This is a genomic window from Planctomycetota bacterium (assembly GCA_016125255.1).
Lineage (GTDB): Bacteria > Planctomycetota > Phycisphaerae > Phycisphaerales > Zrk34 > RI-421.
The window spans coordinates 56,881-172,223 of the sequence record WGMD01000003.1; the positions used below are offsets into that span (position 1 = coordinate 56,881).

Annotated in this window: 104 protein-coding genes, 1 tRNA gene and 1 pseudogene (2 of these 106 only partly in view); 59 read left to right on the forward strand and 47 right to left on the reverse strand. The window is 63.8% G+C overall.

All coding sequences use genetic code 11. The features are described 5' to 3' along the window. Together GC162_05580 and GC162_05585 are read left to right on the forward strand one after the other, a co-directional pair. Window positions 1-620, forward strand: the 3' portion of a protein-coding gene (locus GC162_05580) for a hypothetical protein (protein ID MBI1368108.1). 82 nt of this gene lie to the left of the window's left edge; the window shows 620 of its 702 coding nt (coding positions 83-702); its start codon lies off the left edge, out of view; the stop codon is at window positions 618-620. A 35-nt stretch (window positions 621-655) separates the two neighbouring features. Next, window positions 656-1,438 carry a prepilin-type N-terminal cleavage/methylation domain-containing protein gene (locus GC162_05585; GenBank protein ID MBI1368109.1) on the forward strand — a complete coding sequence of 261 codons (783 nt, stop codon included), beginning with the start codon at window positions 656-658 and terminating at the stop codon, window positions 1,436-1,438. A gap of 69 nt (window positions 1,439-1,507) precedes the next feature. Here GC162_05585 and GC162_05590 read toward each other — a convergent pair whose 3' ends face one another. Both GC162_05590 and GC162_05595 read right to left on the reverse strand, forming a co-directional pair. Then, window positions 1,508-2,761, reverse strand: coding sequence for a hypothetical protein (locus GC162_05590; protein ID MBI1368110.1), 1,254 nt, complete (start codon window positions 2,759-2,761; stop codon window positions 1,508-1,510). 73 nt (window positions 2,762-2,834) lie between these two features. Continuing rightward, window positions 2,835-4,490: a hypothetical protein gene (locus GC162_05595; protein MBI1368111.1), complete on the reverse strand. Its 1,656-nt coding sequence runs from the start codon at window positions 4,488-4,490 to the stop codon at window positions 2,835-2,837. 95 nt (window positions 4,491-4,585) lie between these two features. Between GC162_05595 and GC162_05600 the strand changes: the two genes are divergently transcribed. Beyond that, window positions 4,586-5,548, forward strand: a complete 963-nt coding sequence (locus GC162_05600) for a hypothetical protein (protein MBI1368112.1) — start codon at window positions 4,586-4,588, stop codon at window positions 5,546-5,548. Between the two features lie 37 nt (window positions 5,549-5,585). Here the strand turns inward: GC162_05600 and GC162_05605 are convergent, their stop codons facing one another. Next, a complete protein-coding gene (locus GC162_05605; protein MBI1368113.1) occupies window positions 5,586-7,223 on the reverse strand; it encodes an MATE family efflux transporter in 1,638 nt (545 codons plus the stop codon). Between GC162_05605 and GC162_05610 the strand changes: the two genes are divergently transcribed. After that, the gene (locus GC162_05610; GenBank protein MBI1368114.1) at window positions 7,107-8,603 is read left to right on the forward strand and encodes a rhamnulokinase; all 1,497 of its coding nucleotides are present in this window, start codon (window positions 7,107-7,109) and stop codon (window positions 8,601-8,603) included. The two genes, GC162_05605 and GC162_05610, sit on opposite strands and share 117 nt — an antisense overlap. Window positions 8,604-9,744: 1,141 nt before the next feature. Here the strand turns inward: GC162_05610 and GC162_05615 are convergent. The 5 genes and pseudogenes from GC162_05615 to GC162_05635 form a co-directional block, all read right to left on the reverse strand. Beyond that, window positions 9,745-10,182: pseudogene (locus tag GC162_05615) on the reverse strand (hypothetical protein). A 1,496-nt stretch (window positions 10,183-11,678) separates the two neighbouring features. Next, complete coding sequence (locus GC162_05620; protein ID MBI1368115.1) at window positions 11,679-12,539, reverse strand: hypothetical protein; 861 nt, start codon at window positions 12,537-12,539, stop codon at window positions 11,679-11,681. Then, entirely contained in the window at window positions 12,521-14,236 is a 1,716-nt protein-coding gene (locus GC162_05625; GenBank protein ID MBI1368116.1) for a cyclic nucleotide-binding domain-containing protein, read from the reverse strand. The genes GC162_05620 and GC162_05625 overlap by 19 nt, the downstream gene beginning before the upstream one ends. Before the next feature lie 39 nt (window positions 14,237-14,275). Further along, window positions 14,276-15,316 (reverse strand): cytochrome C554, encoded by a 1,041-nt coding sequence (locus GC162_05630; protein MBI1368117.1) that lies wholly within the window; start codon window positions 15,314-15,316, stop codon window positions 14,276-14,278. A gap of 44 nt (window positions 15,317-15,360) precedes the next feature. Beyond that, window positions 15,361-16,635 carry a 2Fe-2S iron-sulfur cluster binding domain-containing protein gene (locus GC162_05635; GenBank protein ID MBI1368118.1) on the reverse strand — a complete coding sequence of 425 codons (1,275 nt, stop codon included), beginning with the start codon at window positions 16,633-16,635 and terminating at the stop codon, window positions 15,361-15,363. 148 nt (window positions 16,636-16,783) lie between these two features. Here GC162_05635 and GC162_05640 point away from each other — a divergent pair, with 148 nt between their 5' ends. After that, complete coding sequence (locus tag GC162_05640) at window positions 16,784-18,763, forward strand: prolyl oligopeptidase family serine peptidase (protein ID MBI1368119.1); 1,980 nt, start codon at window positions 16,784-16,786, stop codon at window positions 18,761-18,763. 175 nt (window positions 18,764-18,938) lie between these two features. On the opposite strand, the gene GC162_05645 is transcribed toward GC162_05640, so the two are convergent. Further along, window positions 18,939-19,283, reverse strand: a complete 345-nt coding sequence (locus GC162_05645) for a DUF559 domain-containing protein (GenBank protein ID MBI1368120.1) — start codon at window positions 19,281-19,283, stop codon at window positions 18,939-18,941. Between the two features lie 373 nt (window positions 19,284-19,656). Between GC162_05645 and GC162_05650 the strand changes: the two genes are divergently transcribed. Together GC162_05650 and GC162_05655 are read left to right on the forward strand one after the other, a co-directional pair. Next, window positions 19,657-20,937, forward strand: coding sequence for an SGNH/GDSL hydrolase family protein (locus GC162_05650; protein MBI1368121.1), 1,281 nt, complete (start codon window positions 19,657-19,659; stop codon window positions 20,935-20,937). A gap of 29 nt (window positions 20,938-20,966) precedes the next feature. Beyond that, window positions 20,967-21,995 carry an enterobactin esterase gene (locus GC162_05655; protein ID MBI1368122.1) on the forward strand — a complete coding sequence of 343 codons (1,029 nt, stop codon included), beginning with the start codon at window positions 20,967-20,969 and terminating at the stop codon, window positions 21,993-21,995. Window positions 21,996-22,142: 147 nt separating this feature from the next. Here GC162_05655 and GC162_05660 read toward each other — a convergent pair whose 3' ends face one another. Continuing rightward, window positions 22,143-22,436, reverse strand: a complete 294-nt coding sequence (locus GC162_05660; protein ID MBI1368123.1) for a hypothetical protein — start codon at window positions 22,434-22,436, stop codon at window positions 22,143-22,145. Between the two features lie 78 nt (window positions 22,437-22,514). Here GC162_05660 and trpB point away from each other — a divergent pair, with 78 nt between their 5' ends. Further along, a complete protein-coding gene (gene trpB, locus GC162_05665) occupies window positions 22,515-23,699 on the forward strand; it encodes a tryptophan synthase subunit beta (protein ID MBI1368124.1) in 1,185 nt (394 codons plus the stop codon). Between the two features lie 42 nt (window positions 23,700-23,741). Here the strand turns inward: trpB and larE are convergent, their stop codons facing one another. After that, the gene (gene larE, locus GC162_05670; GenBank protein ID MBI1368125.1) at window positions 23,742-24,584 is read right to left on the reverse strand and encodes an ATP-dependent sacrificial sulfur transferase LarE; all 843 of its coding nucleotides are present in this window, start codon (window positions 24,582-24,584) and stop codon (window positions 23,742-23,744) included. Window positions 24,585-24,751: 167 nt separating this feature from the next. On the opposite strand from larE, the gene larB reads away from it, so the two are divergent. Genes larB through GC162_05695 form a run of 5 tightly spaced genes read left to right on the forward strand, consistent with a single transcriptional unit; the run spans window position 24,752 to window position 28,854 of the window. Beyond that, window positions 24,752-25,519, forward strand: a complete 768-nt coding sequence (larB, locus tag GC162_05675; protein MBI1368126.1) for a nickel pincer cofactor biosynthesis protein LarB — start codon at window positions 24,752-24,754, stop codon at window positions 25,517-25,519. Continuing rightward, window positions 25,516-26,385 (forward strand): NAD(P)H-hydrate dehydratase, encoded by an 870-nt coding sequence (locus GC162_05680; protein ID MBI1368127.1) that lies wholly within the window; start codon window positions 25,516-25,518, stop codon window positions 26,383-26,385. Before larB ends, GC162_05680 begins: the two co-directional genes overlap by 4 nt. Window positions 26,386-26,439: 54 nt before the next feature. Continuing rightward, window positions 26,440-27,195, forward strand: a complete 756-nt coding sequence (gene bioD / locus GC162_05685; GenBank protein MBI1368128.1) for a dethiobiotin synthase — start codon at window positions 26,440-26,442, stop codon at window positions 27,193-27,195. A gap of 28 nt (window positions 27,196-27,223) precedes the next feature. Next, on the forward strand, window positions 27,224-28,306 hold the full coding sequence (locus tag GC162_05690) for an HD domain-containing protein (protein MBI1368129.1): 1,083 nt from the start codon (window positions 27,224-27,226) through the stop codon (window positions 28,304-28,306). Beyond that, a complete protein-coding gene (locus tag GC162_05695) occupies window positions 28,303-28,854 on the forward strand; it encodes a cob(I)yrinic acid a,c-diamide adenosyltransferase (GenBank protein MBI1368130.1) in 552 nt (183 codons plus the stop codon). Before GC162_05690 ends, GC162_05695 begins: the two co-directional genes overlap by 4 nt. A gap of 3 nt (window positions 28,855-28,857) precedes the next feature. Here GC162_05695 and GC162_05700 read toward each other — a convergent pair whose 3' ends face one another. Further along, window positions 28,858-29,448: a hypothetical protein gene (locus GC162_05700; GenBank protein MBI1368131.1), complete on the reverse strand. Its 591-nt coding sequence runs from the start codon at window positions 29,446-29,448 to the stop codon at window positions 28,858-28,860. Between the two features lie 14 nt (window positions 29,449-29,462). Between GC162_05700 and GC162_05705 the strand changes: the two genes are divergently transcribed. After that, the gene (locus GC162_05705; GenBank protein MBI1368132.1) at window positions 29,463-30,752 is read left to right on the forward strand and encodes a phosphopyruvate hydratase; all 1,290 of its coding nucleotides are present in this window, start codon (window positions 29,463-29,465) and stop codon (window positions 30,750-30,752) included. Between the two features lie 54 nt (window positions 30,753-30,806). On the opposite strand, the gene GC162_05710 is transcribed toward GC162_05705, so the two are convergent. Together GC162_05710 and GC162_05715 are read right to left on the reverse strand one after the other, a co-directional pair. Further along, window positions 30,807-31,628 (reverse strand): TIM barrel protein, encoded by an 822-nt coding sequence (locus GC162_05710; GenBank protein MBI1368133.1) that lies wholly within the window; start codon window positions 31,626-31,628, stop codon window positions 30,807-30,809. 35 nt (window positions 31,629-31,663) lie between these two features. Then, complete coding sequence (locus tag GC162_05715; protein ID MBI1368134.1) at window positions 31,664-32,968, reverse strand: PQQ-binding-like beta-propeller repeat protein; 1,305 nt, start codon at window positions 32,966-32,968, stop codon at window positions 31,664-31,666. Window positions 32,969-33,218: 250 nt separating this feature from the next. On the opposite strand from GC162_05715, the gene GC162_05720 reads away from it, so the two are divergent. Next, a complete protein-coding gene (locus GC162_05720; protein MBI1368135.1) occupies window positions 33,219-34,109 on the forward strand; it encodes a diguanylate cyclase in 891 nt (296 codons plus the stop codon). Between the two features lie 47 nt (window positions 34,110-34,156). On the opposite strand, the gene GC162_05725 is transcribed toward GC162_05720, so the two are convergent. After that, window positions 34,157-34,807 (reverse strand): DUF1080 domain-containing protein, encoded by a 651-nt coding sequence (locus GC162_05725; protein ID MBI1368136.1) that lies wholly within the window; start codon window positions 34,805-34,807, stop codon window positions 34,157-34,159. Window positions 34,808-34,983: 176 nt separating this feature from the next. On the opposite strand from GC162_05725, the gene atpG reads away from it, so the two are divergent. Genes atpG through GC162_05765 form a run of 8 tightly spaced genes read left to right on the forward strand, consistent with a single transcriptional unit; the run spans window position 34,984 to window position 41,366 of the window. Continuing rightward, complete coding sequence (atpG, locus tag GC162_05730; GenBank protein MBI1368137.1) at window positions 34,984-35,862, forward strand: ATP synthase F1 subunit gamma; 879 nt, start codon at window positions 34,984-34,986, stop codon at window positions 35,860-35,862. A gap of 43 nt (window positions 35,863-35,905) precedes the next feature. Beyond that, on the forward strand, window positions 35,906-36,529 hold the full coding sequence (locus GC162_05735; protein MBI1368138.1) for a hypothetical protein: 624 nt from the start codon (window positions 35,906-35,908) through the stop codon (window positions 36,527-36,529). 2 nt (window positions 36,530-36,531) lie between these two features. Continuing rightward, on the forward strand, window positions 36,532-37,113 hold the full coding sequence (locus tag GC162_05740; protein ID MBI1368139.1) for a hypothetical protein: 582 nt from the start codon (window positions 36,532-36,534) through the stop codon (window positions 37,111-37,113). Window positions 37,114-37,123: 10 nt separating this feature from the next. After that, the gene (gene lptB / locus GC162_05745; protein ID MBI1368140.1) at window positions 37,124-37,861 is read left to right on the forward strand and encodes an LPS export ABC transporter ATP-binding protein; all 738 of its coding nucleotides are present in this window, start codon (window positions 37,124-37,126) and stop codon (window positions 37,859-37,861) included. Further along, window positions 37,858-39,180, forward strand: a complete 1,323-nt coding sequence (locus GC162_05750; GenBank protein ID MBI1368141.1) for a hypothetical protein — start codon at window positions 37,858-37,860, stop codon at window positions 39,178-39,180. The genes lptB and GC162_05750 overlap by 4 nt, the downstream gene beginning before the upstream one ends. Then, window positions 39,177-39,851, forward strand: a complete 675-nt coding sequence (locus tag GC162_05755; GenBank protein ID MBI1368142.1) for a hypothetical protein — start codon at window positions 39,177-39,179, stop codon at window positions 39,849-39,851. The genes GC162_05750 and GC162_05755 overlap by 4 nt, the downstream gene beginning before the upstream one ends. 22 nt (window positions 39,852-39,873) lie before the next feature. Beyond that, window positions 39,874-40,314, forward strand: coding sequence for a PEGA domain-containing protein (locus GC162_05760; protein MBI1368143.1), 441 nt, complete (start codon window positions 39,874-39,876; stop codon window positions 40,312-40,314). Next, the gene (locus tag GC162_05765; GenBank protein MBI1368144.1) at window positions 40,311-41,366 is read left to right on the forward strand and encodes a serine hydrolase; all 1,056 of its coding nucleotides are present in this window, start codon (window positions 40,311-40,313) and stop codon (window positions 41,364-41,366) included. Before GC162_05760 ends, GC162_05765 begins: the two co-directional genes overlap by 4 nt. 17 nt (window positions 41,367-41,383) lie before the next feature. Here GC162_05765 and GC162_05770 read toward each other — a convergent pair whose 3' ends face one another. Then, complete coding sequence (locus tag GC162_05770; protein MBI1368145.1) at window positions 41,384-42,001, reverse strand: acetyltransferase; 618 nt, start codon at window positions 41,999-42,001, stop codon at window positions 41,384-41,386. Then, a complete protein-coding gene (locus tag GC162_05775; GenBank protein ID MBI1368146.1) occupies window positions 41,998-42,483 on the reverse strand; it encodes a hypothetical protein in 486 nt (161 codons plus the stop codon). Before GC162_05775 ends, GC162_05770 begins: the two co-directional genes overlap by 4 nt. Window positions 42,484-42,512: 29 nt before the next feature. On the opposite strand from GC162_05775, the gene GC162_05780 reads away from it, so the two are divergent. From GC162_05780 to hemC, 5 genes are all read left to right on the forward strand, one after another. Next, window positions 42,513-43,412: a hypothetical protein gene (locus GC162_05780; GenBank protein ID MBI1368147.1), complete on the forward strand. Its 900-nt coding sequence runs from the start codon at window positions 42,513-42,515 to the stop codon at window positions 43,410-43,412. Further along, a complete protein-coding gene (locus GC162_05785; GenBank protein MBI1368148.1) occupies window positions 43,376-45,130 on the forward strand; it encodes a sigma-70 family RNA polymerase sigma factor in 1,755 nt (584 codons plus the stop codon). The genes GC162_05780 and GC162_05785 overlap by 37 nt, the downstream gene beginning before the upstream one ends. 72 nt (window positions 45,131-45,202) lie before the next feature. Further along, on the forward strand, window positions 45,203-45,475 hold the full coding sequence (locus GC162_05790; protein ID MBI1368149.1) for a hypothetical protein: 273 nt from the start codon (window positions 45,203-45,205) through the stop codon (window positions 45,473-45,475). 233 nt (window positions 45,476-45,708) lie between these two features. After that, window positions 45,709-46,185 (forward strand): hypothetical protein, encoded by a 477-nt coding sequence (locus tag GC162_05795; protein ID MBI1368150.1) that lies wholly within the window; start codon window positions 45,709-45,711, stop codon window positions 46,183-46,185. Window positions 46,186-46,438: 253 nt separating this feature from the next. Further along, window positions 46,439-47,407 (forward strand): hydroxymethylbilane synthase, encoded by a 969-nt coding sequence (hemC, locus tag GC162_05800; protein ID MBI1368151.1) that lies wholly within the window; start codon window positions 46,439-46,441, stop codon window positions 47,405-47,407. Between the two features lie 6 nt (window positions 47,408-47,413). Here the strand turns inward: hemC and GC162_05805 are convergent, their stop codons facing one another. The 4 genes from GC162_05805 to GC162_05820 all read right to left on the reverse strand — a co-directional run bounded on the left by GC162_05805 (window position 47,414) and on the right by GC162_05820 (window position 52,991). Next, window positions 47,414-48,592: a rod shape-determining protein RodA gene (locus GC162_05805; GenBank protein MBI1368152.1), complete on the reverse strand. Its 1,179-nt coding sequence runs from the start codon at window positions 48,590-48,592 to the stop codon at window positions 47,414-47,416. Further along, window positions 48,589-50,793, reverse strand: coding sequence for a hypothetical protein (locus GC162_05810; protein ID MBI1368153.1), 2,205 nt, complete (start codon window positions 50,791-50,793; stop codon window positions 48,589-48,591). Before GC162_05810 ends, GC162_05805 begins: the two co-directional genes overlap by 4 nt. A gap of 235 nt (window positions 50,794-51,028) precedes the next feature. Continuing rightward, window positions 51,029-51,850 carry a GTP cyclohydrolase I FolE2 gene (locus tag GC162_05815; protein MBI1368154.1) on the reverse strand — a complete coding sequence of 274 codons (822 nt, stop codon included), beginning with the start codon at window positions 51,848-51,850 and terminating at the stop codon, window positions 51,029-51,031. Window positions 51,851-51,995: 145 nt separating this feature from the next. Next, entirely contained in the window at window positions 51,996-52,991 is a 996-nt protein-coding gene (locus GC162_05820; protein MBI1368155.1) for a hypothetical protein, read from the reverse strand. 84 nt (window positions 52,992-53,075) lie between these two features. Here GC162_05820 and GC162_05825 point away from each other — a divergent pair. Further along, a tRNA-Leu gene (locus GC162_05825) sits at window positions 53,076-53,161 on the forward strand. 93 nt (window positions 53,162-53,254) lie between these two features. Here GC162_05825 and GC162_05830 read toward each other — a convergent pair. Beyond that, a complete protein-coding gene (locus tag GC162_05830; GenBank protein ID MBI1368156.1) occupies window positions 53,255-54,037 on the reverse strand; it encodes a 3-ketoacyl-ACP reductase in 783 nt (260 codons plus the stop codon). A 144-nt stretch (window positions 54,038-54,181) separates the two neighbouring features. Between GC162_05830 and GC162_05835 the strand changes: the two genes are divergently transcribed. Beyond that, window positions 54,182-55,582, forward strand: coding sequence for a sulfatase-like hydrolase/transferase (locus tag GC162_05835; GenBank protein ID MBI1368157.1), 1,401 nt, complete (start codon window positions 54,182-54,184; stop codon window positions 55,580-55,582). A gap of 145 nt (window positions 55,583-55,727) precedes the next feature. On the opposite strand, the gene hisI is transcribed toward GC162_05835, so the two are convergent. Beyond that, window positions 55,728-56,138: a phosphoribosyl-AMP cyclohydrolase gene (gene hisI, locus GC162_05840; protein ID MBI1368158.1), complete on the reverse strand. Its 411-nt coding sequence runs from the start codon at window positions 56,136-56,138 to the stop codon at window positions 55,728-55,730. A gap of 144 nt (window positions 56,139-56,282) precedes the next feature. After that, window positions 56,283-57,284 (reverse strand): zinc-binding alcohol dehydrogenase family protein, encoded by a 1,002-nt coding sequence (locus GC162_05845; protein MBI1368159.1) that lies wholly within the window; start codon window positions 57,282-57,284, stop codon window positions 56,283-56,285. A gap of 65 nt (window positions 57,285-57,349) precedes the next feature. On the opposite strand from GC162_05845, the gene GC162_05850 reads away from it, so the two are divergent. Then, window positions 57,350-58,060, forward strand: a complete 711-nt coding sequence (locus GC162_05850; protein ID MBI1368160.1) for a prepilin-type N-terminal cleavage/methylation domain-containing protein — start codon at window positions 57,350-57,352, stop codon at window positions 58,058-58,060. Between the two features lie 141 nt (window positions 58,061-58,201). On the opposite strand, the gene GC162_05855 is transcribed toward GC162_05850, so the two are convergent. Then, window positions 58,202-59,032 (reverse strand): TIGR00282 family metallophosphoesterase, encoded by an 831-nt coding sequence (locus GC162_05855; protein MBI1368161.1) that lies wholly within the window; start codon window positions 59,030-59,032, stop codon window positions 58,202-58,204. 60 nt (window positions 59,033-59,092) lie between these two features. Here GC162_05855 and GC162_05860 point away from each other — a divergent pair, with 60 nt between their 5' ends. From GC162_05860 to GC162_05875, 4 genes are all read left to right on the forward strand, one after another. Beyond that, on the forward strand, window positions 59,093-60,211 hold the full coding sequence (locus GC162_05860; protein ID MBI1368162.1) for an AAA family ATPase: 1,119 nt from the start codon (window positions 59,093-59,095) through the stop codon (window positions 60,209-60,211). 38 nt (window positions 60,212-60,249) lie between these two features. Then, window positions 60,250-61,287: a redoxin family protein gene (locus GC162_05865; GenBank protein MBI1368163.1), complete on the forward strand. Its 1,038-nt coding sequence runs from the start codon at window positions 60,250-60,252 to the stop codon at window positions 61,285-61,287. 197 nt (window positions 61,288-61,484) lie between these two features. Further along, window positions 61,485-62,846: a cation:dicarboxylase symporter family transporter gene (locus tag GC162_05870; GenBank protein ID MBI1368164.1), complete on the forward strand. Its 1,362-nt coding sequence runs from the start codon at window positions 61,485-61,487 to the stop codon at window positions 62,844-62,846. A 3-nt stretch (window positions 62,847-62,849) separates the two neighbouring features. Next, window positions 62,850-63,443 (forward strand): DUF4202 family protein, encoded by a 594-nt coding sequence (locus GC162_05875; GenBank protein MBI1368165.1) that lies wholly within the window; start codon window positions 62,850-62,852, stop codon window positions 63,441-63,443. A 16-nt stretch (window positions 63,444-63,459) separates the two neighbouring features. On the opposite strand, the gene GC162_05880 is transcribed toward GC162_05875, so the two are convergent. The 11 genes from GC162_05880 to GC162_05930 are packed head-to-tail and all read right to left on the reverse strand — an operon-like array spanning window position 63,460 to window position 72,352. Continuing rightward, complete coding sequence (locus GC162_05880) at window positions 63,460-64,197, reverse strand: PEP-CTERM sorting domain-containing protein (GenBank protein MBI1368166.1); 738 nt, start codon at window positions 64,195-64,197, stop codon at window positions 63,460-63,462. Then, on the reverse strand, window positions 64,062-64,409 hold the full coding sequence (locus GC162_05885; protein ID MBI1368167.1) for a DUF1255 family protein: 348 nt from the start codon (window positions 64,407-64,409) through the stop codon (window positions 64,062-64,064). The genes GC162_05880 and GC162_05885 overlap by 136 nt, the downstream gene beginning before the upstream one ends. Next, window positions 64,409-65,239, reverse strand: a complete 831-nt coding sequence (locus GC162_05890) for a hypothetical protein (GenBank protein ID MBI1368168.1) — start codon at window positions 65,237-65,239, stop codon at window positions 64,409-64,411. Before GC162_05890 ends, GC162_05885 begins: the two co-directional genes overlap by 1 nt. After that, complete coding sequence (locus tag GC162_05895; GenBank protein MBI1368169.1) at window positions 65,229-66,467, reverse strand: nitrate reductase; 1,239 nt, start codon at window positions 66,465-66,467, stop codon at window positions 65,229-65,231. The genes GC162_05890 and GC162_05895 overlap by 11 nt, the downstream gene beginning before the upstream one ends. Before the next feature lie 42 nt (window positions 66,468-66,509). After that, on the reverse strand, window positions 66,510-67,640 hold the full coding sequence (locus GC162_05900; GenBank protein MBI1368170.1) for an Lrp/AsnC family transcriptional regulator: 1,131 nt from the start codon (window positions 67,638-67,640) through the stop codon (window positions 66,510-66,512). A gap of 59 nt (window positions 67,641-67,699) precedes the next feature. Next, window positions 67,700-68,398 carry a prepilin-type N-terminal cleavage/methylation domain-containing protein gene (locus tag GC162_05905; protein MBI1368171.1) on the reverse strand — a complete coding sequence of 233 codons (699 nt, stop codon included), beginning with the start codon at window positions 68,396-68,398 and terminating at the stop codon, window positions 67,700-67,702. A 54-nt stretch (window positions 68,399-68,452) separates the two neighbouring features. Then, window positions 68,453-69,187 carry a hypothetical protein gene (locus tag GC162_05910; GenBank protein ID MBI1368172.1) on the reverse strand — a complete coding sequence of 245 codons (735 nt, stop codon included), beginning with the start codon at window positions 69,185-69,187 and terminating at the stop codon, window positions 68,453-68,455. Next, window positions 69,187-69,516, reverse strand: coding sequence for a prepilin-type N-terminal cleavage/methylation domain-containing protein (locus GC162_05915; GenBank protein ID MBI1368173.1), 330 nt, complete (start codon window positions 69,514-69,516; stop codon window positions 69,187-69,189). Before GC162_05915 ends, GC162_05910 begins: the two co-directional genes overlap by 1 nt. 48 nt (window positions 69,517-69,564) lie before the next feature. Continuing rightward, window positions 69,565-70,290: a hypothetical protein gene (locus GC162_05920; protein MBI1368174.1), complete on the reverse strand. Its 726-nt coding sequence runs from the start codon at window positions 70,288-70,290 to the stop codon at window positions 69,565-69,567. Then, entirely contained in the window at window positions 70,287-71,834 is a 1,548-nt protein-coding gene (locus GC162_05925; GenBank protein MBI1368175.1) for a DUF642 domain-containing protein, read from the reverse strand. Before GC162_05925 ends, GC162_05920 begins: the two co-directional genes overlap by 4 nt. Then, window positions 71,831-72,352: a sigma-70 family RNA polymerase sigma factor gene (locus GC162_05930; GenBank protein ID MBI1368176.1), complete on the reverse strand. Its 522-nt coding sequence runs from the start codon at window positions 72,350-72,352 to the stop codon at window positions 71,831-71,833. Before GC162_05930 ends, GC162_05925 begins: the two co-directional genes overlap by 4 nt. 153 nt (window positions 72,353-72,505) lie before the next feature. Here GC162_05930 and GC162_05935 point away from each other — a divergent pair, with 153 nt between their 5' ends. The 6 genes from GC162_05935 (at window position 72,506) to GC162_05960 (ending at window position 80,467) form a co-directional block, all read left to right on the forward strand. Continuing rightward, entirely contained in the window at window positions 72,506-73,054 is a 549-nt protein-coding gene (locus tag GC162_05935; protein ID MBI1368177.1) for a sigma-70 family RNA polymerase sigma factor, read from the forward strand. Beyond that, window positions 73,051-74,607 (forward strand): hypothetical protein, encoded by a 1,557-nt coding sequence (locus tag GC162_05940; protein ID MBI1368178.1) that lies wholly within the window; start codon window positions 73,051-73,053, stop codon window positions 74,605-74,607. Before GC162_05935 ends, GC162_05940 begins: the two co-directional genes overlap by 4 nt. Then, window positions 74,604-76,067, forward strand: a complete 1,464-nt coding sequence (locus GC162_05945) for a hypothetical protein (protein MBI1368179.1) — start codon at window positions 74,604-74,606, stop codon at window positions 76,065-76,067. Before GC162_05940 ends, GC162_05945 begins: the two co-directional genes overlap by 4 nt. Before the next feature lie 13 nt (window positions 76,068-76,080). Then, a complete protein-coding gene (locus tag GC162_05950) occupies window positions 76,081-77,496 on the forward strand; it encodes a hypothetical protein (protein ID MBI1368180.1) in 1,416 nt (471 codons plus the stop codon). 3 nt (window positions 77,497-77,499) lie between these two features. Further along, entirely contained in the window at window positions 77,500-78,354 is an 855-nt protein-coding gene (locus tag GC162_05955; protein MBI1368181.1) for a prepilin-type N-terminal cleavage/methylation domain-containing protein, read from the forward strand. Window positions 78,355-78,490: 136 nt separating this feature from the next. Continuing rightward, a complete protein-coding gene (locus GC162_05960; protein MBI1368182.1) occupies window positions 78,491-80,467 on the forward strand; it encodes a prolyl oligopeptidase family serine peptidase in 1,977 nt (658 codons plus the stop codon). A gap of 37 nt (window positions 80,468-80,504) precedes the next feature. On the opposite strand, the gene GC162_05965 is transcribed toward GC162_05960, so the two are convergent. Further along, window positions 80,505-81,461 carry an AAA domain-containing protein gene (locus GC162_05965; protein MBI1368183.1) on the reverse strand — a complete coding sequence of 319 codons (957 nt, stop codon included), beginning with the start codon at window positions 81,459-81,461 and terminating at the stop codon, window positions 80,505-80,507. A 95-nt stretch (window positions 81,462-81,556) separates the two neighbouring features. Between GC162_05965 and GC162_05970 the strand changes: the two genes are divergently transcribed. The 5 genes from GC162_05970 (at window position 81,557) to GC162_05990 (ending at window position 86,039) form a co-directional block, all read left to right on the forward strand. Then, entirely contained in the window at window positions 81,557-82,579 is a 1,023-nt protein-coding gene (locus tag GC162_05970) for an NAD(P)H-dependent glycerol-3-phosphate dehydrogenase (GenBank protein MBI1368184.1), read from the forward strand. Between the two features lie 25 nt (window positions 82,580-82,604). Then, window positions 82,605-83,150 (forward strand): GNAT family N-acetyltransferase, encoded by a 546-nt coding sequence (locus GC162_05975; protein MBI1368185.1) that lies wholly within the window; start codon window positions 82,605-82,607, stop codon window positions 83,148-83,150. 94 nt (window positions 83,151-83,244) lie between these two features. Further along, the gene (locus GC162_05980; protein ID MBI1368186.1) at window positions 83,245-84,102 is read left to right on the forward strand and encodes a phytanoyl-CoA dioxygenase family protein; all 858 of its coding nucleotides are present in this window, start codon (window positions 83,245-83,247) and stop codon (window positions 84,100-84,102) included. Then, window positions 84,099-85,205: a gfo/Idh/MocA family oxidoreductase gene (locus tag GC162_05985; GenBank protein MBI1368187.1), complete on the forward strand. Its 1,107-nt coding sequence runs from the start codon at window positions 84,099-84,101 to the stop codon at window positions 85,203-85,205. Before GC162_05980 ends, GC162_05985 begins: the two co-directional genes overlap by 4 nt. Window positions 85,206-85,214: 9 nt before the next feature. After that, window positions 85,215-86,039 carry a TIM barrel protein gene (locus GC162_05990; GenBank protein MBI1368188.1) on the forward strand — a complete coding sequence of 275 codons (825 nt, stop codon included), beginning with the start codon at window positions 85,215-85,217 and terminating at the stop codon, window positions 86,037-86,039. Window positions 86,040-86,115: 76 nt separating this feature from the next. Here the strand turns inward: GC162_05990 and rpoC are convergent, their stop codons facing one another. From rpoC to rplK, 6 genes are all read right to left on the reverse strand, one after another. Further along, the gene (gene rpoC, locus GC162_05995; GenBank protein ID MBI1368189.1) at window positions 86,116-90,516 is read right to left on the reverse strand and encodes a DNA-directed RNA polymerase subunit beta'; all 4,401 of its coding nucleotides are present in this window, start codon (window positions 90,514-90,516) and stop codon (window positions 86,116-86,118) included. Window positions 90,517-90,588: 72 nt separating this feature from the next. Further along, window positions 90,589-94,374: a DNA-directed RNA polymerase subunit beta gene (gene rpoB, locus GC162_06000; GenBank protein ID MBI1368190.1), complete on the reverse strand. Its 3,786-nt coding sequence runs from the start codon at window positions 94,372-94,374 to the stop codon at window positions 90,589-90,591. Window positions 94,375-94,641: 267 nt separating this feature from the next. Further along, window positions 94,642-95,043, reverse strand: coding sequence for a 50S ribosomal protein L7/L12 (locus GC162_06005; protein ID MBI1368191.1), 402 nt, complete (start codon window positions 95,041-95,043; stop codon window positions 94,642-94,644). 110 nt (window positions 95,044-95,153) lie between these two features. Then, window positions 95,154-95,696: a 50S ribosomal protein L10 gene (gene rplJ, locus GC162_06010; protein ID MBI1368192.1), complete on the reverse strand. Its 543-nt coding sequence runs from the start codon at window positions 95,694-95,696 to the stop codon at window positions 95,154-95,156. 43 nt (window positions 95,697-95,739) lie between these two features. Next, window positions 95,740-96,429: a 50S ribosomal protein L1 gene (locus GC162_06015; GenBank protein ID MBI1368193.1), complete on the reverse strand. Its 690-nt coding sequence runs from the start codon at window positions 96,427-96,429 to the stop codon at window positions 95,740-95,742. 97 nt (window positions 96,430-96,526) lie between these two features. Further along, window positions 96,527-96,952, reverse strand: coding sequence for a 50S ribosomal protein L11 (rplK, locus tag GC162_06020; GenBank protein MBI1368194.1), 426 nt, complete (start codon window positions 96,950-96,952; stop codon window positions 96,527-96,529). A 361-nt stretch (window positions 96,953-97,313) separates the two neighbouring features. Here rplK and GC162_06025 point away from each other — a divergent pair, with 361 nt between their 5' ends. The 7 genes from GC162_06025 to GC162_06055 all read left to right on the forward strand — a co-directional run bounded on the left by GC162_06025 (window position 97,314) and on the right by GC162_06055 (window position 103,614). Next, entirely contained in the window at window positions 97,314-97,943 is a 630-nt protein-coding gene (locus GC162_06025; GenBank protein ID MBI1368195.1) for a uracil-DNA glycosylase, read from the forward strand. A gap of 437 nt (window positions 97,944-98,380) precedes the next feature. Beyond that, window positions 98,381-98,860: a VOC family protein gene (locus tag GC162_06030; GenBank protein MBI1368196.1), complete on the forward strand. Its 480-nt coding sequence runs from the start codon at window positions 98,381-98,383 to the stop codon at window positions 98,858-98,860. 177 nt (window positions 98,861-99,037) lie between these two features. Next, complete coding sequence (locus tag GC162_06035) at window positions 99,038-99,985, forward strand: hypothetical protein (GenBank protein MBI1368197.1); 948 nt, start codon at window positions 99,038-99,040, stop codon at window positions 99,983-99,985. A 36-nt stretch (window positions 99,986-100,021) separates the two neighbouring features. After that, window positions 100,022-100,402 carry a hypothetical protein gene (locus GC162_06040; protein ID MBI1368198.1) on the forward strand — a complete coding sequence of 127 codons (381 nt, stop codon included), beginning with the start codon at window positions 100,022-100,024 and terminating at the stop codon, window positions 100,400-100,402. A gap of 111 nt (window positions 100,403-100,513) precedes the next feature. Continuing rightward, entirely contained in the window at window positions 100,514-101,170 is a 657-nt protein-coding gene (locus GC162_06045) for an alpha/beta fold hydrolase (GenBank protein MBI1368199.1), read from the forward strand. Window positions 101,171-101,930: 760 nt separating this feature from the next. Next, window positions 101,931-102,248 (forward strand): 50S ribosomal protein L21, encoded by a 318-nt coding sequence (gene rplU / locus GC162_06050; protein MBI1368200.1) that lies wholly within the window; start codon window positions 101,931-101,933, stop codon window positions 102,246-102,248. A 208-nt stretch (window positions 102,249-102,456) separates the two neighbouring features. Continuing rightward, window positions 102,457-103,614: an MFS transporter gene (locus GC162_06055; protein MBI1368201.1), complete on the forward strand. Its 1,158-nt coding sequence runs from the start codon at window positions 102,457-102,459 to the stop codon at window positions 103,612-103,614. A gap of 75 nt (window positions 103,615-103,689) precedes the next feature. Here GC162_06055 and GC162_06060 read toward each other — a convergent pair whose 3' ends face one another. Further along, entirely contained in the window at window positions 103,690-104,745 is a 1,056-nt protein-coding gene (locus tag GC162_06060) for a transaldolase (GenBank protein ID MBI1368202.1), read from the reverse strand. 78 nt (window positions 104,746-104,823) lie between these two features. Further along, window positions 104,824-106,083: a protein kinase gene (locus tag GC162_06065; GenBank protein ID MBI1368203.1), complete on the reverse strand. Its 1,260-nt coding sequence runs from the start codon at window positions 106,081-106,083 to the stop codon at window positions 104,824-104,826. A gap of 95 nt (window positions 106,084-106,178) precedes the next feature. Between GC162_06065 and GC162_06070 the strand changes: the two genes are divergently transcribed. The 6 genes from GC162_06070 (at window position 106,179) to GC162_06095 (ending at window position 112,991) form a co-directional block, all read left to right on the forward strand. Then, complete coding sequence (locus GC162_06070; protein ID MBI1368204.1) at window positions 106,179-107,204, forward strand: ATP-binding cassette domain-containing protein; 1,026 nt, start codon at window positions 106,179-106,181, stop codon at window positions 107,202-107,204. Window positions 107,205-107,237: 33 nt separating this feature from the next. Then, window positions 107,238-107,963: an ABC transporter permease subunit gene (locus GC162_06075; GenBank protein ID MBI1368205.1), complete on the forward strand. Its 726-nt coding sequence runs from the start codon at window positions 107,238-107,240 to the stop codon at window positions 107,961-107,963. A gap of 69 nt (window positions 107,964-108,032) precedes the next feature. Beyond that, window positions 108,033-110,153 carry a hypothetical protein gene (locus GC162_06080; protein ID MBI1368206.1) on the forward strand — a complete coding sequence of 707 codons (2,121 nt, stop codon included), beginning with the start codon at window positions 108,033-108,035 and terminating at the stop codon, window positions 110,151-110,153. 36 nt (window positions 110,154-110,189) lie between these two features. Further along, the gene (locus GC162_06085) at window positions 110,190-112,442 is read left to right on the forward strand and encodes a DUF4340 domain-containing protein (GenBank protein MBI1368207.1); all 2,253 of its coding nucleotides are present in this window, start codon (window positions 110,190-110,192) and stop codon (window positions 112,440-112,442) included. Between the two features lie 25 nt (window positions 112,443-112,467). Further along, window positions 112,468-112,704, forward strand: a complete 237-nt coding sequence (locus GC162_06090; protein ID MBI1368208.1) for a DUF433 domain-containing protein — start codon at window positions 112,468-112,470, stop codon at window positions 112,702-112,704. Beyond that, window positions 112,701-112,991 carry a hypothetical protein gene (locus GC162_06095; protein ID MBI1368209.1) on the forward strand — a complete coding sequence of 97 codons (291 nt, stop codon included), beginning with the start codon at window positions 112,701-112,703 and terminating at the stop codon, window positions 112,989-112,991. Before GC162_06090 ends, GC162_06095 begins: the two co-directional genes overlap by 4 nt. Before the next feature lie 91 nt (window positions 112,992-113,082). On the opposite strand, the gene GC162_06100 is transcribed toward GC162_06095, so the two are convergent. Then, window positions 113,083-114,090: a family 20 glycosylhydrolase gene (locus GC162_06100; protein ID MBI1368210.1), complete on the reverse strand. Its 1,008-nt coding sequence runs from the start codon at window positions 114,088-114,090 to the stop codon at window positions 113,083-113,085. A gap of 182 nt (window positions 114,091-114,272) precedes the next feature. Next, window positions 114,273-115,343, reverse strand: the end of a protein-coding gene (locus GC162_06105; protein ID MBI1368211.1) for a hypothetical protein. The gene runs 1,194 nt beyond the window's last position; only the last 1,071 of its 2,265 coding nucleotides appear in the window; its start codon lies beyond the right edge, outside the window; it ends in the stop codon at window positions 114,273-114,275.

Below are 115,343 nucleotides of genomic sequence, written 5' to 3' on the forward strand. Positions count from 1 at the left end.
CGATCGCCAATCCGTCCTTCGAAAGCCCGCTGGCCTTCGACATCGGCGGGTTCTTCGTCAATCCCGACATCGATGACTGGACCGTGGTCGAGGACCCCGATGGTTTCGCCACCGGCGTCTTCGCCAATGTGCCTTCCGATCAGCCCGGATTCCTGTCCAATATGGACGGCGATCAGGCGGCGTTCATGGGCCTCGTCTCCGCGTTCTCGATCTCGCAGACGCTCGCCGACACGTATCAGGTCGGCTCGCAGTACAAATTGACGGCTGCGGTGGCGGTGAGTCTCTTTCAGCCCCCCGCCGCGGGCGCGAAGCTGAACATGACGCTCTTTTATCTGGACGGGATGGGCGCCGCGCAGGACATCGACACGCTGGCGATTGATCTGGATCAGCTTTCCAGCGCGATGTTCACGGATGAGATGCTCACGATCGACGTGCTGGCCGGCGATCCCTGGGCCGGTCGCGCCATCGGCATCCGCTTTCAGCCGGGCACGGACTCGGGGGGCAACCTCGATCTGGACAACGTGCGTCTGGACGTGACGAGCGTCCCCGAGCCGATCGGCGCGCTATCATTGGGCATCGGCGCCCTGGCGCTCCTCCGCCGTCGTTCGCATCGCGCCTGAGAGCGCGACGCCCCGGCGGCCCAACGGAACTTCTCATGCGTTTGACGAAGCTTCGCCATCCCGCCGCGTTCACCCTCGTCGAACTGCTCGTCGTGATGCTCATCATCGTCGTGCTGGTGGCGCTGAGCGTCCCCGCGCTCAGCGCCGCCCGTGCGACGTCCAAACAGACGATCTGCGCTTCGCAATTGCGGCAGGTCGGCATCGCCATCTATTCCTACGCCAACGACTACAAGGGCTCGATCCCCTTCGGCCCCAAAGCCCCCCCCGCCATCGCCTCCAACTTCTACCCCGCCACCGGCAACGTCACCAGTCTCGTCTCGCTGGGATACCCGGCCCTGGGGCAGCCGGTCGGGCTCGGCCTGCTCATCGAGTCGTATCTGGCGAATCAGCCCAAGGTCCTCTTCTGTCCCGACCCCGATTCGTATCTGGACACCGACAAGGAACTGCTCAAGGTCGGCGTGAGTCAGGCCCAGTGCAGCTACTACTATCGCCACGCCTCCGTGACCGCGCTGAGCGAGCCCAATCCCCCGCCCGTCTACCGCACGCGCCTTGGTTCACTGGGCGTTAATTCCAACGGGCTGCCGATTCGGGCGCTGGTGATGGATACGCAGTTCCTGTGCCACCCCGGCCTCGCCGCGTTCGGCATCACGCCGCGCACGCATCACAAGCAGGCCGCGGTGAGCATCCTGTTCGCCGATGCCCATGCGCAGGTCGTCTCCAATCTCGACAACGCCTTTACCGTCGATATCACCAATCAGCTTTACGCATCGTTCCAACTGATGCTCGACGCTTTCGAGCGCGCTGATGCGGTGCAGTAGAGGGGGTTGGGGGTTGGGGGTCGGGGGTTGGGGGTCGGGGGTCGGGGGTTGGGGGAAGCCGCTTGCGGCTTAGCACGCTTGGCATAATTTCATCGCCAGTTCCGCCACCGTCAGCGCTCCGTCGCCTCCGCCGTGTTGGATCAGCGCTTCGCGCATCCGCCGCCGTTTCGCCGCGTCGTGCATGAGCTGCGTCAACGGCTCGTAAAGCAGCTTCGCATTGGCCGCGGGGTCTTTCGTGTCGTCGAGCATGATCGCCCCGCCGGCTTCGACGAGCGGGCGGGCGTTGAGTTTCTGGTGCTGGTCCTTGTGATAGGGATACGGCAGGAAAATCGTCGGCGTCCCGTTGGCGGCGGCCTCGGCGACGCTGCCGGCGCCCGAGCGGCTGATGGCGATGCTCGCCCCGCCCCATGCCGCGCCCATCTGATGACAGAACGCCACGACCTTCGCATCGACGCCGTGCTCGCGGTACGCCCGCTCCACCGATTCCGTCCGCCCCTCGCCCGCCAGATGCAGCATCTGCCAGCCGTCCAGCGCGGCGCGGAAGTCGGCGCGCCCGACCAGTTCCGCCAGCGCGCCGTTGATCGACTCGGCCCCCTGGCTGGCGCCGGTGATGAGCAGCATGTCCTTCGCCGGGTTCATGCCCAGTTGCCGCCGCGCTTCGCCCGCGTCGCCGGGGCTCAGACTGCTTTTGCGCAGGGGCAGCCCGATGACGCGCTCGACCTTGATCGCATCGGTGGCGTACACGCTTAAGACATGATCACACTTGGGCGCGAGCCAGCGGTTGGCCTTACCCGGCACGGCGTCGAGATTCACCATCACGACCGGGATCCTCATCGCCCGCGCCGCCGCCACGACCGGCCCGCACACGAACCCGCCCATCGCCACCACCGCCCCCACGCCGCGCTCCGCGATCAGCCGTTTGGCCATCCGTTTCGACGCCATGTAACACCGCAGAAACGGCAGCACCTGCCCCGGGCGCGACGGCAGCGGTTTGCCCGGCAGCGGCGTGAATGCCACCGCCGCTTTCGTGAGAATCTGCGCATCGAGCGGGCGGTCGGAACAGGCGAAGTGCGCGGCCGCCGGCGCGGTCAGCCGCTCGGCCACGGCGATGCCCGGAAACAGATGCCCGCCCGTGCCGCCGCCGGCGAAGAGAATCGTCGTTCGTCCCTGAGTCATGATCGCCCGCCGTCCGTGTGATTCGTCCGCACATCCTATGTCGGTCGGATGCGGTGTTGTCATGCAGTCAGCCCTCCGGTCACCTCTCCCTCTGGGAGAGGTCGGCCCGAAGGGCCGGGTGAGGGTGCGCCCAATCACTGACTGCATCCGCAACGAAGCGCGCCCGACTTCGGGGCCACCCTCACCCCAGCCCTCTTCCGGCGGGAGAGGGAGTGTGGGATCAGCCCTCGGGCGTCATGGGCGCGTCGGTTTCCTTCCACAAGCCGTCGCGCAGGATGGCGAAGCCGACATGGGAGACGCAGCTATTGATGCGCTTCAGGTGCGTGAGCAGGTCGAGGTGGATGGCGCTGGTTTCGTGCGACTCCTTAAGCCCGGCGTTGAGGCGGGCGAAATGCCGGTCGCGGAGTTCCTGCGCGTAAACGTGGAGCCGCTGCTTGTGGCGGACGAGCTGCTCGGCGAGCTGGCGGTCGCGCGTGGTGAAGGCGGTCTCGGCGATCTGGATGTTCTCCATGACCTTGTTGAAAAAATCGTCGAGGTCCGCCATGCCCTCGCGGGAGAACTGCACGTTGAGCTGGATCTTCTTCTCGACCAGTTCGCAGAGGTTTTTGTCGGTGATGTCGCCGATCGTTTCCAGCTCCGCGACGTAGCGAAGCTGTCGCATCTGCTCGGCGGCCTCCTCGGGGTCGTTCTCCAGGCCGACGACGCGCGTCAGGTAGGTCTTGATGACTTCGTCGAGCATGTCCACGTTGTCATCGCGCCGCGAGACTGCCTTGACCAGCGCCGCGTCGTTGGCCTTCATCGCCGCCCACAGATCGCGCAGCATCCCGCGGACGATCTCGGACATGTGCATGATTTCCTGCCGGCTCTGGCCCAGCGCCAGCGCGACCGAGTCGACCGGGCCGACCGTGCTGATGTAGCGCGGCCCGAAGCGCGGGCGCTCCTCCTTGGGCGGGGCGGGCACCAGCTTCTCGACGAGCCGGCTGACCTGCTCCACCAGCGGCAGCCCGATCAGCGCGAGCACGAGGTTGAAAGCCGTGTGCGCATTGGCGACCTGCCGGACCATCGACCCGCCGATCGCCGCGATCGCCTGCGAAGCGGGATGCAATAGCGCCAGGACCACCACCGCCATCGCCACCTTGAGCCCGAGATTGCCCAGCCCCAGTCGGCGCGATTCGACCTGCGGCCAGCCGAGCATCAGCGTGGTCATGACGATGCCGACGTTCGCGCCGACGACCCACGCCACCGACACGTCCAGCGGGAGATTCAGCCCGTCGCCCGCCGCCAGGCCGATCATCAGGGCGATCGTCGCCGTGCTCGACTGAAGCAGCATGGCCGCGACGGCGCCGATGAAGGCGAGCAGGAACGGATAGTGGGCGGCGATGTCGAGGATCGTGCCCACGTCGCCGTGCGGATCGATCGTGCGCGTCGCGCCCTTGATGGTCAGGACGCCCATGAAGACGAAGCCCAGCGCGAGAATGACCTGCCCGATGCCGCGCGAGCGCGACTTGTGCGTGTACTGAAAGAGCACGACGCCGATGAGGATCAGGATCGGCGCCGCCTCGATGATGTTCAGCGCCATGAGCTGCACGGTCACGGTCAGTCCGATGTCGGCGCCGAGCAGGATGGCGAGCGTCTGCCGGGCGGACAGATGACCCGCCTGCACCGTCTGCACGGCCAGGACGCTCATCGTCGTCGACGACGGCGCGAGCACGGAGACGCCCAGCCCCGTGAAAAACGCACGGAGCCGGCTGTGCGCCAGGCGCTGCATGCCCGCGGCCAGACGATGACCGAAAAGCCGATCCAGCCCCTTGCGCAGATAGCGCACGCCGAAAAGAATCAGCGCCACCCCGCCCGCAATGGTCAGCAGGATCATCATGCCGCACGCCGTCGTCGTCTATTCGGGGATAAGATCATGTGGTAAAATCGGTACGTGTTAGCAAATCTCATGATAACACGAATGGAGGTCCCGCTGTGAAAAAGGTCGTCAAGATACTGCTCGGTCTGATCGTCGTCGTCATCGTGCTGGTCATCGCGGCGGTGGGGATCGCGGCGTGGAAGATGGACGCCATCGCCAAGCGCGGGCTCGAAGCCGGCGGAACCTACGCGCTGGGCGTCAACACCACCGTCGACTCCGTCTCGATCAGTCTGCTGAGCGGCACAGTCGGCGTGAAGGACATGGTCGTCGCCAATCCGACCGGGTTCAACAGCAAAGAGCTGATGGACTTCAAGGACTTCAGCATCGCGGTCGAGACCGGCTCGCTCTTCAAGGATGTCATCGTCGTGCCGTCGATCGAGTTGGACGATCTGACGATGAACATCGAGCAGGCCGGCGGGAAGACGAACGTGTCCGTCATCGCCGACAACCTCAAGAAGCTCGGGTCCGGTACGGCCGACGCCCCTCCGGCCGAAGGCGGATCGAGCAAGAAGGTCAAGGTCGGCTCGTTCATCCTCAAGAACATCACCGCCAACGTGCAGGTGCTGCCCATCGGCGGGCAGGCCTCGACGGTCAAGGTCGTCGTGCCCGAGCTGAAGCTCGACAACGTGTCGAGCGACGAGGGCGTGCCGATGGCGGAGGTGATCAAGCGTGTCTGGCCGGCGATTTTAGCGGCGATCGTGTCCAAGGCCGGCGGCCTGATTCCCGATGACCTGCTCAAGGATTTGCAGGGCGACGTGATGGGTCTGGCGCAGAACCTCGGCGGCGAAGCGGGCAAGCTCATGGGTCAGGTCGGCGGGCCGCTCGGCGATCAGCTCAAGGACCTGTCCGGCAAACTCGGCGGCGACGTCGGCAAGACCGTCAACGACACGCTCGGCAAAGTCCTCGGCGGCGACAAGAAGGAAGGCGACACCGGCGGCGCCACCAAGGCCGTCGACGACGCCACCAAGAAACTCGGCGAAGGCCTCGGCGGCCTGCTCGGCGGGGACAAGAAGAAGTGACCGCACCTCACCCCTGATTCGAGGAACAGGTCAAGCGTCACACTTCGATCTTCGTCCATGCGCCGTGAAGGAACCGCCCCGTGAAGATCAGGCCGCGGAAGATCAGTTCGGTGCTGAGCACGGCCCAGACGGCGGCGAGGCCCATGTTCAACTCAATCGCCACGAGCCACACCAGCGGCAGCCGCACCATGTACGTCGAGATGAAATTGAGCACCATCGTCGCCCGCGTGTCGCCCGCCCCGCGCAGAGCGCCCGAGAGAATCATCGACGTCGAGAAGCCGATCTGTCCCCAACCGGCCATGACCAACAGCGGCGGCACCGATGCGAGAAACGTCGGCTGATTCGTCACGATGCGGACGAACAGGGACGGGACGAGCATGAAGGCGATGCCGAAGACGACCATGATCGACGAGCCGTAGAGCCAGCAGGTCCACGCGGCGCGCTTCGCCATCGCCGGATCGCGCGCCCCCAGGTATTGCCCGACCATCGTCGCCGCCGCCATCGAGAATGCGAAGCCGGGCAGGAAGCTGAAGGCCTCGATGCGGATGGCGATATGGTGCGCGCCGATGAAGGCGTCGGAGCCCATGCGTCCGACCATGACCAGCACGAGCGCGTGCCCGAACCAGACGGCGCCGTTCTCGACGAGACTCGGCCCGCCGATGCGGATCAGGCGCCACATCATCTTCGGGTGCCATCCGAGTCGATGGCGATGGAGCCGCACGCCGCCGCGGCCTAGGATGAGCAGCGCGATCATGAGCATCGCGCCGACGACCCATGCGATGACGGTGCCGAGGGCGATGCCGGTCAGGGCGTGTCCGCCGATCGGCGCGGGGGCGACGACGAGCAGGACGCTCATGCCGGTGTTGACGATGTTGACGATGACCATGACCCAGAACGGCGAGCGGAAGTCGCCCGCTCCGCGCAGGCACGAACTGCCGATGAAGAGCGTGGACATGCACGGCGCGGCCAGGGCGAGCAGACGCAGGTACTGCGCGGCGAAGTCGGCGCTCTCGCCTTCGAGCCCGAACGCCGGACCGACCCACGGCGCGGCGAAGTAAAAGAACACGCCGATCATCCCACCCCAGATCACGGCGAGAATGATCGACTGGCCGACGGCCGAGTTGGCGTCGCGGCGATGTCGCGCGCCGATGGCGCGGGCGATGACGGCGGTGGACCCGACGCCGACCGCGCCTTGAAGGAGGCCCATGAGCCAGGTCGCGAAGCTGGCGACGCCGATGCCGTTGGTGGACTCGACGGCATGCACCGGCAGATGACCGGCCAGGGCCGTATCGACGAAACCGACGAGCGAGCCCATCATCTGCTCGAGCATCGGCCACAGCGCCAGCACCCAGACCTGCCTGGGCAATGACAGATGCGTCGGCAACCCGGCGGGCGACCGCCGCGGCGGGCGAGGGAGGGAGATCGCGGGCGCGGTGATCATCTCCGGCGCGTCCGGGGCGGTGTTTTGCGAAGGTGGGCGGTTCATCCAGTACGGCGATTGTAGAACGCCCGATGATGCGGTACAAAGTGACCGCCGTTTCCCGCGAGGCCTTTTATCATGACCCAACGCACCGCGTATCTTGCCATCGACCTCGGCGCCGAATCCGGGCGCGCCATGCTCGGCATTCTCGAAGCCGGCAAACTCACGCTGCACGAGATGCACCGTTTCCTCCATCTGCCGCGCCGGCTGCCCAGCGGATTGCACTGGGATCTTCTGGGCCTGTGGGGCAATATCCTCGACGGCGTGCGGAAGTCGGTCGAGTACGCGCGCGACAATGACCTGAAGATCACGAGTCTGGGCGTCGATACGTGGGGCGTGGACTGCGCGTATGTGGCCAGGTCGGGGCAACTCCTGGGTCTGCCCTATTGCTATCGCGATCCGCGCAATGCGGCGGCGTTCGACAAGACGGTCAAACAATTCGGGCGCGAATACCTGTACGATCAGACGGGTATTCAGCTCATGTCGATCAACACGCTCTTTCAGGTGATCGCCCAGCACGATGCGGAGCCGGCCGTGCTCGATCACGCGGCGCACTTTCTGTTCATGCCCGATCTGCTGCACTACTTTTTCACCGGGCAGGCGGTCGTCGAATCGTCCGATGCGTCGACGAGCCAGATGCTCGATCCGCGCACGGGCGACTGGAACAAGGCGATGCTCGCGAAGCTGGGCTTGCCCACGCACATGCTGGGGCGGATCGTTCCGCCGGGGACGAAGATCGGCCCGATTCTGCCGCATATCGCCGAGGAAACGGGGGCGGACGCGGACATGGTCGTGATCACGCCGGGCACGCACGACACGGCCGCCGCCGTCGCCGCCGTGCCGGCGGACGCGGCGACGAACTGGGCGTATCTTTCGAGCGGGACGTGGTCATTGATGGGCGCGGAGCTGGACGAGCCGTGCCTGACCGATGCGGCGCGCGAGGCGCCGTTCACGCATGAAACCGGCGTCGACGGGAAGATCCGCTTCCTCAAGAACATCGCCGGCCTGTGGCTCGTGCAGGAGACGCGGCGGCACTACGAGAAGCAGGGCATCACGTACGACTACACGAAGCTGACGCAGCTCGCCGCCGAGGCCCCGCCGCTGCGCACGTTCATCGACACGGACAACCCGACGTTCGCCGCGCCGGGGCGCATGCCCGAGAAGATCGTCGAGTTCGCCAGGCGCACCGGGCAGCCGGCGCCGACGGACGTCGGGCAGATCGTGCGCTGTGCGCTGGAGTCATTGGCGCTGACGTACCGGCTCACGATGGACAAGCTCGAGGCGGTGCTCGGGCGGAAGTTCGACGTGATGCACATCGTCGGCGGCGGCGGGAAGAACGTATTGCTCAATCAGATGACCGCGGACGCGATGGGCAAAACCATCGTCGTCGGCCCCTACGAAGCGACGGCGGCGGGCAACCTGCTCATTCAGGCGATGGGCGCGGGGCACGTCAAGAACCTCGACCACATCCGCTCGATCATCCGCGAGAGTTTCAGCCCGCTGACTTTCGAGCCGCGTCAGACGGAGGCGTGGAACGAGGCGTATGCGCGGTTCAAGGGGATAGTGGGCAAATGAAATGCGTGAATCGTTGAAGGCGTCCCACGCCTCAAAGGCGCGGGCTTCTTTGCGCGCGATGCGGGTGCGATGCGGGGCAGCGTCAGTGGACGACGAAGCCGACGTGGTAGTTGTGGCACTTGAGGCAACTGTCGCCGGCGGCCTGGGGGGTGTGGCAGGTGACGCAGGTGGATTTCTCGACGGGCGTGAAGTTGGACTCGAAGGTCAGGGGGTCATGCTCGGCGAAGCTCGCCATGACGTTGGCGGAGGGGTTGATGGTATGGCACTTGACGCAGCTCTTGAGGTCCGGCTGAATGAGGTGCGGGCGGTGCGAGAAGCGCGTGAAGGTGCGGTCGGCCAGATCGCGCTTGAGCGGGAGCCAATGCACGGCGTAGGTGCCCGGGCCGGTGGCGTCGATGCTGTGACACTTGGCGCAGAGGCCGTCGGCCTTGGGGTCGGAGAGCTGATTGAACAGCGGCGCGACGGAGGCGAGGTCGGCGTTGGAGCCGGGGTCGGACACGACTTCGAGCCACCGCTTGAGGAACTCGTCGGCGTGTCCGGTCGGCTTGTAGCGGAGCGTGAAGGCGAAGTCGTCGCGATACCATCCGCCCGCCGCCACGCGCTCGACCGACGGGAGCGGCTCGGCCTTCTCGATCTTCGGCTCGGGCTTGGCGGACTTGGACGGCGACTTGCCGTCATCCCCGCCGAGCAGTCCCGCGTCATCGCCGCCGAGCAGACCGGCGTCGTCCTTCTTGGGCGCGGCTTTGGGTTTGGCGGCGGGCTTGGCGGGTTCGTCGCCGAAGAGCGAGGCGTCATCGGCGCACTGCGCTTCGATCCACTGCCGCATGCTCACGCCGGGCAGACCGCGCACGCCGGAGTTACCCGGCGAGCCGGGGGCGCCTTCGTAGGTGACGTAGCCGTACTTGGCGGGCTTGCGGGCGACGAGGTCGGCGATGCTGATGGTGGCGAGCTTTTCGAGGGTCGCCTTGGCGTCGGGGAGGATGAGCAGATGCGCGGCGGATCGGATGCCGGTGCGGATTTCCGCATTGGCGCCGAGTTCCATGCCGACGCGCGCGATGATCCACTGCTCCTCGGGCCCCTGTCGAATCTGCACGGTGCCTTCGATCGCCACAACGCGGACGAGCCCCGCCGGGGCGGCGGGCGGCTGCGGAGCCGGGGGCGGCTCGACGGGCTTGGGCTCCGGCGCCGGTTCGGGCTTGGGTTCGGGCTTGGGTTCGGGCGGCGGCTCGGGCTTGGGCATCGGCTTGGGCTCGGGCGCGGGCTCGGGTTTGGGCTGCGGCGGAACGGGTTTTGGTTCCGGCTTGGGCTCGGGCTTCGGTTCGGGCGTGGGCACGATGACCGGCTTGGGCATCGGCTTCTTGGGCTCGTCACCGCCGAGCAGACTCGCATCATCGCCGGGCTGCGTGGGCGGCTTGACCATGGGCTTCGTCGGCCCGGGCTTCTTGGGCTCGTCGCCGCCGAGCAGACTCGCGTCATCGCCCGGCTGCGTGGGCGGCTTGACCATGGGTTTGGTCGGCTCGGGCTTGGGCGTCGGCTTGGGTTCGGGTTTGGGCTCGGGCTTGGGCTGCGGCGGCGCGGGCTTGACCGGCTCGGGCTTGAGGGGGCCCGGCGGCATGAACTTGCCCGCCCGGTAGATCGGCACTTCCGTCAATAGATCGGGGAACCACTTGGACTGCGCCGCGGCGATCGCATCCACCGGCATCTGCGAGGTGAGCATCGCCACATCGGCCGGCTCGACCTTGCGATCCAGCGAAGCCGCGAGCCGCTCCTGCATCGCCTGCTGCCCGCGCGTCGTCAGATCAAAGAGCAGTCCCTTGACGGCCCACGCGATCCGCCCCACCGCTGCGAGCTGGTCGGGCGTGGCGCGGTCCAGTTCGTTGAGCATGAAATCATCGGGCAGCGAATGAATCGCCGCCGCGGTGTTTTCGTCCGTGCTCAGCAGGAGCCGCATGTACGGATTGAGCTTGCCCTTGATGTCGAGCGTCGCTTCGACGGGCCAGTGTCCGACATGCACGCCCTTCTTCTCGAGTACTTCGGTGTCGATGCCCGGAAGCTGAATCAGCGCGACGCCCTTGTCGAACGATGCCTTGATCTTGTCGCCGTGACAGGACGCACAGGCCGACTCGAAGTTCACGATGCGCATCGACTCGCTGCGGTTGTCGGGCTGATGGCAGACGGCGCAGGCGAAGTCGCGCTTTTCCTGCGGGAAGTATTTGGCCTGATGAGCGGTATGGTCGAATGCGATGTGCGTCCGCTGCTCGTAGGGCCAGTTGGAGAATTCAGGGTGATCGGTTCCGAAGGCGTGGAACGTCTTGGCGTGACAGGTCTGGCACTGCTGATTGGTCAGGGCCTTGAGGTCGAAGTTCTTGCCGTGGTGCTCGCGGTGACAGGTCGCGCAGGCGACGGCGTGCGGGTCCTTGTCGCCGAGCTGCTCGAGTTTTTCGGGGGCAAGACTGTGCGGGAACGTCGCGTAGGGTCCGAGGCCGGGGCTTGTCGAGTGGCAGACGAGGCAGAGGTTGGACTGCTTGGGCGCGGCGGGGTCGGGCAGGACGGCGTCCTTGAGGACGGCGAGCGGCCCGCTGACGCCTGCGGCGTGACAGGCGGCGCAGGAAGTGGCGCTGGCGACATGCGTCGCCTTCGCGTCCTGCACATTGCGGGCGCCTTCGAGAATCTGAGCGTGGTGAATCGTCAGTTCGCCGGGGGTCATCACGCGCGTGCGCCACGGACCGGCGCCGAGCAGAATCAGAAGACCCAACACCAGCGCGGTCGTGCAGAACGTGAACAACGCCCGCTTGGACCGCAGCGATCGCACCGGGCGGCAAGGCGGCACGGGGTTGCAACACGTGCCGTCGGGATTAGGCCCCTTCTCGCAGGCCCCCCCCTGCTGGCGCGAACGGGCGCAGAGCCACCGGTCGCCCTTGCGCAGCGGCTTGCACTCGAACGTCGCCTGACAGCGGCCGTGACAATCGGGGCCGACCGCGCAGGGATTGCCTTCCTCGGCGTGCCCGCAGATCCACGCCTGATTCGGCCGCTCGTAGGAGCTGCGATCGTGCTCGAATTGCTGAAGTCGATGGTTCACAGCGCCGCCCCCGAAAATGCGTACGTCAACACCGCATGCGCCACCGCCAGCAGCACCAGCGCGTAGGTGAACCCGATATGCGCGAACAGCCAGCACTTGAGCGTGAGCTGAAGAGCGTAGTGGTAATCCAGGTCGTCCTTCGTCGCCACGAGCGTCGCCAGGTCGCCGGCGATCGGCCGCTCCGTGTCGGACAGGTAGCGGTCAAGGTCCGTCAGCTCCGTCAGCAGCTTGTGCCGCGGACCGCTGGACTGGAACAGGTGATGCCAGTAATTGCGCGGCTTCTCGAAAAACAGCGAAAGGCGCTGCGAGTAATAGTCCGCGAGCGTCGTGGTGTCCGACGACGCGACGGCCTGAAGCACAAGCTGCCGCGCCTCGTCACCGAGGCGCTTTCGGAATCCGGGGATGCGCTCGAAGATGAACTCCTCATTGCGGACGGTCAGCCGGGCGGGAATCGTGCGCGTCAGGAACAGGCCGAACACGCCGCTGGCGGCGACGAAGATGAAAATGACCGCCAGCACGCCTTCGAGGTATCCATTGGGCGTCTGGATCGAGCCGTCGAGTTTGACGAAGGCGTGCAGCGCGAAGACGACGATGGCGGTCAGGCCGACGTAGATATGCCACTGAAGCCATTTCGCGGAGGCGCCCAGCGGGATGAACGGCAGTTTTTTGCGGAGGTTGTAGCCGGCCAGGAACAGGACCATGAGGATCAGCACCCATCCGGTGACGTACGCCGAGTGCATCAGCCGTGCATTCAGCGCCCAGACGCCGACCACAACGGCTGCCGCGATGACGGCCGTGATGATCAGGTTGCGAGTTCGCCGGGTGCGGAAGTAGGCCATTACCGATTCAACCACCATGCCAGGGATTCAACGTCGTTCATGTCCACGCGTTTCAGCGCATCGTGCGGGCAGGCGCGCTGGCACGCCGGTCCGCCGAGCTGGTCGACGCACAGGTCGCACTTGGTGGCTTTATTGATGGGCGTATTGGTCGCTTCGTCAAGAATGAAGCGGCCGCGCGTATCGCGCACTTCGACCATGCGGATATTGCTGTACGGACAACTGTTGGCGCAGGTCGCGCAGCCGATGCAGGTCTGATCGTTGATGACGACGTCGCCGGTCGTCGGCTCGCGGTGAATCGCGCCGGTCGGGCAGCCGATCATGCACACCGGGTCGGCGCAGTGCATGCACGCGTTGGCGACCATGTGGTGGCCGTAGATCGTGCCGTGCCGGGTGAAGCGCGGGTTGTTGTCGTGCGCCGCGGCGCACGCCCGGACGCAGTCGTCGCAGCGCGTGCATCGGTTGACGTCGATCATCATCGTCGCCGTGCCGTTGATGATGCGGTTTTCGACGAGGAATTCGATCATGCCCGTGTCGATGCGGTCGGGCGTCGTCGCCACGGGTTTCTCGGCTTCGAGCTCGGGCTTGATGAGCGGCGGCATGTACTTGTCCGGCAGCGACGGGAGAATGTATTTCTCCACGACCGGCGCGGGAATGCGGAGGATATCGACGTAGCCGATCGCGCGGAGCGTGTTGCGAAGCGGCATGGTGGCGTCTTCGCTGGAGCGCCAGTTGTGCGCGATGGCGTCAAGCCCGTAGACCTGCCCCTTGCCCAGGTAACTGATCGTGCGATGCCCGTTGCCGTAGCGCCGGCTCAGGCGGGCGAAGCCCGAGCGGATGAGGATCAGGCCGTTAGGGTAATGCCCTTCCTCCGCGATGATCGGTTCGACGGCGAGGCGCTGCTGGGCCGACTGGCCGCGCGCGGTCTTGAAGGCCGTCTGCCAGTCGAAGTTGCCGTAGGTCTCGAACTCCGTCGCGTCGGCGATGACGTCGATGTCCGCTTCGCTCAGATGCGCCAGGAGCGGCGTCTCGCGCAGATGCACGACGAGGCCGCGCTCGCGGTAGCGCTGATCGATGAACGCCCGCAGGGCGTCGGCCCGGCGGTGCAGGTCGCGCAGGCCCTGCCAGCGGATTTCAAGAAGCTCCGTCTTGCCCTGCGAGAACACGGTGGCGCTGCGCGGCGTGCGCGCCAGCGCCGCCAGCTCGCCGAACATCTCCCCCGCTTCGATGCGCAGCGTATTGAACTTGCCCAGCACGCCGGGCACGTCCTGAAGGAAGATGCGCGTCGCGCCCTTCTCGTCGCGCCGGGCGACATCGTCATCGCCTCCCCGCTTGTAGTTGCGCACCTCGGGTTTGTTGGGATTGGTCCAGAGCTGGGCGATCGCGCCCAAGAGCCCCGTCCGTTCGCGCTCGCGCCGGCCGAGCATCTTGTTGGGCAGATTCTCGAGCGTCACGCGCACCGCGCCGCTGAGAATCAAAAACGCGCTGGACCCGTAATCGCCTTCACGCACGATCAGGTCGCCGTCGTTGAACTTCACGAGGCGGGCGTCGTTCTTGAGGATGCCGTGCAGCGGGGTGGACGGGGGGAACTTCTCGGGATCGATGCTGGCGAACGGCTCGATCGACAGCAATCGATCCACATCCGCATCGGTCATGTCCGGATCGAACGGGACATCCCACCGCTGAGGGCGCTGTATGGCAATTGTCGCGTCAGGCATGCGCGTTCCGCTCCATCGTCCAACTCATGCGCAGCCGCGTCAGGGCGCCGGCGTGCCCTTGTAAGCATCGGGTTTGGGCAACCATTCGTCGATCGCCGCCAGCTTCGACCCGTCCGCATCGGCCGCGAACGCCTGGGCCGCCTCGCCGACCTTGTCCGCCGCGGCGGTCAGCTCCGCTTCGTTATTGAGCTTGAGCGAAGCGCCGAAGGCAGCGTCAATGGCGGCCTGGAAGTGCGCGTTGGGAACCTTCTCGTTGATTTCCTTGAGCAGATTGCGCATCGAGTTGGCGCGACGGGCCATCGTCTTGGCGTAGGTCCCGGCTTCGGTCGCCTTGGCGATGCCGCGCAGCGAGTATTCGACGTCGGTCATCACGCCGACGGCGTACATGACGCGCTTGTGCTCCTGCGATTCCTCGGCGTTGGTCGTTCCGCCGGTGCGGAGGTAGTTGTGCCTCACCATGCCCTGCGACCAGGACACCAGCTCGAACTCCGCCGAACCGGCCGTGTGACCGCCGGTGTCGACGAGCTTCTCATTGGGGACGGTGTGGCAGTTGTAGCAGTTCTGCGCGACGAGGTAGATGTTGTCGGGGCGGAGCATGCCGGCGGCGAGACTGTCCTTGATGCGCTGGGCCTTGTGCTCGGCTGTTTCGTCTTCCTTCTTGACGTTGGCGCCGCCGTAGTTGTTGTGAATCTTGATCCAATCCTTGGCCGGGCCGTGGCACGACTCGCAGGAGATGCCGGAGATGGGCGTGCCGCCGTCTTCGCCTTGGCGGGTGTAGTGGCACTGAATGCACACATCGCCGCGCTTGATGGAGCGGACGTCCATGGCCTCGGCGATCGTCTTGGCTTCGGGGCGGCGATGGAGCGTTTCCCAGGTCGCATAGTGCGGCGTGTGCTTCCACGCCTCCGCTTCCTTGGCGTGGCACTCGGTGCAGGCGTCGGACCCGACGACCTTCGAGGCGTCGAAGGTGATGCCCCCGCCCGCCGCCGGACCGCCGGCCTGCGCGATCGAAGCGCCGGCGAACAGGAGTGCGACGATGAAGGTGGCCTTGCCGAGTTTCCGCACGCAGTGATTGACCATGAGAGACTCCTTAACGATGATCCGATTCACGATTCGATTCTTCCTCAGGCGTCCAGCGACACCGGCCCGTCGGGCATGCCGATGCACGCCAGACACGAGCCGGCCTCGACCTCGACGCCGGTGTCCTTGGGGTATTTGACCTTGCCGCTCTTGATCGCCGTGATGCACGTGCCGCAGTTGCCGGCCCGGCAGCCCGAGTCGATCATGATCCCGTTCGCCTCCGCCAGCTCCAGCAGGTTGCCGACCTTCCCGTCCCACTTGAGCTTCTTGTCCGACTTGGCGAACGTGACTTCGATCACTTCGCCCGTCGGCGCCGCCGTCGTTTCCGCCGGAGCCGCCGCCTTGACTTTCTTCACGCTCGCCGGACCGAACGCCTCAAAGTGAATGTCCGCCTCGGGCACGCCCCAGTCTTCCAGACCCTTGACGATCGACTCCATGAACGGCCCCGGACCGCACAGGTAGTAGTGGTAATTGTTCGACGGCAGCACCTTCTTGAACAGGTCCGCGCTGACGCGGCAGCCGTGGTGATAATCCTTGCCTTCGACATCCTTCTTGCCCGGATCGGAGTAACAGATGTGCAGTCGCAGGTTGTCATGCTCGGCCGCGATGGCTTCGAGGTGCTCCTTGAACGGATGATCCTCCCGGCCGCGCACACCCAGGAAGAACCACACTTCGCGCTGCGACTTGCAGGCGACGATGCCGTTGAGCATGCTCAAGACGGGCGTGATGCCGATGCCGCCGCCGATGAGCACGACGGGGTGATCGGTCGCCATATCCAGATAGAACGCCCCGTGCGGCGCTTTGACGTCGAGAATGTCGCCTTCCTTGACGACCTCGTTGAAAAACGTGCTGGAGCGCCCCGAGGGCAGGTCCGGCTTGTCGCGCGGCGGGGGAACCTTCTTGACCGTCACCCGGTAGTAATCCTCGCGCGGGCCGTCCGAAAGCGAATAGCACCGCGTCACCGCCTTGGGCTGCCCCGGAATCGCAAGCTGAAACGTCAGGTACTGCCCCGGGTGAAACGAAGGAAGGTTGCGATTGTCATGCGGCTTGAGGTAGATCGAAGCCGTGTCGCGGGCTTCGATGACTTTCTTCATCACCTCGAACTTTCGCCAGCCCTCCCATGCCTTCTCCGCCTCGCTGCTCTGAACGCGCTTGCGGCGGGCCGCGTCGATCTGACGACGCATCAACTCAAGCTGAAGCTGCCGCGATTTGGCTTCGTAGACGATCCGACGCAGCGACGTCCATGTCAGAAGGACAAGCTGGAGCAGCACGCCTGCGCAAATGAGTCCGCCAATGATCAGTCCGGTGCGTTCGAACAACGAGTCACTCCCTGACCTGGGCTGCTTCACGACGCCACATCACGCTGAACAAATCCATGGTCCAGCACACTACGGTCGGTATTGTCTCAATTTCGTTACGCAATGTCCAGTCGTATCGGTCAAATTGTCGGGGCGGTTTGATTCATAGATGCTTAACTGCTCCAATGATGCGATGAAGATTCAATACGCACTGCCGCTCGTGCTGGTTCTCGCCGCCGCCGCCTGCGCGCTGGAGCCGATCCCGCCCATCACGCGTATCCTGCCCCCGCCGGGCATCCAGCTTCCCGCCCCCGAGCGCGACGCCCTCGCCGCCGACCTCGCCAAGACGGAGGCCCGGCTCAAGGGCATGGACGAGCCCGACGTCGAAATCTTCACCAAGGCCGTCCGCCTCGCCCTGATTTGCGATGAGTTCTACAGCCCCAAGGACATCGCCAAGGCACAGCAATGCCTGACGATGGCCAACGAACGCCTCGACGCCCTCGCCAAGGGCCAGCGCCCATGGGAAACCCAGCGCGGGTTCGTCGTCCGGGGCTACCGCAGCAACATCGACGGCTCCGCCCAACCCTATGGCCTGGAAATCCCCGAAACCCTCGACCTCGCCAAGCCCGTCCCGCTCTACGTCTGGCTCCACGGCCGGGGCGACAAGAACACCGACATCTACTTCATCAATGACCGCCTCCACAGCCACGCCCCCATCAGCCCCTACACCCAGCAGGGCATCATCGTCCATCCCTTCGGCCGCCAGTGCGTCGGCTACAAGTCCGCCGGCGAAATCGATGTCCTCGACGCCATCAAGTCAGTCGAGTCCCGCTACAAGATCGACGAGAACCGCGTCGCCCTGACCGGCTTCTCCATGGGCGGCGCCGGCGCCTGGCATCTCGGCGCTCACTACGCCGACCACTTCTGCGTCGTCCATGCCGGGGCGGGATTCGTCGATGTGCAGCGCTATCAGAACGTCGACCCCGCCACCGTCCCGCCCTACGAAGTCAAACTCTGGGGCATGTACGACGTGCCCGACTACGTCCGCAATCTCTTCAACGTCCCCACCATCGCCTACTCCGGCGAGATCGACAAGCAGAAGGCGTCGGCCGACATCATGGAGGAGGCGTTCAAAGCTGAAGGCCACACGCTACCGCGCGTCATCGGTCCGAAGATGGGGCATAAGTACGCCCCGGAGTCGCTCAAGGAAGTGATGGCGTTTGTGAATGAAGCGGTGAAGAAAGGCCGCGATTTGCATCCAGGCGAGGTGCATTTGCAGACGCGCACGCTGCGGTATGACTCGATGCGTCCGTTCAGTCTGTATCTGCTTCAATCCCATTGGGACGATGCGCGGCTCGACGCCATACGCGATGCGTCTGGCGTTTGGAAGGTGACCACGAAGAATATTCGATCGTTCTATGTGCCTGTTGAGAAGCCCGGCCCCTTACACGTCGTCATAGATGGTCAAACCCTGCAAGGCCAGGAATTCAATACTGACCCGAATGATCTTCAGATTTCCGGCATTCGCGCGGCGAAGATCAACGGCAGTTGGACCTTCGACGACGTATTCGTTCCCACCAAAGAACAATTGGTCCTCGGTAGCTCCCGACTGAAGTTCCCGCTTCAAAAAGCACCCGGCCTCCAAGGCCCCATTGACGACGCCTTCATGGCCCCCTTCCTCGTCGTCGCGCCTTCGGGTTCCTCCGGCGATGCGCGTTTCGATCAGTGGGCGAGCTTCGAGCTTGACCATCTCAAAACGCGCTGGCAGGCCCTGTTCCGTGGTGACCTGCGCATCAAGATGGACACCGACGTCACCGATGACGACATTCAGAAGTATCACCTCGTCGCGTTCGGCGATGAAAAGTCCAACAAGCTCATCGCCCGCCTCGCGGACAAACTGCCGATGAAGCCGCGCGACGGCGAGCATGTGAACCTGCTCATCTATCCCAACCCGCTGAATGCTGAAAAATACATCGTCCTCAACTCCGGTCCGACGTTCCGCGAGGCCCACGACCGCACCAACTCCCTTCAAAACCCCAAGCTCGGCGACTGGGCGGTGATCGATATCACGACACCCCCCAACGCCGAAACGCCTGGCAAAGTCCTCGAAGCCGGTTTCTTCGACGAGCAGTGGCAGCCCACAAAATGAAGCGGCTCGATCCCCTCTCCCTCCGGGAGAGGGTTAGGGTGAGGGTGCGCTCAGCCACCGACAGCGCCCGCTCATGATTTTTTATCCGTCAACGATTCTTGGGGAATCGGATCGCGCACGACTGATGCGCCCCCTCACCCCGGCCCTCTCCCGGAGGGAGAGGGGGTGCGATCATCTACATTTGAATACCCGCGGCGCGAGCGATCGTTTCGGCGACTGCGTCAGGAGATTGAAGCAACTCGTCGACCGTGAAGCGAATCACTCGATAACTTTCTCGCTCGATGAAGGCGGTGCGTTGATCGTCTTGCTCGCCGCAGCCCGTGTGGCTCTCGCCATCAAGTTCAACGACCAACCGGGCGCTCTCGCAGAAGAAGTCGGCTACGTACGGCCCGATCGGGTGCTGACGCCTGAATTTCAATCCCGCGACTCGGCGATCGCGCAACATGCCCCACAGAACGCGCTCCGGTATGGATGATCGGTCTCGCAAGGTCCGCGCCCGATCAAGCCGCATCGGATGCATCTTTGATTTACGCGGCGGCGTTTCATCCGGCGTCATGTCACAAAGTGTATCGCATCCCCTCTCCCTCCGGGAGAGGGTTAGGGTGAGGGTGCGCCCAGCTACCGACAGCGCCCGCTCCTGATTTTTATCCGTCAACGATTCTTGAGGAATCGGAACGCGCACGACTGATGCGCACCCTCACCCCGGCCCTCTCCCGGAGGGAGAGGGGGTGCGGGCAACGAAGGCGCGAATCGTGCTGCCAGTTGATCTAACCACGACAATCCACGAAGATCACTTCGTTAAGAGGCACGCGCCGACTGATGCGCCCCCTCACCCCAGCCCTCTCCCGGAGGGAGAGGGAGTCAGAAAAAATTCCTTAGAGGAGTACCCGCCAATGCAACGTCTGTTCACACTTATTCTGCTGCTTACCGTTTCGCTGTCCGCTCGCGCGGCTGATCCGACTTATGCGCCGGTCAAGGCGGAGTTGTTCCACGCGCGCGACGGGCTGGCGCATGTCAAGGCCAAGCTCGAAGCGGGGCGGACGGTGCGCATCGCCTACCTCGGCGGGTCGATCACGGCGATGAACGGATGGCGCAACAAGACGACCGACTGGTTCGCCAAGCAGTATCCGAAGGCGAAGATCGAGGAGATTCACGCGGCGATCGGCGGCACGGGGTCGGACCTGGGCGTGTTCCGGCTTGAGCATGATGTGCTCGATCACAAGCCCGACCTGCTTTTCGTCGAGTTCGCGGTCAACGACGGCGGCGCGGCCCCGGAACAGATATGGAAGGCGATGGAGGGCATTGTCCGCCAGACGTGGCGTGCCAATCCCGACATCGACATCTGCTACACCTACACGATTCACGAGGGCATGCTCGGCGATCTGAAACAGGGCCTGTGCCCCCGGTCGACGTCGGCAATGGAGATGCTCGCGGATCACTACGGGATTCCCTCGATCAACTTCGAGGTGCGCGTCGCGCAGCTCTTTGAAGCGGGCAAGCTCATCATGAAACCCCCGGCTCAAGGCGATGCGCCGGCGGGCGTCATCGTCTTTTCCAAGGAAGGCGTGCATCCTTTTGATGCGGGTCATGAGGTGTATCTACAGGTGATCGACGAGACGATGCCGCAGGTGCTCGCGGCTTCGAAGAGCGTCGATCACGCCGCCCAGCTCGCCGGCGTTCCTTTCATCGAAGGCAACTACGAGAACGCCAAGATCGAACCCGTGACCGAGTCGATGCTCAGCGGGCACTGGACGAAGCTGCCGACGGACAAGGGGCTCGGCAAGATATTCAGCGGACGCATGGGCGATATCTGGGAAGCGGACACGCCCGGCGACAAGATCAGCTTCGACTTCAAGGGTTCGTACGCCGCCCTGTACGACCTGCTCGGCCCCGATGGCGGTCAGGTCACCATCACCGTCGACGGCCAGTCGCGCGGCCCCGTCGCCCGCTTCGATCACTACTGCACCTATCACCGCATCGCCACACTCCGACTCGCCGATGGGCTCGACCCCAATCAGGTGCATCACGTCACCGTCGAAATCGCCCCCGGTCAGCCCGACCGCTCCTCCGTCACCGACAAGGAAAAAGACAAGCCCGGCTTCGACCCCAAGCGTTATGACGGCACGCGCATCCGCATCGGCGGCGTCATGCTCATCGGCGATCTGGCCCACTGACCGACCCACCCGCAACTAGGACACACATCATGTTGCATCAACGCATATGCCTCGCGATCGTGATCGTCATCGGCCTCGTTCACGCCTCGCCCGACGCCCGCGCGGCCGAGGACGGCAACGGCAGTTTCGTCATCGGCCCCGAGTATCACGTCGATCCCGATTTGACGGACCGCGGCAACCCCAAGGGCAAATCGTTCGAGTTCGCCATGAAACTTGCGGACAGCAAGATTTTTCCCGGCACGGATACGACGCTTGATCCGAAGAAGCCGGTGCGCACGGAGCGGAAGATTTTCGTGTACGTTCCCGCGGCGTACAAGGATGGCGAGAAGGCGCCGATTCTGGTGACGCTCGACGGGCCGAGCCATCTGGACCTGGTGCGCAACGCGCTGGACAATCTGACGATCTCCAAGGACCCCGATCGCCGACTGCCCGCCTTCATCGCCATCGCCGTCGAAAACGGCGGTAACGACTCCAAGGGCAGCGAGCGCGGCCTGGAATATGACACGATGTCCGACCGCTTCGCGCGCTTCATCAATGACGAAGTGCTGCCGGCCGTCGTGAACAATGCGGACATCAAGGCGGCGTATCCGCACATCGCGCTGACGGACGACCCGTGGGGCAAGGCGGTGATGGGATGCAGTTCCGGCGGCGCGGCGGCGCTGACGATGGGCTGGTTCCGCCCCGATCTGTTCCGCCGCCTGATCTGCTACTCGGGCACGTTCGTCGATCAGCAGGATGACGATGCGCCGGAGGAGGCGAAGTATCCGCTGGGGGCGTGGGAATATCACTCGGGCATGAAGCTGATCGAGACCAGCGAGAAAAAGCCGCTGCGGATTTTCACGCATGTGTCGGAGAACGATCTGCGCAACAAGGACCCGGAGGAGACGAATCACAATTGGGTCATGGCCGGCCAGCGCACGGCCGCGGCGCTGGAAGCAAAGGGGTACGACCACCGCTTCGTGTTCAGCAAGGCGACGGGGCACTGCGACGGCAAGGTGTTCAAACAGACGCTGGCGGACACGCTGGTCTGGATCTGGCACGGATATCCGACGGAGTAGGTACATATGAAACAAATTCATTGATCGACGAGCCGCGACCGTGAGGGAGCGGTCGAAGCACGTACCAAAGGCGAAGCCCTGACCGCTCCCTGACGGTCGCGGCTCGTTAAATGCAGCTTCGCATATACTTTCAAATCGGCGACGGTGCTATCGCTGGCCGGTGGCTTGTTTGATCTTCTCGACCGTCTCGAGCATGAGCTTTTTGATCTGCGGGTCCTGCTCGCGGGCGATGACGCGTTTGAAGTGCGGCAAGGCCGGAGCGGCTTCGGCGGCATGTTCGCCGAGTTCGACCACGGCGGAGATGCGCTCGTTGGAATCGTCGGAATAGAGCGACTGAATGAGCTTGGCAAGCTGCTGCTGCGAAAGCGGCGCTTCGGCGGCGCGGGCGGCGAGGGGCAGGAACAGCAGCATGGCGGCGAGAAGCGTGAGGCGAATGGGCATGTTCGATTCTATGCCCGCGTTTTGCCGGTCCGCCGTCGCGGCATAAACTGACGGCCTATGACCACACCAACCAACTTCATGCAGGTACCCGACGCCCGGGGCCGCTTCGGTGACTTCGGCGGGGTGTATGTGCCCGAAACGCTCATGGCGGCCCTGACCGAGTTGACCGCCGAGTACGCCAAGGCAAAGGCCGACCCGGCTTTTGCGGCGGAGTTGGAGCGATTGTTCACGCATTACGTGGGCCGGCCCACGCCGCTGTATCACGCCCGGCGACTGAGCCAGCACGTCGGCGGCGCGCAGATTTACCTGAAGCGCGAAGACCTCGCTCACACCGGCGCCCACAAGATCAACAACACGCTCGGTCAGGCGCTGCTGACCGTCCGCATGGGCAAGAAGCGCGTCATCGCCGAGACGGGCGCGGGGCAGCACGGCGTGGCGACGGCGACGGCGGCGGCGCTGCTGGGCCTCGATTGCGAAGTCTACATGGGCTCGGAGGACATGCGCCGTCAGCGACCCAACGTCATCCGCATGCAGCTCCTCGGCGCGCGCTGCGTGCCGGTCGAGTCGGGCTCGCGCACGCTCAAGGATGCGACCAATGAAGCGATGCGCGACTGGATGGGCAGTGTCGAGCACACGCATTACATCATCGGCTCCGTCGTCGGGCCGCATCCGTTCCCCATGATGGTCCGCGATTTTCAGTCGGTCATCGGGCGCGAGGCGCGGGCTCAGGCGATGGAGCAGATCGGCCGACTGCCCGATGCGATCGTCGCCTGCGTCGGCGGCGGGTCCAACGCGGCGGGCATCTTCTATCCGTTCATCGAAGACAAGGGCGTCAAACTGTTCGGCGTCGAAGCGGGCGGGACCTCTAGCGAGCCGGGCAAACATGCCGCCCCGCTCGGATTCGGCTCGCCGGGCGTGCTGCACGGCTCGCTCAGCTACGTGCTTCAGGACGCGGACGGTCAGACGGCGGACGTTCATTCGATCTCGGCGGGCCTGGATTACCCGGGTGTCGGGCCGGAGCATTCGTATTGGAAGGACACGGGCCGGGTGTCATATGCCCAGGCGACGGACGGCGAAGCGCTGGAGGCGTTCAAGACGCTGTGCCGATTCGAGGGGATCATTCCCGCGCTCGAAAGTTCGCATGCGGTGCATCACGGGCTGCGACTGGCGCGGGCGATGCCGGCGGATCGTATTGTCGTGATCAATCTGTCGGGGCGCGGGGACAAGGATATTGATGAGGTGATTCGGTTGTTGGGCAAGTGAGCGGCGGCGCGAAGAAGGGAAGCGCGGGGCGATACCCCGCCGCTAAACGGGGGGCGACGCGCTGATGTTCAGGGGGAGCGCTTCGTTGGTGGACCCGGTGCGGTAGCCGGCGAGGTCGAGGGTCACATACAGATAGCCCGCCGCCTTGAGGCGATCGACGACTTTCTCGCGCGTGCCCGAAGCGATGAAGCGCGGCAACTGATCGAGCGGGACTTCGATGCGCGCGACGGTTTCGTGATGACGCACGCGGACCCCCGTGAATCCCAACTTGTGCAATTCCAACTCCGCCCGTTCGACCATGGCAAGACGCTCGGGCGTGACGGGCGTGCCATAGGGAATGCGACTGGCCAGGCACGCCGCGGCGGGTTTGTCGGCGTTGGGCAGGCCCATGCACTCCGCCAGCACGCGGATGTCCCGCTTCGTGAAACCCGCTTCGAGCAGCGGGCTGACGATCTGCGCTTCGCGCGCCGCTTCGAGCCCCGGCCGGTAATCGCCAAGGTCATCCGTGTTGGACCCGTTGGCGATGTACGCGATGTTCAGCGAAGCGGCCAGATGGTGCAGCGATTCGTACAGATGGCTCTTGCAATGGTAACAGCGGTCGGGCGCGTTGGCCTGATATGACGCGTCGGCCTGCTCGCCGGGGTTGATTTCGATAAGCTGAAGATCGAGTTCATGCGCCAGCCGCCGCGCCTCGTCCAGTTCGCTTCGCGGCAGGGAGGCCGAGTCGCCGATCGCCGCCGGGGCGTTGTCGCGCCCGAGGACGCGGCGGGCCATGACGGCCACGAGCGTCGAATCGACGCCTCCGCTGTAGGCGGTCAGCAGACGCCCGCGCGGTTCGATCACCGCGGCGAGCCGCGACTGAAGTTCAGTGACATGCTCCGTCATGCTCCATTGTAGGTCGCTCCGTAAAAAGAGCTGCCCGGCACTCATGGACGGACAGCCCCGAATCCCAAGCGGGCGGTCGCACTCTGATATGGACATCGGCATGCACGGACGGTGCGTGGTGCCATCAGACTGTCATACAGGATAAATACTCATACAATGGCATCACCATGAGCGACGCGATCAACGACATTCTCAAGGCGGTGGCGGCCGGGAAGCTGAACGTCGACGAAGCGCACGCACGACTGGACGCGCTGTCGCACGAGCCGCTGGGTTTCGCCACGCTCGATCATCATCGTCATCGCCGCTGCGGCGTGCCGGAGGTGATCTTCGCCGCCGGCAAGACGCCGCAGCAGGTCGTGAGCATCGCACAGTCGCTGACGACAAAATCGGGCTACGCGCTCATCACGCGCGCCGACGAACCCACGGCCGCGGCGCTTGAAGCGGCGTTTCATCAGATCGTGATCGGCTCGCGGCGTCGGACGATTCTCGTGGGGCTGCCGCCGGAATTGAAGGGCATCGCCGTGCCGATCATCACCGCCGGCACGAGCGACGAAGCCGTCGCCGAGGAAGCGGCGCTGACCTGCCGCGCGATGGGCCGGCCGGTGCATCGCATCAACGACGTCGGCGTCGCCGGGATCGGCCGGCTGGTCGCGCGGCTCGATGAAATCCGCGACGCCCCGGTCGTGATCTGCATCGCGGGGATGGAAGGCGCCCTGCCGAGCGTCGTCGGCGGATTCGTCAGCGTGCCGGTCATCGCCGTGCCGACGAGCGTCGGGTACGGCGCGGCGCTGGGCGGCGTGACGGCGCTGATGGGGATGCTCACCAGCTGCGCCGCCGGCGTGAGCGTCGTCAATATCGACAACGGATTCGGAGCCGGGTATATCGCCACCTTGATCGCCCGTCAGTCCAAGCCCCCCGAGGATGCCGCCTCATGAACGCACAAGCCGCCGTCGTTCCCAGCCCCGCGCCCGACCGCCCCGCCGACGCACACAAGGGCACGTTCGGCACCGTCGTCGTGATCGGCGGATCGCCGCTGATGATCGGCGCGCCCGCCATGACCGCCGCCGCGGCGCTGCGGACCGGCACGGGGCTCGTCAAGATCATGACGCACCCCAACGCCCTGCCGCACTGCCTGGTCATCGAGCCGGGCGCGACGGGCATCGCCGCGCCGCATCTGGATGATCCCAACGCGGTGCAGAAATCCTTCGAGCAGCTCAAGCCGCTGACCGTGCTCGCCGTCGGGCCGGGCATGCCCGAGAATCCCGTGTCGGAGCGCGGCATCGACATTCTGCTCAAGCACGAGTTCACCACTGTGCTCGACGCCGGCGGGCTCAACAATCTTTCGCGCATCGCCGATCGCGTGCACAAGCATCACTGCCCGCTGGTGCTCACGCCGCACCCCGGCGAGTTCGCCCGGCTCGCTCGCCCGGCGAACATCGAACTGGACCCGACCAAACCGAGCGAGCGGCCATATGCCGCCCGAGCGCTGGCGGAGTATTACCACGCGGTCGTCGTGCTCAAAGGTCATCAGACGGTCGTGACCGATGGCGCGCGGCAGTACGTCAATCAGACGGGCAATCCCGCGCTGGCGACCGCTGGCAGCGGCGATGTGCTCACGGGCATGATCGCTTCGCTGATCGCGCAGGGCATGGGGCTGTTCGAGGCGAGCGTGTTGGGCGTGTATCTGCACGGGCTCGCGGCGGATCTATGGGCGCAGGAACATGGCCCGGCGGGCATGACCGTGCGCGATCTTGTTTTGCTCATCCCGGCCGCGCTCAAACGCCATCGTGAACAGGCATGAAAGGAATTGAGAATTGCAAATTGCCCATTGAAAATTCGCAATTTGCAATTCTCAATGGGCAATTTGAAATTACCACCCCTGCAAAAGCCCGGTCTTTTCATCACCGCCGTCGACACCGACATCGGCAAGACCGTCATCACGTGCGCCATCGCCGCGTCGCTGCGCCGACGGGTCTCGAAGGTCGGCGTATGCAAGCCGATCGCCTCGGGCTGTCGGCACGAACGCGAGGGACTGGTCAGCGATGACGCCGAAGCGCTCGCCCACTTCGCCGACTGCCGCATGGCGCTGGACATCATCAACCCCGTGCGCTATCACGCCCCGCTCGCTCCTTCGACCGCCGCCCAGAAGACCGGGCATCCGGTGGATATGGCGATGATCGACCATGCGATGTGCCGGCTCGATGAAGCGCACGACGTGATGCTCGTCGAAGGCGTCGGCGGGCTGATGGTGCCGCTCGATGACGCCCATTCCGTCCTCGATCTGGCGAAGCGTTTCGACTATCCGGTCGTCGTGGTGACGCACACGAAACTCGGCACGCTCAATCACACCGCGCTGACCTGCGCCGCGATCCGTTCCGCCGGCCTGCGGCTCGCCGGGCTGGTGCTCAACCGCTATGACCCGGACACGACCGACGACGCCCAGATGACCAACCCCGCGCAGCTCGTGAAGCAGAACCGCACGACGATTCTCGCTACCGTGCCGGCGTGCGAAGACGTCGCGGCGGCAAACGGCGAAATTCCGGCGGCGATTCTCGAAGCCGTTGACATGAACGACTGGTTGGACATCGCGGCCCGTCCGCGTGTACGATGACGATTTTCCACGGCAGAAAGCGAGCGATATGCCCCGACGCGTTTACATCATCGACATGGCGCCCAATCAGTTGATCGAGGGCGTGTTCACCATGCAGAACTGCCAGCTTGGGCTGACCAAGAACGGCAAGCCGTATTTGAAATGTCTGCTTCAGGACCGATCCGGCCGCACGCCGGGGCGGATGTGGAGCGTGACCGAGGACTTCGTGCAGTCGCTGCCGACGGACGGGTTCGTCTTCATCGAAGGCCAGACGCAGGCGTTTCAGGGCGAGCTTCAGATCATCGTTCAGCATCTGCGCGTGGTGGAGCCCAAGCCGGAGGAACTGCTCGATCTGCTGCCGTCGACGACGAAGGATGTCGACGAGATGTTCGCGCATGTGGGCCGGCTCATCGATTCGATGAAGAGCGAGGCGCTCAAAGCGCTGGCGCGGACGTACCTCAATGACAAGCCGCTGATGGAGCGGTTTCGGCAGGCGCCGGCGGCGATGCAGCTTCATCATGCGTACCTCGGCGGGCTGCTCGAGCACACGCTGGCGTTGATGAAGCTCGCCGACGCGGTCATGCCGCTCTATCCCAAGCTCAATCGCGACATCGTGATGATGGGCCTGTTCCTGCACGATCTTGGCAAGTGCGACGAGCTGACCTGGCAGACGGGCTTCGCCTACAGCGATGACGGCCAGCTCGTCGGCCACATCGCCCGCGGACTGGTCTGGCTCAACGACAAAGTCGCCGCCACGCGCGCCGCCGGCGTCGAGCTTTCCCCCGAACTCGTCCGCGTCCTTGAGCACATCATCCTCTCGCACCACGGCGTCCCCGAATTCGGCGCCCTCAAAATCCCCGCCACGCCCGAAGCCATCATGGTCAGTCTGCTCGACAACGTCGACGCCAAAACGCAGATGGCCATCGACGCCGGTCGCGGCCCCGCCTCCAGGAGCGAAGAACTCGGCGGCGCGTTCACCGAAAAAGTCTGGGCTTTGGGCACGCGCATCTACCGGCCCGATCCGCTGGGCGACGTCACCGACGCCCCCGGCGCGTCCGCATCGCCGACGCCCCCGCAAAAATCCCCCGCAAAAAAGCCCTTTGACGGCCCGCCGCTCAAAGGCGGCATATGAAAATCTACACCAAACACGGCGACGACGGATCGACCGGACTCTTCGGCGGCAAGCGCGTTTTGAAGGATGACCTGCGTGTCGCCGCGTATGGCTCCGTCGATGAACTCAACAGCGCCTTGGGCCTCGCCCGATGCGCCTGCGATGCGTCGGAACTCGCCCGGCTCATCGACCGAATCCAGCCGCGGCTTTTCGATGTCGGCGCTAATCTGTGCACGCCGCCGGAAGCGATGAATGATCACATCCCGCGCGTCACCGAGGCGCAGGTCGAAGCGCTCGAAGCGGCGATCGATGATTTAACCAGTCACCTGCCGCCGATGAAACATTTCATTCTCCCCGGCGGATGCGAAGCGGCGGCCCGGCTCCATATTGCCCGAACCGCGTGCCGCCTCGCCGAGCGCCACATCGTCACCCTCGCGCAACATGAAACCGTCGACCCGGTGATCGTCCGCTACATGAATCGCCTCAGCGATCTGCTGTTTGTGATAGCCCGCCGGGCGAATCAACTCGCCGGCGTGGACGATGTGCCGTGGAAACCGCACGAGGGGTAGGCGCTACTTTCCTTCCGTCTCCGGTCGCGTCTGTGTGGGCTTGACGGATGTGACGACCTCGTGACCGGCCGACTTCCAGACTTCCAGTCCGCCGCGGAATTCGTAGACGTTGGAATAGCCCTTGGCCATCATCGACTTGGCCCCCGCCGTACCCAACGGGTCCGTCCATCCGCCTGCATAGACGACGATCTGTTTGGCCGACGCGAGCCGCTCGTCCTTGGCGCGGAGGTTCGGCAGGAAAATATTGATCGCGCCGGGCAGATGACCGGCGGCGTAGGCGTCGGCCTTCCGTACATCGATGATCACCACCTGCTCCTGCCCGATCAACGAAGCGACCTGCGACTCCGACAACCCGGCGACCGAATCGTCCGACACCTTGACCTTGTCGCAGCCGCCCAGCACGCCCGCCATCAACATGATCCAGACAAATCGGCGCATCATCGTCAAACCTCGTCGTTTTGCGGTGTTTTCCGCGGTGAATGCGGCATTGTGCCAGATTCGCGCCCGTTTCGCCACCCGTCCCGCCCGGCGACTTGCCACCGACCGGTCCATCTGTAAAATCACCGGCTTGATTGGCAATCTCCCAATACACATGAAAGGCCATCGCCATGAGTTTTGATATCGAACTGATCTACGGACGGCAGGTGCTCGACAGCCGCGGCAACCCGACCGTTGAAGTCGAATGTTACCTGACCGGCGGCGCGGTCGGCCGCGCGATCGTGCCCAGCGGCGCTTCGACCGGCGAACACGAAGCGTGCGAGCTGCGCGACGGCGGAAAGAAGTGGGTCGGCAAGGCCGTCGGCAAGGCCGTCAAGAACGTCAACACCCTCATCGCCCCCGAACTCGTCGGCATCGACGCCCGCGAGCAGGAAGCGATCGACAAGCTCATGATCGAGCTCGACGGCACGCCCAACAAGAAGAAGCTCGGCGCCAACGCCATCCTCGGCGTGTCGATGGCCGTCGCCCGCGCGGCGGCGGACGGCATGGGCCTGCCCCTCTACCGTTACCTGGGCGGGACCGGCGCGAAGGTGCTGCCCGTGCCGATGATGAACATCTTGAACGGCGGCAAGCACGCCGACAACAACGTCGACTTCCAGGAATTCATGATTCAGCCCTGGGGCTTCGACAACTTCGAGGAAGCCCTCCGCTGCGGCGTGGAGATCTATCACACACTCAAGGGCGTGCTGCACGATCGCGACATGTCCACGGCCGTCGGCGACGAAGGCGGCTTCGCCCCCAACCTCAAGGACAACGAGGACGCCCTGAAGGTCATCGCCGAAGCCGTCGAGAAGGCCGGGTATGACTTCGGCAAGCAGGTCTTCGTCGCACTCGACCCGGCGACGAGCGAAATGTGGGACAAGGAAAAGAAGGGCTACAAGTTCTTCAAGTCCAACCCCAAGAAGATCGTCTCCAGCGCCGAGATGGTCGACTACTGGGCCGAGTGGTGCAGCAAGTATCCGATCCGCTCGCTCGAAGACGGGCTCGCCGAGAACGACTGGGACGGCTGGAAGCTGCTCACCGACAAGCTCGGCGGCAAAGTCCAGCTCGTCGGCGACGACCTGTTCGTCACCAATGCCAAGTTCCTCAAGAAGGGCATCGACACGAAGACCGCCAATTCGATCCTCGTGAAGGTCAACCAGATCGGCACGCTCTCCGAGACGTTCGACGCCGTGAACCTGGCGATGCGCAACGGCTACTCCGCCGTGCTCAGCCACCGCTCCGGTGAATCGGAGGATGCGACCATCGCCGACATCGCCGTGGCCACCAACTGCGGACAGATCAAGACCGGCGCCCCCTGCCGCTCCGACCGCAACGCCAAATACAACCAGCTCCTCCGCATCGCCGACGACCTCGCCGAAACCGCCGTCTACGGCGCGACGACCTGGTCCAAGGGCTGACTCCGATTTGAGTGAATTCAATTGGGCCGGGGGCACTTCAGTGCCCCCGGTTTTTTATGCGCCGTAGACGCGTCGTAGATAATCGATGCTCTGTCGCGCGATCGTTGGGGCGTCGGGGGTGTAGTCGAAGACTTCGACGCTGACGTAGCCGGTGTAGCCGGATTTTTTGAGGGCGGCGGCGATGGGGGTGTGATCGACGTCGCCCTGCCCGGGGCCGCGGAGGTTGGGGTCGTTGGCGTGGAAATGGACGGTGTGGGCCTTGGACGCTTCGATGATCTGCGGGATGGGCCTCGGCTCGTCGCTCATCGCCTTGACATCCAGATGAAGCTGCACGGACGGGCTGCCCACCGCGTCGATGAGCTTGATCGTCTCGGCGGCGGTCGTCAGGAAGTTCGTCTCCTTCCGCGCCAAGGGTTCCAGCGCGATGACGACGCCGAGCGGCTCCGCCACCTCCGCGATGTTCCGCATCGCGTCGGCGGCGTGACGAAAGGCGTCGTCATACGACTGGCCCTCGGCAATGTTGCGCTGCTTGGGGGAGCCCCAGACCATGATGCGCCCCCCCGCCGCGGCGCAGAGTCGCACGAGATGCTGCGCATACGCCACGGTGCGCTGCCGCACTGCCGCGTCATCGGTGGTCAAATGCAACGCCTCGCCCTTGGGGCGCACCAAAAGCCAGTGCAGACCGACGACTTGAAGCCCGGCGGCGCGGGCGGTGTCGCCGGCGGATTTCGCATCCGACTCCCTCAGCGTGCCGGGGTCTTCACGAAGCGTAAACGGCGCGATTTCGACGGCGTCGTAGCCCGCGGCGGCGATGTCGTCGCAGGTGCGATCGAAAGGCCACTGTTGATAGGTCTCATTGCAGAGCGCGAATTTCATCGCCGCAGGATAAGGCAAACGCGCGGGATCGCCAATCACTCGGCGCTGGCGGTCGATCCGCTGCGGATGTCCAGGCACTTCATCTGCGACTGGCTGCGCACGACCAGCAGTCCGTCCGTCAGCGCCATCGGGGCCCAGATGTCATTACCCCGATCGCGTTTCAGGTCGAACACCTTCGCCCGCGCGATCTCGGTGTATTTGTCGGGGGCGGGGACGGCCATGGCGATTTGGCCGTTCTGTCCGTCAAGGATGATGAGCTTGTTATCGACGAGGATGACGTTGCCGCGATCGAAGTTGGGGTTTTCGCCGCTGCGCCAGACGATTTTCCCGGCGGCGGGATCGATGCAGGCGACGCCGCCGTTTTTCATGTTGTCGCGTTTGAGTGTGGTGTTGGTATTGATGTTGGCGTAGAGGTGATCCTTGTAGAGAATCGGGCGGTGGATCTGCGAGCCATCGGGGAGACGGAACTGCTCGCTGATCTGGTAGTCATCGCCGTTCTTTTTGACGTCGATCATGACGGAGCCGGCGTCGTATCCGCCGGTGATGAAGATGTGATGACCATCGGGCATGACGACGGGCGCGGGGATGGCCCAACTGACCTTGTAGCCGTCGTACTTCCAGATGGTTTTGCCGGTCGCGGGCTCGACGAACAGGAGCATCTTGTCGGAGAAGAGCATCAGGATGCCCTGGACGCCGTTGACGGTTTCGAGCATTGGCGAGGTGTAGTAGTCGCCGCCGTAGTTTTCAGCTTCCCATTTCATTTTGCCGGTCTTCTTGTCGAGCGCGACAAGAGCCGGGCTTTTCTCGGAGGCGGGCGAGACAATGAGGGTGTCCTTATAGATCAATGGCGACTGTGCGAAGCCCCACTTGAGCGGCGCTTCGGTGTACGCCTTGTTGAGGTTCATGTTCCAGACGGGCTTGTGCGATTTGCGATCGACGCAGTAGACGTCGCCGAACCCGCCGACGGTATAGATCATGTCGCCCTCGACGGTCGGGACGGAGCGCGAGCCGGGATGGCTGAGCTGGCCCTTGGCTTCGTAGGCGAAGCGCCACTGCTCCTTGCCGCTTTTGAGGTCCAGCACGCGGAGGATGTCGGTATTGTCCTCGCCGCGGTCCAGGAAGATGACTTGGCCGTTGCTGATCGCCGCCCCGCCGAAGCCCTGCCCGACGTCGAGCGTCCACTTGACCGGCGGGCCTCCCTGCGGCCAGGTCGAGGCGATGTCCTTTTCCGCCGAGACGCCTGTGCGATCGGGGCCCTGAAACTGAGGCCAGTCGGCGGCGACGGCGACGGAGGCAATGACCCAGATTCCCAGGACGGCACAGAGGTGACGTGTACGCATGGCGTGCTCCTTGTGCTTCGATTGTACGTGACCCTTCGCCGCAACGTCCAATCACGTGTTATCCGATTCGGAACGCCGATTCGGCCCTGCGTGAAAATCCGCGGCGGGATCTTGGCGTTGACACAACTCGTCCTTTGATTCGCCCGATATTTTTGGTGTGAGTCGATCGACCCTGCAATCGGTTGAGCCGGGTGAGGTTGCGACGGGTCCTGTCAAGCAGACGGGGGCCTCGGCGTGGCGCGATGCGCCAATGCGGCTCAAACTCGTGCTGATCATATTGCTGGCGCTGGCGGGCGGGTGCCTCGTCGGCGTGATCGAAGCGGAGCTGGGGCACCGCATCTGGCCGCTGCTTGCGGGGCTGGGCGTCGTCGGCGCGGCGATCGTTCATCTGGCCCATCGCACCATCAGCACGCCGGTCGAAGACCTGATCGGCACCGTCCGTCGTTCCCGCCGCATGCAGCGCCCGCCGCGTGCCAACCGCCTGCCGTTGGACCGCCGCGATGAAGTCGGCGACCTGGCGCAGCTCGTTCACGAACTGTCCGTGCAGGCGTATCGCGAGCTTGCCGAGGTCAATCAGCTTCGCCGCACCATCGATCATCGCGTCGAGAAGTCCACGCGCGCCGCCACGCAGCAGCTTCAGCAAATGGCGATGCGCGACCCGCTCACCGAGCTGGGCAATCGCCGGTTCCTGGACGCTAACCTCGAATCGCTGATCAAGACCTGTCGCGAGGCGCACACGGATGTGACTTGCCTGCTCATCGACATGGACAACTTCAAGCTCGTCAATGATCGCCTGGGCCACGCCATCGGCGATCAGCTTCTGACCTTCGTCGCACAGTTGATCCGCGCCCATGTCCGGCGCGAAGACTACGCCATCCGACTCGGCGGCGACGAGTTCCTCGTGCTCATGCCCGGCGCCGGGCCGGATCAGGTGCATCATTTCGTCGAGCAGTTGCCGGCCCTTTTCGCGCAGCAGATGCGGACCGTGCTGCCGCGGGACATGAGCGTGAGTCTGTCGATCGGGATCGCCTCCCTGGGGCGCGACATGGCCAAGAACGGCGCCCATCTGATGGAAATCGCCGACGAAAATCTCTATGCGGCCAAGGGCGCGGGCAAGGGCTGCGCCGTCGGGTTGCGTTGACGCCCGACAAAAAGCACGCCGCGAGCGGCGTCGCTAAACGGGCCGGATCAAAACGGCTTGAACTGGATATTTTTGATGGCGCCGGTCGTCGTGTACGTCGCGATGCCCAGCGGGCGCGACAGGTCGACTTCAATGCGGATGCCGATCTTCTTGTCGGTCGTGTCGACGTTGACGACCTGCTTGTCATCGATCCAAGCGGCGATGCGATGTTTTTCGACGCGCAGCCGGATGTGATACCAGCGATCACTCTGGAAGGACTGCCAGCTTGAGGTTTCGTTTTCGGAAGCGTCGAGGCCGTTGAGACTCGAAAGCCCGACGGTGCCCCCGCCCCATCCGCCGACGATCAGCGAGCACGGGTCGTCATTCACCGGGAACGTCAGGGCGCAGAAGAAGTCGGACCCGTCGACGCGTTTGGCATCGAGCGTGATCTCGTAGTTGATCTTGGCGGGGATCGGCCCGGTCCATGTCACGCCGGTCATCGGATTGCCGTAGGGCAGGATCAGGCAACCGTCTTCGACATGCACCTCGCCCTCGCCGCCGAACTGGGTCGACTTCCATTGCCCGAGCGTTTTGCCGTCGAAGAGACTCACCGGCGCGGGGGAGGGGACGTTGATCGTCCGGCTGGTCTTCGTGCCATCGCAGCAGCCGACAAGGCCCATCGCGAGAAGTCCAGCGGCCAGAATGCGTGTGATCGTCATGATGCGTTACCTCCGGGCGGATTCTACCAATGCCCGTGCGTCCTTGCATGGACTGGGCTTACGCCCCGCCGCCCAATCCCCCGATTCGACCCGCGCTCGACTGGCAACCGGGCTTCGCATGGGCTATCATCTGCGATTCAAACGGCCCGACCCGGCCGACCAGCAAGGAATGCGAAATGGCCCAGTCTCGTGAAATCAAGAAGCGCATCAAGGCGGTGGCGAACATTCAGCGCATCACCAAGACGATGCAGATGATCGCCACGGCTAAATTCCAGGCCGCCGTCCGCCGCGCCCAGGCCACCAAACCCTACACCCGCAAACTCGCCGAGATTGTCGGCGAGCTGGCCGCCGCCGGCGATGGCGAAACCGAGCATCCCCTGCTCGCCGCCCCCTCCGAAAAGACCGGCCGCGAACTCGTCCTCGTCATCACCTCCAACCGCGGCCTGTGCGGCGCTTACAACGCCAACGTCCTCCGCACCGTCTCGCAGTACTTCCGCGAGCGCGGCGAGGCCCCGACCGACCTGCACGTCGTCGGCAAAAAGGGCGCCGCCTTCTTCCGCTTCGCCGGCCGCAGCGTCACGAAGGTACATACGCACTTCACCGACAAGCCCAGCTACGAAGACGTCGAAGCGCTGGCCGAGGAGTTTATGGCCGCGTACATCGCCGGCGGATACGACGCGGTGCGCGTGATCTACATGCAGTTCGTCTCCAATGCCCGTCAGACGCCGCAGGTGCTTCAGCTTCTGCCGCTGGCCAAGCCCGAGGCCGCCGCGGAGCAGACCGCCGCCGGCGTCCGCCCCGTCTATGAATTCAGCCCCGATCCCGCGACGCTTCTGGGCGAGCTCTTGCCGATGTCCGTCAAGAGCCGGCTCTTTGAATGTTTCAACGACTCGGTCGTCAGCGAACAGATCAGCCGTATGGTCGCCATGAAGGCCGCCACCGACAACGCCGGCAAGATGGTCCGCACGCTGCGTCGCCGCTTCAACCGCGCTCGCCAGGCGCAGATCACCACGGAGCTGAGCGAGATCATCGCCGGCGCAGCCGCACAGGGTTGATCCGTCGCCCTGACCGCTCGCCGGATTCCCTCGGGTCCACCTCATGGATGTCTTCATCGACAGCGACATCTTCGCCACCGCGCAATCGAACCTCGGCGCGATCATCACCGAGGCGCAAAAGCGCCTCCGCGCCTCCGGCCGGCTCATCGTCGAGATCCGCGTCGACGGACGTCCCCTGACCGAACGCGAGCAGGAACACCTCGATAAAGCATTGAACGGCGCCGACGAGCTTCAGTTCATCACCGCCAATCCCGTCGAGTTGGGTTTGTCCACGCTTGACGAAGTCGGCGAAGCCCTCCTCGGCGCCCGCGAAGCGCAGACGCTCGCCGCCGAGGCCCTGCGGGCCGACGAAACCGGCAAGGCGCTCGAGCACGTGCGCTCGTCCCTGCTCGTCTGGCAGCAGGCCCAGCAGACGATCACGCAGGTGGCCCAGCTTCTGGCCGTCCCCCTCGACGACCTGCTCGTCGACAAGCGCAGCGTCCCCGAAGTCATCGACGACCTGATCGATACGCTCACCAAGGCCCGCAGCGAACTGCTCGACGGCGACTGGCTCGGGCTCGCCGACACGCTCGGCTACGAGCTGGACGAAGCCGCCGATGTCTGGGCGAAGATGATCGGCATTCTCGCCCAATGGATTCGCGAAGTGCGCGGCCACGCGAGGTCCTGATCATGTCCGTGCACCCCATCGACCGGATCATGGACGAAGCGAGCCGCCGGCTCGTCGACACCGACTACCTGACCTGTGAACAGCTCTGCACCGAAGCGCTGGCGCTGGCCCGAGCCGCAGGCGACTTCGATCGCTACGCCCGCATTCTCATGCCGCTTCAGGAAGCACGCCGCATGCGCCGCCAGACCGCGGCGGACGCCGGCGTGTTCGTCCTGACCGGCAAGCGTCTCACCGCCGCGCAGGTCCTCGATGAACATCGCATCGGCTGCCTCATGCTCACCGACCCGCCCTACCGTGCCGACGATGCACAGGCGATCCGCCGGCTCGCCCGTCAGCGCGGGCTGATGGTCGAAGTGCTCGTGCTCGACGGCCCGCGCCTGCGGCAGGCGTTCGAGCAGCAGATGGAGCGCGAAGGCGACGCCGCGCTCGCCGCCATCGATCCGCATCAACCACTCGTCAATCAGATCGACGCGCTTGCCGCCGCGCTCGACGAGATCGGCGATCATGAAATCGCCCACCAGCGCCTTGCCCAGCTCGCCAGACAAGCCGACCGCGCCGCCGCATCGTCGACCCAAAACGGATAAACTCGCCCGCATGGTCATTCTCAAAGTTCAAAACCTCATCAAGAAATACGGCGGGCGCACCGTCGTCGACGGCGTCTCGTTTCTCGTGCGCCAGGGCGAAATCGTCGGCCTGCTCGGACGCAACGGGGCCGGCAAGACCACCAGCTTCCGCATGACCATCGGCATGGTCACACCCAACGACGGACAGGTCGTCTTCGAAGGTCACGATGTCAGTCGCCTGCCGATGTACAAACGGGCCCGGCTGGGCATGGGCTACCTCTCACAGGACCCGAGCGTGTTCCAGCGCCTGACCGTCGAGCAGAATCTGTTGGCGATTCTCGAAACGCGCCCCTTGAGCCGCAGCGATCAGCGCGCGGCGGCCGAGCGGCTCATGAATCAGTTCGGACTCGCCAAACTCCGCACGCAGCACGCGCGAACATTATCCGGCGGAGAGCGCAGAAAACTCGAGATCGCCCGCGCGCTCATCACCGAGCCGTCGCTGATCCTGCTCGATGAGCCGTTCAGCGGCGTCGACCCGGTGGCCGTCGAGGAGCTTCAGATCGAAATCCGCCGACTCCGCGACGAGGAGAATATCGCCATTTTGATCACGGACCATAACGTGGAGCGGACGTTGGAAGTGTGCGACCGCTCGTATATCATTCATGAGGGGAAAGTTCTGCGTGAAGGCACACCTCGCGATTTAGTGAATGACGAACTTGTCCGAAAGGTTTATTTAGGACAGACTTTCAAAGGTGACGAATTCGATTGAACCTGCGCACCCTGCTGATCCCTGTTTTCGTGACGCTTAGCTCGGCGGCATGCCTCGCCGGGAAACCCGCGAGCACGACAGCGGACCTCCTTCAGCAGCGCTCCTTCCAGATGCTCTGGAACACCGCGGACCCCGACACCGGACTCGTCGCCGACGCGGTCGATTTCAAAACCGGCAAACCCGTCAGTTGGTCGTCGATCGCCGGCGTGGGCTTCATGCTCGCGTCCCTGCCCATCGGCGTCGAACGGGGATGGGTTCCACTCGACGACGCCCGCCAGCGCGCCAAGCTGGTGCTCACGAACCTCCTCGAAACCGCTCCGCATCAGCACGGCTGGCTCTACCACTTCATCGACATGCATACCCTCGCCCGCGCCGGGGCCAGCGAAGTCTCGTCGATGGACACCGCGCTGCTCGTCGCCGGGGCGCTCGTCGCCGGTCAATACTTCGACGGCGACGTCCGCTCGCTCGCCGACGACCTCTATCACCGCGTCGACTTTCCGTGGATGCTCACCGACGGCGGCGCCAAGCCGCACGCCCGCACGTTCAATCACGCATGGACCGACGAGCACGGGTTCAGCCCCTACCGATACAACCAGTACTGCGAAATCATGGTGCTCTATCAACTGGGCATCGGCTCGCCCACGCATCCCGTTCCCCCCGACTGCTGGGAGGCCTTCGACCGCCCGACGAGCACCTACGACGGCGTGACCACCTTCGCCATCGGCCCCCTGTTCACCCACGAATTCAGCCATCTGTTCATCGACTTCCGCAACCAGCGCGATCCCCTCGGCTACAACTACTTCACCGCCTCCGTCAACGCCGTCCGCATCGACCGCGCCTACTGCATCCAGCGCAGCGCGACCTTCCGCACGTTCGACAAGAACATCTGGGGACTGAGCGCCTGCCTCGGCCCCAATGGGTACACCGCCTACGGGCGTCACGACGATCGCGATGACACCGATGGCACCGTCGCGCCCTGGGCCGCCGCCGCCGCCATCATGTTCTGCCCCGATCTGACGGAATCCGCGCTCGACGATCTGCGCGAAAAATACGGCGACAAGGTCTTCGGCGCGTACGGGCTCGTCGAATCGTTCAACATCGACCGCGGCTGGTTCAGCCCGCGCATCACGACGCTCGACGCCGGCGCCGCCGTCATCGCCATCGAAAATCATCGCAGCGGGCTGATCTGGAAATCGTACATGGCCCAGCCCGATGTGCGGCAGTCGATGGAGCGCATCGGCTTCGTCGCCGACGAGCGCGATGATTTTTACATCCGCCCCGCCGTCGCTCAGAACACTGAGTCGGCCACCGCCCCATGAACGCCCCCGCCCCGGCCGCGCAGGCCATGCAGTCCGCCGCCGTGCTTTACCTGCCCGGTATGGCCGGCATGTTGCGCCGCGATGTGCGGTTCTGTGAGGCGATCCGCGAAGCGGGCATCGAACAGGTCCATGCGGAGAACTGGGTGCGCTGGCCGTGGGTCTTGCAGGTACTCAATCTGCGGGACGCGAAACGGCATCGCGAGATCGGCAAGCGGCTCGCCGGCGAATGGGCCGGGCGCGGCGAGCGCCTATACGTAATTGGCCACTCCACCGGCGCGGCCGTCGCGCTGCGCCTGCTCGAGGCGCTCAACGAAATGCCCATCGCGCAGACGTGGCTGCTCGCCGCCGCGGTGAGTCGGGACTATGACCTTCGCCCGGCGATGGAGCACACGGCGAGTCTGTTCAATCTGTTCTCGAAGCGCGATGTGTTTCATCTGTGCGTCGGCACCAGCGTCGTCGGGTCGGCGGACGGCGTGCATCGTCCGTGCGCCGGCTTTGCCGCCTTCCGCGGGCCCGGCTCCCAAAGCGATCGGCTCACGCAGGTCGAGTATCAACATGCATGGCGCGAGCACGGACATCGCGGCGGGCATTTGAGCGTTCTGTCGGCGGAATTCGCCCGCCGGATCATCGTGCCGACGATGCGCTTTCAGATGACGCTCGACGGACTTTGACGCGGTGCGCCCCGGTCGTACAATGCCCGCCATGAGTCGAGCGATTGTCAAAGTCGGCCTGATCGTCGCCGCCGCGTGCATCGGCGGATGTGTCGAGCGCACCATCACGCTTCAGACCACCCCCCCCGGCGCCGTCGCCTATCTCAACGACGTCGAAGTCGGCCGCACCCCCGTCACCGTGCCGTTCAAGTTCTACGGCGTCTACGACGTCCGGCTCGTCAAGGACGGCTACGAGACGATCGCGACTTCGCACAAGGCCGACGCTCCCTGGTGGGAAGCGCCGGGCCCCGACCTCTTCGCCGAGATGTTCGGCGGCGATACCCATGTCGATCTTCAATGGCATTACGACATGACCGCCGCCAAACCCGCCGATGAGAACACGCTCCTGGACCACGCCCAGCAGCTTCGCGCGACCTTCCGTGAAGACGGCTTGTCCGGCGAAGCGCCCGTCAAATCCAAATGATGTTCCGCGCCGCTGGTTGCGCTTGCCTGATTTTCGTCACCATCCACGCCGCGCCCGCGCAGTCGATCCCCATCAGCGGGGAGGCCGTGGCGGGGCTCGAAACATTCGATCGTGCGATGACGGACCTGATGCGAACCACGGACCTGCCGGCCGGCGTGCTGGCCGTGTCGCGTCATGGCGTCATTATCTATCAGCGCGGATTCGGCCTGCTCGACGGCAATCCGCTGCACCCCGTCACGCCCGGGACGCCCATGCGGCTCGCCAGCGTGTGCAAACCGTTGACCGCGGCGTGCGTGCGTCAACTCATTGCCGAGGGCAAACTCAAGCTTGAGGATCGCGTCTTCGATCTCCTGCTTGTCGACCCGCCGCCCGATGCTCATCCCGACCCCCGGCTGGCACGGATTACGATCAGGAACCTGCTCGAACACCGCGGCGGATGGGATCGTGAAAAGTCGTTTGACCCGATGTTTCACGATGCGGCCATCCGGGAGCGGCTTCACATCAACCGCGCCCCGACGGCCCCGGACATCATCCGTTACATGATGGATCAGCCGCTCGATTTCGACCCCGGCGAGCGGTACGCCTATTCGAATTTCGGCTACTGTCTGCTCGGCCGCGTGATCGAGAAGGCGACGGGTCAGCCGTACATCGAGGCGATGCGGGCCCGTGTCGCCGCACCGCTGATGATGAGTACGCTCGCTTTAGCCCATACGGAGATCGCTGATCGTGATCCGCATGAACCGGCATATTTCACCGGTAATTTCAAGCTGTACACCGAACGGATGGACGCGCACGGCGGCCTGATCGCCAGCGCTCCCGATCTGCTGCGTTTCGCCGCCGCGTATCAGATCGATGGGTTCCCCCGCCGGCGCGACGCCCGCATCGACTTCACCTTTTTCGGCGCGATGCCCGGCACGTGTTCGATGCTCCGTCAGCGCCCCGACGGCGTCGACATTGCTGTGATCTTCAACAAGCGCGCCGCCGATCTGGAGGCGATCAAGAAGACGTTCGACGACGCGGCCGCCGGTATCGCGCACCGGCCCGAACGCTGAGGAATCTGATGTGATGTTTACGACTTCGCCCGGGCCGGGTTGCCCCGGACGGTGGCGCCGGCGGGGACGTCGCTCGTGACCACGGCGCCCGCGCCGACGATGGCGTCGTCGCCGACACAGAGGCCCGGCAGCAGCACGGCCCTGGCGCCGATCAGGGCGCGGGCCCCGACCGTGCATCGCCCGGTCAGCACGGCCCCGGGGGCGACGTGCGTGGCGGAGCCGATGCGGTTGTGATGCTCGACGATCGCACCGCTGTTGATGATCGCTCCGCCGTCGATGACGGACTCTGCATTGACGACGGCCAGCGGGCCGATGAACACGCCCGCCTCGATCACGGCGCTGGGGCTGACCTGCGCGGAAGGATGCACGACCGACGTGATGTTCGCACCGGCATGGAGCAGGGCTGCGACGCAGCGGCATCGCGCGGCATTGTCGCCGACGGCGACGATGATCCGTGCGTCGAATTCGCCGACCTGATCGCCCGACCCGATCACGCGGAACGGCCCGATGGTCGTGTCGGTCGCGATGCGATCATCGAGAAACCCGCGGACGTGCCATCCCGCCGCCGCCGCCGCGTCCGCAACGACGCGCCCGTGATCGCCGGCGCCGTAGATGATCAACGGTTGCTGGCTCACGCCGGGGTCTCCGCGGCTTCATTCTTCGATTCGCCGTACCGCTCGGCCGTGGCACTGTCCCATTCGACGTGCCCGCGCGACAGCGGCGTCTGATAGAACGCACTGCCGCAACGATAACACACCAGATGCCGCGGCGCGATGACGATCACGACGACATTCGCCACCGCCACCGCCGCCAACGCCGCCACGATCATGCCCAGCGGCGCGTCCGCCAGTCCCCACAACGCCAGACAAATCAGCCCGACGATCAGGACGAAGATGAACCCCGTCAGCGGCGGGCAGGCGCTGCGGCGATACAGATCAGCGCACCCGCACGCCGGGCATTTGCGAAGATGACCCTCATCGTCGATCGCGCGGTCCCAGTCCAGATAATACTCGACCTCCGGCCCGCGCGGATTTTTGGCGTGCACCACCGCCGGCGGCGAGGACGGATTGACCTCCACCCATGCCACGTGTCGCCCGGCCTTGCTGTTGAGCTTCATGCGCATTTCGGACCCAATCATTGTCGGCCATGACGCATACCCGCACAAGCGCCGCGACGGCGACATATCGCCCATCTGTTCATCGGCTACAATGTGTCACGATGTCACAAACGCCGCCACATCGCATCGGTTGCGTGAGCTTTCTGAACGCTCGCCCGCTCATCGAAGGCCTGGATGACCGAGCCGATTTATCGGTCCGTTATGACGTGCCCGCCCGCCTGCTGGCGGATCTGCTCGCCGGCGAAGTCGATGTGGCGCTGTGCCCGGCGATCGACTATCAGATGTCGGACGAGCCGCTGGTCATCGTGCCCGTGGGCGGGATCGCCTGCGACGGGCCGACGCATACCGTCCGGCTGTTTTCGCGCGTGCCGTTCGAGGAGCTGACGCACCTGCACATTGATACGGATAGTCACACCTCGGTGGCGCTGACGCGGGTGCTGTTGCGTGACTTGTATCAGGTGTCGCCCAAGATGACGCCGCTGGTTCGTCTGGCGCCGCTGCGGGCGGACATGGCGGAGGCGCTGCTCATCGGCGACAAGGTCGTGACGCATGCGCCCAGCGACGCGGACTTTCCTTATCAGCTTGATCTGGGGCAGGCATGGAAGGACATGACGGGGCTGCCGTTCGTGTTCGCGGTGTGGATGGCCAAGCCGGGGACGGAGCTGGGCGATCTGCCGGCGGTGCTCGATGCGCAGCGTCAGCTTAACCGCACGCGCATCCGCGCGATCGTCGAAGCGCAGGCCCCGCGCCATGACTGGCCGCTGGAACTTGCGGAAAGGTATCTGGGTCATCTGCTGCGCTACCGGATCGGGGCGCGCGAGCTGGAGGCGATGCAGCGGTTCTGGGCGCGGGCGCACGAGCTGGGCGTCACGCCGCGCTGCCGCCCCCTGCAATGTGCCGCGCCCAGCGGCGAACAGACCCACGCCTGAGCAATATGCCCGCGTTTCTGAGCCAAGCCCTCGACGACCTGACGCACCAGATGGCGTTCACCCCGCCGGAGAGGCGTCGCGTGCAGATGGATCGGGCGGAGGATTTGTACTGGCAGACCGACCCTGACATCGCCTACCCGCTCGACTACGTCATCTACCGCATCACCGGCTATCGCCCCGACGCTTCGCATGACACGATGCTCGTCGGCGCGGCGGTGCGGCGCGATCTGCTGCTGCTCGTCGATCAGCTCAGCGCGACGCTCCAGGAGCGCATCATCGACTACGACCCGCGCCCGATCGATCAGCCCACGCTGAGCCGACAACTGGGTGTGACGGCCAAGACGATCAGCCGATATCGTCGCCAAGGTCTGTTCACGCGGCGGCTGGTGTGGCCTGATGGGAAGCAGCGCGTGGCGTTTTTACCAGGCAGCGTGCAGCGCTTTCTTGCGGCCAACAGCGCGAAAATCGAGCAGGCGGGCAAGTTTTCGCGCATGGACGACACAATGCGCCACAAGATCATCACGCGCGCCCGGCGGATCGCGGGGCGGGTCGAGGTGTCGATGTTCCGCACGGCCGAGCATCTGGCCAAACGCACCGGGCGATCGACGGAGGCGGTGCGCCGGCTGCTTCTGGAAAACGACAAGCGGGATCCGCGTGTGGCGATCTTTCCCGATCACACCCCGCCGCTCTCGGAAAAACAGCAACGCGTCATCCACCGCGCGTACCACCGCGGCATCGCGGTGTCGCGCCTCGTCCGGCGCTTCCGCAAGACGCGCACGGCGATCTACCGCTCGATCAACCGCCGGCGCGCCGCGGCGATCGGACAACTGACGATCCGGTACGTGACGAACCCGATGTTCAATCGGGCCGACGCGGACGAAGTGATTCTCGATTCGCCGGCTCCGGAAGGCGTGATCGAATCGCAACCGGCGGCCCGGGAGACGGACCCGTTCACGCCGTATCTGCCGCGGATGCTCGACGCCGCGCCGCTCAATGCGGCGGACGAACGGACGCTGTTCGTGCGATTTAACTATCTCAAGTTTCGCGCGGACGCCTTGCGAAAATCGCTTGATCCCTATGAGCCGAGCTCGACGGTGCTCGACCGCATCGAGACGTATTTGCGACGTGCGGTGACGATCAAGCATCAACTCGTGCGGTCGAACATGCGGTTGATCGTTTCGGTGGCCCGCAAGCACCAGTCGGCGGGCGGACGGGCGAAGGCGGCGAATCTTTCGGAGATGGTCAGCGAGGGAAGTCTGGCGCTGATGGAAGCGATCGAGACGTTCGATCCGGCGCGCGGCAACCGATTCTCGACCTATCTGACGTGGGCGCTGATGCGGCGGTTCGCCCAGATGGCGACGACGAACGACGCGCGTCCGGCCGACACGGCAGCGAGCGCCGCGCCGGAGGACTGGCCCGAAGCGATGAACCCGGACCTGGCGGCGATGGAGCAGACGCGCAAAGTCGCCGACACGCTCACGAAGCTTCTGGCGAATCTCGACGAGCGAGAGCGGCTGATCATCACGCGTCACTTCGGCCTCTCCGACACGGCCGGTCAGCGCACCAGCGCCCAATCGCTGGCGGAGGTCGCTCGCGAATTGGGCGTCAGCGCCGAGCGCGCCCGGCAGATCGAGCATCGGGCGATGAAGAAACTGCGAGCGGCGGCGGGTCAGATGGGGCTGTCGCTGGATACGCAGGACCTGTTCAACGAACCGTGACGATCGGTATAATGAAGCGGTCCGGTTTCAGCGATCAGGCACCAGCCGGCGAACGAAGTGTTTGTCCGGTGGATGGCTGACGACGGACGGCCGCCTGATGAGGAGTATTCCATGTCTGATGCCATGATCACGATCTACACCGCGCCGGATTTCGCCGAGGCCCAGATGATTCGCGAAGCGCTGGCGGAGGCGGACATCGAGGCGTTTGTCGACCAGACGCCCAGCCCGCTGGACGGACTGAACGCCATGAATCAGGGCACGCCGGTGATGGTGGAGGAGAAGGACGTGGAGGCGGCGCAGCGGATCGTGGCGGAATTTTTGGCGGAGCAGGAAGAACAGGCCTGACCGCGGCGGTGAATCGGGGGACATTGGCGGAGGAATCCGCCGCGACGCGCTTACAATCGGTCGGCTCGAATTTACCCAACTTCCCTGAACGGAAGTTTTTTTTCATGCGCGGGCGAAAACAGGGATAAATGCAAAAAAATGGGACGACATCGGGGCGAAACGTGGGGTATTGTCAGGGTAGTGACCGTGCCGCCCCTGAGGGGAGGGGCGGGCGGTCGTTTCAAGGATTGCCCATGCGTTCGGACGATTCGAACATGCCGCCCTTGCGACTGCACCGGCCCCCGCGACAGTCGCTGACGATTCGATGGGGTTTGCCATCGATCGCCCGGATGGACCCGCGCCCGGCTCCATCGGCGGCGGAATCGGATCGCCGTACGCTTTCAAGCACCGATCCGCGATGGGTGCTGGCGGTACGGACGGCTCAGGTGATGAAGGGAACGATGGTGGGCATGGCGGAGCGCGAATCGCTGATTCGCGCGGGGCGATTGATGGGGCTGTCACCCTTTGAATCGAACCTGGTGATCGCGATCGTGCAGGATCAGGCCCGGCGGGGACTCGGGCCTGAAAACGCGGAGCGATTGCTGAGCTACGTACCGCTGCGGCAGGAAACTTTGCGGTCCGATCGGCGTCGGAGAATATGGCGCATCGCGCTGTGGTCGGCGGCGGCGCTGGCGGGCGAAGCGCTGATCATTGTGAGTTTATTAAGATAGCAACCGAAATCGATTGCATAATTGATCCAAATGTTTCCCGCATGTTTTGGCATTGACTGAGTGGAATCGCGGGGTGATTTCCGTTAGACTTGAGCCGTCGACATTGGGGTGTCGATGGCCCGTGGGGGCAGCGATTGACATTGTTGTGCAAGTCTTGATCCATGACGGTTTTCCCTCAAGCGGAGAATTCCGACACCGGTCAAAACGGCAGGCAATGTTCGTCGGCGGCTAAAATACTTCCGGAGACGGCACGTTGCGACCGAGTAAACGCGATATCATCATCGCCACGCGAAAAAGCCGCCTGGCGATGGCCCAGTCGGAGTCCGTGGGGAAAATCATCAATCGACTCAATCCGCGTGTGGCGCTGCGGCTCGTCCCGATCGAGTCGGATGGTGATCGCATTCTCGATCATCCGCTGGCGCGATTCGGCGGCAAGGGGCTCTTTACACGCAATGTCGAGATGGCGCTTCTGGACGGCAAGGAAGCGGATATTGCGGTGCATAGTTTGAAGGACCTGCCGACGGACGAAACGCCGGCGCTGCGGATTGTGGCCATTCCGTCGCGGGCGCCGGTGCATGATGTGCTCATTTCGCGCGAGGCGCAGCGCATCGAGGATCTCCCGCAAGGCGCGACGGTCGGCACATGCAGCCCCCGGCGCAGGGCTCAGGTTCTGCGTCTGCGGCCGGACCTGAACATTGTCAACCTGCGTGGTAACGTCGAAACACGCCTGCGCAAGGTACTCGAAGAAAAAACCGTTGACGCGACACTGCTTGCGGCAGCGGGACTGATGCGCCTCGGGCTCGTTGAGCATACGCGCAAGCCCATTCCGCTCGATGAGGTGTTACCCGCCTGCGGGCAGGGCGCATTGGCGATCCAGTGCCGGCTCGATGACCATATCACGATGCGCCGATGCGCCCCGCTTAACGATGTGGCGACTTCCGAGGCCGTCTCCTGCGAGCGCCATCTGGCGGCCGCGCTGGGCGCGGATTGTCATTCCCCGCTGGCGGTGCTCGCTGAGAATGCGACAGCGGGGAATCATCAGGTGCGTTTGCGGGCGCGTGTGCTGTCGCTCGACGGCAAGACGTGTCTTGAAATCGACATGACCGGTCCGGTGGGCCGCTCCAAGGTCATTTGCGCCGAGGCGGCGGCTGAACTGATCCGTCAGGGCGCCCGTGAACTGCTCGCCGCCGCGGCGAAGGAAGCGGCGGCGGGCGAAGACTGATTCAACTCACGAGGATTCGACGGCACTTGAGAATTCGAACGACGGTCGGGCCGCCAGCAAGGGACGCCGTGACGCGATGCCGAGAATCAGACCCACCATCGCGAAGTTCACCAAAAGACTCGACCCGCCGTAGCTGATCCACGGCAGGGTCATGCCGGTGATGGGCAACAGTCCGATGGTCATGCCGATATTGACGAAGACCTGCGTGAAGATGATCGTCACGACGCCGACGACGACAAGCCGTGCGAACGGATCCTTGTTGAGCGCGGCGACGCCCAGCGCGGCGGCGATGAACAAGAGGTAAAGCCCCAGCACGATCATCGCCCCCGCCATGCCCCACCGCGCGCAGATCACCGCGAAGATCATGTCATTGTGCGCTTCGGGGAGCGCGTTGAACTTGAGGATGACGTTGGCGCGTTCCTTGCCGTAGCCGACGGCTTCGCCCGCTGCGGCGGCGGTCATCGCCTTGTATGCCTGGTAACCGGTGTTTTCGCGATGCTCGGTGTCGCCCTTGACCTGGCTGATCATGGCGACAATGCGCGCTTTCTGGTGCGGGCGGAGGAGGGGATACATTGCGGGCATGAGCGAGAGGCCCAGCACGATGATGAGCACCAGATGCCGAATCTTCGCACCGGCGGCGAGCAGCATGGCGAAGAGCACGGGCAGGAAGATCAGAGCCGTGCCCAGATCGGGCTCGACGAGAATGAGCCCCATCGGGACGAATGTGATGAGCAGCGGCAGCGTCAACCCCGTCATTGTTCGATAATTCTCTCGATAGCGCAGATAGCGCGCCAGCGCGAAGACGAAGACAATCTTGGCGAATTCGCTGGGCTGAACCTGCAGGAGGCCCACATCGATCCACCGCTTGGCGCCGTTGCGCGTCGGGATCAAAAAGTCGGGCGTACCGGGGATGAGCAGGACGACGAGGAGGGCAAGCGTGATGAAGCCGAGACTGAAGGATGCGTGAGAGATGCGGCGGTGATGCGGGAGCGCGACAATGAACATGACGCCCAGGGCGACGACGGAGAAGATGATCTGCTTGAGGACGACGTTGCCGACCCACGAAGGCGTGGGCGCGGTGTCGATGGCTTCGACGCCGATGACGACGAGGCAGATGGACACGAGAACGCAGATGTGCGCGAGGTTGGGCGTGAGGATCTCACGGATGTGATTACGGTCGATCACAGATAGCCCTCGTCACGAAGGGCGTAGAGGACCTGGTTGGCGACGGGGCCGGACACGCGTCCGCCGCTGCCGCCGTATTCGACCATGACGACGATGATGAACGCGGCGCGCTGGTCGCCGGGGCGCTGGACATGGCAGACGAACCAGGAGTGATCGCCATCGCGGATGATGCGTTCGCCTTCGTCGAGTTTTCCGTTGTGATTGGCGTCCTCGAACTGCGCGGGGGCCTGCGCGGTGCCGGTTTTCGCACGCACCGTCACGCCGGGCAGGGTCAGGATGCGTTCTCGCCCGGTTTCGAGCGTCAGGTGATTGGCGGTGCCGTAGTCTTCGCTGTTGGCGGCCTGTTTCATGCCTTCAAGCGCATTGGCGATGACATGCGGCGGGATGTTCAGATCGCGGCCATCCTGCGTGCCGGCGCGATCGGTGATGAGCAGCGGGCTCAGGTAATATCCGCCGCGCGCCAGCGCGGCGTGCGCCGCGGCGACCTGAATCGGCGGCACGGCGATCGGGCCCTGACCGATGCCCATCATGATCGCATTCGGCAGCGACAGCTCGCGGCCTTCGACATTCCTGCCGTCCAGATTCGGCAGAAGGCCATCGACTTCTTCGGGCAGGCCGAGGCCGACCGGTTTGCCGAAGCCCCATCGCATGAACTGCGTCACGATCTCCTCGGCTCCGAGGTTGCGGCCGCAGGTGTAGAAATAGATGTTGCAACTGCGGGCGATGGCCTCGGACGGGGCGAGCGGGCCGTGGCGTCCGTACTTGCCCTGCTCCGGTCGCCAGCCCCAGCAGCGGTAGATGTTCGGCTTGTCGGGAAGCAGATGACCCTGACAATCGACAACCTGATCCCATCCAAGATGCTTCGTCGACGCCGCCATACAGTACACCAGCGGCTTGACCGTCGAGCCCGGCGGATACACCGCACCGATCGCCTTATTGACCAGCGGGCGATCCGGATCCTTCGTCAGATCGGGATACGGCTCGCCCTCAACACGGGCCGGAGGCAGCGGCGTGCTGACCATCGCCAGCACGTGTCCGCTGTCGACTTCGAGCACGCAGACGGAGCCGAACAGCGGCGTGCCGATGGGCGTGTCCTTATTGCCGTGCCACGCCTGCACCTGCATGAGCCCGAAGTCCGGGTCCATCAGGGCGCGGATGCGCGCCTGCAGCGCCATGTCGATCGTCAAATGCACATCATGTCCGGGCACAGGCGGCGTACGCGTGACTTGGTCCGTGTCCTTGCGGTGCAGGAGCTGACCGCGCTCGCCGCGCAGGCGCGCTTCCTCCGCCGCTTCGACGCCGCCGAGTCCGACGCGATCACCCGGCAAATATCCGCCGAGGTCCGGCGACTCACCCGGCCGATAGAACGGACGCACCTGTTCATCCTCCGCCCACGCATCACGCATCGAACCGAGCACATGCGCCCCGATGTTGTGCACGACGGTGGTGAAATTGTCGTCCGAACGGATCGGCGTCGGCAGTGACGCGCGGCTGATCGTCACATCGACCTCGCGCAGCGGGTACACCCGGGCCTTGGACTCGACGACGTGCAGCCCCGGCAGGTCGTCCTTACGGAGCTTGCGGAACTCGAACGCCACATCGTCCGACACCGAAGGCAACAGCGTGTGCGAGTCGTCTTCCTCCGCCACTTTCACCGCCACCTTGTCGAGTTCGACCGGCCCGCCGGTTTCCTCGGCGCGCCGCTGGGCCTTGCGGTCCCACACGTCGGCCCGGATGGTCTGTACGCGCTTGGTCACCACTTCCTTGCGCCGCTCCAGCTCCGCCCGGTCGATCCCACCGAGCCGGCACATCGTCGTCCACAAATCCTCGAGCCGGGCGTCGAAGGGCGTGCGATACTGATCGATCAGCGATTCGCGGTCGTCGAAGCTCATCTTGGCCCAGGTCGACTTGTAATCGCGATAGGCGATCTTGCGCGCCTGCCGGTACGCCCATTCGCCGGTGATCACGTCGTAGTCGACTTCGATGTCATAGCACGGACGATCCTCCGCCAGCACGCGCCCCTTGGCGTCGTAAATCGCCCCGCGCACCGTCGGCACGAGCGTGCGCGACGACAAGACCTTCTCCGCCTCTTCGCGATGAGCCGGACCCTGTAGAATCGTCAGTCGATAGATCTGCCCCGCCAGCACGCTCGTCGCCAGCGCGAACACGAACATCAGCAGCAGAAGCCGCCGATGAAACATGCTCGGAATTTCACGTTCGAGTCGCTTCACTGTCCTCAGTTTATCGGCATTCGAGCGTGGTTTCGCTACGATTGGCGCTGCATCATCAGATTGGAAAGGAAAGATCGACCACCCAGACGCCGAGGACACAGAGATAAGACAAAGGAACCGATCTGCCGGATGCCTTGACCTCGGTGTTCACGGTGTCTCGGTGGTTCAATGCTTGTGAATTGAAGTGCGAAACATCGCCGTCAGCCTACCGCTTGTCTTTTTCGATGGCGGCGTAGGCGTTGTGGTTGTGGATCGACTCGAAGTTCTCGCTGTTGATCGAGTACCAGATGATCCGCTCGTCCGCGTCCAGCGCCCCGGCCAGGTCGCGCACGATGTCTTCGACGAACTTGGGGTTGTCGAACGCCGCCTCGGTGACGTACTTCTCGTCCGGCCGCTTGAGTACGGAATACACCTGCGTGCTGGCGGCGTTCTCGCAAATGCTCACCAGTTCCTCAATCCACATCATGCCCTTGAAGCGCACCTTCGCTTCCAGCACGCAGCGCTGATTGTGTGCGCCGTACGCGCTGATCGTCTTGGAGCAGGGACACAGACTCGTGGCGGGGGCTTTGACGCCCATGACAAAATCGTCCGCCCCGTTGCTCGTCGCCTCGAAGGTGACCTGATAGTCCATGAGCCCCGGCGAGCCGGTCACGGGGGCTTTCTTATTGATGAAATACGTGAACGCCAGTTCCAGATGCGCCTCGGCAGCGTTGAGGCGTTCCTTGATGTCGTGACAGATCGCCATGATGTCCGTCGGATCGATCTCCTGAGCGTGCTCATTGAGCACTTCCAGGAAGCGCGACATGTGCGTGCCCTTCTGATGATGCGGCAAAGACACGTACATGTTGACCTTGGCGACCGTGTGCTGCTCGGACCCGCAGGGCATGCGGAGCCGAATCGGATACGTGACGTCCTTGACGCCGACCTTGTCGATGGCGATGCGTCGGGTGTCGAGCGACGCCTGCACATCCGACAGGGGCGTGCCAGCAGCGTGATCTGCGGTCCGTGAACTCATCAAAAGCTCCATTGCCTGCGGTCTTTGCGATGCGGAACGCCATCGTAGGGTTACAGAGCGGGCAAGGCAACGAAATGGTGATGTGGTGAAGTAGTGATATGGTGATTTCAGGGAGAAAACGCACCCATCCGCCTTCAAATCACCACATCACCCCTTGTTACGCCGCGGCGGCGTCGGCTTCGTCCATGGCGGCCTGTTCCTCGGCGTGAGTGCGGATGAGCACCTGCGACCAGCCGATGCCGATCGCCGCCCCCGCCACCCCCGCCGAGGCGTAGAACGACGGCAGGGCTTTGGCGGCGTTGACGAAGTCGCCGCTGAAATAAGCCGAGAGCATCTGCGTCGACGATCCACCGCTCACCGCCGCCCAGATGTACCACACGAACGCCGCGATCATCGGGCTGATGAGGATGCCCGACACACGCGCTGTCGGAAACATCTGATGCGCCCCGACTCCCGCGAAGATCCATGCGAACCCGATGCCCCAGATGCACTGCCACACCGCCGTCGTCGGCACCAGCACCCAGCACAGCACCCCGCCGATGACGGCCGCACTGATCGTCGCCAACAGCCACTGGGCCGTTTCCTTGCTCAGTTTCGTCCGCTCGCTGACCTGCTCCACGACCGTCCAGAGGCCCAGTTCCGACGACCCACCGTCTTGGGCCGCCGGGTCGTGCATCGTCGCCGCCGATCGCTCGACGTCCGCCGCCTTGCCGGGCGTGGACTTCATCCATGCGGGCAACATCGGCCCGACCGCCCCTGCGATGGACTGACAGATCCAAACCCCGGCGAACATCAATACCGCCCAGACAATCGACTCGCCCGCCAGCGACCAGTACGCCGCCGACGATTCGACGTTGCGGAGCCATTCGTCGATGCTCCCCGCATGCGCCGCCGGCAGAACCAGCGCCGCCCCGATGACAAAAGGACCGGCCAGCGGACTGCCCGTCGCCCCGGCCAGACCGGCGAGGATCACCACGCACAGGCCCATCATCGCCATCGTCGCCACGGCCGTCGTCGGAGAAGCCGCGTAAAGCAGCGTCAGCCCCGCCGACCCGTCCGCCGCCTGCGCCGCCGGTTGGGCCCCGGCGTAGATCAGCGTCCCGGCCACCAGTGCGACGGCGATCGCAACCCGCTGTTGTATCTGTGGAAACATATCCGGATTGATAGCATGCTCGCCGCGCCCTGTCCACCGACTCGACATTCGCATTTGAGGCGATATACTTCCCTCTCCCCACTCGCCCGGGTGGCGGAATTGGCAGACGCGCAGCGTTGAGGTCGCTGTGGGAGTTAAATCCCGTGCTGGTTCGACTCCAGTCCCGGGCACTCGCCGCTTGCGGCTTAGCACTCTTCCCCAAGAGCACTAAGCCGCAAGCGGCTTTTTTATTCCGCCCCCCCCCGCTCCCAACTCCGAACTTCTCAAAGCCGTCGAATGTGATAGCCCCCGTCCACATTGATCGTCTCTCCCGTCGAGTACGCCAGCGAACCTTCCCCGAGCATCGCCACCGCCTTGCCCACGTCCGCCGCCTCACCCCAGCGCGCGATCGGCAGCATCGCCTCTTCGTGAATCAGCTTCTCGTATTTGTCCTTCACCCCCGCCGTCATATCCGACGCGATGATGCCCGGTCGAATCTCGTACACCCGCACGCCATACTCGGCGAGCCGCGCCGCCCAGATCTGCGTCATCATGTTCATCGCCATCTTCGCCATGCAGTAGTCCGACCGGTTGACGCTGACGGCGTATGCGCTGAGCGACGAAATATTGACGATGTAACGAAGATGATGCCCCGCCTTGTCTTTCGCCGCCTCGATCATGTGCCGCGCCACAAGCTGCGTCAGAAAGAACGGCCCCTTGAGATTCACCGCCATCAGATGGTCGTACCCTTCCTCCGTCGCATCGAGCAGATCAAGCGAACGATTCGGGCTGGTGATCCCCGCGTTGTTGACGAGCATGTCGATCGATCCGAACGCCGCCAGCGACGCCTCGACGAGTTTCGCCCGGTCGTCGGCGAGCGAGACGTCGGCCCCGATCGCCGCCGCCTGTCCGCCCGCCGCTTCGATTTCCTTCACGACATGCTCCGCCCCCTCGGCGCTGCGGCTGTAGTTGACGACGACCGACCAACCCTTCTTCGCCAACTCCAGCGCGATCCCGCGCCCGATGCCGCGCCCCGCCCCGGTGACGATCGCTGAACGTGGTGACATGATCCGGTGGCTCCCTGAAAATCCGTGCCTCTTGATGATCGCATGTTATACTCCAACCCGAGGCCCATCGCCCGCAATAGTCGCCCCGCCGCGTCCGTTGTGACTCACATCCTCGAACGCCCCGCCATTCGGAGATTTCGCCTCATGCGACGCATCAAGCAACTCGCCGCCGCCTTCGTGTTCATCTTCGCCGCCCGTTTGCCGGCCGCGCCGCCGAATCTGATCGTCATCAATGTGGACGATATGGGTTACGCCGACATCGAGCCGTTCGGATCGAAGATCAATCGGACGCCAAACCTCAATCGCATGGCCGAAGAAGGCCGCAAGCTCACGTGTTACTACGCCGCCCCGGTGTGTTCGCCGTCGCGCGCATCGCTGATGACCGGCTGTTACTACAAGCGGGTGCTGCCGATTCCGCATGTGCTTTTCCCCGGCAACGACGTCGGGCTCAACCCCAACGAAATCACTATCGCCGAGATTCTCAAGAAGCAGGGTTATGCGACCGGGATGGTCGGCAAGTGGCACCTGGGCGATCAGCAGGCGTTCCTCCCCACGCGGCAGGGCTTCGACTTCTACTTCGGTCTGCCGTACTCGAACGACATGGGCCCCGCCGAAGACGGGACCAAGAGCAGTCTCGGCGCCCCGCTGCCCAAGGAAGGCAAGAATCATCAGCCGCCCCTGCCCTGGCTCATGAATGAAAAAGTCATCATGCGCGTCAAAGCCGATGACCAGACCACGCTTGAGGAGCGCTACACCGAAGAAGCCCTCAAGTTCATCAAGGCCCACAAAGACGGGCCGTTCTTCCTCTACTTCGCCCACTCCGCCGTGCATTTTCCGATCTATCCCGGCAAGGCGTTTCAGAAGCGCAATCCCAATGGGTACTACAGCGACTGGGTCGAGGAAGTCGACTGGACCGTCGGGCAGGTGATGGACACGCTGCGCGATCTGGGGCTCGACAAGAACACGTTCGTGCTGTTCACCTCCGACAACGGCGGGACGCCCCGGGCCGTCAACGCGCCGCTGCGCGGATTCAAGAACAGCACATGGGAAGGCGGTGTGCGCGAGCCGACCATCGCATGGTGGCCCGGCAAGATTCCCGCAGGCACGTCCAGCGACGCCGTCGTGGGCATGATCGATGTCCTGCCCACCCTCGCCAAACTCGCCGGCACGACCGCCCCGACCGATCGCAAGATCGACGGCGTGGACATCTGGCCCATCCTCGCCGGCGAAAAAGACGCCAAGCCCGCCCATGATGTTTTCTACTACTTCCACGGCTACAAACTCGAAGCCGTGCGCGAAGGAAAGTGGAAGTATCATCTGCTCCGCAAGGAACTCTACGACCTCGACGCCGACATCGGCGAATCGAAGAACATCGCGGCGGAGAACAAGGACGTGGTCAAACACATGATCGAAGTCGCCGACAAAATGGACGGCGACCTGGGCCTCGACGGCACCAAAGCCCCCGGCATCCGCCCGCTGGGCCACGTCAAAGACGCCCACCCGATCATCGCACAAGACGGCGAGATTTCACCGGAATTCAAATGATGCGCTCTTGATGAAAGGGGTGCTGACCGGCGATTGACCAATGTCCAAGGACCAATGACCAAGGGAATGATCAAAGACCCAATGTCAAAGTGAAAGGCCGCAGGCCGTTCTTTCCTTGGTCATTGGGATTTGGTCATTGGTCATTCTATTTCTGATACACCTTGTCCGGATCAAACACCGGCTCGTCGGTCGTGATGAGTTTCGCGCCGGTGTCGTCGAACTTGCGGTAGAAGCAGGTCTGGTAGCCGACGTGGCACGCCGGGCCGTGGCTCTTGACGCGGACGAGAACGGTGTCCTGATCGCAGTCGACGCGGACCTCGACGACTTCCTGCACGTGGCCCGAGCTTTCGCCCTTGACCCAGAACTTGCCCCGGCTCCGCGAGTAGAACGCCGCCTTCTTGTGCTTTAGCGTGTACGCCAGCGCCCCGTCGTTCATCCACGCCATCATCAAAATCGCCCCCGTCGCCACATCCTGCACAATCGCCGGCACCAATCCCTCGGCGTTGAACTTGACCATCGGTTTGTCGCCGACCTCGACTTCCTTCGTCGCACTCATGACAATAGCTCCTGTTCAAACCTCCAGTGTATGCCAATGCGGGCAGCGGGTCACATGGCGTATGTCTTCGGTTAACCAAATAGCAAATGCCCAATGCCTGATAGCAAATGCATTGGTTAATAGGCATTGGGCATTTGTTATTGGTTAATGCAAGACCAGCACGCCCGTCCCGTTGATCCGGTCGTGTTTCATATCCTGTAGCGCCCGATTCGCATCTTCCAGGGCGTATTTCGTCGTGTGCGGCGTCAGATGGATCTTCGCGGCTTCTTCGAGAAGTCCGCGGCCGTCGGCTCGGGTGTTGCAAGTCACGGAGCGAATGTCGCGTTCGTTGAAGACGTGCTTCGTGTAGTCGAGTTCTGGGATCGGGGACATATGAATCCCCGCCGAGGCGACGGTTCCGCCGGGCTTGAGGTGTTCAAGCGCATCGCGGTAGAGGACGCCGACGGGAGCGAAGATGATGGCGCTGTGCATGTCGGCAGGCAGGTCGGCGCACGATTCGCCGACCCATGCAGCGCCCATTGATCGGGCTAATTCCTGATGCCCTTCGCCGCGGGAGACGACGTAGACTTCGTAGCCGCGGGCCTTGGCGAGTTGGATGACGATGTGGGCGGAGGAGCCGAAACCGATAAGCAACAGGCGGCAGCCGGGGTGCGGATTGGATCGGTGCAACGAGCGATACCCGATGATCCCCGCACACAACAGCGGCGTCACCGCCACATCGTCGAAACTCTCCGGCAGCTCATACACGAACGCCTCCGGCGCGACGGCATACTCCGCGTAGCCGCCGTGCTCGTGATACCCCGTGAAGCGGGCATCGGTGCAGAGGTTCTCGCGCCCGCTGGTGCAGTATTCGCATTCGCCGCACGTGCTGCGGAGCCATGCGATGCCGACGCGCTGCCCGGTCTTGAGCCGCGTGCATCCGGGGCCGAGTTTGTCGACGATGCCGACCGCCTGATGCCCCGGCACGATGGGCCGTTTCATTTCGGGCAAATCGCCTTCGATGATGTGCAGGTCCGTCCGGCAGATGGCGCACGACCGGACCTTAACCCGCACCTGTCCCCTTCCGGGGGTCGGATCGGGCAGTTCCACCGCCTTGAGCGGCGAGCTTTCGATATCGGCCGTCGATTCGAGAATCATCGCCCGCATACGTCACTCTAGGCGGCCCCCGCCGGCTCGACAGGGAAAACTTGTACTGGCGGGTTCGTGACATCATGGGTAAAATTCGGGTAATGGCACCTCGTCGAGGTTTTACGCTCATCGAACTGCTCGTCGTCGTCGCGATCATCGCTCTGTTGATCTCGATCCTGTTGCCATCGCTTCAGCGGGCCCGCGCCGATGCGCAGACGATCGTCTGCGCGTCCAACGAGCGCAGCATCGGCAATGCCATCACCATGTACTGCAATGCGAACAAATGGTCGCTGCCCGGCGGGCTGTGGTTCGGGCAGCAGGCGCAGTACAAGAAGGGCTGCGCCTTTTTGCCGGAGTTCATCTCAATCTACCTCAACGATCCGCCGGTCAGCTCCAGCAAATGGAACGTGTGCGATATGTTCCTCGACCCTGCGTGGAAACGCGTCGGGCCGGCGGGCGTCAAGTTCCAGGAAGGCCGCATCTACGGTGCCACCGGGTCGTTCAAGAACAACAAGACCGGCGTGGACAATCGATACTTCGGCTACGTCTCCAACTCCTTCGGCGCCCCCGTCACGCCGCCGGTCAAGATCACCGATATCCGCAATCCGTCCCTCGAATACGGACTGCATGACATCGACATGATCACCAGCCCCACCGCCGGCTGGGCCAACCAACTCGCCGTCGAACCCACGCATGGTTTCGTCAACGTCGACAACCCCGTCCGCAACTATCTGTTCTTCGACGGCCACGTCGAAATGCTCACGTCCAAACTCCCGCTGGACCTGGTCAACTGAGCGCGCCGCGTCGCGGCCTAATGACCAATGTCCAAGCACCAATGACCAAAGGAATGATCAAAGAACCAATGTCAAAATGAAAGGCCGCAGGCCGTTCCTTTATTGGTCATTGGTCATTGGTCATTGGTCATTGGTCATTTGCTAATCATCGGCCGCATCGGTAAACGGCGGGCGGGTCATGTCGGCTTTGCGTTCGACGCGTTCGATGCGGGTCGCCTTGCCGGCATCGTCGACTTCGATGTACACGCCGCAGAGCCGCGTGTCGCACTCGTCGCCGGCGACGTCGAAGGGGGCGGGCATGGCGGTGCTCATGAACTGCACGACGCGATCCTTCCGCCGCCCGAGGACCGAGTCGTAGGGTCCGCTCATGCCCAGGTCGCTGATGTAGGCCGTGCCGCCGGGGAGGATGCGGGCGTCGGCGGTGGGCGTATGGGTATGCGTGCCGACGACGGCGACGACGCGGCCGTCAAGATAATGAGCCAGCGCCATCTTCTCGCTTGTCGCCTCCGCGTGGATTTCGACGAGCACGCGGGCGTCGGGGCCGACGTGGTTCAGGAACGCGTCGGCGACGGCGAACGGGTCATCCGCCGAGGGGTTGTTGATGAACAGACGGCCCAGCAGCGTGATGACATGCAATTCCGCCCCGCTCGCTGCGGTGAGCTTCAACGACCGGTTACCCGCCGCGGAAGTCGGCAGATTGGCGGGACGGATGAGCTTCTCGCATTCGTGCATACGGGGGAGGATGTCCTTCTGCCGAAAGCAGTGGTCGCCGAGCGTCAGCCCGTCGAGCCCGTAGGCCAGGAGGCGCTGGTAGAGCGCGTGCGTGATCCCGCTGCCGCCGGCGATGTTCTCGGCGTTGGCGATGATCAGGTCCGGCTGGTACGTCGCCTTCAAATCGTCGATCTGCTGCTGCACGACGCGCCGACCGGGTTTGCCGACGATGTCACCGATCATGATGAATTTCAAAGCCATCGGGAAAGATTAGCACACGATCCGATGGCCCGCGAATGGCCCCGGTGATATCATGGCCCCATGCGCGTCATCATGACCGGCCAGATCGGAACGGACAAGAAGCGTTACGTCGAGGCCGTGGCCTCCCTCGGCGGCGAACGCGGCAACCCCATCGACGTTTACCACGTCGGCGACCGAATGTACGCCGAGGCGCCGGATGTGAAGCCCGGACGCATTCTCGATCTGCCCCTCACCCGACTTCATTCCCTCCGCCGCGCCGCCTTCAAGGACATCATCAACGGCTCGGCGGATCAGGAAAACGTCATCGTCAATACGCACGCCACCTTCCGCTGGCGCCACGGCTTGTTCCGCGCGTTTGACTTCGATCAGATCAAGGCCTTCAAGCCCGATGTCTTCATCTGCCTCGTCGACAACATCGAAGCCGTCTATCACCGCCTTCATGATGATCACGTCATCGACGCCACGCTCAAGGACCTGATGGTCTGGCGCGAGGAAGAGATCATGGCGACCGAGCTAGTCGCGCAGGCGATGGGCTGCGGGAACCACTTCTATGTGCTCAGCCGAGGGCGTGAGAAACCGACGATCGAGACGGCGCTGCGCCTCGTGACCCGGCCGGACATGCGGCGGGTGTATCCGTCGTTCCCGATGAGCCATGTCATGGACATGCCCGCCGTGCTTCAGGAAATCGACGCTTTCCGCGCCGAGCTGGCCAAGCATTTCATCGCCTTCGACCCCGGCGACGTCGATGAGAAGGTGCTGCTCGACAACGCCCTCGCGGCGGTCAAGCAGAGCGCCGAATTCATCCCCGCCCGCATTCTCGGAACCAATGACAAACCGCAACAGATCAACGTCTCCGTCAAGCAGGTGCTCGACATCGCCGGCGACGTCGATGGACAGATCTACGCGCGCGACTTCAAGCTCATCGACCAGTCGGACATGATCGTCTCGCTCGTCCCCGAACTGGCCAACGGCGTGCCGGGCCTGTCCAGCGGCGTGGAGCGCGAACTGCAACATGCTTTCGAGGGCTCCAAGGAAGTCTACGTCGTCTGGAAACCCAAGAAGAACCCCAGCCCGTTCATCACCGAAACCAGCACCAAGTGGTTCCGCTCCACCGAAGAAGCCCTCGCATACTTTGAACAGCAGGGCATGTTCGCGGAGAAGAATCTCTTCGGGCATTAAGTGATTTTGTAACCGCCCCCATATTTTTGGAGTGATCGATGACCACGTCCCGTATGTTCCTCGCCGTCGTGATGCTGTCGCTTGGTTCGGCCCTCTTCGCCGCCCCGCCCGAGACGCTCAAGCTTTCGGACATCGCCAATCGCCCCGATCGTCTGCCCGAAACCGTCGTGCTCAACGCCGACTTCAACTTCACCGGCGGCGCTTCGGCCAAGAAGGGACAGACCGTGCAGGTGCTCGAATTCAACGGCGGGGAAGTCGTCGTCAATGCGGGCAATGATCTGGTCTTCGGCGTGAGCCCGGCGCAGTGCGACCTGCTCGACGCCGCCAACAAGGTCTGGGCCAAGCTCACCCCCGAGCAGCGCGCCATCGAACCCGCAACCCTCCTCAAGGACCCCTCGCTCTGGCCGGAAAAAGCCATGTGCAAGAACGGCTTCAATCTCAACGGCGGCGTGAACCTTCCGCCCAACGGCGAGTACGAAGTCGTCGCCGTGCTGCCCGAAGGCGTCTCGCTCTATTCGCGCGAGCACAAGGCCGGACTCATCGCCGACCTCGTCCAGACCGACCTGATCGCGCGGGCGCGTCAGCGCGTGCTCCTCGCCCCCGAAGCGCGCTCCTCGCGCATCGTCAATGCGCTCAAGCAGACGAACATGGTCACCGCCGACGGCAAGCCCTTCGAGATGACGGCCCTAGATCACGGCAAAGTGTTCGCCCTCTACTTCGGCGCAAGCTGGTGCCCGCCCTGCCGGCACTTCTCCCCGAGCTTCGTCAAGTTCGTCAGCTCCGTCGCCGCGGCCAATCCGAACCTCGTCGTCGTGCTCATGAGCAATGATGAGAAGGACGCGGACATGCTCAAATACATGCAGGACGAAAAGATGCCCTTCCCAGCCGTGACGCTCGCCTCGCTCAACACCTCGCCCGTTCTTCTGACCTATGTCCACGGCGCGATCCCGCAGCTCGCCATCGTCGACCGTGACGGTCGACTCCTCAGCGACTGCTACGACCGCGGACGATACATCAACCCCGAAAAGCCCCTCGCTGCCCTGAGCAAACTGCTCGACACCGGCGCCGCAAAATAACGCCACGTGGGTTTTGCATCACCTTTCCCTGGCAGGGACATGATGCACAAATCGCCTTCATGCGTGCGGCGTTGAGGCGAGGTTTGGCGGTGATGCGGCGGAGGCTCGAGCAATCGCGCATCATGTTCCCTTAAGGGAGTGGTCGCCGAGCCGAGGGCTCGCTTGTGATGTCAGCACGACGCGGGTACGTTTGCATCATGACCGACGCTTCCAATGCTTCGACTTCGCCCAAACCGGGCGGCGCGTGGGTGCTGACGCTGCTGATTCTCGCCGGGCTCGTCGTCGGCGGCATCGTCGGCGAACTGCTCTTCCGACACTACGAAGGCCACGTCCCGGCGGGCCTGCTCGAAGCGTTTTCGTTCATCGGATCGACCGTCTTCATGGGCCTTTTGAAAATGGTCCTCGTGCCGCTCGTCGGCTCCAGCGTCGTCGTCGGCGTCGCCTCCATCGGCGACCCCGCCCAACTCGGTCGCGTCGGCGGGTGGACACTGCTCTACTACTTTTCCACGATGGCGATCGCCGTCATCCTCGGCGTCATCCTCGTCACCGCGCTGGCCCCCGGTGATCCGAATCACGACGGCACCGGCATCGGGGCCGCCATTATCCAGCAGGGCGAATCCGCCTACGCGCAGGAGTCGGGCTCCAAACGCGAGCACATCGAATCGACCGGCAAGGGCGGTATCCTCGGCGCATTCAAAAACATCGCGTCACAGATGATCCCCGACAACCCGCTCGGCGCGGCGGCCGACGGTCAGCTCCTGCCGGTCATCGCCTTCTCATTGGTCCTCGGCATCGTGCTGACCGTGATCGGCCCGGCGGGCAAGCCGCTGATCGCCGTCAGCGAAGCGCTCTTTGTCGCCATGATGAAACTCGTGGAGTGGATTCTCTGGCTCGCGCCAGTCGGCGTGACGGCGCTGGTGGCGTGGACGGTGGCGCGGATCGGGCTGGCGAGTCTGGGCGGGCCGCTGATGATCTATGTCATTACCGTGCTGGCGGGGCTTTTCATTCATGGCGTCATCACGCTGCCGTTGATTCTCTTCGTGTTCGGCCGGACGAATCCTTATGTGTTCATGAACCGGATGCGCGAGGCGCTGATGACGGCGTTCGGCACGGATTCGAGCAGCGCGACGCTGCCGGTCACGATCGAATGCGCCGAAAAGCTCGGCGGATGCTCCCGGCGGGCGAGCCGCTTCGTGCTCCCGCTGGGCGCGACGATCAACATGGACGGCACCGCGCTGTATGAAGCCGTCGCGGTCGTTTTTTTGTTTCAGTGCTACGGGATTCACCTGGGCCCCGTCGAACTGGGCATCATCGTCATCACCGCCACCCTCGCCGCCGTCGGCGCCGCGGGCATCCCCTCCGCCGGTTTGGTCACGATGGTCATCGTCGTCGAAGCGGTGAACAATTCACTGGGCGGCGAAAAACATTTACCTCTCGCGGCGGTGGGCATCATCCTCGGCATCGACCGCCTGCTGGATATGTGCCGCACCGTGGTCAACGTCTGGGGCGACGCCGTGGGCGCGAAGATCATTACGCGGATCGCGCCGGACAGCGAGTGAGCTATGCGTGACGACCGATTCAACGAAGCGATCCGCCTCATCGACGCCGAGAACGCGCAGGATCCGTCGCGCGAGTTGGAGGGCGACATCGGGTATCCGGCGGCGTTGCTCTATTCGATGCGGATGACGCAGGGACTGGCGGCGTTTGCGCCGGGGGCGGCGGAGCATTTGAAGATCGCGGCGAGGGCGCAGCACATTCGCCGATGGGACCGGCCGCGCGAGATGTATGAGCTGGACCGCAAGGGTTATCACCTTTGGCGCACGAGTCTGTATGAATATCACGCGGATGTGACGGAGAAAATCCTGCGGCAGGTCGGCTATGACGAGGCGACGATCGGGTGCGTGCGCGATCTATTGATGAAGAAGCGGATCAAGAGCGATCCGGACATGCAGGCGCTCGAGGATGTCATCTGCCTCGTGTTTCTGCGGTACTACTTTGACGACTTCGCGGCAGAGCACGAGGATGCGAAGGTGATCACGATATTGCAGAGGACATGGAACAAGATGAGCGAAACGGGACACGCGGCGGCGATGAAACTGCCGCTCAGTGAAAAAGCCCAGCGTCTGATTTCTCAGGCGCTGGGCTCGGGTTTGTGAAGATGAACGGAAAGGGTCAGTTCGATCCCTTGCGGGCGCGGCGGCTGAGCATCACGGCAGCGCCGAGGCCGACGAGGGCGAGCGAAGCGGGCTCGGGCACCGGCGTCGTGCCGGGGGGCACCATGTCGCAGGGCGGATTGTGCGGCTCTTCGCAGACCGGCGGGAGGTTGCAGTCGGGCAGGTGATGCTGGAAGCACTGCGGCGGATCATTGTCGCCGGGCTGCTGCGGCGGATCGCAGCGACGGTGATGACGATGGCAGGTGTCGTCGGTCACGGGGGGCTGGCAGTGGGGCGTGGGCGGGGGATCGGACGGCTCTTCTTCGAAGAAGAAGGCGTGTGCGTTCGTCGCGCTCATCGCCACCATCATCACGCCGCCGAGCAGCATCAGTCGCATCATGTTCCGGGAGGTCTTCATGGGCTCATCTTCCTTTGGAGTGAAGGTCGTCGGGTCAGTGCATGGAACATACCCCACGCCCGAAGCGCGACAAATCTTTTGGACGATGAGCTTCAAAAAACGCCGCGGGACGCTTGCGCAATGCACATCACCGGCGCAACCGTTACAGACGGCGCGCCGGAGAGGCGTTATCGAGACATTGCGAGGCCGCGAGCGGCGGGGAATTACTTGAACGAGCAGACGTACTCTGCGATGCCGGCGTCGACGGCGATGTCGAACCCGCTCTTGCCGGGGACGTGAAACGTCTGCCCCGCGGCGTAGGTCTTCCATTCGCTGTGCCCATCGAGCTTCACGCGGCATGCACCAGCGGTGATGTCCATCTGCTCCGACGCATCGGTGCCGAAGTGGTACGACCCGGCATAGATGAGCCCGAGCGTGATCTTGGCCCCCGCGGCGGTGAGGATGGTGTGACTGACGACCTTGCCGTCGAAATAGACGTTGGCTTTGGCGACGGCGGTGACATTGGCGAACTGGTTCTGCGACACGGGAAGCTCCTGAGAATGGGCAGGCATTATACCGGCGTCGCGTCCGGGGCCAATGGGCTTGTCGCGGTGTGGTAGCGGTCCAGGTCGAAGAGTCCGGCGGCGGCGAGCAGGGCGAGGTTGGCGAAGAGCATCGGTGCCAGCGGCGGTGGGCCGAAGACGATATTGTCCCACAGCGACCCCGCCGGTCCGATCCGGATCGCCCACAGATGCAGCGCCGCCCCGACGAGGCCGACGGCGATCTGTGCCGCCATCACCAGCAGGCAGATCCGCAGATACTCCCGCCGGGCCGGCGCGACGACCGCCACGAGAAGGAAGCCGACGGCGAAGGCCGCGCTGATGACCGGGATCCATTCCGCACGACGAAAGAATCCGTTCTGGGCATGGTCCAACAGACCCAGCGCGAAATTGCCCACGAAACCCGCCATCGCCAAAAACACGATCCATCGCCCCCATTGCTCCCGCCGCTCGTCCACCATCCGGACCATCAGCAGCAGCAGCCCCAGCCCCGTGTACGCCAATGGTGCGACGAACGGCGCGCTGTACACCAGACTCTTGAGCGTCATCCGCGCAAAAAACTGACTCTCCAGATGCAGCATCATGCCCGTGAGCCCGACCGCGACCGCGCTCCATGCGATCAGATATTTCAGCGCCGCGCCGACCCGCCCGCCGCCGATCATCGCCCCCGCCAGCAGCACCGACCCGGCGATCGAAAACGCCAGCGGGGCCCACTCCGCGCGGTCGGCGAATCTGTTGACCGAATGCGCGATGCGGATATCGGCCGCCAGTACGGCGAGGTTCAACAGCACGAACCACTCGATGGCGGGCACGCGCCAGCGCGCCCACGGATCATTGGACATGGGACTTCCCGGCTCGCAGGTCCTGCGCCATGTGCTCCAGCTCGACCGCCTTGTTGAGCAGTTCGTAGTTGCCGTGCCACTGCACGAAATCCGCGCCGCCCATGAACGCGCCGTGCTTGGCGGTCCGCCCGAAGTAGTGCCACAGGTCGAAGTACACGAACTCGATCGGCTCGTCGAACGGCGTCTTGCTCAGCAGCCCGTCGGCGTAAAGGCCGTCCATGAGTTTCGTCGCCGCGCGAACCTTCTCGTTCGTCGATGCGACCACGACCTCCGCGTCGGCATAAAACTGGTCGACGCTCGGCTTGGTGTGGCACTTGAGGCACAACTCCTTCATGTGCGCCTGGCCCTGCTCATAACCCGGCCGCTTCTCGCTCACCGGGGCGAAAAGCCAGTACGAAAGCCGCTCGGTGACGTCGTGAGTGACGTTCATGCCCTCGAGCCCCGACATGTGGCACGTCGCACACGTCGGCACGGGCATGTCGGCCGTGGTGAGCATCTTCGGCCGCGCATCGAGATTCATCCGATCCTGCTCGATGGCGAAGAGCACGCCGTGCTTGGACTCGGTGTAAATTTCCAGTTGCGAATGATCCGGGCCCATGTGGCACTGGCCGCAGGTCTGCGGCTGCCGCGCCAGGCGGACGGAGGTCTGATGGCGGGCGTGACACTGCGTGCAGGTGCCGATCGATCCGTCGGGGTTGGGTTTGCCGATGGCGTGACAGACCATGCAGCCCTTGGTCTGTGCGCCGCCGCCTTCCATGAGCGAGAGCGTGTTTTCACCGCGCTTCACCGCGCCGGGGTGATGTTTTTCGGCGAAGGCGATCTGCTCGGCGGTGAAGTCCCCTTCGCCGCGCACCGCCGCCCACGCCGGGGCGGCATGACGCGATCGCATGAACTGATCGTGCTCGGTCGGATGGCAGAGTTTGCAGTTGGCGCTGGTCAGATGGCGCGCGATAGTGAATCCGCGATGCTCCATCGGCTCCTGTCCGTCGGCCGGGCGATGGCAGTCGATGCAGTTGATGCCCGCCGCGGCGTGTCGGCTCTGCTCGTACTGGTGCACGACCGCCGAGGTTTCGCGGATGTGGCACTCGGCGCACTTGCCCGAGGCGCGGACGAACGAAGCGCTGGGCTGCGCCGTGTCGATGGCCGGTCGGTGTCTGTTGATGAGCAGCGCGGCGACGATCAGACTCGATCCGATGAACACAGCGATGAACACGTTTCGAAACGGCATGCGACCGCCCCTTGTCGACAGGCCTCCCCGCACATCAATAGACTACGCCCGCATCGTCTTCGCGTCGATCCCCTGCATTTCGCACCATTGCCGGTACGCGATCGGGCTGATTTCGCTGGGTTTGATCTCGCTGCGTCCGCCCCAGAAGACGTTCGTGTAGCTCACCTCGATACCCGCCTCGGCGAGGTGCTCGTCGATCGCCGCCTTGTGGGCCAGCACCATCTGCTTGGCCATCCCGTGCGCGACGCCCATGATGTTCACATTATTAAACTCCGGCCCGCCGTCGCGCCAGTAAGCATGCGTCATGATCAGGTGACGCCCGACTTCGAGCCCCGCGTCCATCTCACGCCCCGTCGGCACGGCCCAGTGAAACAGGGCGTTGTACTTCGTCACGGTCGAACCGTCGCTGAGCTTTTTGACGTGCTCCAAAAACGTCGAAAATCGCCCGACGATCTTCCGCTTGTTCATCGACTCGGCCACCGCGCAGAACTCGTCGAGCGACACGCCCGCCTCCGCGGCCCGCGCCACCCAAAGATCGCGCACGATCTCGCCCGGTTCGAACTCGCGCTTCAGCGCCATGAGAATCTCCCACTCGTGCTCGGTCAGATTCACGACCTGCGTATCAAGCACGCGCGTCGGCGCGTCCGTCCGTTCGCCCGGCTCCATCTCACGCCGGCGAACGTGCCCTACGCCCAGCGCGAACAGCTTATGCGCCGGCAGCAGCTTGTACGCCGCACATCCCGTGCGCCGCATCAGGTACTGACAATGCTTGTCCATCGAATACGGATGCGGGACTTTGAGCGTGGTCCACAACCGGTATTGACTGCCGGGCGTCTGCTTGTCGGTCGAGCGGATGACGACGTGCCCGCTGAACGGGTCGTCATTGAACATCCATTCGAATGCCGCGTTGAGCTTGTCTTCGGGGACGTTCCATGCGACCAGCGCCCCCGGCGCCAGGTTGGTACTCATCATCGTCTGCCGCACGCGGCGGATCGTCCCGCCTTCGAGCATCGCCCGGATGCGCTCGATGACAATTTCAGGTTCGAGGCCCGACGCTTCGGCGATGAAGCCGATCGGATCGCGCACGAAACCCTGCACCTTGTCTTCGCTCACCGAAAGCAGTTGCTTGTTGATGGGGTCGTCAATACCGATGGGGATCGTCGAATGGCTCATGTCGTCATTGTAGACGATCCCGCGCCCGCGCCCAGCCGGGCGGCGGAGGCGATGATGCGTCAATTCAGATCCTTGCCCTCGATCCCGCCCCAGGTCCAGTCGGTGTTGGGCAGGCCCAGCCAGGTGACGGACGTGAGATTGATCTCGCTCCATGCGTAGAACCCGACGTGCCCGTCGAGAAACGCCGAATTTTCCCCGCCGGCGTTGGCGTACTCCAGGGTGTCGGTGACGAGTCCCATTTCAGCGCGGCAGTGCAGGGCAATGAGTTTTGCGGGATAGGTGACGTTGCTCATCCCCCACGATCGGAGCGTTGAGCTTTGCGGCAGGCGGTACATTTTCGTCTGCCAGTAGTAGCTGTAGTTGACGACCGCATCGACGGGCCCTTCCGTGTCGGTCAGGTGCGCCGCCGCGGTCATCGGGCCGTATTGCCACTTCCACCACGCCGCCCAGTAGCCGGGGTCGTTCTTGTCATTGGGGCAGTGCAGGTACCGCCGGTCGCTGACGGTGGTGGGCATTTCGTAGATGTCCAGCACGCTCATGTGCGGATAGTTGCGCCCCGAGTAGGGGAGCTTGGCGATGTTCGCGGCCGCATAGCCGGTCACGCTGATGATGCTCTGGCGCATGTTGGAATAGCAGACGACGCGCCGCGCCGTCGCCCTGGCCTGGTTCATCGCCGGCAGGAGCAGCGCGATGAGCATCGCGATGATCGTCACGACGACGAGCAGTTCGATGAGCGTAAAGGCGCGGCGGGTCTTCATGGACGTTTCCAACAGCCGCCGCTCAACGAGCGGCGCGCGACCGTTGCGTCGCGGCTATTTGCGACGACGCGTCACGAGCATGGCGAACAACCCCAGGCCGGCGGGCAGCGCGGCGGGCGCGGGAATGATGTGCAGCGCCATCGCATTCAAAAACGCCTGCCCGCCGCCGGTGGCTTTGACGTCGATGGCTGTCTGGCCGGTGAAGATGATGGTGACGATCTCGGCGTTGTGCGTGCCGGCCGCGCCGAGACTGGCGATCGAGAATGTCGAGAGGGTCGCGCCGGGCGTGTAGGTGCCGGCGCCGGCGCCTGTGAAGGTTCCGGCACGGATCACCCAGCTCTGGCTGCTGTTGGTATTGCGGTTGTCGGCCATCAGCAACTGCAGACGATATATCTTTGAGGCATCGAGTCCGACGACCGCCATGTCAGCCGCGCCGTTGCCGAACAAGGTGGAGTCGAGCAGCGTGTTGAGCGCAGCGCTGAAGGGACCGGAAGGGAAGATGCCGCTGGTGGCTCCCGATCCCGCGACATAGCGGAAGGTGCCGGGCGTGTTGGCGGGGCCTTCGAAGAAGGACCCGCTCGCCATCGCCTTGAACAGCACGCCGTTGACGGTCTGAGCATTGTTGGCGTTGATGACGTTCGCGCCGCTGACGTAAATGCCGTCGGCGGAAATCTGCGTCGCGCTTGTCAGCGTCGCCTGCGTGACGGAGATGACGGCGGCGCGTGATTCAACGGTCAGGCCGGCGAGCAGCACAAGGAAGATGCCCGGGATCAGTCGGTGGCGTTTCATCACTGGTTTTCTCCGATTTTCGATGGATAAGTGGGTGAAGAGGTTTGGCGGGCGACATGCGACCGGGGAACGTCCGCGACCGGGTCGGACGCTTTGTAAACTTCGACGTTGTCGATCACCACGCCGTAGGGATGGGTCGGCTCGTTGATGTCGTTGGGGTAATGCAGATAGCGGCGGCCGCTGATGGTCGTGGGCATTTCGCAGATATCCAGCACGCTCATCTGCGGGCCATTCCGCCCGGAAAACGGCGGCAGCAGCGCGATCAGAAGCGCGATGATCGTCACGACGATCAGAAGCTCGATGAAGGTGAAGGCATGCTGGTCACGCATGGTGTAATTCCGTCAAGCCGGGGACGGCTGTCCCCGGGCTTGAGACATTCAACGCCGGCGGCGCATCGCCAGCAGGCTCAAAAGCCCCAGACCGGCGGGCAGGGCGGCGGGCGCGGGAATGAGGCGAAGCTGCATGGCGTTGTACTGCGCGATCGTGTCCGAGGTCGCCGTCAATGTGAAGCTGATGCTGGAGGCGTCGGCAGTCCATTTGCCGATCACCCATTGCCCGTGCGAGGGGCTGGGCGTGTTGGACAGGTCTGAATCAAGGAACTTGAGTGTGGGCGTGTTCACGTTCGTGTTCAAGCCCCCGGCGGCGATTGTCTCAGCGCGGTTGTTGGTGAAGGCGCGCCAGTCGCCGACCCACAACTGGATCAGGTAATCCTGTCCGACGGAGAGATTGCCGAAGGTGAACGTCATGACGTTGCTCCAGGCGCGGGCCTGGGTGCCCAGGACCGCCCGGTAGTTGGCTCCGTCGGGGCCGCCCATCACGGGCGCCGAGATGTTGCCGGTGTTCCCGCCCCCACCCGATTCGCTGAACGTCACGGTCCACGCGGGGTTGTTGAATCCGAGGTTGACGCTGTTGACCACGGCGCTGGGATTGTTGTACGCCAGGCCGACATCGCGGCCGAACACCTGCGTGCCCAGTGTGCTGACATCGCTCCCGGCGACGATTTCCTGAGGGGTCTGCCAGGTGACGATGGCGGCGCGTACGTGCGGGGCGACGCCGGCGAACAGTACGGCGGCGAGGGTGGCGATCCGAGTGTGACGTTTCATGGCTGGGTTTCTCCGATTTCTGATGCGTGAGCGGGTGATGGGGTTTGGCGATTGAGATTCGACCGTGTATCGTCCGCGGCCTTGTCGGATGCGGCGTGAAGCTCGACATCGTCGATCACCACGCCGTAGGGGTGCGAATTGGCGGCGGTTTCAAAGCGGAGCGTGACATGCTCCGATCGGGCCGTGAACGACAGCGACTGCGGCTGCCAGCCCGGTTCATTGAGCCGGTCGAAATGCTCGGGCTGATGAACCTCGAACGTCTGATCCATCAGCGTGCCCTGATCGTCGATGACCTGCACGCGAATCGACTGTACGGGCGGACTGCGAGGCGCGTCGAATCGTCCGGTCAGATCGAAACGCAGCGTGTAGCGCTCGCCGGAGACGACGGCGAGCGTCTGCTCGGCGATCATGTGTTGATTGGGAAAGTTGTTGAGACTCAGCGCATCGTCGCCATCGGCGGCCTTCCAGAATGTCGGGCCGAAGAGCCAGTTGCCCGAGCCGGTGAGGGTCCAGTGCGCGAGCGTGTTGTCCGCATCGTTCGGGGCGCCGCCGTTTGCAAGTTTCAGATCCCACACGCCGCCGAAGCGGCTGGGCGTGGGGAGGCGGGCGGATTCAAAGCTGCCGTTGCGGACGAGATTCACCTGGAAGCGACCGGCCGCATCGAAGCGCGCGGCCTGGCCGGCCAGCAGGATGCCCGCGCTCACGTCGCCGGGCGCGCGAAGCTCGACTTTGCCCTCCAGCACACGCAGTTGCCCGGCCCCGACCGCATTGACAGCCAGATCGAAGCGCGTGCCCAGATCAATGACGCGCGCCCCGCCGGGCAGATCGACCGCGAACCCGTGCGCTTCGGGTCGGACGGCGGCCTGAATCCGACCGGCGATCAGATGGCCGCGGTTGGGGCCGGTCATCTCAAATTCGCACGGGCCGATCAGATCGACGACGGCGGTGGACTTGAACATGACCTGCGCGCGGCCGGTGGTGAGCATGATCGGGCCGGCCAGGTCGGAGCCGAGGGAAGGGAATGTATCGGCGTTTTCGAATCGCGCATCGGCGGAAACGTCCGAAAGCATGGCGTACGAAGGCGGTAATGCGAAGCGGGGAGTGGGGAGTGGGGAGTGCGGAGTGGAAGGGAGGAAGAAGTAGATCAGCGCGGCGGCGACGACGAGTAGTGCGGCGATCGCCGCCTTGAAGATGACCCCTGAACCCTGAACCCTGAACCCTTTTGCGTACCAGACGCTTCGCCCCGGGGCGGGCTCAGCGTCGGCGTGGGGGGATGCGGATGGTTCATTCACGCCGATGCTGCCTGCCCTGAGCGAAGTCGAAGGGAGCGGCGCTTCGCCGCGAAGCGCCGGGTCCGTCGCGCGGGCGCCTTCCCAGTGCAGATGCGCGTGCACCATCACATAGTCGACGTAGCGGTCGCGCTCATCGGGGCGAGCGGCCAGGTGCGCCATCAGCGCTTCATGCCGCTCGGGCGTCAGCGCGCCCTCGGCGGCGGCGGACAGCAGCGTGTCAAAGTCATCGGGATGGCGCGGGGCGTCGTTCATGATTGAGCGGCGAGGGTCTTTCGGATGCACTCGAGCAAGGCGAGTCGGGCTCGGTGCAGGGCGACGCGGACGGCCCCCCCGCTGCGCTGCGTCTGCGAAGCGATGGCGTCGATATCGAACTGCCCGTCGTAACGGAGCGTGATCATCCGCCGGGCCGGTTCGGGCAGCTTCGTGAGGCACTGCCGCAGTGCGGCCAGCCGGGGCTCGCCCATCGGGGCCGCCGCCGCCCGCTGGGCCAGATCGGCCAGCAGCGATTCGTCCACCGGCTTGAGCCGATCGCGCCGTTTGCGTTTAAGATGAGCCAGACACTGGAAATACGCGACTCTGAACGCCCAAGCCGCAAAATCCTCGGTTTCCGACCATTCCTCCGCCTTGGCGACCAGCACCATGTTCGTTTCCTGAAGCACATCCTCCGCCGCGTCGGGTTGGGCGAGGAGGGTCAGGATATATCCGTATAACTGCCGCTGGCAGGATGTGATACGATGAACCAGCAGTTGTTGCGGACTGAGGTTTGACATAGTGTGGGCGTACTCCGCCGGCGTTCAGGGCTGATAGTAAAGTAGCGCTTCGGAGAGAAATGTTACAGCGGACAAAAAAATCTTATCGCCCACGGTGACAAAACCCGCCGTGGCGGCGCATAAGGAGAGACGAGGTCATTTCCGTCGGTCTGGATGAATCGAGAGGCACGTTTGATGGGATCAATCTCCCGTAAAGACCAGTTGACCCGCCAGTTGATGGCGTCCCAGTCGCGCCTTTACGCCTACATCGTAACGCTGGTCCACGACCCGGACCGGGCGCACGACATTCTTCAGAACGCCAACGTCATCATGCTCGGCAAGCTCGACGAGCTGGACGCGGCGACCGAGTTCCTTCCGTGGGCGTACCGCGTGGCGTATTTCGAAGTGCTCAGCGCCCGGCGGGACCTGGCGCGGGATCGCCATCAGTTCAGCGAGTCGTTCGTCGAAACCCTCGCCGACGCCGCCGCGTCCCGTGCGGGTCGCTACGAGGATCGCACGCGCGCGCTTTACCACTGTCTTGATCAGCTCGCGCCCGATCAGCGGAAGATCATCGAGAAGCGCTACATGGCGGACGGGTCCGTCGAGTCGCTGGCCGCGGAGATGCGGCGGCCGTACGGATCGGTGCGTCAATCGCTGTATCGCATCCGCATGGCGCTGGTCGATTGCGTTCGTCGACAGATGGCGACGGAGGAGCACGCATGAGCATGGCGACCCCGGAGCTAATCGAACGGATCATGGGGCAGCTCGACGCGCGTCTCGACGCCGACGAAACGAAAGCGCTCGAGCAGACGCTGGCGGGCGACGTGGCGGCGATGGCGCTGTATCTGGATCTTCTGGACCTGCACGCCACGCTGAGCTGGAAGAACCGGCAGGCCCAGCCGTCGGAAGCGGCGATGCCGGCGCTCATCCTCGAAGAAACGAATCGGGGGGACGAGGGGTTCAGGGTTCGGGGTTCAGGGTTCAGGAAATGGGCGGTCGCCGCCGCAATGCTCATTGGCGCGACGATCGCGATGGCCATCTACTTGTTGTCTTTCACACCGCACGCCGCACACCGCACGCCGCACGCCACATCACCCGTGGCGCTGATGTCCAACGTGTCGGACGATGCGCGTTTCGGGGCGCGGTCGATGCCGGTGCTGCTGGGCTCGGATTTGTCGCCGGGCATGATCGCCCTGGACGCGGGCGAGGCGCAGGTGATGTTCCACAGCGGGGCGGTGATCGACCTGTCGGGCCGGTGCGAATTTGACGTGCGTGGCGTCAACGGCGGCGAGCTTCATCGCGGATTGCTGCACGCCTTCGTGCCGCGCAGCGCCGCGGGGTTCACGGTCACGACGCCCGACGGCGTGAAAGTCGTCGATCTGGGCACGGAGTTCACGCTGCTGGTGACGCCGGACGAACGCACGGAACTGAAGGTCCTTCGCGGGAAAGTCGAGCTTGTCACGCCGACGGGCGTGCGTCATCGCGTGCTCGGCGGTGAGGAATGGACGATCGATCACGCGGGTCTCGCCGCGCAGATCAACTCGGCGACGACGCAGTGGCGTCGCTACGTCGAGCGGATCGACACGGACGCGGCACTCGTCGCGCATTACCGCTTCGACGGCGACGCGGTCAATTCGACGGAATTGCGCGAGGATCATGACGATGCGCGGCTGGCGGGCCGGATCGCCGGTCCGACGCCCGACGACGGTCGGCTGCCGGGCAAGTCGTCGCTGCGCTTCGCCGGGATGCCGGGCAACGATCATGTCGAATTGGGGCAGAGCGCCGGATGGGGCGCGACGTTCAGCGGGTCGTTCACCGTCGCGATCTGGTTCAAGGTCGATCGCTTCGATGCACCTTATCACACGCTCATCGCCGTGCCGGACCGTCAATGGCGACTCGTTCGCATGGGCGAGTCGTCGAAGCTGGTGTTCAACACCGGCTGGCCCAAGGGCGGCGACTCGCTTGAGAGCAAGGTGAATGTGGACGACGGAAAATGGCACTTGGCGGTGATCGCGATGGAGGTCGTGAGCGAGACGCACGCGATCAAATCTTTCTACATCGACGGCGCGGCGCAGGGCGTGCATGACGTGCGCCCGCTGCACGCTTCGGATCAGAACGTCTGGCTCGGATACAACCCGGCGGACCCCAAGGGCAACACCTTCAACGGATGGATCGACGAACTGTTCGTCTTCAATCGGATACTGACCGCGGGCGAGGTCCGCGATCTTTATGAGCATACGGAGCCGAGTTTCGAGTCTCTTGAGAAAGGACAATGAAGATGCGAATGAGAATGAAACAGTTCGGACGGCAAACGGCGATCGCGGCGGCGATGATGATGGGCCTCAGCAGCACGGCGGCCCATGCGGCGCTGCTCTCGCAATACGTCTTTGAAGGCGCGACCGCCAAGGACGTCGTCGGCACGCGCAATCTCTCGGCGGTCGGCGCGGGCGCGACGATCGCCAACGGCGTGGCGACCTTCAGCGGCAGCAGCTCCAACTACATGACCGCCAGCGCCTTTGGCGGCACCGCGTACACCAGCTTCACCGTCTCCCTCTGGGTCAACACCGCGACCGCCAATCAGGGCGGATTCAAGGGCCTTTTCTCCAACAACACGCCCAATACCGCCGGGTTCAGTTGGCAGATCGACAACAACAGCGGCGCCTTCCGAGCCGTCAGCGAACAAGGCGTGACCATCACCGGCCCGACCAGCGGCGCCGGCGCCCCCGCCGCCAACAAATGGCAGAACGTCGTCCTCCGCAAGGTCAGCAACACGTCCGCCGAACTGTATGTCGACGGCGTCCTCGTCGGCACCAGCACCTCCAACCTCGGCAACCTCAACTCGTTCCGCCTGGGCATCAATCGCAACAACGACAACAGCTACGCCGGCCAGTACGACGGCGTGCAAATCTGGGATTCGCTTGTGAGCCCGACGGAGATTCTCAACGCCGGTCGATACACCCCCGCCCACAGTTGGATCGCCGGCAAGGGCTCCGACGTCGGCGGCGACAACACATGGACCCCCGTCATCGGCGGTGAGAACATCACCTTCGACGCGGTCGAAAACCTCAGCGACTCGTCCCTGACCAACATCAACAAGACGTACACCACGCCGATCGGCCAGGGTGCGACCACCGTCAGCAGCACCGTCTTTGGCGGAACCGGCGACGTGTCCTTCGAAATGCTCTTCCGCGTCGGCAATCTCACCGGAACGCACGTGCTCTACGAGATCGGTGGCAACGGCAGCGGCACCAGTCTGATCCTCGTCGACAACGAGCTGCGCTTCTCCACGCAGACCGGCTCGACCGCCAACCTCATGACGCTCAGCACGTCGCTCGACGCGGGCCTCATCAACAAATGGCTCGACGCCACCGTGGTCGTCACCCAGTCCGGCGGCACCGGCACCGCGATGCTCTATCTCAACGGCGTGAGCGTCGGCTCGACCTCGATCGCCTCGGGCTACACCGGTTGGGCCGGCGGCGACGCCTGGGGTATCGGCCGCATCGCCAGCACCCTCGCCGGTACGCTCACCACCGGGTTCACCAACTTTGACGGCGACATCGCCCTGTTCAACCACTACGCCTATGCGCTCAACGGCACCTCCGCCGCCGAGATCGCCGCCGAGCATCTGATCCCCGCTCCGACGGCGTTGCCCGCCGGGCTCGCGCTGCTGGTCCTGTGCATCGTCCGCCGCAACGGGTTTCGTCGTGTGGCGACGGCCGGCGCCTGTCTGAATTGAAGGAGATTGAAGCATGCAACGAATCGCAAAAACCCTCGTGTCCGCCTTCGCCGCCTCGGTCTTCGTGATCGCACCCTTGCATGGGGCGCTCCTTTCGCAGTACACCTTTGACGAGAAAGACGCCACCGACTCCGTCGGCCCCCGCGATCTGTCATCCGTCGGGTCGGGCGTCACATTCTCCGGCGGAACGTCGACTTTCCCCGGCACCAGCACCAATTACCTGCAGACCGCCGCGTTCGGCTCCGCCAGCGAACCGACCTTCACCGTCTCGCTCTGGGTCAACGCGTCGACCATCAACCAGGGCACATTCAAGGGTCTGTTCGCCAACAACAGCGGCGGCGCCTCCGTGGCCAACAGTTGGCAGATCGACTCGAACAATGGGGCGTTCCGGCTCGTGAGCCAGAGCGGCATCGTCATCACCGGCCCGACCAGCGGCGCCGGCGCTCCCGTCGCCAACACATGGCAGAACGTCGTCCTTCGCAAGGTCAGCGCCAGTTCCGTCGAGTTCTACGTCGACGGGACGCTCGTGGGCACCAGTTCCCTGAACCTAGGCAACCTCAACTCGTTCCGCCTGGGCATCAATCGCACGACCGACAACAGCTACGCCGCGAACTACGACCTGGTGCAGATCTGGGACAGCACGGTGAGCGTCAGCGACATCGTCGCCGCCGGTCGCCTCACGCCCGCCCATAGTTGGATCGCCGGCAAGGGCTCCGATCTCAACAGCGACACGACCTGGCTGCCCGTCATCGGTGGTCAGAACATCAACTTCGCATCGACCGAAACCTACACGCCGACCTTTCAGCCCAACATTCCCTTCACTTACACCACGCCCGCCGGCACCGGAGCCGCCAACTCCGACACCGTCTTCGGCGGCTCGGGCAACGCGTCCTTCGAAATGGCCGTCCGGCTCGCCGACCTGTCCGGGCAGCATGTGCTTTGGGAAGTGGGCGGGGCCGGCAGCGGCACGAGTCTGATCCTCGTCAACAATGAGCTGCGCCTTTCCTCGCAGACGACCTCGACCGCGAACCTCATGGTCGCCAGCACGATCCTCGACAGCAGCGCGCTGAGCAAATGGCTCGACATCATCGCCGTCCTCAAGCCCGGCTCCGGCGGGTCCGGCGCGATGGACCTGTACGTCAACGGCGTGCTCGTCGCCACCAGCACGATCGGCTCGGGTTACTCGACGTGGGCCGGGGGAAATACATGGGGCGTGGGCGTGATCGGGACCGGCGGCAACATCGCCGGTACGCTCACCAGCGGTTTCACCAACTTCGACGGCAGCATCGCGCTCTTTAACCACTACGACTACGCCCTGACGTCCTTCGCCGTCAACGAAGCGACTTTCACGCACCTGATCCCGGCCCCCGCGGCCCTGCCGGCGGGACTGGGCCTCTTGAGCATGCTGGCGATGCGCGGGCGGAAATGAAACATGACCGCGATGCGGGAACATCGTGACCTTCATTCAGCGACGGGGCTCGCCCCGCACGGCATGAGGCGTGGTCACTTAAGTCACCACGCCGCGCCGACGGCGATGCGACGGCGCGCCTTCACCATCGTCGAACTCCTCGTCGTCGTCGCCATCATCGCTTTGCTCATCGCCATTCTGCTCCCCTCGCTCGCCAAGGCGCGTTACAACGCCCGGTCGCTCGTCTGCTCCTCCAACAAACACCAGGTCGCCACCATCACCCTCATGTACGCCCAGGATTTCAAGGGCTACTACCCCAACCGTTTCAACGGAACCGTCTCGCATCATCTGCCCTTCTGGTTCGGCACCGCCAGTCTATTCCCGACCTATCACACGATGATCGAAAAGTACTACGGCCCGTCCATCGAAAACAAAGTCCCCACGCTGCTCGTCTGCTCCGTCACGCCCGACGGCGTGCTGCGCGATTCGGTCGGCTGGCCCGGGTACGCCATCTATCGCGGCAACGTGAATCTCTGGGCGGGCTGGGACTGGAAGTACGTCGCCGCCAGCGCGTGCAATCCCGTCCTTCCTCTCGATCAGATGCCCATCCGCATCGGCGACGTCCCCCAGCGACCGCTCGTGGGTGATCTCATCGAGTACATGACCGGCGACTCCGTTAGCGGGTTCACCGGATGGGTCACACCCCACAGCTACCTCCCCGACTTCCACTACCGCGCGATCGGCAACCCCGAAGACATCTCCACCGACCCCCAACCCTTCGCCCTCGGCGACGGCTCCGTCCACATGGCCGCCAAACTCCAGAAAGTCTTCCGAGACGACGGCTACGGCTCCAAATGGTGGATGGCCCCCGGCGAATAAATCACCTGGCCCATACTCCTCCGGCGGGCTTCCTTCCCGATCCTCCCTCTCGCAGGGGGAGGCCGGGAAGGGTATTTCGACAACGGCGACGCGCCCGACGATACGTGCGGCACCGTGCCTTTGTGAAACCCTCCCGATGCCCCTCCCTTCGAGAGAGTTACAAGCGGTTGCGTCCAGGCGTGCATCGTGCTTCAATGACGCGATGAATACACGAGGCATCCTCCCCGCCGTGATTGCGTTTCTCGTGACTGCACTGCCGCTTCATGCGGTCGAGCCCTACAAGCCGGTGGCGCGCACCGTGCCCCCGCCGGGGATCGTACTTCCCGCGGCGGATCGGGATCGGATCGCGCAGGGGTTGGCGAGCGTGAAGGAGCGCATGAAGGGCGTCGACGAGCCGGACATCGAGATGCTCGTCAAGGCGGTCGACCTCGCGTTGGCGTTCGACGAGTTCTACAACCCCAAGGACGCCGCCAAGGCCGACACGCTCCTTCAACTCGCCAACGAGCGGCTTGACGCGCTGGCCAAAGGCGAGCATCCGTGGGCGACGCAGCACGGCAACGTCGTGCGCGGATACCGCAGTGAGGTCGACGGGTCGGTACAGCCGTATGGGCTGGAAATCCCGGAGAATCTGGACCTTTCCAAGCCGGTGCCGCTGTACGTCTGGCTCCACGGCCGCGGCGACAAGGTCACCGATCTGCACTTCCTCGTCGATCGCCTGCACGGCCATGCCCCGATCAGTTCGTTCATCTCCGACGCCATCATCGTGCATCCCTTCGGCCGGCAGTGCATCGGGTACAAGTCCGCCGGCGAAGTCGATGTGCTCGATGTGATCAAGTCCGTGAAGGAGCGCTACCGGATCGACGACGAGCGCATCGCGCTGACGGGCTTTTCGATGGGCGGCGCCGGGGCATGGGAAGTCGGCGCGCACTATGCCGATCACTTCTGCGTCGTTCACTGTGGGGCGGGCTTCGTCGAAGTGCAGCGGTTCATGAACTACGACCTGGCGAACATTCCGCCCATCGAGCAGAAGATGTGGGGCGTGTACAACATCCCCGGTTACGTCCGCAATCTGTTCAACACGCCGACGATCGCCTACTCCGGCGAGATCGACAAGCAGAAACTCGCGGCGGACATCATGAGCGAGGCCTTCAAGGCGGAGGGCCGGGAGCTGCCGCACCTGATCGGTCCGGGCATGGGCCACAAGTATCATCCCGACACGCTCAAGGAAGTCATGGCCTTCGTGCAGGACGCGGTGAAGAAGGGCCGCGATGAGCATCCCAAGGAGTGGCACCTTCAGACGCAGACGCTGCGCTACAACCGGATGGGGCCTTTCGCCGCCGAGGCGCTGGAGCATCACTGGCTCGATTCGCGCGTCGATGCGCATCAGGTGGCGGGCGGACAATGGGCTCTGACCACCAAGAACATCGCGGGGGTCGATGTGCCGGCGGACGGTGCGAGCATCGTGCGGTGTCAGATCGACGCACAGCCGGTCGAAGCGCCGGTCGCGCCGGGCGTCGATCATGCGACGTTCTGGAAGCGCGACGGCCAATGGCAGCCGGGCGTGTTCGACGCTTCGCCGCGCAAGCGGCCGGGTCAACAGGGGCCCATCGATGACGCCTTCATGGACCCGTTCCTCCTCGTGACGCCGACGGGTCGGAGCGACAATGCGCTTTTTGAGCAGTGGATGAACTTCGAGCTCGACCACGCCCGCACGCACTGGCGCGCCGTCTTCCGCGGCGACATGCGCACCAAGAATGACGCCGACGTCACCGCCGACGACATTAAGAACTACCACCTCGTGCTCTTCGGCGACGAAAAATCCAACAAGCTCATCGCGCAAATCGCCGGGAAATTGCCGATGAAAATCGTCGACGGCGATCGCGTGAATCTGATGATCTATCCCAATCCGCTCAACCCCCGGAAGTATGTGGTGTTGAATTCCGGGCCGACGTTCCGGGAGGCGGACGATCTGAACAACTCGCTTCAGAACCCCAAGCTCGGCGACTGGGCCGGGATCGACATGACCGTCAGCCCGGATCAGAAGTATCCCGGCAAGGTGATCGAAGCGGGCGTGTTCGACGAGCACTGGCAGCTTGTCGGCCCGGTGAAGTGATGCACTCCCCTTTCGAGAGAGAGGAGTCAGAGTTGCATCACGCCGGCGAGGGGATCGTCTCGATGACCTGCTGGATAATGCGGCTGGTCGTCAGCGGCGAGCCGTCGTGCATGTAGGTCTTGGCGATGACGCGGTGGGCGCAGACGGGCAGCACATTGGAAATGATGTCGTCGGGCACGACATAGTCGCGCTGATGCACGAGCGCCGTGGCCCGAGCGGCCTGCGCCAGGGCCAGCGTCCCGCGCGGGCTCACGCCGATCTGGAGCTGATCGCTGGTGCGCGTCCCGGCGGCGATGCGGATGATGTAATCGACGAGCGATTCGTCGATGCGGACATGGTTGACGCGGTCCTGAAGTTCGATGACGTCTTCGCGCGTCATGACGGGTTCGAGGCGCTGAAGCGCGGTCAGCGAGGGCTGCTGCGTGATGATGCGGGCTTCGTCCTCCGTCGAGGGATACCCGAGGTTGAGGCGCATCAGGAATCGATCGAGTTGATTCTCCGGCAGGAAGTACGTGCCCTCGAACTCGAAGGGATTCTGCGTGGCGATGACCATGAACGGCGGGGGCAATCGGCGCGTCTGCCCATCGACCGAGACCTGCGCTTCGTTCATCGCTTCGAGCAGGGCCGACTGCGTGCGCGGCGTCGTGCGGTTGATTTCGTCGGCGAGCAGGATGTTCGAAAAGATCGGCCCGGGCTTGAAGGTGAACTGCTCGGACTCCTGGCTGTAGACAGTCACGCCGATCACGTCGGCCGGGAGCATGTCAGGCGTGAGCTGAAGCCGGGCGAACTGGCAGTCGAGACTGCGGGCCAGGGCATGGGCGAGCACGGTCTTGCCCACGCCGGGCACGTCCTCGATGAGCACATGCCCGCGGGCCAACAGGCAAACGAGCAGCTTTTCGACGGCTGACTTGTTGCCCATGTAGACGCTGGAGATGTTCTGCCTCAGGCGTTCAAGACGTTCCATACAACCACTCGGAAATGGTGAGGTGGGCATTATAACATGACGCGGCCACTTGGCACGCCGCCGCGGTTGGGTTCTAATGTTTAGCGAGGCCGCTTGCGGCCTGCTTCCTTCCTGTAGGAGTCGGCATGAGCTTCGATCGAATCACAGTTCTGGGCGACGGCGCGATGGCCACCGTTTGCGCCATGCTTTTGGCCTCCAAAGGCAAGCGCGTGACCATGTGGGGCCCGTTCGCCGAGCATGTGCATCAGATGGTGCAGACCCGCACCAATGAACGCTACCTGCCCGGGTCGCATCTGCCCGAGTCGCTGCATCTGACCGCCGACGATGACGAAGCGGTCCATCGCACCGAACTGATCGTCTCGGCGATTCCGACTCAGTACATCCGTTCCGTCTGGCAGCGCATCCGCCCGCACACCCCCCCTTCCGTCGGCATCGTCTCGGTCGCCAAGGGCATCGAAACCGAAACCATGCTCCGCCCCACGCAGATTCTCACCGATGTGCTGACCGACAACCCCGATGGCCCGCCGCGCCCGCTCGCCGCCTTGTCCGGCCCGTCGATCGCGCGCGAGCTGTCCCGGTGTCTGCCCGCCACGGTCTGCATCGCCGGCGATGACGAGTCGTTCATTCTCGCATTGCAGGAGCTTTTCACCACGCAGTGGTTCCGCGTGTACACCAATCCCGATCTGCTCGGCGTCGAGCTGGCCGGTGCGACGAAGAACGTCATCGCCATCGCCGCCGGGATTCTCGACGGCCTCGCCGCCGGTTACAACGCCAAGAGCGCCCTGCTTTCCCGCGGACTCGCCGAGATCGCCCGACTCGGCGCGGCGATGGGCGCCCGCTCCGATACGTTTTTCGGCATCGCCGGCGTCGGCGATCTGGCGACGACGTGCTTCTGCCCCGAAGGCCGCAACCGCACCGCCGGCGAAATGCTCGGCAAAGGCATGAAGCTCGACACCGTGCTGGAGCGCATTCAAGGCGTCGTCGAAGGCGTGCCGACGACGCGCGCCGTGATGAAACTCGCCGAGAAATTTCGCGTCGAAATGCCCATCACCGCCGCGGTGAACGATGTGCTCTTCGAAGGTCTGGACCCCATCGACGGCATCGCCCGCCTCATGAGCCGCGAACCCAAACAGGAACGCGTACGATGAGCAACTGTTGCGGGTCCAAAGCGTCATGCCCCAAACGCGCATCATCTATGAAACCCAGCGCCTTCTGCTGCGGCAGATGACGCCCGACGACGCTGCGCTCTGGCATGGCATTCTCAGTGATGCGCAGGCGATGCGTTTTTATCCGAGGGTTTACACGCGGGACGAAGCGGACGAGTGGACCGCGAAGAATCTCCGCCGCTATGAGCGCGACGGCGTGGGGCTTTGGGTGGCGCAGCGTCGTGACGATCGGCAATTCGTCGGCGTGTGCGGCATCACCATTCAGTTCATCGACGGCGTCGGCGAACACGAAATCGGCTACCAGATGCTCCCGGCCTTCTGGCGTCAGGGCTACGCCACCGAGGCCGCCGCCGGGGCTCGCGATTACGGGTTCACCACGCTGGGGCTTCGCCGGCTGGTGTCATGGATGGGGCCCGACAATCTGCCGTCGCGCCGCGTCGCTGAGAAGGTCGGAATGACGCTCGAAAAGCAGACGATCCAAGCGACCAGCGGCAAGCCGCACGTCGTTTACGCCATACGCCCCGCCGCCGGGCGTGCCGAAGGCCTATGGTGAATTCGTACTAATTTCGAATCGGATGCTACAAGCATTCGCGGCGATCGATCGCTATGGTAATAGTGCATCGAGGCACAATTCTGGAGCCCCCATCATGCCGACGAAACTTCTGAGCGATGCGCAGGTCAGTCAATGGCAAGCGGACGGGTATCACATGGAACGCGGTCTGTTCACGCCCGAGGAGATCGATCTGCTCCGCCGGGCAGCGAAGGAGGATCGCGCGATGGATGAACACGCGCTGGGCCGGGCTGACGGCGAAGGCGGGACCGTGCGGCTGTCGCTCTGGAACCATCCGGGCGAAGGCATCTACGGCATGATCGCGCGCTGCCGGCGCGTCGTCGAACGCGCTGAGCAACTTCTTGATGACGAGGTGTATCACTATCACTCGAAGATGATCATGAAGGACGCCAAGATCGGCGGCGCCTGGGCGTGGCATCAGGACTACGGCTACTGGTACAAGGACTGCGTGCTGTGCCCCGATCTCTTGAGCGTCTTCATCGCCGTCGATCCCTCCACCAAGGAAAACGGCTGCCTGCAAGTCCTCCGCGGATCGCATCGCCTCGGCCGCATCGACCATGTGCTTACCGGTCAACAGAGCGGGGCCGACCCCGATCGCGTCGAAGCCGCTCGCAAACATCTGGAACTGGTCCACTGCCTGATGGAGCCCGGCGATGCGCTCTTCTTCCATGCCAATACGCTCCATCGCAGCGATCAGAACCGCTCCGACAATCCGCGCTGGTCGATGATCTGCTGCTACAACTCAAAGCACAACGATCCGTACGCGCCCGGCAAACATCCCAACTACACGCCGCTGTCGAAGGTCGATGACAACATGGTGCTCAAGGCCGGCACGAAGCGCTTCGGCGACGGCGATGACCCCGGCTGGCTCTCCAACACCGCCCGCAGCAGCGCCGCACGGCTCGCCGCCGGCTCCGGTGACAAGCACGGATGAGCCCCCGCCCTGAAGCCGACCAACTCGATTATCACCCCCGTCTGCCCCAGCGGCGCGACGTCGGCATCGGGTGCGTCGGCAGCGGGTTCATCATGGCCGACTGTCAGCTCGTCGCCTATCGCAACGCCGGGCTCAACCCCGTCGCCATCACGTCGCGCAAACTCTCCAACGCCCGCCTCGTCGCCGAGCGCCATCAGGTCACCACCGTGTATCGTCATTACCGCCGTCTGCTCGATGACGAGCGCGTCGCCGTGCTCGACATCGCGGTGCCGCCGGATGTGCAGTACGGTGTCATTCGCGACGCCGTGCAGCATGGCAATCACATCAAAGGCATCCTCGCGCAGAAGCCGCTCGGCATCGACTACGCGCAGGCGAAGCGTCTCGTCGCCATGTGCCGCGACGCCGGGATCACGCTGGCGGTGAATCAGAACATGCGATGGGACCAATCGGTGCGGGCGTGCAAGCAGCTTCTGGATCGCGGCGACCTGGGCGAGCCGGTGTTCGCGACGATCGAGATGCGGGCGATTCCGCACTGGATGCCGTGGCAGAAGCGACAGGGCTGGCTGACGCTGCGCGTGATGTCGATTCATCATATGGACACGTTCCGCTACTGGTTCGGCGACCCCGTGCGCCTCTACGCCAGTACGCGCCCCGACCCGCGCACCAGCTTCGATCACACCGACGGCATCTGCACGTACATACTCGAATACGAACGCGGCCTGCGGGCGGTGGGCATAGACGACGTCTGGGCCGGTCCGGCGCGCGAGGGCGGGGCGCCCGACATCGGCATCCGCTGGCGCGTCGAAGGCACGCAAGGCATGGCCCGCGGGACGATCGGCTGGCCCGACTACCCCAAGCCGACGCCCAGCACGATCGACTTCACGACGACGCGCTCCGGCAAATGGCACAAGCCGCGCTGGCGCAAGGTCTGGTTCCCCGACGCCTTCGTGGGCCCGATGGCGGAGCTGATGTGCGCGATGGAGGAACAACGCCCGCCGACGATCAGCGGCGACGACAACCTCAACACCATGGCGCTCGTCGAAGCGGCCTATCGCTCCGCCGAGAAACATCGCGCGGTGGCGCTCAAGGAGATCACACGTTAAGGAGCTTTCATGGAACTGGGCATCATCAATTCCGCCTTCGCGCAGGCCGGCAAAGGCACCGAGTTCGGCCTCGAACAGATCGCGCGGCTCGGATTCGACACCGTCGACATCTTCACCGATCCGCTCGACATCGACACTGCTGAACGACAATTGATTCCGACGGCGGCGAAGCGCCTGGGCCTGCCCATCCGCAGCATCTGCTGCGTCGCGCTGGGGCTCATCGATCTCAATCCCTCCGTGCAGCGATTTCATCTGGACCGCTGCCGCGCGTTCATCGACTTGTGCGCCGAATTTCAGGCGCGCAATCTGCTCCTGGTGCTCGGCGAATACATCTGGCAGCAGGAAGTGATTCCGCCGGCCGAGCAATGGCGGTGGGCCGTCGAAAACACGACATTGCTCGGGGATTATGCCAAAACGCGCGGCGTGCAGATCGTCATCGAACTCGAACCCTTCCGTGCTTCGCTGATCAACACGGTCGACACGATGCTCAAGTTTCTCGCCGACGTGAATCTTCCGGGGGTCGTCGAAGCGAACTGCGATCTGTCGCATCTTTACCTGATGGGCATCGGCCCGGATCAGATCGCCCGGCTCGGACCGCGCATTGAACATGTGCATCTATCCGACTGCGACGGCAAAGTGCACGGCGATCTGCCCCCCGGCCGAGGCGTCGTCCCGCTCATCGACTACGTCCGCGCTCTCAAAGCGGCGGGCTACGACAAGACGATCAGCATCGAACTCGAATACAGCCCGCAGCCGCAGCGCATCGTCGAATGGGTCGAGGAAGCGTACATGAAGACCGCCGCAATCATGGACGCAGCCGGGTGTCGGGGATGAAGATGCATACATGAAAAAGCCCACGGCGTGAGGCCGTGGGCTTCGGGGGTTTACATCTGTTGTCGGCGAGCGGTGGTTACTCGGTGGGCTCGACGACGGGGGGAATCGGGCTGGTGGCTTCGAGTTCCTCGATGCTGGGCATCTCGGCGCCAGCGGCCTCGGCGGCGCGGGTCGCTTCGGCGATGATCTGCTGCTCCGTCTGCTGGGGCTGGGCGATGGGCTCGCCCTTCTTGAGAAGCTGGAGCTGGGCGTAGGGCTTGAAGCCGGTGCCGGCGGGGATGAGGTGTCCGAGGAGGACGTTTTCCTTGAGGCCGATGAGCTCGTCGCGGCGGCCGGCGAGGGCGGCTTCGGTGAGCACCTTGGTGGTCTCCTGGAACGATGCACCGGAGAGCCACGATTCAGACTGGAGCGAGGCCTTGGTGATGCCAAGGAGCAGCGTGCGGGCGGTCGCCGGACGCGGGCGCTTGGCCTTGGCCGGCTCCTTGCCGTCGGCTTCGGCACGGGCGTTGGCTTCCTTGACCTCGGCCTTTTCGACAATCGCGCCGACGGGCAGATTCGTGCCGCCGGGTTCGGAGATTTTCACGGCCTTGGCCAGCACATTGTTCGCCGCACGGAAGCGGAACTTGTCCACCACGTCGAACGGCAGCAGGTCCGTATCGCCGGGCGTCTCCACGCGGACCTTGCGGAGCATCTGCGTGACGATGACTTCGATGTGCTTGTCGTTGATGGGCACGCCCTGAGCGCGGTACACATTCTGCACCTCTTCGAGCAGATAGTTGTAGAGCGCTTCTTCGCCCTTGATGCGAAGAATGTCGTGCGGGATCAGCGGGCCGTCGATGAGCGGATCGCCTGCGGTGACGTAGTCGCCTGTGTGCACGAGCAGGTGACGATCCTGCGGGACGTGGTGCTCCTTCTCGAGCGTTTCGGACTTGATGATGATGGTCATCTTGCCGCGGCGCTTGTCGGAGCGAAGCTCGACGGTGCCGGAGATTTCGGCCATGACCGCCGGCTCCTTGGGCTTGCGGGCCTCGAAGAGCTCGGTGACGCGGGGCAGACCGCCGACGATGTCGGCCGACCCGGCCACTTCGCGCGGCTGGCGGGCGAGCATGTGACCGGCGTCGATTTTCTGACCTTCGGTCACTTCGATACGCGCCTTGGCGGGCAGGTAATGGAAGTCGAGGATCTTGCCGTCGGGGCCGTCGATGACGATGCGCGGATGGCGCTCGCCCTTGTGTTCGATGACCACGAGCAGTTCGGCGGCGCCGGCGCCACGCGTTGACGAATCCTTCTCGGCTCGGACGGTTTCGCCGACGATGATGTCCTCGAAGCGGACGCTACCGGCCTTCTCGGCGAGAATCGGCGTGCGGTGCGGGTCCCAGACGACCAGCTCCTGGGCCTTCTTCACCGTGTCGCCGGGCTTGACCAGAATCGACGCACCGTACGGCACCTTGTAGTGCTCAAGCTCGCGGCCCTTCGGATCGAGCACGGCGATTTCACCGTTGCGCTTCAGGGCGCTCAGGATCGCCTTGCCGTTTTCGTCCACGGTCGGCACTTCATTACAGTCGCGCAACTGGATCGTACCGGCGTGCATCGACTGGATGGCGTTCTCGAGCAGACGACGCGTCGCCACGCCGCCGGTGTGGAACGTACGCATGGTGAGCTGCGTGCCGGGCTCGCCGATGGACTGAGCGGCGATGATGCCGACGGCCATACCTTCTTCGACGAGGTGGCCCGTCGAGAGGTCCTGGCCGTAGCACTTGGCACAGATGCCCAGCGTGCTTTCGCAGGTCAGCGGGCTGCGGACCATCACGCTGTCGATGCCCAGGTCTTCGACCTTCAGGGCGGCGTCTTCGGTGATGATCTCGTTTTCCTGCACGATCAGTTGATCGGTGATCGGATTGCGGATCGTCTCGCGGGCGATGCGGCCGATGATCGACTCGCGCAGGGGCACGTCGATTTCCTCGCCCTTGTAGGTCGCATGCTTGGAGATGCCGGCCGCGGTGCCGCAGTCGCGCTCGTTGATGATGACGTTCTGAGCGACGTCGGCGAGCTTGCGGGTCAGGTAGCCGGAGTCGGCGGTCTTGAGCGCGGTGTCGGCCAGACCCTTGCGGGCGCCGTGCGTCGAGGAGAAGTACTCGAGCACGTTGAGGCCTTCACGGAAGTTGGCTCGGATGGGCGTTTCGATGATTTCGCCCGACGGCTTGGACATAAGACCGCGCATGCCGGCGAGCTGCTGCATCTGGCTGATGTTACCGCGGGCGCCCGAGTCGCTCATCAGGTACACCGGGTTCAGATACGGCTTGCCTTCCTTGGATTCGATCGGGACGAGCTTGCCGTCCGGATCGCGGCGATCGTTTTTCAGTTCGCCGACGAGTTCTTTGGTGACTTCTTCGCGGCAGTGCGCCCAGATGTCGAGCAACTGGTTGTAGCGTTCACGCTCGGTCAGCGCACCGGCGTCGAAGGCCTTCTCGACGCGGTCGACCTTCTTCTGCGCCGCGTTGATGATGGCGTGCTTCTTGGCGGGGATGCGCAGATCGGTCACGGCGAAGGACAGACCGGCGAGCGTCGAGTGCTTGAACCCGACCTGCTTCATGGCGTCCAGGAAGTCGATCGTGGCGGGCTTGCCGTTGTAGGCGAACACGTCGTCGATGACGCGGGCGCAGCCCTTCTTGCCAAGAGCGCAGTTGTAGTAAGGCATCTGCGGCGGGCACTGATCATTGAAGATCAGGCGGCCGACGGAGGTGACGACACGACCGTTGGCCGGGAACGGCTGCGGGTTGTCCTTCTGCCCGCTGACGATTTCCGCGTACCGCCCCTTGGGGAAGCGCACTTCGATCGGGTCGTGGATCGTGATCTTCTTGAGGTCGTAGGCGAGGAACGCTTCAGACGCATCGCGGAAGCGAGGCGGCTTGGGCGCGTTCTCGACGACATCGCGCGGCGGCACCACCGTCAGGTAGTACACGCCCATGACGATATCCTGCGACGGCGAAATGATCGGATTGCCGTTGGCCGGCGAAAAGATGTTGTGCGTCGAAAGCATCAGCACATGCGCTTCGGTCTGCGCTTCGATCGACAGCGGCAGGTGGACGGCCATCTGGTCGCCGTCGAAGTCGGCGTTGAAGCCCGTGCAGACGAGCGGGTGAATCTTGATGGCGTTGCCTTCGACGAGCACCGGCTCGAAGGCCTGAATGCCCATGCGGTGCAGCGTCGGAGCGCGATTGAGCATGACGGGGTGCTGGTAGATCACCTCTTCGAGCACGTCCCAGACTTCCTCGTCCTTGCGCTCGAGCATGCGCTTGGCCGACTTGATCGTGTCAGCGAGGCCATGCTCCTTGAGCTTGCGGATGATGAACGGCTGATAGAGCTCCAGCGCGATCTTCTTGGGAAGACCGCACTGATGCAGCTTCAGTTCGGGGCCGACGACGATCACGGAGCGGGCCGAGTAGTCGACGCGCTTGCCCAGCAGGTTTTCGCGGAAGCGGCCCTGCTTGCCTTTGATCATGTCGGTCAGCGACTTGAGCGGACGGTTGGACGATCCGAGCACCGGGCGGCGGCAGCGGCCGTTGTCGAACAGCGCGTCGACGGCCTGCTGAAGCATGCGCTTTTCGTTGCGAATGATGACCTCGGGCGCGTTGAGGTCCATCAGCTCCTTGAGACGGTTGTTGCGGGTGATGATGCGGCGGTACAGGGCGTTCAGGTCGCTGGTGGCGAAATTGCCCGACTCGAGCAGCACCAGGGGACGCAGGTCCGGCGGAATCACCGGCACGACATCCATGACCATCCACTCGGGATTGTTTTCCGAGCTGCGAATCTGATCGACGATCTTCAGACGCTTGGACAGGTCCTTGACCTTGAGCTTGGACCGGGTCGTGTCCAGTTCGAGGCGGAGTTCCGCCGCCAGCGCCGCCAGATCGAGGCGCGAGAGCAGCTCCTTGACCGCCTCGGCGCCCATGCGGGCGTCGAAGCTCGTTGAACCATACTTGCCCACGGCCTCGCGATACTCGTCTTCGGTGAGCATCTGCTTGGTCTTGAGCGGGGTGTCGCCCGGATCGATGACGACGTAGTCCTGGAAGTAGATGACCTTCTCGAGGTCGCCGGTCTTCATCGCCAGCAGGTTGCCCAGGCGGCTGGGCATGGCCTTGAAGAACCAGATGTGCACGGTCGGGGCGGCGATGTTGATGTGGCCCATCCGCTTGCGGCGGACGCGCGAATGGGTCACCTTCACGCCGCAGCGATCGCAGATGATGCCCTTGAACTTCGTGCCCTTGTACTTGCCGCAGGCGCATTCGTAGTCGCGCTCGGGCCCGAAGATGCGCTCGCAGAACAAGCCGTCCTTCTCAGGGCGATATGTGCGGTAGTTGATCGTCTCGGGCTTCTTGACTTCACCGAAGCTCCAGGAGCGAATGTCATTAGGGCTCGCCAAGGTGATCTTGACGGAGCCGTAGTCGTTAATCCGATCGTAAAGATTCTCAGCCATATGGATACACGCTCCTGTTGGGAGGCATCGTCTCTTGTCTAACCACGCTCAGCACACGCGGCGGTCGCTCATTCAGAGCAGTGACCCGCCTTCGAGCTGCTTCTTCTCGAGCGTGATGTTCAGGCCCAGGCCGCGGATTTCGTTGCAGAGCACGTCGAAGGCGACGGGCATGCCCGCTTCGAGCTTGTTGGTGCCCTTGACCATCGACTCGTAGATCTTGGTGCGACCTTCGACGTCGTCGGACTTGACGGTGAGCAGTTCCTGCAGGATGTACGCCGCGCCGTACGCTTCCAGCGCCCACACTTCCATCTCACCAAACCGCTGGCCGCCCGTGCGGGCCTTGCCGCCGAGGGGCTGCTGCGTGATGAGCGAGTACGGGCCGGTCGCGCGGGCGTGGATCTTGTCATCCACCAGGTGATGTAGCTTGACCAGATACATGTAGCCCACGGTCGTGCGCTGATCGAACGGTTCGCCGGTGCGGCCGTCGTAGAGCTGGACCTTACCGCCGGGCGGCATGACGGTCTGGTTCTCGTCGGACGGGCAAGGCGTATGCGTGTCCGCACATTCCTTGATGCGGCTGCGCACATGGTCGTTGGCTTCGGCGATCGCGCTGTGGACTTCGTCTTCCGTCGCGCCGTCGAAGACGGGCGTGACGGCCTGGAAGCCCAGCACCGCGGCGGCCCAGCCCAGGTGCGTCTCGAGAATCTGCCCCACGTTCATGCGCGAAGGCACGCCCAGCGGATTGAGCAGCACTTCGACCGGGCGGCCGTCCTCGAGGAACGGCATGTCCTCCTGCGGCACGATGCGGGCGATGACGCCCTTGTTGCCGTGACGACCGGCCATCTTGTCGCCGACCGAGAGCTGACGCTTGGTGCACAGGTAGACCTTGACCATCTCCAGCACGCCCGAAGGCAGCTCGTCGCCGCGCTTCATGTGAGCGAGCTTGCGCTCCTTCTCGGCAAGCACGGCGGCGATGCGCGGCCAGAACTGGCCGTGAATCTGCTCCGCCTGCTGCTGAGCCGTCTTGGAGCCCTTGATCCACTTGGTCTTGAAGTTCTCGATCTGCTCGAGAATGACCTCGTCGATTTCCGAAGCGCCGACCTTCTGACGCGTCGACGGGTCGACCATCGGCGTGCCGGTGACTTCGTTGATCTGATCCACCATCTGACGGAACAGCGTGATGGCCTTGCCGTGCTGGCCCTTCTCGTAGTCACGCATTTCCTTCTTGAGCTGCTTCTTCTGATCGTCGCTCATGTGCATGCGGCGGCTGAAGCGCTTGGCCGCGATGACCACGCCTTCCGTCCCCGCCGGCACTTCCAGCGAATCGTTCTTCACATCTTCGCCGGCCCGGCCGAAGATGGCGTGCAGCAGCTTCTCTTCCGGCGTCAGTTCGCTCTTGGACTTGGGCGAAACCTTGCCCACGAGGATGTCGCCGGGCTTGACGTGCGTGCCGATCTGGATCACGCCGTATTCGTCGAGACTCGCAAGCTGCTTTTCCGACACGTTGGGAATGTCACGCGTGAATTCCTCGCGGCCGAGCTTCGTCTCGCGGGCTTCGACGTCGAACTCCTCGATGTGGATCGAGGTGAACGTGTCGTTCTTGACGAGGTTTTCGTTCATCACGATCGCGTCTTCGAAGTTGTAGCCGTCGAACGTGTTGAACGCGACCATGACGTTCTTGCCCAGCGCCAGTTCGCCCTGCGAAGTGGCGGCGCCGTCGGCGATGATCTGACCCTTCTTGACCTTCTGGCCGAGCTTGACGATCGGCCGCTGGTTCAAACAGGTCTTCTCATTGAGGCCCACGAACTTGCGAAGCACGTATTCGTCGGCGTTGTCGATGACGATGTGCTGCGCGTCGATGCTCGTGACCGTGCCGGCGTTGCGGGCGATCACCACCATGCCCGAGTTCTTGGGCACTTCCTTTTCCATGCCCGTCGAAACGATCGGCGGCTCAGACTTGATGAGCGGCACGGCCTGGCGCTGCATGTTCGAACCCATCAGCGCGCGGTTCGCGTCGTCGTGCTCCAGGAACGGAATCAGCGCCGCCGACACGCCGACGATCTGCTTGGGGCTGATGTCGACGTACTCGACCTGCGACGAGTCGATCTGGGCCAGTTCGCCCTTGATGCGGGCGAGGCAGTGACCGCTCGTCAGCTTGCCGTCGTCGCCGACCGCGTCGTTGGGGGTCATGATGGTGAGCATCTCTTCGTCAGCGCGAAGATAGACGTGATCGCCGGTGATCTTGCCGCTCTTGACCTTCTGATACGGCGTGAGCAGGAAGCCGTACTCGTCGATCATGGAGTAGATGCCCAGCGACGCGATCAGGCCGATGTTCGTACCTTCCGGCGTTTCGATCGGGCAGATGCGTCCGTAGTGCGAGATATGCACGTCGCGGACTTCGAAGCCGGCGCGCTTGCGGTTCAGACCGCCCGGGCCCAGCGCCGAAAGACGACGCTCGTGCGTGAGCTGCGAAAGCGGGTTCGTCTGGTCGACGACCTGCGACAGTTCGCCGCGGCCGAAGAAGAAGTCGATCGACGAACTGATCGCCTTGGAGTTGATCAGGTCCGCGATCTTGGAAAGCTCATCGGGGTCCTTGACGCTCATGCGCTCCTGCACCGTGCGGCGAAGCTTGAGGAAACCCTTGCGCATCTCTTCGACGGCAAGCTCATCAAGCGTGCGCAGACGGCGGTTGCCCAGATGGTCGATATCGTCGACGTGGGCGTCGTTGCGGTTGGAGCGCAGATCCAGCAGGTACTTGAGCACCGCCATGAAGTCCTCAGCGCGGATCTTCATGTCGGTTTCGGGGATGTTCAGGTTGAACTTGCGGTTGATGCGGAACCGGCCGACCTTGCCCAGGCGGTAGCGGTTCTCATCGTAGAACTTCTCGGCGAACAGGGCCCGGGCCTTGTCGACCTGCGGCGGGTTGCCGGGGCGCAGACGGGCGTACAGACGCAAGAGCGCCGCTTCATATTCGGTGTGATCGGGGAACTGATCGGTCCGCTCGGCGGCGATCGTGTTGAGGATCAGAGGGTCGGCGGCGTTGGAGATGACCTCGACATTCTTGAGGTTCGACGCCTGCACCTTGCCGATCGCTTCGCCGATCTGGTGAGCGGCGCCGACGAGTTCCTCGCCGGTCTCCTTGTCGATGATCGGCGCGGCGGCGTAGTGCTCGGGCTTGAGCTTGCCGACGGCGACGGACTCGACTTCGTAGAACGCCTTGAGCAGCGACGCGGTGGTCGAGAACTTCTCGTCCATGGCGCGCATGAAGGTCGTGGCGGCGATCTTGGTCGACTGGTCGATGCGCATCGCCAGCACGTCCTTCTTCGTCACCTCGATCTCGATCCACGACCCGCGCTCGGGAATGATGCGGGCCGAGTGCAGCGGGCGGTCCGATTCGAGCGACGCGACCGAGAAGTCCACGCCGGGCGAACGGTGAAGCTGATTGACGATGACGCGCTCGGCGCCATTGACGATGAACTCGCCGCCGCCCATCAGGATCGGAATCTCGCCGAGGTAAATCTCTTCTTCGGGCAGCTCGGCCACGTCCTTGCGGATGAGGCGCACGGCGATGCGGAACGGCATGCCGTAGGTCAGCCGAAGCTCGCGGCACTCGTCGGGCGTATAGCGCGGCTCGTCGAGCTTGTAATAGAGATACTCCAGCTTCATCGTGCCGTCGTAGGACTCGATGGGGAAAATCTCGCGCAAGAGCGCTTCCAGGCCCATGCCCTTGGTGCGCTTGTCGTAAGTTTTCTCAAGCTGGAGGAACCGTTCGTACGCCGCCTGCTGAACCTCGATGAGGTTCGGAATCGGAAGCGCATCGCCGCGTTTGGAGTAATCGCGCACTTTCGTCACGCGCATCGATCACCTCGATCATGCAAGTGTTGAGTCGAGCACAGATTGTTGGGTTCGTAGTGGAATAGCCGCCAAGCCCAATCCGGTTCTACCGCAAAACCCAAGCCGTGGTTGAATCCATAGTTTAGTCCCGGCGATCCCCTTCGGCAAGCCGAGATGGGATTTTCCGAGTTTCCGCGCTGATTTCGCAGCCGACGGAAAAAGGTAAACGGGGCTGCGGACCGGCCTACCCCGGCCCGCAGCATCCCGATACCTTCATGTAACCCGCGAGGGTTACTTGATTTCGACTTCGCCGCCGGCTTCCTTGATCTTCTCGGCCAGCGCGTTGGCTTCGTCCTTGGTGATCCCTTCCTTGACGGGCTTGGGAGCGCCATCGACGAGGTCCTTGGCTTCCTTGAGGCCCAGACCGGTCGCTTCGCGGACGGCCTTGATGACCTGGATCTTCTTGTCGCCGGCGCCCTTGAGGATCACGTCGAACGCGGTCTTCTCTTCGGCCGCCGCTTCGCCGCCGCCTGCCGCCGGACCGGCCATCATGACCGCCCCGCCCGCCGCCGGCTCCAGGCCGTACTCGGCCTTGAGGTAATCCTTCAGGTCGACCGCCTGCTTGAGGGTCAGACCCGCGATCTTGTCGCCGAGCTCCTTGATCGCCGCATCGAATGTTGCCGTGTCGGACATGTTCGGACTCCAATCAGTAAAAGTTTCCCTGCCCAAGAGGCGATCGACCTTCGATCATTTCATCCGCCGAAGCGGACCAGTCGGGCAGCCGGAAAAGTTCGGTTCGTGTGTTACGCCACCTTCGTGACGGCTTCGCCCTTCTCGAGTTTCTCTTCGATCGTCTTGAGGATCGAAGCGATGTTGTTGCCGGCGCTGGTGGCCGCGCTGATGATGTTGCCGGCGGGGCTGAGGATGACCTGAATGACCTGGGCCTGGGCCTCGACGCGGGTCGGGAACTTGCTCAGGCGATCGACGTCCTTGGCGCCGAACACCGTGCCCTCCATGACCGCGCCCTTGATCTGAAGATTGGGCATCTTCTTGACGAAGTCGATCAGGTCGCGCGCCACATTCACGACGCTCTCGCCGCCGCTCACCACGGCCGTCGGCCCCTCGATCAGCTCGTTGATGGCTTCGAGACTCGTGCCGGTCAGCGCCTTGCGGGCCAGCGAGTTCTTGACCACGGTGATCTTCACGTCGTTCTTGGCGAACGAGGAGCGAAGCTGACGCGTGTCGTTGGCGGTGATGCCGCGGATGTCGATCAGGACGGCGCCGTCCAGGTCAGCGAACTGACGCTGGTACAGGTCGATGATCATGCTCTTGACGGGTTTGCTCATGGTGCACCTTTGCGTGCTGCGGTTGTCTTTGTTGTGAAGAAGATCAGGACACGTTGGTGATCAGGACGCCGGGCGTCATCGTGCCCGAGAGACTGATCTTCTTGATGTACTGGCCCTTGACCGAGCTGGGCTTCATGCGGACGATCGTGTCGAGCATCGCCTGCGCGTTCTCCGCGATCTGCTGCTCGGAGAAGGAGAACTTGCCGACGGGCGCATGCACGTTGCCGCCCTTGTCGGTGCGGAACTCGATCTTGCCGGCCGCGTATTCGCGAACCGCCTTCTCCACGTCCGCCGTCACCGTCCCGGCCTTGGGCGAAGGCATCAGACCCTTGGGGCCCAGCACCTTGCCGAGCTTGCCCACGTAACGCATCGTGTCCGGGCTCGCCACCGCCACGTCGAAATCCATCCAGCCCTCTTCGACGCGCTTGGCCAGCTCTTCGCCGCCCGCTTCGATCGCCCCGGCCTTCTTGGCCGCTTCGACCTTGTCGGCGCCGCAGAAGCACACGACCCGCTTGCTCTTGCCCGTGCCGTGCGGCAGCGAGATCGAGCCGCGCACAAGCTGATCCGCATGCTTGGGGTCCACGCCCAGATGCACGCACAGATCGACGCTCATGTCGAACTTCGTGGCTTTGAAAGTCTTGAGTTTCGCCACCGCCTCGGGGAGCGGCAGCGTCTGGTTTTCAACGACGTTCTTCACATCGTTCCGATAGCGTTTTCCGTGCCGAACCGGCATTGCGCGTACTCCTTGAAGTAGCTCCCACTGTTGTCAGGCCCGTGGTATGGCGATGCGTATTGTCATCTGTGACGCGGCCAGTTCGCCGCATCACCCGTTAACCTTCGACCGTGATGCCCATGCTCTTGGCCGTGCCTTCGATCACGCGGCAGGCCGCCTCAAGCGTGTGCGAATTCATGTCGGGCATCTTTTCCTTGGCGATCGCTTCGATCTGCGCCTTGGTGACCTTGCCGACCTTTTCCTTATTCGGCGTGCCCGAACCCTTGGGAACGCCGGCAGCGTCCTTGATCATGACCGCGGCGGGCGGGCTCTTGACCTCGAAGTCGAAGCTGCGGTCGTTATAGACGCGGACGACGACGGTCACGACCTTGCCGTTGAGCGGGCGGGTGCGTTCGTTGAACTGCTGAATGAACTGGCCGGGGTTCACGCCGTGCTGACCGAGGGCCGGTCCGATGGGCGGAGCCGGGGTCGCCTGACCGCCGGGGGCCTGAAGTTTGAACTCTTTGGTGATCTGCTTGGCCATGCTCGAAACTCGCTTGTGCTATTTGGACCGCCCGGAGGCAAGTCGAGAAGTTTAGCATGGGTCATGGGGCGTGGCAAGTGGCTCATCAGCCAATCTTCCGGGGCTTGCATCCCCCCGCCGCCTCTGGCACTCTACACGGATGGACCCCGCCGCTCATACCCGCCGACTCCGCCAACTGATCGACATCGATCGCCTGCTCGGCCTCGACGCCGTGCCAATGTCCGACCGCGCGATCGAAACGCCCGATGACCCCGCCCCCGCCCCGCCCCCCGAACGCTCAGGCATGGCCATGCCTGAGCCTTCCGCCCCCAAGTGGTCCATCCGCCGCGATCCTCCATCCCCCATCCCCGCTCTTTCGCCCATGGCCCTACACGTCGACACCCAAACCCCCCTCCCGCCCAACACCATGACGCGACCGCAGAAGATCGACGCCCTCGCCGCACTCGAGCAGGAACTCGCCGACTTCGTCGATAAAAACTGGCCCCGTGATGGCTGGCAGCGCCTCGTGTTCGGCGAAGGTGACCCGGAAGCGAAGCTGATGTTCATCGGCGAAGGCCCCGGCGCCGACGAAGACAAACTCGGTCGCCCCTTCGTCGGCCGGGCCGGCCAACTGCTCGACAAGCAGATCGCCGCCATGACCCTCCAGCGCGAAGAGGTCTACATCGCCAACATCGCCAAGACCCGCCCGCCGGAAAACCGCGTGCCGACCCCCGACGAAGCCGCACGGTGGATGCCCTTCCTCGTCCGCCAGATCGAAATCATCCAACCCAAAGTCATCGTCACCCTCGGCGGCACCAGCGCCAAGTATCTCCTCAACGACCCCAAACTCGCCATCACCCGCCAGCGCGGCCAGTGGCGCCTCTTCCGCGGCATCGACCTCATGCCCACCTTCCACCCCGCCTACCTCCTCCGCCAGTACACCCACGAAAATCGCGAACGCGTCTGGCTCGACCTTCAGGCCGTCATGCAAAAACTCGGCCTCCAAAAATAGCTTCGCTTCCCCGTTTAGCGACGCCGCTCGCGGCGGGCTTCCGCTTCCCGCCACCTGCGCCGATTCCCCGCGCGCATCGTCCCGTCCGCACGCACTCCCGCCCCGCCCCTCCCTCGCCCGCGCGCTCAAATCGCCCCGCGAACCCACCTTAGCGCCAAATACACCGCGCACCGCCGCGCCCGCTGCGCGCCGCGCGCGCATCGACTTGGCGCGCCCTGCGCGCCCCGTGCGCAGCTTTTCAAGACTTACATCAACCCCGCGCCGCGCCCGTGCGCCATTTGCCCCGCCCGTGCGCCATGCGTGCCTTCCCCATGCGCCCGACCTCTGCCATCTCCCAACACGCCCCCCCCAAAAAAACATGCACGAACTTATCTGCCGCACCCTCGTCCCGATCGCCGTTATACTCACAACCGCTTTCCCCCCTCCGAGTACAAAACATGAAACCCAAAAACACACTCTGCCTCTGGTACGACCGCGACGCCGAGGAAGCCGCCCGCTTCTACGCCGCCGTCTTCCCCGACTCCTCCGTCACCGCCGTCCACCGCGCCCCCGGCGACTACCCCTCCGGCAAAAAAGGCGACGTCCTCACCGTCGAGTTCACCGTCCTGGGCCTCCCCTGCCTCGGCCTCAACGGCGGGCCCGCCTTCCAACACTCCGAGGCCTTCTCCTTCCAGATCGCCACCGACGATCAGGCCGAAACCGACCGCTACTGGAACGCCCTCATCCAAAACGGGGGACAGGAAAGCGCCTGCGGCTGGTGCAAAGACAAATGGGGCCTCTCCTGGCAAATCACCCCCCGCGCCCTCACCGACGCCATCACCGACCCCGACCCCGCGGCCGCCCAGCGCGCCTTTGAAGCCATGATGACCATGCAAAAAATCGACATCGCCGCCATCGAAGCCGCAAGACGCGGGTGAGCATTTCGCCGCCCCGGAGGGGCGACGGAATGTAGCCACGGGTGAAGCGACCGCCGACGCAAGCCGGCGAAGCGGAACCCGTGGTCGGCGTCCGTATCGTCCCGCCGCCCCGTCGGGGCGGAGGAAGTTTCGGGGGTTGGGGACATCGCGGTCCACGGGTGGCGCTGCGCTTCACCCGTGGCTACATTCCGCCGCCGGTTGCAGCTTGCTTCCGCGCGGATATCCTTTACATATCCGGAATCAGTAAAAATGAACGGGCAAATCGCTTTGAAAGGTTGCTCAATGCGCCACACAGCACTCGCAATCGCATTTTTTGCGGCCGTTTCCATTGTTCTTGCGGCTGACGTGACAGATCGATTGTTGGAAACCGCCAAGCAGGGATACGACGTGGTGGTCGCCAAGGCCGATGCCGAATTGCAAAAAGCCGAGCAACGATGCGCCCAGACAAAAGCCGATGCAAAAGGCCGACTGGTCAAAGCGTACGAAGACGCCATCAAGCGGGCGACCCAGCGCGGCGACCTTGAATCCGCCAACAAACTCCTCGAAGAAAAAAAGGCGCTCGAAGGAGGAGCCGATACGCCCGCGCCGACGGAACCCGATGCCGCCGCCGTGCCGAAGGTGACGTGGGTTCCGTTGGGTGACGACGGCATTCCCCCCGCGCTGGTCATCAAGGACGTCGGCGCCGGCGCGATCGAATCCGAGTATGTGGACTTTCTCTCGAAGCCGGACCTTTCCGCAAAAATCCATGAACATCCCGTCAAGGTCATCAAGGCGGATAATGAAGGCGTTTTCAAAGGCCCCGGCCCCAAGAACATTGAAACGAACTACTACGCCATCTATCTCCACACCGATGCGGCGCAGCGCGCCGCGCTGGCATTGCGCACCTCAGAGCACGGCGCTATCCGAGTGTATGTTGACGGTCGCCAGATCTTCGACCATGGCGCGGATACCAAGAACAAATTCGAAACCAAGCTGCCCCTGAACCTCTCGCGCGGCGACCACGTCATCGTGATCCGTCATAACAACGGATGGGCTGCCAACTGGATCAGCATCCAAATCGAAGGCAATCGAATTCTGACCGCGGATTTCTCCGGCGATCAAAAGTCAAACGATGCCGGGAAATAGTCGGGTGCCGCGCATTCATTTTTCGGAGGGTATCCGATGCGACACGCATCAATCGTCGCGCTTCTGTCGAGTTTCCTTTTGGTCGCCGCCGCTTCCGGTTTTGCATTGGCGGACGAAATCAACAGCGAGGAGGCTCAAAGGTTGCAGCAGCAATTGGACAATGGTGACATCGGTTGGATGCCCTATGTGTATTTCGGCATTATTCTGATTCTGGTCGTCTTGATCATCGCCGGATTGGCCGGCCAGATTCGAGCCCAGCGCCGCGCGACCCGAGCCGTCGATACTGCCAATGCGACTTCCACCATGTACCAGGAGCACCTGCGCCGCTCGCTTGAAATATCCGAACGTAATCTCGCCCTGTTCGAACAGCAGGTCGAACTCCTGCGCCAAATCGCCGCGGAAGTGCAGAAAAAGTGACAACCGCGACCCGTCACCGTCGGGCACGATTCATCCTGTCTTCCGAAGGCGGCAGGATGAATCCTGCCCTACACAACTACAAAACTGAAATCGAACCTACAATTCCTCCGCATGGCTGAATTGCCTGTCATCTTCTTCCCCGGCCTGAGCGGGGATCCGCGCGTGTTTGAGCCGCAGACCGAGGCCATCCCCCACTTGTCCATCGCTCAATGGCCCAAACCGAACGTCACCGAAGGATTGTCGGCATATGCCGCTCGCGTGGCGAGGCGTGTCGATCCCGGTCGGCCCTGCATCATCGGGGGCGTGTCGTTCGGCGGCATCGTTGCGCTCGAAGTCGCCCATCACCTTGATGCTCGGGCCTGCATACTGATCGCTTCCACACGTGACGCGCGCGGCCTGCCGAACAGCTTGCGCCTGCTGCGGCCATTGGCGAGCGTGACCGCCGAGCCGGTGCTTCGAATCGCCACGCCACTTTGCGTCACGTCCGCCGCAGTTTCCGCACCGCGCGTTTACCAGCGACTGGCGCGGTCACCCGATGATGACCGTGTGTTCAGACTTTGGGCCTTACGTGCCTTGTTGAAGTGGCGCTCGCCATGTGACGCGCGCCTCCCGATCTTTCAATTGCACGGCGAACGCGACCGTACCTTCCCCGCGTCACGATCACAGGCCGATGTGATCCTCCCCCACGCCGGCCACATGCTCACATTGACGCACGCCGACGCTGTTAATGAGTTCATCAGGCGCGCGATAAGGAGTGCCGCAGCGTGATAAACATATGCAACGCCTTTGGGCGGGTCATTGACCCGCGCCGTCGCTTCACAAAACACCGAGAAAACGCGGGTCAATGACCCGCCCTACGAAACTGGCTTAAGGAGTCGCCCATGGCGGGATGCCAGAGATTTGTGTGCACGCGATGCGGCCGGGCGATCGAGGCGTGGTCGGATGGGAATCCGTACTACATCGACGATAAGGGCGCCAAGCAGTATGCATACCATCCGGATCACGAGCGGCTAGCGCGATGCATTGGCAATGACAGTCCGCACCTGTGTCTGAATTGCGGCGAGGCATGCAAGGTCGATTCGCGTGCGCCGATTGATGCCTGTCCGTCGTGCGGGGCGCGAGCACTCGTCGACACGTACAATTTGCAGGACTGCCCATGCCCATATTGCAAGGACGGCCGGTTCGACAGGGACCGGAATTTTTGTGTATATCGTAACGCGGAGCGCCGCACGGTAGATGCGTTCATCCCTCACTCTCGTCCGGTCGGGTGCCACGGCTTGGCTCGGCAAGCCGTGCGGGTGCCGGCAAGCGTGATTCTCGTGTCGATTGCACGGCTTGGGCGAAGCGCCCGAACCGTGGCGCCCGCGGGGACTCAATCACTGATCGCGCCGTTACGGAGCATGCCATACTCAGGGGCCGCCCTCACCCCGGCCCTCTCCCGGCGGGAGAGGGGGTAGGAGACTTCCATTTCGTCACTTGCCTGTCCCCGTCCCCCCTGCTACCATACGCGACTCGAAAGCGGAGCTTCATCATGTACGCAGTCATCGAAGACAGTGGCAGCCAGATCAAGGTCGGCAAGGGCGACATCATCCGTGTCGACCTGCGGGACCTTGCCGAAGATCAGACCGAACTGAGCTTTGACCGGGTGCTGGTCGTCGGCGGCGGCGACGCCCCGCGGATCGGCGCTCCCTACGTCAGCGGCGCGACGGTCAAGGCGGAGGTTCTCACCGAAGTCCGCGGCGACAAGATCACGATCATCAAGTTCCGCCGCCGCAAGAACTATCGCCGCAAGAACGGGCACCGCCAGCGCTTCCTGCGCGTCCGCGTCACCGACATCGCCGGCTGATCCGAACGACTCATCGAACTCTTGCGGGCGCTGCTTGAAGACACGAGCGGCGCCCGTTTTTTTATGTGGCGATATGGTGATTTGGTGAAGTGGTGATGTGAAAGACGATCCGGGGCTTCGGCGGACCTCAGCCCGCGGCTTTGGGTTTTTTACATCACCACTTCACCACTTCGCCACTTCACCACTTCACCACTTCGAGGCTTCCGCCATGTGGCGCGGCGTTTCACTTCGCAAGCTGGCTCTGCTGCTCATCGGGCCGTTGATCGTCGAGGCGGTGTCGACGCTCATTCCGATGTGGATGCTGATGCAGACGGTGGCGACGGGGTACGAGCCGCGGGCGCAGATGCTCATCGCATCGCTGGGCGCGGCGGGGTATGCGACGAGTGCGTTCATCGCCGGCAAGTGGGTCACGCCGGCGACGGCCCCGCGGTTGATGCTGGCGTCGATTGTCTTGGCGGTGTGCAGCGGGCTGCTGGCGTTCGCGTTTCCGATGTATGGGGCGTTCCTGGTGATCGCGCCGATGATGGGCGCGTGCATCGGGCACTATTACGTGCCGTTTCAGATCAACATGGCGCACGTCAAGCCGTTCCATACGCTGGCGTGGTCGGTGGCGCTGTACAACATGGCCTGGGGCAGCGGCGCGTCGCTCGGGCCGTTCATGGGCACATGGTTCCGCGAGCAGCCGGTGCTGCTTTTGGGTTCGATCGCGGCGGGGTTGATGCTGGTGCACACGCTCTTGTGCATCCTGGAGCGTGCCGCCCCGGCGCCGATCGCCCCAATGCATCCGACGCCGGCGTTCACCTCGACGGCCCGGCAGCGGCTCAACGCCTGGCTGTGCTTTTTCGCGGTGAACATTTCGATTCGCGGTCTGTACAGCACGCTCTGGCCCTACCTCGCCAAGTCGCACGGGTGGAGCGATCAGCGGACGGCGATCGGGCTATTGGCCATGTGGGCGCCGGTGCCGCTGGCGGCGCCGCTGTGGGCGAAGCTGCGTCATCGGCTGCATGAACCGTGGATCATGCTCGCGAGCATGATGCTGGGCGTGAGCGGCTTCGTCGCCCTGCCGCTCGTCGATACGTTCGGGTGGGCGATCGCGTGCCTGGTGCTTGTCGGCGTCGCTGAAAGCTGCACGGTGTTTCACATGGTGTTCTACGCCAACGCCGACGCGTCGACGCAGATTCGCAGCGTGGGGATTTCCGAAACGCTGGCCGGCTGCTGCTTCGTGCTGGGGCCGACGACGGCGGGACTTTTGGCATGGGACGCAACGGTGTCGTGGCGCCCGTATGCGTTTTGCGTGACGCTGCTTTGCGTGATGATGCTCACGGTCGCGCTGCGGCGAATCAAGCTGGGGCCCAATCGCGGGTAGCAAGCCCGTAAAAAAAGCACGGCCGAGGGCGGCCGTGCCATGGTGAACATATCCATTGCCTTGAAGTTCCGGGGGTCAGGTCGCCGCCAGCGCCTGGCGCTTCTCGGCGATGAGCTTCAAAAGCGCCTTGTGCGGATCGGCGAACTTGGCGGTGCCTTCGTCCATGAGCACCTGTTCCATCTTCGCCACGTCGACCTTCTGGGCGATCTCCTTCACGATCGCGTCGGCCGGCATCTTGTCGACCTGCTTCGTGTAGCTCTTGCCGAGCTTTTCGACGGCGTCGTTCGTGGCGGGCGGGTTCGTCTGAATGTCCGAACCGGCGAGCGCGGCGACGTACTTGTCGGCCGGATCCTCGGGCTTCTTCGTGCCGGTCGAGGCGAAGATGATCTCCTGCTGGAGGGGCAGCTTCTTATCCGCCCAGAACTGCTGGTTCAGGTGCCAGAGCTGCTTGACATTGACGATGCCGACGAGGCCCTGCGCATCCTTGGAGAGCGAAGGCACATGCTTTTCCGTGTACACGTCGACGCGGGAGACGAAGATGGAGTACACGCTCTTGAACTTGGCCGTGCCGTCCTTGCGGCGCTGCGCCCCGGCCCAGACCTTCTCGCGGGCGATCTTGTACTGACGCTCCGAGAAGATCAGCGTGACGTTGAGCGTGATCCCCGCGGCGGCGAGTTCGCCGATGGCATCGAGCCCGGCGGCGGTGGCGGGGACCTTGATCATGCGGTTCGTGTGACCGGCGGCCCACTTCTTGCCCAGCTCGATGTACCGCTTGACGCGCTCATCGTGCGAAGGCCCAAGCTGGCGGTCTTCGAGCAGCGGGTCGAGCTCGAAGCTCACGTACCCGTCATTGCCGTTCGTTTCCTTGTTGACCCCGGCGAAGACGTCCTGCGCCTGCTTGACGAGTTTGTCGGTCATCGCCCACGCGACCGCTTCGTCGTCGAGTCCCTTGTCGAAGAACTCGCTCATCTGCGAATCGAATCGCCCGGTCTTGAGGATGTCCGAGACGATGATGGGGTTGGACGTCGCGCCGGTCGCGCCCAGGGCGCGGTTCCGCGTGACGAGCTGCGGGTCGATGGAGTCGAGCCAGAGTTTGGTGCCGCTGGCGATGAGCGATTTGAGGCCGGTCATGGAGGCGTCCTTTCGCGTGAATTTCCCGTGAACGTGCGTAACAACCTTGATTGATGATATCGGCCCGACGCCCCGCCGTCATCCACGCCCGGCGATCAATATGATCAATAACACGATATTCACCAGGCCCGATAGCACGGCGATCCAGAAAAGCGGCTGTTCCAGGAGCGGAATCGCCCCGCTTTCGACCGCCCCGCCGGCGTCGGCATCGCCTTCGCCCGACGCATCTTCGATCCCCGCCAGGTACGAAATGTCGATGGTTTTGCGCGCTTGCAGCGGCGGGCGACCCTCCGCGACGGCGCGCAGATCGTCGAGCAGATGACCCGTCGAGGCGTAGCGCTTCTTGCGATCCTTGGCCATCATCACTTCGATGATCTCGCTCACGCCCGCCGACAACTCCGGGTTGATGTGATCCGGCGGCTTGGGCGCTTCCTTCAGATGTTTGCGCATCACCTCCGACGGCGTCTTGCCGGAAAAGGGGACGCGGCCGGTGAGCATGTGATAGAACGTCGCGCCGAGTCCGTAGATGTCGCAGCGGAAGTCGATGTCCACGTCGCCGCGGATCTGTTCGGGGCTGATGTAGTACGGCGTGCCGAAGGCCTTGCCCGCCTCGGCCTCCGCCGCCTCGCGATCGCTCACTTCGCGCGCCAAGCCCATGTCCGCCAGCTTCGCCACGCCGTCTTTGGCGAGCATGATGTTCTTGGTCTTCACATCGCGATGGATGAACCCCTTGGTGTGCGCGTGGTTGAGGGCTTCGGCGACCTGGATGATCACGCGCAGTCCCTCGGCCTCGTCGTAGCGGCCGATCTTCTCCATCTGTTCGCTGACGGTCCGGCCCTCGACGTACTCCATCACGAAGTAGTGTCGCTCGCCGGCCTGACCGACGTCGATGGCCTGCACGATGTTGGGGTGATTGAGCTTCGCCGCGGCGCGGCCCTCGGCGTAAAACCGCTCGACGAACGCCGGGTCATGATGCGCCCGGCGCGGCAGCACCTTGATCGCCACCGTCCGATCGAGACTCAATTGCTTAGCTTTATAAACCTTCGCCATCGCGCCTTCGCCGAGTTTTTCGAGAATGTGGTACCCGGGAATCTGATGATCCGTGCTCGACTTTTTCGAGTCGGCGGAGGCGGCGGCGGAGCGGACGCGGTCGAGCTGGCGCTGCGTGACGATGCCCTGATGCACGAGGAGTTCGACGAGCTTTTCGACGCGGGCTTCGTCGCCCAGGTCGCGCCATTTCTCGAGGCATGCGCGCACTTCGTCCTTCGTGGCCAGGCCCTGATCAATCACGGCCCGGCCGATGGCCGATGCTTCGTTGGCGGCGTCCTCGCGAACCATGAATTTCCGGCAATGAGCAAAAAAATTGAACCACGATGAACCACGCCCGGAAGAAGTTCGTAACACGGTAAGCGCCGCCGACGGGGCTGTCAATCATGAAGTTGGGACGGCGACTTGACACACCTTCACACGCAAACAATATTGATCGGCTCCACCCGACTCCGTTGAGGTTCTTCATGATTCAAGTCCAGCAACTGGTCAAGTACTATGGCCCGCACCTGGCCGTCGATCGTCTCGATCTGAATGTCGAAGACGGGCAGGTCGTCGGCATCCTCGGCCCCAACGGCGCGGGCAAGACGACCACCCTCCGCATCCTCACCTGCTTCATGCCCCCCACCTCCGGCAACGCGAAGGTCAACGGGCACGACATCCTCACCGACTCCGACGCCGTGCGCAAAAGCATCGGCTATCTGCCCGAAGCCACGCCGCTCTATCCCGAGATGCGCGTCTGCGAGCAGCTTCATTACTTCGGCCGGCTGCACGGACTCTCCCGCGCGGCGCGGCAGCATCGCATCGCCGACCTGACCGATGCCTGCGGCCTGAATCAGATCATTCATCGCCCCATCGGCAATCTCTCCAAGGGCAACAAGCAGCGCGTCGGGCTGGCGCAGGCGCTTTTGCACGATCCGCCCGTGCTCATTCTCGACGAACCGACCGCCGGCCTGGACCCGACGCAGATCACCGAGGTCCGCAAGCTGATCCTCTCGCTCGCCGAGCGTAAGACGATTCTGCTCTGCACGCACATTCTCCCCGAAGTCGAAAAGACGTGTCAGCGCGTGGTGATCATCAACCGCGGGCGCATCGCCGCCGAGGGCACGCCCGACGATCTGAAGGCGAAGGTCCGGCTCAGGAGCCGCGTGCTCGTCGAGGTCAAGGCGGAGCCGGAGCAGGTTCGCGCCGCGTTCGAGAAGCTCAATCACGTGGCGGACGTGAGCGTGACGAGCCACAACGGATGGACCAGCGCCGCGGTGACGCCCAAGGGCGGAGCCGACATTCGCGAACTGCTCGGCGACGCGGTGATCGAGCGCCGATGGAGTCTGCGCGAAATGCGTCACGAAACCGCCAGTCTCGAGGAATTCTTCATCCAGATCACCAGCGCCGACTCCATCGCCGCCGCGTAAGTAGCTTTCAGCGATTAGCATTCAGGTATCCGCATGAACAACACACTCGCCATCGCACGACGTGAACTATCAAGCTTCTTCTTCTCGCCGATCGCTTATGTGGTCATGGCGGTGTTCGCCCTGCTGTCGGGGCTGTTTTTTCTGGCGGCGCCCAACGGGAGCTTCGCTCCCGGCGAGCCGGCGCAGATGCGTCATGCCTTCTTCTGGCTCGTCTGGGTGCTGATCGCCATCGTCCCCGCCATCAGCATGCGCCTCGTCAGCGAAGAGCTGCGCATGGGCACGATCGAGCCGCTGATGACCAGCCCGATCAGCGATGTAGAGGTCATCCTCGGCAAATGGCTCGGCGGGCTGAGCTTCTTCGTCGTCCTGCTCGTGCCGACGTTCGTGTTCGTCGCGCTCCTGGCCATCTGGGGCAAGCCCGACTACGGACCGATCTTCACCGGCTACCTCGGCATGCTCCTGGTCGGCGGGCTGTACATGGCCATCGGCACGCTCGCGTCCGTGCTGACCCGCAATCAGATCATCGCCTTCCTGCTGACCGTGTTTCTGATTCTGCTGCTCACCGTGGTGACTTATTTCGTCCCCAGCTATCTGCCCGTCCGGTTCGCCGAGGCGGTGCTGTACGTGAACGTCAACGAACAGTACGGCGCGTTTTCCAAGGGGCTCATCGACACGAGCAACTTCGTGTTCTTCCTCAGCGGCATCGCGCTGTTTCTCGTGCTGGCGGTCAAGGCGCTGGAGTCGCGCAAGTGGCGTTAATGAAGCACGCCGCAAGCGGCGTCGCCAAACAAGAAACTTGAAACTCGAAACCAGAAACTTCTTCCTCCCATGAGCGAATCGCAACACACACCCAATCAACATCAGCGCTGGCTCAAGTACGGTTTGAACGTGGCGGTGCTGATCCTCGCGACGATCGTCATCGTGGTGCTGGTCAACTGGATCGGTCACCGGCACTACCAGCGCTTCGACTTCACGCAGTCGCGGCAGTATTCGCTGAGCCCGCAGACGACGAAGCTGCTGGAGAAGCTCAAAACGCCGGTCAATATCACGACGTTTTACGTGCAGGGCACGGCGGAGGGCGATCTGCTCACGAAAGTCGATGACCTTCTGACCGAGTACAACCGCCGGGCGAACGACATCACGATCACGCACATCGACCCCGCGCTCAATCCGGAGAAGCGCGACCAGTTCATCGCCGACCTGACCGGCCGATTCCAGTCGGAGCTCGACACGTCCAAGGCGGCGATCGAAGGCGTCAAGAAGACGTTCGACGACGTGAAGGCGTTCGCCAATGCGCAGACGGCGGTGCTGCCGCAGGTGATGACGACGCTGGCGGAGGACGATCGCACGACGCCGCTTTTGATGAAGCAGCTCAATCAGATTTACATGCGGCTGGGCGAGGACCTGGGTTCGATCGCCGAGCAGATCGACACTTCGCTCAAGAGCAAGATGCCCGACTATCGCGCCGCCGCGGCGCTGGCGCGCTCGCCGCTGGAGCAGCTATCGAGCGGCGTCTTGAAGGTGGCGATCGAGCGGTTTCAGAAGCTCGCCGACGATCCCAAGACGCCCGACGCGGAGAAGGATGCCGTCTTGGGCATGCTCCGTTCGTACAAATCGATCAGCGACGAGGTGCAGGCGGCGACGTCGAAGCTCGACGATGTCCGCGCGCCCGGCTACACGCGCATCCGCAACAGTCTGCTCGACTCCAACTGCGTCGTCGTCACCACGCCCGCCGAAAAAACCCCCGCCGCCAAACCGGCGGAGGAGGATGACACGCATGGCGTCGTCGTGCTGACGCTCGACGAAATCTACCCCAACCTTGTCCGCGCGCAGGTCGAGCGCAACGAGGTCCGCCCCGAAGACGGCTACAAGGGCGAGGAAGTCATCACCGGCGCGATCCTGCGATTGACCTACAAGCATGACACGCGCATCGTGTTCATCAATCCGGCGATGCAGTCGGTGATGCAGCGCGGCGACCCGAGCCAGACGTACAGCGCGGTGATCGATCGACTCCAGAAGATGAACTTCAAGGTCGACGAATGGCAGCCGGGCGGGAGCATGGGCCCGGGCGGACAGCCGATGCCCCCGCAGCCCAAGCCCACGCCGCAGCCGGGCCAGACGATGATCTTCGTCGCGCTGCCGGCGCCGGCGCAGGACCCGCGGCGTCAGCAGATGCCGCTGGGCCCGATGATCGCGTCGGCGGTCAAGGAGCATCTGGACGCGGGGCAGCCGGCGATGGTGATGCTCGCGCCGTCGTCGATGATGGCGTTCGGTCAGCCGGACCCGATGCTCGAACCGCTCAAGGATTGGGGCATCACGGCCGACGTCTCGCGCAGTCTGCTCACGGCCGTGCCGGGCAACGGCGGACGCATGCGGACGATCAATCAGATCACGATCGACAGCTTCCCGCCCGACACCGCCATCGGTAAAGCCGTGCGCGGACTCAAGGGCGTGCTCGTGCGCGGCGTCGCCCTCAATCTCCCCGCCGCCCCGCCGAAGGGCGTCACGCTCGAGCCCCTCGCCAAGAGCCCCGACGACTGCTGGGACGACACGGACTATTTCCAGATGGACGAAGCCAAGAAGGATGACACCGATCCGAAGGGCCCGTTCGTCGTCGCGGCGGCGGCGAGCAAGGGCGACAATCGCCTCGTCGTCGTCGGCGATCCGGTCTTCGCTTCGGACATGGTCGCCAACGCCGGTCCGCAGGACCTCTTCGGCAACACCGTCTACGCCGCCTTCCCCGCCAACGCCGAACTGTTCGTCAACAGCATCTACTGGCTCGCTCATCAGGATCAGCTCATCGCCCCCGGCGCCCGCACGCAGGACACCCGCCGCATCGAGCCGATGACGCGCGGCGTGCTGGTGGGCATCTGGTGGTTCGTCCTCGCCGGCGTCCCGGCCGTGTGTCTGGCCCTCGGCGCGTTCGTCTGGTCCATCCGACGCCGTTGATCCTTCTTCGTCACTCGTACCGGTTGCACTGCGATCATGAACATCAAGACGACCCTCATCGTGCTCCTCATCGCCGTCGCGCTGGCGGTCTACTTCATCGTCGTCGAACCCAAGACGACCACCACGCAGCAGCGCGAGGAACAGGCCAGCCAGCAGCCCGCCGAGTCCGGCACGCTCCTGCTCGCCGCCGACGCCTTCCCCGCCGACAAGATCAAAACCATCCGCATCGACAAGCCCGGCCAGCCGCAGGTGGTCATCGAGAAAATCGGCGAGGACTGGACGCAGACCGCCCCCGTCAGGTTCAAGCTTCAGTCTTGGCAGGTCAAGCCCTTCGTCGATCAGGCCAAAGCCCTCCGCTACACCTCGACATTCAAACCCGCCGACCGCTCCGTCAAGCTTGACACGCTCGGCCTCGACTCCCCCCTCGCGAAAATCACCTACGAAGGCGACGGCTTCAAGCCCGTCACCCTCACGCTCGGCTCGCGCGCCGCCGCCGGACGCGCCTACCTCACCACCGACACGCCCAGCGAAACCGCCCTCGTCTACGTCGTCGATGACGCCCTGCATCAGACCGCGCAGCAAAAGAACGTCCGCGACATGCGCGATCGCAGTCTCGCCAGCTTCGAGCCCGGACAAGCCCGACGCATCGAACTGAAGCGCGATGATCTGGACCTGACCCTCATGGAGCGCGACACGCGCTGGGTCATCACCAGCCCCGTCACCGGACGCGCCGATCGTGACAAGGCCAACAACCTCATCCGCGCCCTGACCAGCGCGAGCGTCAGCGACTTCGTCGCCGACAACCCCGCCAATCTCGCCGCCTTCGGCCTCGACAAACCCGCCATCGAACTGGCCGTCGACGTCGCCAACCCCGCCCCCGCCCCGGCGCCCGACGCCGGTAAAAAAGACGAGAAAACCCCGGCGAAACCCGCGCAAACCGTGACGACGCATGTCCTGAAAATCGGCGCGCCGACGGACCTGGGCAAAACCAAATACTTCGCCATGCTCGACGACGTCCCCGCCGTCTTCTCCCTCGGCAAAGCCGACGTCGACAAGCTCAACGTCAAGGTCGACGATGTGCGCGACCCCAAACTCACCTCCGCGCTGATCGACGATGCCCGGGAGATCACCATCAAGACCGGCGACAACACGCTGCACATGATCAAGAACCCCGCCTGGGCCTTCGCCGATCCCAAGCCGCCCTACGAACTCGATGGACAGCGCATGAGCGAACTGCTCGATGCGCTCTTCAAGACCCAGGCGGCTTCCTTCGTGGACCTCTCCACCGTCAAACTCAAGGAGCCCGTCGCCGAAGTGACCCTCGCCCTGCTCGCCAAGACCGAGCCGCAGACGCTCAAGCTTTATGACCACGGCTCCGATCAACTCCTCGTCGTGCTCGGCTCCGAGACGACCGGCTACGTCGTCCCCCGCGCCGATCTGAAGGACCTCTTCGAGCCCGCGCTCTCCTTCCGCGAGCGCACCGTGCTTGACCTCAACCCCGATGCGATCGCCAAGCTGACGCTCACGCGCTCCGGCGAATTCCCCGCCAAATATGAGCTGACCCGCGCCGCTCCGAAGGACAAGGAAAAAGTCGGCGACTGGAAACTCGACGGCCTCGATGAACAAGCCGTCATGAACGTCATCGACATGCTTCATCCGCTCCACGCCGAAGCGTTCCTCCCCGAATCCGCCGTCACCAAGCCCGAAGCCGCCGTGCTCGACATCGAACTCGCCGACGGCACCAGGTATGTCCTGACCGTCCATCCCGATTCGCACATCGCTTCACTTAATGCCGTCGACGAACCCTTCAAGGTGAGCGATGACGTCGCCGCCGCCGTCGCCGCCGAGCTGCGCGATCCCCTCGTCCTCAACCTCGACATCGACAAGCTGGCGAAGGTGACGAGCGGCCCCGCCATCATCCGACGCGACGCCGACGGCAAGTACACGATCTCCGGCGACGACAAGGTCACCGAGAAAATCGCCGCCGGCCTCTTCGATGAACTGGCCGGCCTGCGCGCTGATCATTTCGTCGACGCCGCCCCCGCAGGCGACCCCGTCGCGACGCTGACGATCACCACCACCGACGACAAATCGCAGACGCTTAAAGTCTGGAGCGCCGACAACCGCGTCACCGCCCAGCTCGGCGACAAAGTCTTCACCCTCCCGCACGATGCCCTGCTCCCCCTGACCCTCAAGGAAAAACCCGCCCCGCCCAAACTCCCCCGCTCCCTCCCCAACCTCCCCGGACTCCCGCATGGCCTCCCCCCCGGCATCCTCCCGCCGCAGTGACCGGGCCGCGCTATAATCGTGCACCATGGTGAACTGGCATGACCATCTCGAATCCGATTCCGCCGTGTGTCATGGTCAACTGCGCATCCGGGGTACGCGCGTGTACGTGACGAATATCCTCGACTCCCTCGCCGAGGGCGCCACGCGCGAACAGATCATCGCCAGCTTTCCGTCGGTCCAGACCGCCGACATCGACGCCGCGCTCGCCTACGCCGCCGATCTGGCCCGCGAGGAATCGATCCTGCCGATTGCCGGGCGATGAAGTTCAAGCTCGACGAGAACATCCCGATCGAACTCAAGGCGCAGATCGCCGCGGACGGACATGATGTACATACGCTCCACGATGAACAGCTCGTCGGCGTCAGCGACGCGGACCTGATGAAACGCATCGTCATCGAACAACGCGTGCTCTTGACCCTCGACAAAGGCATCGCTGACATTCGTCATATCCACCCGCCCAATATCCCGGTCTGGTGCTGTTTCGGCCCAATGCCTTCGGACGACTCGTCGTCGCGCGATTCATCCTCGATCATCTGCATCACGTTTTGAACATCGACCCCGCCGGTCGCCTCATCGTCATCAGCGATCACAACGTGCGCATTCGATAACATTCGACACGCCCGAAATCGTTCGTCATGACCTACTTCCGCGTCATCACCTCAAACGCCCCCGTCATCGGCCCCCAGGCCGGCAGCTTCTCGAATTTGACCGCCGCCCAGGTCGTGCACAGATACCCCATCATGCCCGGCCCTTCGTGCTGTCTCGCATCCGCCGCCAGCGCCTTCGCCGCCTCCGCATCCTTCCAACCCGCCGGCCAGACGCGAAATCCCTTGTCCATGAAAATCGAAATCGACGGATACGTCGCGCGCTTCCCGTAGTGCCAATCGCACATCACGATGTCCTTGGGAATCCGGTCGATCGCCGCGCTCGTCCCGTTGGCCGACGCCTCCCATTCGCCGTAGCCCGTCGCCGCCGCGTCGAGCAGCCGGTCGCCCCACATGAGCATCGTCATCTTCCGCTCGCCGACGATGTGCTGATGCAGATGGTTCACCGCCAGCGCGAACGAAGCCGCCGGATCCGTCCCCTTGCAGCGCTCGCAATGCTCCGATGAAATGATGAACACCTCATCCATGCCCACGTGAAACATCTTCGCCTCGAACGCCTCGGCGATCTCGTCAATCAGGGCAAATGCGATCGTGTCCGTTTCCGGATTCCGGGGGCACCAGCTTCGACAATAAATCCCCTGATTTTGCGGGTATTTCCCGGGGGTTTCGTCCAGTTCCGGATGCGCCGTCAGCAGCTTGAGCGTCTGCTTTTTCCATGACTGATGCCCCAGACAATTCATCTCGGGGATGACTTCGATCCCCGCCGCCCGCGCCGCCGCCGCGAATGTATGCGCCGACGCCGCCGTGACTCCGCCTTCTTCGGCGACTTCCGGATGCGATTGGAAGGCGAAGTTGTAATTTATTTCCACGATGAGATGCGTGACGCCCCGCGCGTGCAGGGCCGGAAGCTGCGTCTGCAATTCCCGCAGCGACCCGTCGCCGAAGATCATGACATGCACGCCCAACCACGGTTCCGCGGCCAGAGCCGCGGCATGCGAAAACAGACCTGCCGCCATCACCGCCGCAAAACCAATCCGTCGCATGCCATGCCTCCCTCGTGCTCGTGCACGCTTCACGTGCACGGTTGTTCTTACCCCCTCTCCCGCCGGGAGAGGGCTGGGGCGAGGGTGCACCCAATCACGAACCGCGCCCGATGCGCAGCGCGCCCGACACCGGGGCCGCCCTCACCCTAACCCTCTCCCGGGGGAGAGGGGACCGGAGCGAATCAATCAATCGGCACACCGAAAAACGTCGGCCGATTCGACTTGGACTCCCGCGGCTTGTCCACACCCGCATTCACCGGCTCGCCAGGCTTGGTTGTTTCCACCGACTTCTGCGTCTCCTTCGCCGGCTTCACCGAAACCGCCGACGCTGCATCGTTCTGCGGTTCTTCCGTCTCAGCGATCGGTTCGCCATTGACGACCAGCGCCTCGTTGCGCTCGCCCCAATCCTTGATGCCCGATACCGGTACAAACACGACCCCTAAAGAGTCGATATCTTCACCGGCTTTGCCATGGATACCGACGACAGGCTGGCCATTACCGCTGATGGACTTTGGACTGCCGCCCGTGCCTCCCTGCCAGTCGCTTTGATAGGTGTCCTTGGGGTCGGGGCCGCGCGCTGTCATACGCATAAATACGAGTTGGAATCCATCGAGCCGCTCCCCCCCGCGCAAATTGATGTCGCTGATGAAATAACCCGGCTTCGCGACGATTTCATGATCTGTCTTCCCTTTGCCGACCTTGAGACCGATTGTCTGCCCCGCGGGTGTCATGAAAATCGGCTCGATGACTCCGATAACCGGAATTCCGAAGTAACCGTGCATCCCGTAGCGTAAGCCGATGAGCATCCCCGCATCAGAAGGAGTACGGGTGTATCGTGTACCGCCCCCGCCGCCAGCACCATCCGATTTCTGAATTCGACGTGTGTGCCCCTCAATCATGCGCACGCGTGCCACGTTGTACACCATCGAAGTATTCGCACCGAGTCCCGGTGCATGAGGGTCACCCATCTGCCAAAACGGATCCATTGACAGCCGGCTGCTGGCGCCCTGCCAGTCAATTATCGTCTCGCCGTCAACGCGCGTGCTGATATGCACCATCGCGTTGGGTAGCCGCAGAACGGTGATATCGACCGAGTATTTGCGGCCTGATGAGAGTGAGAAGGGACAAAAAACAGGAGATTCTCTGTTGTTTTTTCCATCAATACTTCTGATGAATGCGATTTTATTACTTCCTCCGCCCAACACAATCATCGCAATCCGATCGTTCACCGGAATCGCGATGAATACCGCCTC

Coding starts and splice junctions, on each gene's coding strand:
- GC162_05585 (MBI1368109.1), top strand. CDS start 656: ATGCGTTTGACGAAGCTTCGCCATCCCGCCGCGTTCACCCTCGTCGAA.
- GC162_05590 (MBI1368110.1), bottom strand. CDS start 2,761: ATGCAGTCAGTGATTGGGCGCACCCTCACCCGGCCCTTCGGGCCGACC.
- GC162_05595 (MBI1368111.1), bottom strand. CDS start 4,490: ATGATGATCCTGCTGACCATTGCGGGCGGGGTGGCGCTGATTCTTTTC.
- GC162_05610 (MBI1368114.1), top strand. CDS start 7,107: ATGACCCAACGCACCGCGTATCTTGCCATCGACCTCGGCGCCGAATCC.
- GC162_05605 (MBI1368113.1), bottom strand. CDS start 7,223: ATGGAGGAAACGGTGCATCTCGTGCAGCGTGAGTTTGCCGGCTTCGAG.
- GC162_05620 (MBI1368115.1), bottom strand. CDS start 12,539: ATGGTGGTTGAATCGGTAATGGCCTACTTCCGCACCCGGCGAACTCGC.
- GC162_05625 (MBI1368116.1), bottom strand. CDS start 14,236: ATGCCTGACGCGACAATTGCCATACAGCGCCCTCAGCGGTGGGATGTC.
- GC162_05630 (MBI1368117.1), bottom strand. CDS start 15,316: ATGGTCAATCACTGCGTGCGGAAACTCGGCAAGGCCACCTTCATCGTC.
- GC162_05640 (MBI1368119.1), top strand. CDS start 16,784: ATGCTTAACTGCTCCAATGATGCGATGAAGATTCAATACGCACTGCCG.
- GC162_05645 (MBI1368120.1), bottom strand. CDS start 19,283: ATGCATCCGATGCGGCTTGATCGGGCGCGGACCTTGCGAGACCGATCA.
- GC162_05650 (MBI1368121.1), top strand. CDS start 19,657: ATGCAACGTCTGTTCACACTTATTCTGCTGCTTACCGTTTCGCTGTCC.
- GC162_05655 (MBI1368122.1), top strand. CDS start 20,967: ATGTTGCATCAACGCATATGCCTCGCGATCGTGATCGTCATCGGCCTC.
- GC162_05660 (MBI1368123.1), bottom strand. CDS start 22,436: ATGCCCATTCGCCTCACGCTTCTCGCCGCCATGCTGCTGTTCCTGCCC.
- trpB (MBI1368124.1), top strand. CDS start 22,515: ATGCAGGTACCCGACGCCCGGGGCCGCTTCGGTGACTTCGGCGGGGTG.
- larE (MBI1368125.1), bottom strand. CDS start 24,584: ATGACGGAGCATGTCACTGAACTTCAGTCGCGGCTCGCCGCGGTGATC.
- larB (MBI1368126.1), top strand. CDS start 24,752: ATGAGCGACGCGATCAACGACATTCTCAAGGCGGTGGCGGCCGGGAAG.
- GC162_05680 (MBI1368127.1), top strand. CDS start 25,516: ATGAACGCACAAGCCGCCGTCGTTCCCAGCCCCGCGCCCGACCGCCCC.
- bioD (MBI1368128.1), top strand. CDS start 26,440: ATGGGCAATTTGAAATTACCACCCCTGCAAAAGCCCGGTCTTTTCATC.
- GC162_05690 (MBI1368129.1), top strand. CDS start 27,224: ATGCCCCGACGCGTTTACATCATCGACATGGCGCCCAATCAGTTGATC.
- GC162_05695 (MBI1368130.1), top strand. CDS start 28,303: ATGAAAATCTACACCAAACACGGCGACGACGGATCGACCGGACTCTTC.
- GC162_05700 (MBI1368131.1), bottom strand. CDS start 29,448: ATGTGTATTGGGAGATTGCCAATCAAGCCGGTGATTTTACAGATGGAC.
- GC162_05705 (MBI1368132.1), top strand. CDS start 29,463: ATGAGTTTTGATATCGAACTGATCTACGGACGGCAGGTGCTCGACAGC.
- GC162_05710 (MBI1368133.1), bottom strand. CDS start 31,628: ATGAAATTCGCGCTCTGCAATGAGACCTATCAACAGTGGCCTTTCGAT.
- GC162_05715 (MBI1368134.1), bottom strand. CDS start 32,968: ATGCGTACACGTCACCTCTGTGCCGTCCTGGGAATCTGGGTCATTGCC.
- GC162_05720 (MBI1368135.1), top strand. CDS start 33,219: ATGCGGCTCAAACTCGTGCTGATCATATTGCTGGCGCTGGCGGGCGGG.
- GC162_05725 (MBI1368136.1), bottom strand. CDS start 34,807: ATGACGATCACACGCATTCTGGCCGCTGGACTTCTCGCGATGGGCCTT.
- atpG (MBI1368137.1), top strand. CDS start 34,984: ATGGCCCAGTCTCGTGAAATCAAGAAGCGCATCAAGGCGGTGGCGAAC.
- GC162_05735 (MBI1368138.1), top strand. CDS start 35,906: ATGGATGTCTTCATCGACAGCGACATCTTCGCCACCGCGCAATCGAAC.
- GC162_05740 (MBI1368139.1), top strand. CDS start 36,532: ATGTCCGTGCACCCCATCGACCGGATCATGGACGAAGCGAGCCGCCGG.
- lptB (MBI1368140.1), top strand. CDS start 37,124: ATGGTCATTCTCAAAGTTCAAAACCTCATCAAGAAATACGGCGGGCGC.
- GC162_05755 (MBI1368142.1), top strand. CDS start 39,177: ATGAACGCCCCCGCCCCGGCCGCGCAGGCCATGCAGTCCGCCGCCGTG.
- GC162_05760 (MBI1368143.1), top strand. CDS start 39,874: ATGCCCGCCATGAGTCGAGCGATTGTCAAAGTCGGCCTGATCGTCGCC.
- GC162_05765 (MBI1368144.1), top strand. CDS start 40,311: ATGATGTTCCGCGCCGCTGGTTGCGCTTGCCTGATTTTCGTCACCATC.
- GC162_05775 (MBI1368146.1), bottom strand. CDS start 42,483: ATGAAGCTCAACAGCAAGGCCGGGCGACACGTGGCATGGGTGGAGGTC.
- GC162_05780 (MBI1368147.1), top strand. CDS start 42,513: ATGACGCATACCCGCACAAGCGCCGCGACGGCGACATATCGCCCATCT.
- GC162_05785 (MBI1368148.1), top strand. CDS start 43,376: ATGTGCCGCGCCCAGCGGCGAACAGACCCACGCCTGAGCAATATGCCC.
- GC162_05790 (MBI1368149.1), top strand. CDS start 45,203: ATGGCTGACGACGGACGGCCGCCTGATGAGGAGTATTCCATGTCTGAT.
- GC162_05795 (MBI1368150.1), top strand. CDS start 45,709: ATGCGTTCGGACGATTCGAACATGCCGCCCTTGCGACTGCACCGGCCC.
- GC162_05810 (MBI1368153.1), bottom strand. CDS start 50,793: ATGTTTCATCGGCGGCTTCTGCTGCTGATGTTCGTGTTCGCGCTGGCG.
- GC162_05815 (MBI1368154.1), bottom strand. CDS start 51,850: ATGGAGCTTTTGATGAGTTCACGGACCGCAGATCACGCTGCTGGCACG.
- GC162_05820 (MBI1368155.1), bottom strand. CDS start 52,991: ATGTTTCCACAGATACAACAGCGGGTTGCGATCGCCGTCGCACTGGTG.
- GC162_05830 (MBI1368156.1), bottom strand. CDS start 54,037: ATGTCACCACGTTCAGCGATCGTCACCGGGGCGGGGCGCGGCATCGGG.
- GC162_05835 (MBI1368157.1), top strand. CDS start 54,182: ATGCGACGCATCAAGCAACTCGCCGCCGCCTTCGTGTTCATCTTCGCC.
- hisI (MBI1368158.1), bottom strand. CDS start 56,138: ATGAGTGCGACGAAGGAAGTCGAGGTCGGCGACAAACCGATGGTCAAG.
- GC162_05845 (MBI1368159.1), bottom strand. CDS start 57,284: ATGCGGGCGATGATTCTCGAATCGACGGCCGATATCGAAAGCTCGCCG.
- GC162_05850 (MBI1368160.1), top strand. CDS start 57,350: ATGGGTAAAATTCGGGTAATGGCACCTCGTCGAGGTTTTACGCTCATC.
- GC162_05855 (MBI1368161.1), bottom strand. CDS start 59,032: ATGGCTTTGAAATTCATCATGATCGGTGACATCGTCGGCAAACCCGGT.
- GC162_05860 (MBI1368162.1), top strand. CDS start 59,093: ATGCGCGTCATCATGACCGGCCAGATCGGAACGGACAAGAAGCGTTAC.
- GC162_05865 (MBI1368163.1), top strand. CDS start 60,250: ATGACCACGTCCCGTATGTTCCTCGCCGTCGTGATGCTGTCGCTTGGT.
- GC162_05870 (MBI1368164.1), top strand. CDS start 61,485: ATGACCGACGCTTCCAATGCTTCGACTTCGCCCAAACCGGGCGGCGCG.
- GC162_05875 (MBI1368165.1), top strand. CDS start 62,850: ATGCGTGACGACCGATTCAACGAAGCGATCCGCCTCATCGACGCCGAG.
- GC162_05880 (MBI1368166.1), bottom strand. CDS start 64,197: ATGCCGCGTGAAGCTCGATGGGCACAGCGAATGGAAGACCTACGCCGC.
- GC162_05885 (MBI1368167.1), bottom strand. CDS start 64,409: ATGCCTGCCCATTCTCAGGAGCTTCCCGTGTCGCAGAACCAGTTCGCC.
- GC162_05890 (MBI1368168.1), bottom strand. CDS start 65,239: ATGTCCAATGATCCGTGGGCGCGCTGGCGCGTGCCCGCCATCGAGTGG.
- GC162_05895 (MBI1368169.1), bottom strand. CDS start 66,467: ATGCCGTTTCGAAACGTGTTCATCGCTGTGTTCATCGGATCGAGTCTG.
- GC162_05900 (MBI1368170.1), bottom strand. CDS start 67,640: ATGAGCCATTCGACGATCCCCATCGGTATTGACGACCCCATCAACAAG.
- GC162_05905 (MBI1368171.1), bottom strand. CDS start 68,398: ATGAAGACCCGCCGCGCCTTTACGCTCATCGAACTGCTCGTCGTCGTG.
- GC162_05910 (MBI1368172.1), bottom strand. CDS start 69,187: ATGAAACGCCACCGACTGATCCCGGGCATCTTCCTTGTGCTGCTCGCC.
- GC162_05915 (MBI1368173.1), bottom strand. CDS start 69,516: ATGCGTGACCAGCATGCCTTCACCTTCATCGAGCTTCTGATCGTCGTG.
- GC162_05920 (MBI1368174.1), bottom strand. CDS start 70,290: ATGAAACGTCACACTCGGATCGCCACCCTCGCCGCCGTACTGTTCGCC.
- GC162_05925 (MBI1368175.1), bottom strand. CDS start 71,834: ATGAACGACGCCCCGCGCCATCCCGATGACTTTGACACGCTGCTGTCC.
- GC162_05930 (MBI1368176.1), bottom strand. CDS start 72,352: ATGTCAAACCTCAGTCCGCAACAACTGCTGGTTCATCGTATCACATCC.
- GC162_05935 (MBI1368177.1), top strand. CDS start 72,506: ATGAATCGAGAGGCACGTTTGATGGGATCAATCTCCCGTAAAGACCAG.
- GC162_05940 (MBI1368178.1), top strand. CDS start 73,051: ATGAGCATGGCGACCCCGGAGCTAATCGAACGGATCATGGGGCAGCTC.
- GC162_05945 (MBI1368179.1), top strand. CDS start 74,604: ATGAAGATGCGAATGAGAATGAAACAGTTCGGACGGCAAACGGCGATC.
- GC162_05950 (MBI1368180.1), top strand. CDS start 76,081: ATGCAACGAATCGCAAAAACCCTCGTGTCCGCCTTCGCCGCCTCGGTC.
- GC162_05955 (MBI1368181.1), top strand. CDS start 77,500: ATGACCGCGATGCGGGAACATCGTGACCTTCATTCAGCGACGGGGCTC.
- GC162_05960 (MBI1368182.1), top strand. CDS start 78,491: ATGCCCCTCCCTTCGAGAGAGTTACAAGCGGTTGCGTCCAGGCGTGCA.
- GC162_05965 (MBI1368183.1), bottom strand. CDS start 81,461: ATGCCCACCTCACCATTTCCGAGTGGTTGTATGGAACGTCTTGAACGC.
- GC162_05970 (MBI1368184.1), top strand. CDS start 81,557: ATGAGCTTCGATCGAATCACAGTTCTGGGCGACGGCGCGATGGCCACC.
- GC162_05975 (MBI1368185.1), top strand. CDS start 82,605: ATGCCCCAAACGCGCATCATCTATGAAACCCAGCGCCTTCTGCTGCGG.
- GC162_05980 (MBI1368186.1), top strand. CDS start 83,245: ATGCCGACGAAACTTCTGAGCGATGCGCAGGTCAGTCAATGGCAAGCG.
- GC162_05985 (MBI1368187.1), top strand. CDS start 84,099: ATGAGCCCCCGCCCTGAAGCCGACCAACTCGATTATCACCCCCGTCTG.
- GC162_05990 (MBI1368188.1), top strand. CDS start 85,215: ATGGAACTGGGCATCATCAATTCCGCCTTCGCGCAGGCCGGCAAAGGC.
- rpoC (MBI1368189.1), bottom strand. CDS start 90,516: ATGGCTGAGAATCTTTACGATCGGATTAACGACTACGGCTCCGTCAAG.
- rpoB (MBI1368190.1), bottom strand. CDS start 94,374: ATGCGCGTGACGAAAGTGCGCGATTACTCCAAACGCGGCGATGCGCTT.
- GC162_06005 (MBI1368191.1), bottom strand. CDS start 95,043: ATGTCCGACACGGCAACATTCGATGCGGCGATCAAGGAGCTCGGCGAC.
- rplJ (MBI1368192.1), bottom strand. CDS start 95,696: ATGAGCAAACCCGTCAAGAGCATGATCATCGACCTGTACCAGCGTCAG.
- GC162_06015 (MBI1368193.1), bottom strand. CDS start 96,429: ATGCCGGTTCGGCACGGAAAACGCTATCGGAACGATGTGAAGAACGTC.
- rplK (MBI1368194.1), bottom strand. CDS start 96,952: ATGGCCAAGCAGATCACCAAAGAGTTCAAACTTCAGGCCCCCGGCGGT.
- GC162_06025 (MBI1368195.1), top strand. CDS start 97,314: ATGGCCCTACACGTCGACACCCAAACCCCCCTCCCGCCCAACACCATG.
- GC162_06030 (MBI1368196.1), top strand. CDS start 98,381: ATGAAACCCAAAAACACACTCTGCCTCTGGTACGACCGCGACGCCGAG.
- GC162_06040 (MBI1368198.1), top strand. CDS start 100,022: ATGCGACACGCATCAATCGTCGCGCTTCTGTCGAGTTTCCTTTTGGTC.
- GC162_06045 (MBI1368199.1), top strand. CDS start 100,514: ATGGCTGAATTGCCTGTCATCTTCTTCCCCGGCCTGAGCGGGGATCCG.
- GC162_06055 (MBI1368201.1), top strand. CDS start 102,457: ATGTGGCGCGGCGTTTCACTTCGCAAGCTGGCTCTGCTGCTCATCGGG.
- GC162_06060 (MBI1368202.1), bottom strand. CDS start 104,745: ATGACCGGCCTCAAATCGCTCATCGCCAGCGGCACCAAACTCTGGCTC.
- GC162_06065 (MBI1368203.1), bottom strand. CDS start 106,083: ATGGTTCGCGAGGACGCCGCCAACGAAGCATCGGCCATCGGCCGGGCC.
- GC162_06070 (MBI1368204.1), top strand. CDS start 106,179: ATGAAGTTGGGACGGCGACTTGACACACCTTCACACGCAAACAATATT.
- GC162_06075 (MBI1368205.1), top strand. CDS start 107,238: ATGAACAACACACTCGCCATCGCACGACGTGAACTATCAAGCTTCTTC.
- GC162_06080 (MBI1368206.1), top strand. CDS start 108,033: ATGAGCGAATCGCAACACACACCCAATCAACATCAGCGCTGGCTCAAG.
- GC162_06085 (MBI1368207.1), top strand. CDS start 110,190: ATGAACATCAAGACGACCCTCATCGTGCTCCTCATCGCCGTCGCGCTG.
- GC162_06090 (MBI1368208.1), top strand. CDS start 112,468: ATGGTGAACTGGCATGACCATCTCGAATCCGATTCCGCCGTGTGTCAT.
- GC162_06095 (MBI1368209.1), top strand. CDS start 112,701: ATGAAGTTCAAGCTCGACGAGAACATCCCGATCGAACTCAAGGCGCAG.
- GC162_06100 (MBI1368210.1), bottom strand. CDS start 114,090: ATGCGACGGATTGGTTTTGCGGCGGTGATGGCGGCAGGTCTGTTTTCG.